The sequence below is a fragment of the Xenorhabdus miraniensis genome (genome assembly GCF_002632615.1).
In genome coordinates this window covers 82,853-198,195 of the sequence record NZ_NITZ01000002.1, presented here as the reverse complement: position 1 = coordinate 198,195, position 115,343 = coordinate 82,853, and the positions used below count along the sequence as shown (strand labels likewise).

Here is a 115,343-nt window from a genome sequence, read left to right as displayed (position 1 = left end):
AACTCCAGCAGCAATTCGATGATTTGTGCCTGAATCGTGACATCCAGTGCCGTCGTAGGTTCATCAGCAATCAGGAGCTTCGGGCGACAGGCGATAGCCATGGCTATCATCACGCGCTGACTCATCCCACCCGATAATTGGTGTGGATAAACCTCTAAACGGGAAGCCGGATCGGGAATACCCACTTGTGTTAAGAGATCGATTGCCCGCTGGTGCCGGGTTTTTTTATTACCGCCCTGATGGATTTTCAGCGCTTCCATGATCTGATAGCCGACGGTGTAGCACGGGTTAAGGCTGGTCATGGGGTCCTGAAAAATCATCGCCACATCAGCCCCCACTAACTGGCGCCGCTCTTTTTCTGAGATTTTAGTCAGATCGCGACCATCGAATTCCATTTTCTTAGCCGTAACCCTACCCGGATAATCGATCAGCCCCATAATTGCCAGTGAACTGACTGACTTACCTGAGCCTGATTCTCCGACAATCCCGACAACCTCTCCCTGCTCGATACTGTAGCTGATACGATCAACGGCGCGGAAAGGTGCATCTTCATCCCCGAAGTGCACCGATAATTGGTCTACATTCAACAATGCCATTTCACAATACCCCTACTGCTTGAGCTTAGGATCGAGTGCATCACGCAACCCGTCTCCCATCAGGTTAAACGCCAGTACCGTCAATAGAATTACCAGCCCCGGAAAGGTCACAACCCACCATGCACTCTGGGCAAATTGCAAAACATCCGCCAACATGGTTCCCCATTCTGGCGTCGGCGGTTGTGCCCCCATCCCCAGAAACCCTAAGGCAGCCATATCGAGAATGGCGTTTGAAAACCCTAATGACGCCTGCACAATTAACGGTGCAAGGCAGTTTGGCAGAATATTGATGAACATTTGTCGCATGGCTCCCGCGCCAGCCACTTGAGAGGCCGTCACGTAATCGCGGTTGACTTCAACCAATACGGCTGCCCTCGTTAAGCGGATATAATGAGGCAAGGCGACAAAAGTCAAAGCCAGTGACGCATTAACAATCGATGGGCCGAAGATCGCAACCAATACTAATGCCAGCAACAGGCTTGGCAAAGCCAGCATAATATCGACGATACGCATGATAGTGGTATCCACAATACCGCCGACATAACCCGCCAGTACTCCCAGCGTAATCCCCATCAGCAATGACATCACTACGACCAGACAGCCCACCAGCAATGAGAGCCGTGCGCCATACATCAGGCGGGATAAAATATCGCGACCAACATCATCTGTACCAAGGATAAACTGCCAGCTTCCACCTTCCTGCCATACCGGAGGGGTCAGTAAAGCATCACGAAACTGTTCTGCCGGTCCGTGTGGCGCCAATACACCCGCCAATAATGCAACCAGCAACATCAGGACAATATAAACAAGGCCGATCACCGCGCCTTTATTACGTTTAAAGTAATGCCAAAACTCCTGCATCGGCGTCATCAATTTTGGCGCACCCGATACCGCTGGCTCAGTTGTTTGAGTCATCATGTGCTCCTTATTTATTATGACGAATACGCGGATTGACAACGCCATACAGCAAATCAACCACCAGGTTGACCAAAATGATCATCGTCGCAGCCAGCAATACCCCACCCTGCACCACCGGATAGTCACGACGCTGCAAAGCATCAATCAACCAACGCCCCAATCCCGGCCACGAAAAAATAGTTTCGGTCAGAATTGCCCCCGCCAGCATAGTGCCCACTTGCAGGCCGATTACCGTCACCACCGGTAACAACGCGTTACGCAACGCATGAACGATAATGACACGGATACGACTCAAACCTTTTGCACGAGCAGTACGGATATAATCTTCACCCAACACTTCCAGCATGGAAGAACGGGTCATGCGCACAATCACCGCCAACGGGATCGTCCCCAGCACAATCGCTGGCAGAACGATGTGCATCACGGCATCAACAAAGTCCCCCTCTTCTCCCCAAATCAGCGTATCAATCAACATAAATCCCGTCAGGGGATTGCTGTCATCAAGAAATACGCTGTCGCTTATTCGGCCGGAAACAGGGGTGAGATCCCACTGGACGGAAACCAACATAATCAACATGATCCCCCACCAGAAAATTGGCATGGAGTAACCCGTCAGAGACAAACCAATCGCTGTGTGATCAAAAACAGAGCCACGTTTGACCGCTGCCAATACCCCGACAGGGATACCTACGGATATGGCAAATAACATGGCACAAATACCCAATTCGAAAGTCGCCTTAAACCGTGGAACAAATTCGTCCCACACCGGAATACGACTTTTCAGGGAAATCCCTAAATCACCATGCAGCACGCCATTGATATAATGAAGATATTGCTCCCAGAGAGGTTTATCCAACCCCATTTCAGCCATTAATTGGGCGTGTCGCTCAGCAGACATCCCCCGTTCTCCCGCCATAATCAGTACGGGATCTCCGGGGATCATATGCACGAAAGCGAACGTCAGCAGCGTAATACCAATAAACGTCGGGATCACTAATCCCAAACGTCGGAGGATAAATTGCAGCATATCCTGAATTCTCTTTTTAAAAACCAGTTACGGCTCTTAAGGCCGCTTGGTGTAATACACGAGTTTACTTGCCCATCAGAGAAGCGAAACCATCCCCGCAGAAAAATCTGGAGGATGGTTAATCGCAACAGCTCAATAGCAAGAATTATTTGAGATCAACGTTGTAAAAATGGTGCTTACCAAAAGAATCGACCACATAACCTTTCACTTCTTTACGGATAGGCTCATAAACTGTGGAGTGAGCAATGAGCAATGCGGGTACTTGCTCATGCATGATAACCTGCGCCTGTTTGTAAAGCTCCGTGCGCTTCTTGATATCAGCGGTTTCACGCGCAGGTAGGATAATGTCCTCAAATGGCTTGTAGCACCACTTGGAATAGTTGGAACCCCTTTCTTTGGCGGCACAGCTAAACAAAGTGCCGAAGAAGTTATCCGGATCACCATTATCACCCGTCCATCCAAAGAGAACAGTCATCGGTTCTCCATCTTTGGAACGCTTCAGGTATTCACCCCACTCATAACTGACTATTTTGGCTTTAACGCCAATTTTCGCCCAATCAGCCTGAATCATTTCCGCCATACGACGGGCATTCGGGTTATAGGGACGCTGCACCGGCATTGCCCATAGATCGGTTTCAAAACCATTCGGGAAGCCCGCTTCTTTCAGTAATTCCTTAGCCTTGGCAGGATCATAAGCATAATCCTTGATGTCATTGTTATAGCTCCATATCGTTGGCGGGATCAGGTTTTTCGCTTTCTGCCCCGCTCCCTGATAAACCGCTTCAATGATGGCATCTTTATTGACCGCCATTGCCAGCGCCTGACGGACTTTTTGGTTATCCATCGGTGGTTTGGTTTCATTAAAAGAGAGATAGCCGACATTCAGCCCCGCCTGTTCTTTCAGGACAATGTCTTTATCTTGTTTCATGCGAGCGATATCAGCAGGGTTTGGATAGGGCATCACCTGACATTCATTTTTCTGCAACTTGGCATAACGCACAGAAGCATCAGGGGTAATCGAAAATACCAAGCGGTCAATTTTCGCTGGCCCTTCCCAATAATCTTTAAATGCCTTGTAGAGAATGCGAGAATCTTTTTGGTATTGCATGAGTTGGAATGGGCCGGTACCAATCGGATTAAGGTCAACTTTCTCTGGTGTACCCGCTTTCATCATGACATCGGCATACTCTTTGGACATAATCGAAGCGAAATCCATCCCGATATCAGCCAGGAAAGGGGCTTCAGGGCGGGATAACACAAAGCGAACGGTGTAATCATCCACTTTTTCGACTTTACTGATGATGTTACCCAGATCCATGCCAATAAAGTATTCGTAACTGCCCCCTGAAACTTTATGGTACGGATGGTTTTTATCCTTCTGGCGCATGAAGGTAAAAATCACGTCATCTGCGTTGAAATCGCGTGTTGGCTTGAACGCCTTACTGCTGTGCCACTTCACACCCTTACGCAAATGGAAAGTGTAAGTTTTACCATCCTCACTCACATCCCAACGTTCAGCGAGACTAGGAATGAGCTCTGTTGTACCTATCTTAAAATCCACTAATCGGTTATAAATGGGTACTGAGCTAGCATCATAAGTTGTGCCAGAAGTGAATAACTGCGGGTTGAAGCCTTCAGGAGAGCCTTCAGAACAGTAAACCAACGTTTTTGCCTGAATACTGGCTGTGACAGCCAATGCGACAAAAGCGACTCCCAGTTTCAATAAACTGGACTGTTTTTTTTTGGAGATTGCCATTACTTGAACTCCGTTTGTGATGTTCATTGTGTCTTAGCCAGCCCAGAGTTTTCTTCCTTAATGCTACTGTCCCAGCTCGTTTTATTGTTTTTCGTTTATCAATTAAGCAATTGTTACGCCTGACGTCAACATAATCACACATAACGCCAGAAACATCAGAAGAACATAAAAGAAAAAAATTTTTAACAACAATGGTTAAAAAATATGACAGAAAGCACACAAAATAGGCAAATCTGCTATAAGTTAACCCAATAGAAAGAATTAATCTCTGGCGATTATAGTTTTGAATTTGTGACCAGTTACTTAAATAATGAGCAACAAAGCTTATAAAAAAGGCGGGAATACATAAGATACAAAGATGATCTACTCAAGAGAAATGATCAAAATACAAACAACTAAAGCAAACTTCCACACATTACTTGCTAAATTAACAGTTTTCACCATTAATTTGGCTTATTAACATAAAATCCATAGAGCAACATCATTATTCCTTTATTCTCATCTTTTTCTTTAATTATCAGTATAGTGATTACACGGGCAACTAAAATTCAATGCTGATTTTGATATGATCATGGAAAAAAATAATTTTATTCCTTTATCAATAACACATTCCCGTGCAGAGAAAGTGCAGGTGACTTACTACGCCATCATGGAGATCCATTTGACGGGATATTGTACAGTCTCAAATGGAAGGATTAACACTGGCTTCTGCCGACAGTGTCTTTTCGGAATATGGAATTCGATTAATTAATGCCAGACAGTAAGATAAATAAGAAAGTATGAAAAAAATTTACTTAATACATAAGAAAAAACCCCGTTCATAAGAACGGGGTTTCTGAATGCTGGTCGGCGAGAGAGGATTCGAACCTCCGACCCACTGGTCCCAAACCAGTTGCGCTACCAAGCTGCGCTACTCGCCGAAAACGAAGCGCATCTTACTGCCAGCGCTGCAAACCGTCAATACCTTTTTAAAGATAAGTGTTTATTTGATGATAATCCATCCAAAACACGCACGTTGTCACATCTTCGTCACATATTGCAGACAACAAAAAGCCCCGCTCTGATTGGCGAGGCTTTACGTTAAACCAATAAATCAGATATTACTGGAGCAATGAAATATCCGCTACACGCAAGAACAGATCGCGCAGTTCACTTAACAGCGTCAAGCGGTTGACCCTAACTTGGCTATCTTCATCCATGACCATCACGTTGTCGAAGAACGCATCCACCACTTCATGCAGAGAAGCCAATTCAACCAGCGCATCCTGATAGTTGCCTTCGGCAAACAAAGGGGCCAGTTTTTCTTTCAATACGACCAGATGTGTTGCCAGTTGGATCTCTTCTGCTGCTTTCAATACGGAAGCAAGAACCGCGTCATTCAACTGTTCTTCTGATTTTGCCAGAATGTTGGAAACACGTTTATTGGCAGCAGCGAGAGAAACCGCTTCATCCAGAGTACGGAAATGCGTAACCGCTTTCATGCGAGCATCAAAATCTGCCGGCTGAGTCGGACGACGCGCCAGTACCGCTTGAATGGTATCTACACTATAACCTTGCTCTTGATACCACGCGCGGAAACGACCGAGCATAAACTCAATAACATCAGTCACCACTTTTTCGTTGGTCAGCTTATCACCGTACAGACGCACCGCTTCTTCCGTCAAAGTCTGGAGGTCGAGAGGCAATTTTTTCTCAACGATAATGCGCAGAACACCCAGTGCCGCACGGCGCAGAGCAAACGGATCTTTATCCCCTTTCGGATGCTGACCAATACCGAAAATCCCTGCCAACGTATCCATTTTATCTGCAATGGCAACCGCACAGGAAACCCCGGTAGATGGCAATTTATCCCCCGAGAAACGCGGCTGATACTGTTCATTCAGTGCCAATGCAACATCTTCGGCTTCTCCGTCATGACGAGCATAGTGCATCCCCATGACGCCCTGCGTATCGGTGAACTCGAATACCATGTTGGTCATCAGGTCACATTTGGACAATAAGCCCGCGCGCGTCGCATGATTGACATCAGCACCGATTTTTTCAGCAATCCAGCCAGCCAGAGCCTGAATACGATCCGTTTTGTCACGCAGTGTGCCCAGTTGTTTCTGGAACAGTACAGTTTCCAAACGCGGCAGGTTATCTTCCAGACGCTGCTTACGGTCAGTCTTGAAGAAAAACTCTGCGTCTGCCAGACGTGGACGAACAACTTTTTCGTTACCTGAAATGATTTGCTGAGGATCAGAAGATTCAATATTGGTAACAAAAATAAAGTTCGCCATTAATTTGCCCGCTTTGTCATAAACCGGGAAATATTTCTGGTCGCCTTTCATGGTATAAACCAGCGCTTCCGCAGGAACTTCAAGGAATTTTTCTTCGAATTTCGCGGTCAGCACGACCGGCCATTCCACCAGAGAAGTCACTTCTTCCAGCAAACTGTCACTCAGATCAGCCACACCACCAAGCTGCATCGCTGCGTGCTCTGCATCACGCTTGATTATCGCCTTACGGGCTTCGTAATCGGCGATAACCCGGCCACGCTCCTGCAAAATAGCCGGATATTGTTCTGCCTGCTCGATGGAGAATTCCGCTTCACCCATAAAACGGTGACCACGAATAATGCGATCGGATTTGATACCCAGAATTTCGCCTTCGATTACTTCGCTGCCCAGCAGCAGAGTCACCGTATGCACCGGACGAACAAATTGAGTTTCTTTATCACCCCAGCGCATTAATTTAGGGATCGGCAATTTGCTCAGAGAGCTACTCACCATATCCGCCAGCAGCTCTTTTGCTTCACGGCCTTTGACCTGAGCGCGATAAAGCAGCCATTCCCCTTTGTCCGTAATCATGCGTTCAGCCTGATCAACGGTGATACCACAACCACGTGCCCAACCTTCCGCCGCTTTGGTGGGTTTGCCTTCCGCATCGAACGCCTGAGCAATCGCAGGGCCACGTTTTTCAACTTCGCGATCAGCCTGTGCCGCAGCTAGATTTTCCACTCTCAACGCCAAACGACGAGGAGCAGCAAACCAGCTAACTTCACCATGACCCAGATTGGCGTTTTTCAGTTCTGCTTCAAAATTGGCCGCAAAGGATTCAGCCAGTGAACGCAGCGCCTTTGGTGGCAGCTCTTCTGTGCCGATTTCCACAAGGAAAGTCTGTTGAGTCATGATGGCCTCTTATTTTTTGTTACACATAGGGAAGCCAAGCGCCTCACGGGAGGCATAATAAGCTTCAGCAACTGCTTTGGTCAGGGTACGGATGCGCAGGATATAGCGCTGACGTTCAGTCACAGAAATTGCTTTACGGGCATCCAGCAAGTTGAAGGTATGGCCGGCTTTTAGAATACGCTCATAAGCCGGCAGTGGCAGCGGAGTCTCCAGTGCCAGCAGTTCCTGTGCTTCTTTTTCGTATTGCTCAAAGCAGGTAAACAGGAAATCAACATCGGCGTGTTCAAAGTTGTAAGTAGACTGCTCAACTTCGTTCTGGTGGTAAATATCGCCATATGTGGTTTTACCCAGCGGGCCATCGCTCCATACCAAATCGTAAACACTGTCTACGCCCTGAATGTACATCGCCAGACGTTCCAGACCATAAGTAATCTCGCCGGTCACTGGCTTACACTCAAGACCGCCAACCTGCTGGAAGTAAGTAAACTGGGTCACTTCCATGCCGTTCAGCCAGACTTCCCAGCCCAAGCCCCAAGCACCTAAGGTTGGGTTCTCCCAGTTATCTTCAACAAAACGGATATCGTGAACGGTAGGATCAAGTCCCAGCTCTCTCAAGGAACCAAGATAAAGCTCCTGAATATTTTCCGGAGAGGGCTTGATGATAACCTGAAATTGATAGTAGTGCTGGAGGCGGTTCGGGTTTTCACCATAACGGCCGTCAGTTGGACGACGGGAAGGTTGCACATAAGCTGCTGCAATAGGTTCTGGCCCCAAAGCACGCAGACAGGTTATAGGATGAGAGGTCCCAGCGCCGACTTCCATATCCAGTGGTTGGACAATGGTACAGCCTTGACGCGCCCAGTAATCCTGTAATGTCAGGATGATTCCCTGAAAGGTTTTGGTATCAAACTTTTGCATGTTGAATCCGCACGCGATGCCTATGAATTTAAACGAAAGCAATCAGTATACCCTTTGACTGTAAGATATACAGCTCTGATCGCCTCTCAATTTTGCCGCAATATAAAAAAATCTTATTCAAGCCACTTTACTTGTATATTTATCCAGTTATTATTAGTGCAATTATTAATCACCACCTGAGGGGAAGTTCGATTCATGAACAAGGAAATGATTCGCTGCGGTTGGGTTACATCTGATCCTGAATATCTGGCCTATCATGACAATGAGTGGGGTAACCCACTGAAAGATAACAGGCAGCTTTTCGAACTGATTTGCCTTGAAGGGCAACAGGCGGGGTTATCATGGCTCACTATCCTGAAAAAACGGGAAGGTTATAGAAAGTGCTTCCATCAGTTTGATCCCGTCAAAATAGCCAAAATGGATGACACCGATGTCGAGCGGCTAATGCAGGAACCCGCTATTGTGCGTCACCGCGCCAAAATCAGTGCAATTATTCATAATGCCCGTGCTTATCTGCAAATGGCCGAACAAGGTGAAGATTTCAGCACATTTATCTGGCGCTTTGTCGACGATTCTCCCCAAGTTAATCACTGGAAAACGCTGGCAGACGTTCCTGTCAAAACCGTCACTTCCGATGCACTTTCCACGGCTCTGAAAAAACGGGGATTTAAGTTTATTGGTAGTACTACCTGCTATGCTTTTATGCAGGCGGCAGGTCTGGTAAACGATCACCTCGTCAATTGCCTGTGCCGGAAATCAGCGCACGAAAGATAGCAACAAAGATAGCAACATAGAATACCCATATTTCCCGTTGCACCCTAGTAATGAGCGGGGTATGGTGTCTTTTTCTCATACAAAAAACAGACGAAAACACCGTTATGAAATTTTCGCAATTCGGAAACAAATTTACGCAAGATTCGGGAATTACCCGTCTGATGAATGATTTGAACCAAGGTCTGAGAACACCTGGCGCAATTATGTTAGGAGGGGGTAATCCAGCACATATTCCTGAAATGGATGAGTATTTCCAACAAATATTGGCTGATATGGCGTCGAGCGGTCAATTGAGCGAGACCCTATGCAACTATGACGGGCCACAGGGGAAAAACACCCTGATAACAGCCTTGGCTCTGGAGTTACAAGAAAAACTCGGTTGGGAGATCCACCCACAAAATATTGCCCTGACCAACGGCAGCCAAAGTGCCTTTTTCTATCTGTTCAACTTATTGGCTGGTCGCGCTGAAGACGGTTCAATGAAGCGCGTTTTGTTTCCTCTTGCACCAGAATATATCGGTTATTCTGATTCGGGGCTGGATGAAGGGTTATTTGTCGCCAATAAACCCAATATAGAACTGTTACCTAACGGTCAATTCAAATACCACGTTGATTTCGACCACCTCAATATTTCTGAAGACATCAACCTGATTTGTGTTTCCCGCCCGACGAACCCAACGGGCAACGTTATCACCGACGAAGAATTACTGCGTTTGGATGGACTGGCTCAACAACATCAAATCCCTCTGTTGATCGACAATGCTTACGGTGTGCCATTCCCCGGTATTATCTTTAGTGAAGCGACCCCTCTGTGGAATCCAAATATCATTCTGTGCATGAGCCTGTCTAAGCTTGGCCTGCCGGGTTCCCGCTGCGGAATCATCATTGCCAATGAGAAAATCATCAATGCAGTCAGTAACATGAATGGCATTATCAGTCTGGCTCCGGGTGGCGTTGGGCCGGCTATCGCGCTGGAAATGATTAGGCGCAATGATCTGTTTCGCCTATCGCAAGAAGTCATTAAACCGTTTTATAAGCAGCGAGTTGACAACGTAATTGAAATCATTCGTCGCCATATACCGGAAGATCGTTGTCTTATCCATAAACCGGAAGGCGCAATATTCCTCTGGCTCTGGTTCAAAAACCTGCCAATCACGACAGAAGTGCTTTATCAACGGTTGAAAAAGAGAAACGTACTGATGGTGCCGGGGCATTTCTTCTTTCCGGGGCTGGAACATCACTGGCCTCATGCCCATCAATGTATGCGTATGAATTATGTGCCTGACGTGGAAAAAATCGAAGAAGGTATCCGCATTCTGTCCGAAGAGATAGAAATAGCCCATAAAGAAGCTGAAAGCTGAGTAACGCAGGAAACAGAAATACAATAAAAAAAAGCTCCCTCATTTAGGGGGGAGGGAGCAAGATGATAACGAGGACTTTTACCTGCGAACAGGACAGTAGTTATTAGAATCCCAATAGAATTCTTCACACACGATTAGGAAAGGAAAACAATCCTTGTTTATACACCTTCCCTGAACTGAGTATATTTAACCAGAAAAATATTTATATAATGGCTTGAATAAGCAGGGATTTTTTACTTTAAATCACCTCTACTATCTCAAATTAAGGCCAAATTTGAATGGTCAGTCCATATTCTGTGATCTAAAGCACACTTAATGAATTGAGTAAGTATACTTAAGTAGTTAGCATCGATTTAAGTCATAGTGCCCAGAAAATAACAGCCAAAATTTGGGGCGACATAATCCTTAAAAACATCGCCAATGGATAAACCGTCGCATACGACAACGAAGCTGCCCCGCTGTTACTGTGAATGGCATTGGCAAAAGCCAGCGCTGGGGGATCGGTCATTGACCCTGCCAACATCCCACACAAGCTAAGGTAATTCATTTTGGCAACAACGCGTGCCAGCAAGCTCACGATCAATAAGGGCACTATCGTTATCAATACCCCATAGCCTATCCATGCCAACCCTTCCCCATGCACCAGTGTATTAATGAAATTGCCACCGGATTTCAGCCCGACAACCGCAAGAAACATGACAATCCCCAATTCACGCAGTGCCAAATTCGCGCTGGGAGGCATAAACCAATAAAGTTTACCAATCGTGCCAATACGCCCCAAAATCAGTGCAATCACCAAAGGTCCACCTGCTAACCCAAGACGTAAGGCAGCGGGAAAACCAGGAATAAACAACGGAATGGAACCCAGTAAAATTCCCAACCCTATTCCAATAAATACGGGCAACATCTGAACTTGCTGGAGTTTTTGCTGCGAGTTACCCAATAGCCTTGTGACGGCTTCTACAGATTCAGGACGCCCGACAATATTCAGGATATCGCCAAACTGTAAGCTGGCATTATTACTGGCAACCAGTTCAATGCCTGCACGATTGAGACGAGTGACAACAACATCATATTTCTGTTTTAGGTTGAGCGACCCAATTCGTTGACTCAGTACCTCGTCATTCGTCACTACCACTCTGACCGATTGGAGAATGCTGTTTGAGGTAGACAACGACACATCAACTTCTTCCCCAATCACCAGCCGGACTTGGTTCAATTCTTCCCGCTGCCCTACCAGATAAAGCAAATCTCCATTCTGGATCACCGTTGTCGGCTGAGGCACCATCAATAATTCACCGCGTTTCAAGCGGGAGCACACAACGTCATCACTGTTAAGCAAGGGAATATCTTGCATCATTAACCCATCCAAATTCGGATTACGCACAGCAATATTCATTGTCTGGAGCATTTCCCGACTATGGTTGTTTTGGATATCAAACGCTTTGGCTTCCCGCTCAACACTAATTCTGAAAAAAAGACGTACCAGCCACATAACCAACAAAATACCGCAAATTCCCATTGGATAAGCCATGGCATAGCCCATGCCCATTTGACTGACAAGTGAAGGTTCTGACCCCAAATCCACCAGAATTTGCTGACCCGCTCCCAACGATGGGGTATTTGTCACTGCCCCGGAAAAAATCCCTAAAATAATCGGCAAAGGCACATCAAACAATTTATGAATAATAGCTGCAACCAAACCGCCAATAATGACAATCAGGAGAGCAAACCCATTTAATTTAAGGCCAGAAACCCGTAGGGAAGAAAAGAACCCCGGCCCGACCTGAATACCAATAGTATAAACAAATAGAATTAAGCCAAATTCCTGAATGAAGTGCAGCATGTCATTGCTGAGTGACAGCGAATATGTCTGGGCAAAATGGCCGACAATAATCCCACCAAACAAAACGCCGCCAATTCCAAGACCAACACCATATATTCGCCAATTACCTATCCATAACCCTAATGCGGCAGCCAGTGCCAACAAGCTCATTGTCAGTGCAATATCACTCATGACTCGCTTCCTTTACCAAAGGTTAACATTTGGGAAGTTTGTCGCTTTTCCCTTATGCTGTATAAATACCAACACTATTAATTAAATGTTGGCATGAATTAACAGGAAGGTATGTGTCTTAAACCACATATTACATGTTTTTTTCATCTTTATTGGCCACGTTTCATTCAGGGCGAGTTTTTATTTTCCAATGAGTCGTCCATACCTCATTATTCAATAAACATTGCACTAAATAGATTTTATTTATTGCTAACAAATTGGAGGGGATAAATATTTTCCCTTCCTGAAGGGCAGTTATAAAACAAAATTAAAATTTCCGTCACAAAAAATCATTAAATTTAATGACAAATGCTATAGCAAACTGAATATTACCTGACTATAGTAAATAGTATTAAGGGGTAAACTGTATTCAAGGTTTATCTTCATGCTTTGGAAAAGTGGCGTTAAAGAGCAAATAGTATTTAAACATTGGCAAATTAACTCATTGAGATCATGGAAACGATGAAAAACCGTAAGATGCTTCCATTATTATGTACCACATTGGGATTACTACTTGTCACAGGCTGTTCCAGCATTATGACACATAGTGGCCCCTATCAAGGTTATTATTCTGGAGCGAAAGCCAACATTGACATGTTAAAAGATGACAAAACCGGGTGGGTCATGAAACCTCTGGTCGCGATTGATCTTCCATTTTCTGCCTTTCTGGACACGTTCCTGCTTCCTTATGATTATGCCCGTTCCGATCAAAATAGCGCTGAGCAATCGCCTAAGCATCGTATCGAGCAACTGGAGGAAAATTCAACTTCTATGCTGTTAGATCCCAACATCGTGATTAATGGAATATAGATGCTATTTATTTTCCTTAATAACCATTAACCAGCAATGCGATTGCAATCATATTTGTTTCAACAAATGCCGGTTTCAACCACAAATATTTGTCGGTATCCATCGATATCACGCATAAAAGCAACATAGCGATCATTCGGTGATATCACTATTGCATCTGCGGAGGGAGCTTCGTCAGTACGCTCCGTCAAACGCCGCATTTCGCCATTCTGACTATCACAAAGCATGACACTATTGTCACAGACACAGGCAATAAACCACCCACGGCTATCCCAGCTAAATGCAGATTGTATGCTGTTATGACTGTGGGTTATCTGCATTGGCTCACCGCCCTTTGGGGAAATATGCCATAACTGGATAATTCCCTGTTCATCTTTCATCAGAAAACCGATTTTGCTGCCATCCGGCGATGACCTTAGCCAATGACGGGGCACATTCACAACACCCGGCCAACGTTTATCATGCGTGAAGGTCAAACGTCGCTGTTTCACCCCCGCTGGCGGAGCAGGTAATGTTGTTTCAGTTCCGGTCAAAGGCTGATGACCTGCAATGGCGTAATCGCCATCATTTTCAGGCAGATCAACAAGATAAATTTCAGCTATTTTTTCACCATTTTCGGCGCATGTATCCCCAATAAACGCCAATGCCCAGCGCTGCTGTTGACCATTATCTTTGAGATATCCCTGCTGCCCAATCCATCCCTCTTCATAAGCCCGATTAATATCATCACTTCCGGGACACGGGTGCGCGGTAGTCTGGCTAACAACAACTGAAAAATAGTTACCGTCATATTCTCTCGGATGTTTTTTTGCTGAAATAACGGCACTTAATGGAACTGCCACCGCAACATTACGTAAATCGAGAGCAGGATCTAATTCATGTATTACATGATCGTTATAGGTGAAACTCAAACGGCTGCCATCTGGACTGAAAACATGAACATGCGTACCGCCACGCAAAGCCCCCGCAGTATAAGGTGGGGTAATGTCCATCGCATCAATGTTAACCGCTATGTTCAGCAGAGTATCTGAGACAATCACACCACGACGATGGTGAAAGTCATACTGCCAATGTGCATCAGGTTTTTCTGGGCCATGAATAAAAGCATAACGAGTCGGCTCCTGAGGACTTACAGTCACCACACCGACATGAGCACCATTCTGTGCCTGATAGATAATTTCAGTCTGCCCGTTATCAACATGAATTTTTTCTATCGTTAAGCCTGTAAAAGATGCACCATCAGGGCGAACATCGTATACCAGCCATTGGCTATCAGGAGTCCAGATATTTATATTAGTTATCTGATGGCTACGATTGTCGCATGTAATCTGACGTTCCTTTAAAACCATTTTCCTGCCTTATCTTGCGAGGTTTCGGATAATAAAAACTAATTTTATTCAGCTTCAACTAAAAAATTTCAGTCGAGACGTTATTGTTTCAACAGTACTCTTTACCTCTACGTTATTCCAGTTGATTAAATTTATGCTACTCAGTGTCCTTTATATCATTGGTATTACGGCTGAAGCCATGACAGGCGCATTAGCCGCAGGTCGTCGAAAGATGGATGTATTCGGCGTTATCATTATTGCTTCCGTGACGGCCATCGGTGGTGGTACCGTTCGCGATATTATTCTGGGCCATTACCCTCTCGGCTGGGTAAAAAATCCAGAGTATATTGTGACCGTTGCTTGTGCTGCTGTGTTGACTATCTGGGTTGCGCCCATGATGAAACACCTACGCCGTTTATTTCTCATTCTTGATGCGATTGGTTTAATTGTCTTCTCCATCATTGGTGCACAAATTGCGTTGGAGATGCACTACAGTCCTATTATCGCCGCCATTGCTGCCGTAATTACCGGCGTTTTCGGCGGTGTACTGCGCGACATGTTCTGCAATACCATTCCGTTAGTATTTCAAAAAGAGATCTACGCAGGCGTCTCTTTTGCCGCCGCCTGGCTCTATATCGCCTTACTGCATACTCCACTGCATCCGAATAGCGTGATCCTGATTACACTGATTGCAGGATTAACAGCTCGGTTAATTGCTATCCGTTATCGCCTTGGTTTACCTATCTTCAATTATGATGGGTCAGACCACTAGCAACCACGAGTAAATAGTATCATTAGTAAATAGTTCATGGACGTTTGGGGCAACCCCTTTGCCCCTGCTTAATCCCCTTTCCGACCTAATTGCCCTCCTATTTAATCCCTTTTCCTACTGAATCCCCTGTAAAGCTAAAGTATGAATCAGCGCCTTAATCTCCGGGTGTTGTAGAAAAGCCGCGACCTTTTCTCTCTGTTTTGCCGTTAACGATTTTTTCCCATTCGGATGTAATAACGGCTCTTCCCACTGCCAACCCATTTTATCCGTAAAACGATTGGCATAAGGCAGACCGATGGCTTCACGCCATAATGAAAGTGGCTGTAACTTTGCCTGCTGGAATTGGGAAAAGAGCAATTCCGCACGCTTAACGCCAATATTCGGCACGCCCTCAAGTTGTTTTCTATCCAGCACCAACCAATCCGATAAGTTTGCCACCAATCCACTTTTTACCAGAGCAGACCACGTTCCTTGTCCAATGCCTTTCATTTTCAACTTTTCCCCAAGCCATGTCAGACGGGCAATAAGCTGTTGTTGACAATATTGTTGGTTCATATCATTCATATTGTTCGTCTGGTTTAACGCAAGGCAACTGAGAGAATGATAATTTTGTTCATCAGGCGGTCGGATATCAGAATGTTCCGCAATGCGCCACACCACCTTATCGAGTTTTGGGATACCATGCCCGGCCAGCGCCACCGTGATTTTATCGCCCGGATGAACATTCCACTGTTTCCAACGCCTGACAGATCCGATATTGACACGGCTGACTTGCCGATCATCTAACCTGACTGTCTCCAGTTCTAATACAACGGAGATTCTCCCTGTCCGACCTATCGTGAAATCAACATTTTTTACCGTTGTCATTTGCTGCCTTAATGGGTATTTCCATGCAATAGCCCAGCTGCTTGAGCCTGCTCGCCATTGTCGGCCTGTAGGTTCAACTTCCTGTCGCAAGACAACACCATCTGTAGCAAAAGGGAGAGGTTGCACAAAATAATCTTTCCACCTCTTTTCGGCCTCTTCTGCGGTAGCAACGGGGTGGCTATATTGTTGTGTAAGGGGAAATCCCATTGCTGCCAATCGTTCTAACTTGACCGACATTTCATTTGGCCCGTCCGGCCAGCCCCAGATAAAGACGCCTATTTGCTCAAGTTCCGGTGTCGGTATCTTTCGCATCATTAACCCCGCAACTTTGCTGCGTGCACCTTGACTGCCCGCAACAGATTGCTGGTGCTCCTCCTGCTGCCAAAAAAGCTCACCTTGCAATACCAAGCGTTCCGGTGCATTTTTTATCTGCTTAGGGATACTGGAAATAAATGGGCTTTTATCCATCCAGTCTGTTCCTTCTATGCCATCCCCACGGCTGATTAATCGCACTAAGTCGCCTTTTTCGTAAACCAGAGTAACCGCAACCCCATCGACTTTGGGTTGCAGCCAAACCCCTTCTCTCCCCTGCAACCACTGGCGAATCTTGTGTAATTCTTTCAGCTTATTTAAACCTGTGTGCTGGACAGGATGAGGCTGTTTTTCCTCTTGTAAACCGGCGGCCGTGGGAGTTCTGATCGTGGGAGTTCTGATCGTGGAAGTACTAAAAGCAGAAACAGTAAGAGAGTTGTCCGTTACCTGATTTAAACAACCCTGCCAAAATGCGAGGGTTTCCAGTAATTGATCATAAATTTCATCATCTATTTCACTCACACCCTTTTGGCGATAGAGATAATCCCATTTCGCCACCTGCTGTGTCAGATGTTCTATTTCAAGTTGCAGCTTTTCTTGTGGCCACTTTTTTTCCTGTGCCCATCTTTTTTCTTGTGCCCATACCGCGCAATCTGCCTGAGTGGCAAATGCCATAGGCGTGCTAAATAGTAGTATCCCTACTGTTATGAAAAAATTGATAAGAAAGTTAAGCATCCTTGCTCCATAGATTCCTGAAAACGAACAAAGAATAAAAAACAGGATGATTTTTACCAAGATGGAAAAGACAGGTTTGCGAAGCATTCCGAAAAATAAATATCTAATTTCTGCAACCATTTATTTTTTCTGAAATTGTTCCGCAAAATTAACTCGTAACATCAGTTTGTTAAGAAAAAATTTTGTTGAAATGTCCGTTGGCATGTATTGTAACGCTGCATGGATTGACGTATCCGTGTATACTATGTGGGATTTTATATTCCTGCGCTTGCATTTATTTATACCCAATCAGTCAAGAATTCATCATGAACCAAGGAACGTTATATATTGTTTCTGCGCCGAGTGGAGCAGGCAAATCAAGCCTTATTCAGGCCTTATTAAAAACTCAGCCTTTGTATGACACTCAGGTTTCTGTTTCACATACGACGCGCCAAGCTCGTTCAGGCGAAAATCATGGTGAACATTATTTTTTCGTCGCAGTAGATGAATTCCAAAATATGATCACGCATGATGAATTTTTGGAATATGCCTGTGTTTTCGGTAACTATTACGGAACATCCCGAAAAGTCATCAAGGAGACACTCGCCAGCGGGGTTGATGTTTTTCTTGATATTGACTGGCAAGGTGCACAGCAAATCCGTCAGAAAATGCCCGCCGCCCGCAGCGTTTTCATTCTTCCGCCTTCTAAGGAAGAGTTGCTCCGTCGCTTACGGGGACGTGGTCAGGACAGCGAAGAAGTTATTGCCAAGCGAATGGCTCAAGCTGTCGCGGAGATGGAACATTACAACGAATATGATTACGTCATCATCAACGATGATTTCAATACGGCACTCGCCGATTTACAATCTGTTATTCGTTCTGAGCGTCTACGATTAGATCGTCAGGCGCAGCGGCATGATGCCTTAATCAGCAAATTATTGGCAGACTGAACCAAGTTTCAGTATTATGCCCAGTCATTTATTTATCTGTGGAGTAGCACACATATGGCACGCGTAACTGTTCAAGACGCAGTAGAAAAAATTGGTAACCGTTTTGACCTGGTGTTGGTCGCTGCTCGCCGAGCACGCCAATTGCAAGCAGGCGGCAAAGATCCTCTCGTTCCAGAAGAAAACGACAAGATGACTGTTATCGCTCTGCGTGAAATCGAGCAAGGCCTTATCAACAATAAAATTCTTGATGTTCGTGAGCGTCAGGAACAGCAAGAACAAGAAGCCGCAGAAATCAAAGCCGTTTCTGCCATCGCTGAAGGTCGTCGTTAATTTTACGGTAGGTCTGCCTTGTATCTGTTTGAAAGCCTGAATCAGCTGGTTCTGAAATATTTGCCTGAAGATCAAATCGATCTGCTAAAACAGGCCTATGTTGTTGCACGGGATGCCCACGAAGGGCAAACCCGTTCCAGCGGTGAACCATACATTACTCATCCTGTCGCTGTTTCCTGTATTTTGGCCGAAATGCGCCTTGACCATGAAACACTCATGGCAGCACTTCTGCACGATGTTATTGAAGATACGCCAACGACGTTTCAGGATATAGAACAGTTATTTGGCACGGCCGTCGCCGGATTGGTGGAAGGGGTATCCAAACTGGATAAACTGAACTTCCGAGACAAAAAGGAAGCTCAGGCCGAAAACTTCCGCAAAATGATCATGGCAATGGTGCAGGACATCCGCGTCATTTTGATCAAGCTGGCAGACCGCACACACAATATGCGGACCCTTGGCTCCCTGCGTCCCGATAAACGGCGGCGCATTGCGAGGGAAACGCTGGAAATTTATAGCCCTTTGGCCCACCGTCTGGGGATCCATCACCTGAAAACGGAGCTGGAAGAGCTTGGGTTTGAAGCCTTGTATCCCAACCGTTACCGCGTCATTAAAGAGGTCGTCAAAGCCGCCCGCGGTAATCGTAAGGAGATGATCCAAAAAATCTTGTCGGAAATTGAAGGCAGGTTAACGGATGCTGGCATTGAGTGTACTGTCAGTGGTCGCGAGAAACATCTCTACTCCATCTATCGTAAGATGCACCTGAAAGAACAGCGTTTCCATTCCATCATGGATATTTACGCTTTTCGGGTCATCGTCAATAATCTTGATACCTGCTACCGCGTACTGGGGCAAATGCACAGCTTATATAAGCCCCGCCCCGGCAGAGTAAAAGATTATATTGCAATCCCTAAGGCCAACGGCTACCAATCTCTGCATACTTCTCTTATTGGCCCGCATGGGGTTCCTGTTGAAGTCCAGATTCGTACTGAAGATATGGATCAAATGGCGGAAATGGGGGTTGCGGCACACTGGGCTTATAAAGAGCAGGGAGAATCCGGTACAACCGCACAAGTCCGTGCTCAACGCTGGATGCAAAGCTTGTTGGAGCTTCAACAAAGTGCCGGCAGTTCTTTTGAGTTTATTGAAAGCGTGAAATCTGATTTGTTCCCCGATGAGATTTACGTTTTTACCCCTGAAGGGCGAATTGTTGAATTACCCGCAGGAGCGACTCCTGTCGATTTTGCCTATGCCGTCCATACAGATATCGGCCATGCCTGCGTAGGCGCACGTGTTGATCGTCTGCCATATCCTCTTTCACAGACGCTGAGCAGTGGGCAAACTGTCGAAATCATCACAGCACCCGGTGCACGTCCCAATGCTGCATGGCTGAACTTTGTCGTCAGTTCCAAGGCACGCGCTAAAATCCGCCAGTTACTGAAAAATCTGAAACGGGATGATTCTGTTGGGCTCGGTCGCCGTTTGCTCAACCATGCACTGGGTAACGGAACAAAAATCACCGACATACCACAGGAAAATATCGACAAAGAGCTGGCAAGAATGAAGCTTGCAACTTTGGATGATTTACTGGCGGAGATCGGGTTGGGCAATGCCATGAGTGTGGTTGTCGCTCGTAATTTATTACTCGGCACATCGGATAAAGAGTCAAACAACAACGGCAATACGGCTCGTAAGCTACCTATCAAAGGCGCTGATGGCATCCTGATTACCTTTGCTAAATGTTGTCGCCCAATTCCGGGTGACCCGATTATCGCTCACATCAGCCCGGGAAAAGGGTTAGTAATCCATCACGAATCCTGCCGCAATATCCGTGGATATCAGAAAGAACCGGAAAAATTCATGCACGTAGAGTGGGATAAAGATATCAATAGCGATTTTATTGCCGAAATTAAAGTTGATATGTTTAACCATCAAGGCGCTCTGGCAAATCTGACCGCTGCTATCAATGATGCAAACTCCAGCATTCAAAGCATGAATACAGAGGAAAAAGATGGCCGCGTTTATTGTGCTTTCATCAGGCTGACGACCAAAGACCGTATCCAGTTGGCAAATATCATGCGTAAGATACGTGTAATGCCAGATGTAATGCGAGTCAGCCGTAATCGAAACTAGAGGTTATGAATCCTAAACGTTACGCTCGCATTTGCCAGATGATGGCAATGCGTCAACCTGACCTGACGATTTGTTTAGAAGAAGTTCACAAACCCCATAACGTGTCCGCTGTTATCCGTACTGCGGATGCGGTTGGCATCCACCAAATCCATGCCATTTGGCCCACAGAGCAATTAAGAACCCAGCTCGCTTCTGCGGCGGGCAGCAACAGTTGGGTTCAAGTCAAGACACATTCCACTGTCGAGCAAGCCATTCAGCAATTTAAATCCGATGGTATGCAAGTGCTGGCAACTCATCTTTCTGATAAAGCCGTCGATTTCCGCCAAATTGATTACACTAAACCTACCTGCATTATTATGGGGCAGGAAAAAAAAGGTATTTCAAAACAGGCTATCGCGTTGGCAGATCATGACATTATTATCCCGATGGCAGGCATGGTGCAGTCACTGAATGTTTCCGTCGCATCTGCCTTGATCCTGTATGAAGCGCAACGGCAACGCCAACTGGCGGGCATGTATCAGAGAGAAGAAAGCACACTGCCCGAAGAGGAACAGCAAAAACTGCTGTTCGAAGGAGGATATCCCGTTTTGGCTGTGGTTTCCCGGCGCAAGGGTCTGGAACAACCATTGATTGATAAACAAGGGCAAATCATCGCAAGTGAATCGTGGTGGGCAGCAATGCAGGCAACGGCTGTACCCTCTATACCCAATGGATTTCAAGATGCAGCGCGGCAGCAAGGAAATGAGTCCCCGGGAGCATAGCTCACTATGTGACTGGGGTGAATGAGCGCAGCCAACAAAGCGGTAACTTGAAAGACGACAGGTATACAAGGAAATAACTCACACCGACGGAGACATCACATGAAAGGCCAACTACTTGATGCCATCCCCTTAACCACTTTGCATGGTGTTGGAGCCAATCAGGTCACTAAGCTCGCCAAATTAGGGTTGGTCAATCTACAGGATTTACTGCTACACCTTCCCCTGCGTTATGAAGATCAAACCCGTCTGTACACTATTAATGAGTTACTACCTGGCATTTATGCTACGGTAACGGGTAAGGTATTACATTCCAATGTCGTTTTTGGACGCCGGCGTATCATGACCTGCCAAATCAGTGATGGCACCGGCATATTGACCCTGCGTTTCTTCAATTTCACCGCCGCCATGAAAAATAATCTGGCCGAAGGAAAGCACGTGGTTGCCTATGGTGAAATTCGTCGTGGGAATCAAGGGCCGGAGATCATTCATCCTGAATATAAGATTCAGCAACACGCCAATCGTGTTCAGTTGCAAGATACATTAACGCCCATCTATCCCACAACAGAAGGGGTGCGCCAAACAGCACTGCGCAAGTTGATCGATCAGGCATTAGAGATATTGAAGACCTGTGCCATTAATGAATTGCTGCCGGAAGAATTCAGCCGGAAGATGATCAGCCTGCCCGATGCGTTGTATACGTTGCATCGTCCTCCACCGGATATCTCCCTGACTGATTTGGAGAATGGCCGACATCCGGCTCAACGCAGGTTAATTCTGGAAGAGTTGCTGGCACATCATTTAAGTATGCTGGCAGTCAGGGCTGGAACTCAGCGCTTTCACGCCCAGCCGCTCACAGCGGATAATTCACTGAAACAACAGCTTCTCAGCCAATTGCCGTTCTCACCCACTGGGGCACAAGCCCGGGTCGTTGCAGAGATAGAGCACGATCTGGAAAAAAACGTTCCCATGATGCGTTTGATACAAGGCGATGTAGGATCGGGAAAAACACTGGTGGCGGCTTTGGCCGCCGTTCGCGCCATTGTTCACGGCAAGCAGGTTGCGTTAATGGCACCCACGGAACTGCTGGCAGAACAACATGCCAATACTTTCCGCCAATGGCTTGAACCCCTCGGTATTCAAGCCGGCTGGCTGGCGGGCAAGCAGAAAGGCAAGGCGCGTCAGGCACAGCAAGAGGCGATTGCAAGTGGTCAAGTCAGCATGGTTGTTGGTACTCACGCCATGTTTCAGGAGCAAGTTAAGTTCGCGGGATTGGCACTGGTCATCATTGATGAACAGCACCGGTTTGGCGTTCATCAACGCCTTGCATTATGGGAAAAAGGCCGCGAGCAGGGCTTCCACCCTCATCAGTTGATCATGACCGCAACCCCTATTCCACGCACTTTGGCAATGACTGCCTATGCGGATCTGGATACATCCATTATTGACGAACTCCCGCCAGGGCGAACGCCTGTAACAACAGTTGCCATTCCTGATACCCGCCGAAACGACATTATCCAACGCATAAAAAGCGCCTGTCTGGATGAAGGACGCCAAGCTTACTGGGTATGTACGCTGATTGAAGATTCTGACGTTTTGGAAGCACAAGCAGCACAAGCAACCAGTGAAGAACTGGCACAGGCATTACCGGAACTGAAAATTGGCTTGGTGCATGGGCGAATGAAACCCGCAGAAAAACAAAACATCATGGCATCTTTCAAACAGGGGGAATTGCAATTGCTGGTTGCCACTACCGTCATTGAAGTCGGTGTTGATGTGCCGAATGCCAGCCTGATGATCATCGACAACCCCGAACGTTTGGGATTGGCTCAATTACATCAGCTTCGTGGGCGTGTCGGGCGTGGAGCCGTTGCTTCACACTGTGTTCTGCTCTATAAAACCCCACTGACCAACACGGCCAAAATACGCCTGCAAGTTTTACGGGATAGTAATGATGGTTTTGTGATTGCCCAGAAAGACTTAGAAATTCGGGGGCCGGGTGAATTACTCGGTACGCGCCAAACGGGTAATGCTGAATTCAGAATCGCAGATTTATTGCGGGATCAAAATATGTTGCCTGAAGTTCAACGCATTGCCCGTTATATCCACCAGCACTACCCTGAACATGCTAAAGCGTTAATTGAACGCTGGCTGCCGGATCGCTCACAATACAGCCATGCCTAATGTAATTCATCCAATAAACAGTAAAAAAATGCCGCTGAATATATTTCAGCGGCATATTTTAGCCAAAATATCAGGCCATATCACAAACGTGTCAAATTAACCTGCAACAGATGGGAACACCGGTAACAACAGATACATTTTGATAACAGCAGCGTTAACGATATCGATAAAGAATGCCCCAACCATCGGCACAAGCAAAAATGCCACGTGAGATGGCCCAAAACGGTCAGTAATCGCCTGCATATTCGCGATAGCCGTTGGCGTTGCACCCAAGCCAAAACCACAGTGACCCGCTGACAATACTGCTGCATCATAATTCTTACCCATCACTCGATAAGTGACGAAAACAGCGTACAAAGCCATAACTACCGCCTGTACAGAGAGAATAATCAGCATCGGCAGTGCAAGGGAAGCCAACTGCCACAGTTTCAGACTCATTAGCGCCATAGCAAGGAACAGTGACAAACTCACGTTACCCAATACGGAAACCGCTCGGTCAAATACCCGATAAAAACCAAGTAATGACAGGCCATTACTGAGTATCACCCCAACAAACAGCACACACACAAACGTCGGCATTTCAAAGGCGGTATTTTGCAACTGTTTTTCAATAAAACTGCCCGCCAATAAGCAAATGGAAATCATGGCAATGGTTTCCAGCATCACTAATGGCGTGATAAGCCGGCCAGTATAGGGTTTCTCAAACGCCGTCGGGAGTTCGGTATCTTCTGTACCCAAACCCGGCGTTTTGGTATTTCTCACCAGAAAACGAGCAACCGGGCCACCGATCAAACCGCCCAAAACCAGGCCGAATGTCGCACAAGCCATGGCGACTTCCGTCGCATTCTCAAAACCATAACGCTCTGTAAACAATTTACTCCACGCAGCACCGGTTCCGTGTCCGCCAGACAGTGTAATGGAACCCGCCAGCAGCCCCATAAGTGGGTCAAGGCCAAGCATTTTCGCCAAGGCAATGCCCACGGTGTTTTGCACCAATAACAGGCCAACAACCACGAAGACAAAAATAATCAGATATTTTCCGCCTGCTTTCAGGCTGGCAAGGTTAGCGTTCAAGCCAATCGTGGCAAAAAACGTCAACATAAGGGGAACGGTGAGGGATGAATCAAAACTGACTTCCCAACCTGTGAGTTGTTTAACCACCAGTAGTACTAAGGCGACCAATAACCCACCTGCGACCGGCTCAGGGATGGTATATTTCCCAAGGAATGGGACTAATTGTACGAGTTTTCTTCCTAGTAACAAAACAAGTGTGGCAGCAACAAGCGTGCCATAAATATCCAGATGATACATTTATGTACCCCATCTATTGTTAAAATTATGTGAACTTAATGTGACGTTATAATCATCCTATAAAAACGCCAAGAGCAGGTAAGGGTTGGATTAGAAAGAAAATTATTAATAAACACAAGTTAAAATATTTAAAAATGTGACGAAATTAAGCCGTATCTCACAATGAAAACTTTAGGCAAACGATTGCTTTCATAGTGAAGATCATTAAAATGCGTTTCTTTGTCCCTCTGGAATTTCACTACATGGTCAATTTAACCCGTGAAGCCAACCCATCAGAAGTTCCCAACAATTCGGTTCCCAATACGTCAGATAATGAACTGCTCTATCGCCTTGAGGATAAGCCTCCTCTCCCGCATGCCTTATTTGCGGCATGCCAACATTTGCTGGCGATGTTTGTCGCGGTTATCACTCCAGCGATATTGATTTGTCAGGCGCTTGGGCTTCCTGAGCAGGATACGCAGCGCATCATCAGCATGTCCCTGTTTGCCTCAGGTTTGGCATCACTTATTCAAATTCGCTCTTGGGGACCAATTGGTTCTGGTTTGCTTTCAATTCAGGGCACCAGTTTTAACTTTGTTGCCCCACTTATCATGGGTGGTATGGCGCTGAAAAACGGAGGGGCAGATGTCCCAACGATGATGGCAACCCTGTTCGGTACATTGATGGTTGCTTCAATGACCGAAGTTCTGCTATCCCGTGTACTCCATCTGGCAAGAAGGATCATTACACCGCTGGTGTCCGGTATTGTGGTAATGATTATCGGTTTGTCTCTGATCCAAGTCGGATTAACCTCGATTGGTGGTGGTTACTCTGCCATCCAAAACGGCACATTTGGCGCTCCCGGGAATCTGCTGTTAGCAGGTATTGTCCTTGCCGTTATCGTACTGCTAAACCGCCAGAGTAACCCTTACCTGCGCGTCGCGTCTCTGGTTATTGCCATGGCCATAGGTTATCTGGTGGCTTGGTACATGGATATGCTACCTCTTTCGAAATCAACGGAAGATACATCAATCGTGACAGTTCCTTCACCACTCTACTATGGCCTGTCTTTTGACTGGAATCTGCTGAATTGCGTCCATGTTGATTCTGTTGGGATTGTTCCCTTCGGTGGCAGGTTTTGTGCAACATATCCCCGAACCTGTCTTGGGAGGAGCGACGATTGTTATGTTTGGCACCATCGCCGCCTCTGGCGTCAGAATCGTTTCCCGTGAGCCACTGAACCGCCGTGCGATTATGATCATCGCATTGTCACTGGCTGTAGGTTTAGGCGTCTCTCAACAACCGTTGATTTTGCAGTTTGCCCCCGACTGGGTGAAAAACCTGCTCTCTTCGGGTATTGCGGCAGGTGGCCTGACCGCCATCTTGCTGAACCTGATTTTTCCTCAAGAAAAATAGTCGGTAAGTTTGGATGCTTATTGTGTCCCTCCCGCTGTAATCGCGGGAGTTTTTTTGCATTCATTTTGCGTAGTTATTCGCAATATCTTTACTCACTTACCCAAAAGTACACCAAATCATATTTTTATCAGTGCCAGCTATTGAGTGCCTATCCATTTTGCGGCATAAAAGGATTTCGATTAGGAGGACATGCTGAGGTGCATTCATGAAGTGGTTAGGGAAATTTTTTGTCACACTTATATTGTTGCTGATTTTAGCAATGATAGTTATCTATGTTGCTATTCAAACCCACTGGGGAGCTAAACAGTTAAGTCAGTGGCTCAGCAAGCAAGGACATTACCAAATCAGCATTGCGGGCATTAGCCATAGTTGGCGGCAACCTGCCACCCTGACATTAAGCCATGCGGATATCAGTGATAAGCAGAGTCCCTTTTCACTCAGTGCCAAAACTATCAACCTTGATTTTAAATGGCAGGATCTGCTGACATCCCAGAACCTTCATCGTCTGACACTGCAACAGGGAACCCTGATATTATTATCAGGAAGAGCGTCAGAAAACCAATTTCCTCTTCCGTTACAAGCTGATATTTTGCAACTGAACCAGATGAATGTTCAGTTAAACAATCCGAATACTGGCATTCAAGGAAAAAATATTACCGGTGGCATTACACCTTGGGTCCCTACTGCGGAAAACCCGTTTGGTCACGGGAAATATCAATTCAGCGCCTCTGAAATCCGTTTAAATGATATTCCGGTTGAAAATGTCATTATGCAAGGCGGTTATCAGGATAAAATCCTGACTGTCGATGCGTTTGGCGCAACATTTCTACAGGGTGCTATTTCTGGTGACGGTCAGCGGTTGCCGGACGGCAGTTGGAAATTGAACAATATCCTTATCAGCGACATTCGCTGGCAATCGCCGATGGCACTGAGTACATTGAAGGAAAAAATCAGCCATCTTCCCGCTATTTACGTTAAAGACCTCAATATCACCAATGCCAAGATGCAAGGCGCAAACTGGTCAGTCGATTATTTAGATGGCACCGTCAAAAATTTGGGGCTGGTTAATGGCAGTTGGGATGCTGAAGATGGGTTGATTGATTTTAATGCGATGAACATGGCATTCAATAACGCACAGTTCAGCGACACGCTTGGGAAACTCCGTTTTTCTGATGATATTTTTACCATTGCTCACCTGACAACCCATTATCAAAAGGGATTGTTTAATATCCAGTCTCAATGGGATCGCAAAAACCGCCAACTGACTATCAAGAATAGCGCTGTAACCGGGTTACTTTATATTCTGCCAGAGGAATGGCTCAACAATTTCAAAAAAACCGCACCAGAATGGATTTCAGGACTGCAATTAAATGACATTACCATCAATAATACTTTGCTGATTGATGGTAATCCCGGTTTTCCGTTCCAGTTAACCACCCTTTCAGGCCATATTGATACGATGGATATTTTGAAAAATGGCAACTGGGGACTATGGAATGGTAAGGCCTATCTGCAAGCCACCGGAGGAACATTCAACAAAATTGAGATTGTACGTCCTTATCTGCAACTGCACGCTACAGATGGTAAGGTCACTATTGATAAATTAGATGCCTTCACAGGTGATGGGTTGCTAAAAATGACCGGAACCGTTGAACAACACCCTGCCCAAATCCCTTTTAATCTCAATTTCACAGGAATGAATGCGGATTTGAATATCCTGCCACAATGGGGTTGGATACCGCTCAATATCCAAGGAGAAGGAAATTTCTCACTGGCGATTACTGGTGACTTCTCTGCTGATGATATTAAAGGAACAATCAATGGCACATTGAATGCCGAAAATAAATCATCAGACAAAGAGTCACAGTCTATTGAGCAAGGTTTGATTTCAACGAGTCGCTGTCCCCCTACAACAACACATTCTCCTGTAGAAAGCCCGGATGCTGGGCACGCTACAGCGGACAATCACTCTGCAATTGAGAGCCAAATCTGCGCGAAAATCAAGCTGTAGCAAAACGCTCGGGTGGCATAACAATATAAGTGCCGGTGAATACGCTACCCACTCCGTGTTCACCGCTAACCTGCACTTCCAGTGTTACACGTGCTTTATTGCCCCGGGCAAGGCGGGCCAGATCACCACTCATGTTATTAAAATCCGCACTTGCACTGGGGCGTCCGGTAATCGGCTGCCGATAACGCATATTGGCATCCACTAAAATGATGTCTCCGCCCAGTTGGCGCTCCTGTAACAGCAACCAAATCAATCCCCATGCCGTTAAAGTAGCCTGTGAAAACAAACTGCCGGCGAAAATAGTGTGGTGTGGGTTTTGGTTTCCGGCCTCAGGCATCGTTGTGATAAAACGCTGCCCTGTATATTGAGTGATACGAAGCCCCATCTTTTCACTCAGGGGAATATGCTTATGCCATGCCTGTTGCAGTTCTGCACACCAGTCAGGACGATGCAGAATATCATCAAGGCTCACGATAGGTTTGATCATAAGAAAGTGGTTAATTGGTGACGCCTTGGCGCCATTGATCAGACCACGGTTTTGAAAACCCAATTTATCGAAGAAATCAACAGCATCTTCCCGTGCACTACAAACGACCCGTTTCACCCCTTCCTGTCTGGCTACAGATTCCAAAGCCATCGCAATCAGTGTACCCAGCCCTTTCCGCTGAACATGGGGATGTACAGCCAGAAAACGGATAGCACCTTCATTATCTGCATTGATATATAAGCGCCCAACAGCAAGCGGACTACCATGTTCATCCACCACCATTTGATGATGAGCCATAGAATCGTAACCATCTTTCTCTGAACCAATAGGCTGATGGAGCGGCTTACGCAGCATCTCCCAGCGAAATTGGTAATAGGTTTCCAACTCTTGTTCTGTTTGAGGTACTCTCAGGTGGTACATAGAAACAGCCCCTTCTCTTGTGTGTTGTCATGTATAATCAGGGAAACGTATGCAGCACACCGTGGGTTATTAGCGTAATTTATTGTATTGTTGTCAAAATCAGTCCATTGAAATATTCCACCCACTTCACACTTGCAGCCAGAAAGTTACCGGCCCGTCATTTGTCAAACTGACTTTCATGTTTGCAGCAAATTTCCCCATTTCTGTTTTTACACCAGTTACACGGCACTGTTCAACAAAATAGCGATAAAGTTCATCCGCTTTTTTAGGTTCAGCACCACCAGAAAAACTTGGCCTTAAGCCTTTCTGGGTATCCGCAGCCAATGTAAATTGGGACACAACCAGCAAACTGCCTTGAGCTTGCTGAACATTCAGATTCATTTTTCCCTGCTCATCACTGAATACCCGATATCCCATTATTTTTTCGCATAATCGCTGGGCTTTTTGCGGGTTATCGTCTTTTTCAACACCCAATAACACCAGTAATCCCTGTCCAATTTCCCCAATAGTTTCACCTTCAACAACAACCTTTGCCTGTGTTACACGCTGAATGAGTCCGATCATTTTTCTTGCCTGTTATCCTTGCCCTACTGGGCAAGGAGGGTGGAGGAAAACATCTCCCGCAATAAGCGAAAGATATTAAGTGTCTGTGGGAAGTGAAAAATCATGCCTTTTAAAATACTCAGGAACTACGTTCCTGTCAGTCACATGAATTGCATTGATACCTGATTTTCTCGCAGCTTCAACGTTGTCAAAAACATCATCAAAGAACACCGCTTGCTCTGCCGTCACATTCTCAGTTTCCAGCACATATTTAAAAACGTCAGGATTCGGTTTACGCATACCGAGATCTTGAGATAAATAAAGGAAATCCGTTGATGCTGCAATCTCTGGGTAATGCACAGGCCAGTAATTAAAATGCAGACGATTTGTATTTGACAGTACAACCACACGATGCTCTTGAGCACGCAATTTATTCATTAATTCAATGACTTCTTGCCTGACACCAATAAAAACCGCATTCCAGCCTTCTTCAAACTGTTCAAAACTGAGCGAAACTTCCATTTCATCGCATATCATTTCTGCAAATTGCCTGTCACTGATTTGCCCACACTCGTGTTTTTCAAAGAGTTCACCCAATGAAAATTTCGGTGTCAGTGTTGCCAGTGGCGTTCCACTCAAATTACTCCAGACAGCCAGTACCCTTTTAAAATCAATATCAATAATCACATTACCCATATCGAAAATATACAGCATAATCCCTCCTGACTGATGCTTATTGTTTGGTACTTTTATCATAATCTTGTTAAGAAAAAAGGGTGAGCAGACAAAAAAATAAGCAAATTGCTTTTTGTCGAAGGGTTGTTGAATTTAATGAGTCGCAACCGAAGCCCTGACTCGTTGTACAGACGGATTTACCAGCAATGGATGGCAGAGAGGATACTGTGGGATATTATAAAAAACTCAGGGTGCCGAAACACCCTAAGCTATTTGCCTTTAATCGGTCACACGTAATGTGTCGCCAAGAAATTAAACTTCTTTGCTACGACTTGCGCGACGACGATCGTTTTCAGTCAAATGACGCTTACGCAGACGAATTGACTGCGGAGTAACTTCAACCAGTTCGTCGTCATCGATAAACTCCAGCGCCTGTTCCAACGTTTTCTTGATATGTGGGGACAGTGTTGTCGCTTCATCGGTTCCTGACGCACGCACGTTAGTCAGTTTCTTACCAGTCAGACAGTTAACGGTCAGGTCATTAGAGCGTGAGTGAATACCGATGATTTGGCCTTCATACACTTCAGTACCGTGACCAAGGAACAACTTACCACGCTCCTGCAAGCCATACAGTGCGTAAGCAACGGCTTTGCCCTGACCGTTGGAAATCAGTACACCATTCAGACGGCGGCCAATCTCACCCGGACGGATGTCGTCATAGTGGCTGAATGTTGCGTACAGCAGACCAGTACCGGAAGTCATGGTCATGAATTCAGTACGGAAGCCAATCAGACCACGGCTTGGGATCACGTAATCCAGACGGACACGGCCTTTGCCATCTGGCAACATGTCACGCATTTCGCCTTTACGCTCACCCAGCCCCTGCATCACGTCACCCTGATGCTGCTCTTCGATATCCAGAGTTACCTGCTCGAATGGCTCCTGTTTGCGGCCATCAATTTCGCGGAAAATAACTTTTGGACGGGAAACGCCCATTTCGAAGCCTTCACGACGCATGTTCTCGATCAGAACAGACAAGTGCAGCTCACCACGACCAGATACACGGAAGGCATCTGGATCTTCAGTTTCTTCAACACGCAGTGCAACGTTGTGAACCAGCTCTTTTTTCAGGCGATCAAGGATCTGGCGAGAAGTCACATACTTACCTTCACGACCACAGAACGGAGAGGTATTTACACAGAAGTACATGCTTACAGTAGGTTCATCCACCGCCAGCGCTGGCAATGCTTCAACCGCATTGACTTCACACAGGGTATCGGAGATGTTCAGATCGCCCAAACCAGTAATCGCGATGATATCACCCGCTTCCACCTTATCAGACTCAATGCGATCCAGTCCCAGATGGCTGAACACTTTACCCACTTTACCATTGCGAGTTTTGCCTTCGCTGTCGATAAGGGTAATGTTTTGGTTTGGTTTCACCGTACCACGCTTGATACGGCCAATGCCGATAACACCAACATAGTTGTTGTAATCCAGCTGAGAAATCTGCATCTGGAATGGGCCATCAAGGTCAACCTTAGGTGGCTCAACATGCTCAACAATAGCCTGATACAACGGAGTCATATCTTCAGCCATTTCAGTATGATCGTTACCCGCAATACCCATCAATGCAGAAGCATAAACGATTGGGAAATCGAGCTGCTCATCTGTTGCACCCAGGTTGACAAACAGGTCAAATACCTGATCCACAACCCAATCAGGACGTGCGCCAGGACGGTCAACTTTATTGATAACCACGATAGGCTTCAAACCGTGAGCAAAAGCTTTCTGGGTTACGAAGCGAGTCTGTGGCATTGGGCCATCCATCGCATCAACCAGCAGCAGAACACTGTCTACCATCGACATTACACGCTCAACTTCACCACCAAAGTCGGCGTGGCCTGGGGTATCTACGATATTGATGCGGTAATCATTCCATTTAATAGCAGTGTTTTTTGCAAGGATAGTGATACCACGTTCTTTTTCCAAGTCATTGGAATCCATCACGCGCTCAGTAGTTGCAGCACGCTCACCGAAAGTACCGGACTGTTGCAGAAGTTTATCAACCAGCGTGGTTTTGCCATGGTCGACGTGAGCGATGATGGCGATATTTCTTAAGTTATTAATTGACAAGTATTTTTACCGTTTTTACTATTTAAAGGAATATTACATGGATGCAGCGTGGCAGTACGCCGCTGTATTCATCTAACACAAATATGCTGCTATTTTACACGTTATAGCTACAGAGTGAAATAAATGTGAAATACATCACTTTGGGGACTTGCCTGTAAAGAAGATAAATCTGGTGGATGAACCTGCCTGACAGCCTGGTTAACGTGTTCTGCTCTCCTTAGTTACTCATGAGATTAGTATTATATATTAGTATTATTTTGTCTTCGTGCTGTTTGATTTTTATTTATCGCGATAAATAATAAGAGCGACTTTAGTGGTTATTTTTTCAGGTTACCACTTTTATCTCAAACAAAGGTGACAATAAAAAAAATAACAGTCAGTTCATCTATATACATTCTGTAATAATTAAATAAAATCACTCGAGGTATAGAGTGGAAAATAAAGACAACAATTTGGATAAGTCACAATTGCAATAACCAGATATCAGAGTCCATATCCCCATAGCCTTCCCTGCTAGTTTCGAAGTAGAAGATAAAATCACCTTTAAAAATCGCAAAATAACAACCAGTTATCAGCTGATAACTATATTTCATGATAGAGGTGGAAATATTTCCTAATCTAGGTAATCAGGAGGATAGTCTCATTTTTCATTAGGCAACCATGAGATATATTGGGATAAAAATGGGTCTATTAGCAACACTAAATTACATTTTTATAACTTTTTGAGGTACTTATATATGTTATCATATATTAGTAAAATCATTGGTTTTTTTGTTCTTCTTTATACATTACTGATACCTTCCACAATAACGAATGCCTTTGCAGAAGGTAATGTAATAACAGGGAAAACAAATAATCAGAAAGAAAGTGCAGGGCTTCTGGTTAAGAAATCAGGTAAAAAGTTTTTAAACTCAACAACCAATGAAGAAAACGATTCACAAAAAAAACTTGATACCTCAGAAGATAATGCACCTAATGTGCTCACCCAAAATATCCAAACTACAGGTAACATTCTATCATCGTCTCCTTCGGAATTAGCGGAACAGGCGAAATCCTATGCCTTGGGTAAATTTAATAACACAGTATCTTCTGAAGCTCAAAAATGGTTATCACAGTTTGGTAGCGCCAGAATTAACTTTGGATTGGATAAAAAAGGCAGTCTGGAAAATAACTCTCTCGATCTATTAATACCACTTTATGACAACAAAACAGACTGGTTGTTTTTCTCTCAGTTAGGTTATCGTCACAAAGATAGCCGCAATACAATTAATGCAGGGTTAGGGGGGCGTTACTTTGACAATAATTGGATGTATGGCCTAAATACGTTTTATGACCATGACTTGACTGGTAAAAACCAGCGTTTGGGATTGGGAGGAGAAATTTGGAGTGATTACATTAAACTCTCCGCTAATACTTACTATCGCCTGAGCGACTGGCAGAAATCGCGGAATGTCAAAGATCACTATGAACGCCCTGCTAATGGTTATGATATTAACGGAGAGTTTTTCCTCCCTACTTACCCTAATCTGGGGGCTAAACTGTCTTATGAACAATATTTTGGTGATAACGTTGCCTTATTCAACCGTGATACCAAACAGAAAAATCCTGTTCTTGCGAAAGTTGGCTTGAATTATACCCCGATCCCACTTGTGACAATGGGAGTGGATTATAAACAGGGAGAAAGTGGTCATACAGAAACGCAATTTTTGGCAAATTTGAACTATAAATTGGGCGTCCCTCTTGACGTGCAATTATCACCAGAAAATGTGGCTTCAATGCGCACATTGGCGGGAAGCCGTTATGATTTAGTAGAAAGAAATAATAATATTGTTCTTGATCATCAGAAAATATCAGACTCACAACTGTCCTTACCTAAAACACTCATCGGATATAGCCAGGAATATAAAAATATTACGGCAACGTTATCTTCCAATTCCTCTGTCAAACATATTCATTGGGATGTAAGCGAAGGATTTAAAGAAAATGGTGGGCTGATTCCTACTAAAGCAGGGGAATCAATTCAGATCACACTCCCTAGGTATTCCTCTAATCAAAACAATAACTATCAAATTTCTGCCATTGCTGAATTGGAAAATAACCGAAAATTAGCGCCGGTTCAGATGAATGTGGTCGTCCGGCCCTTTATGGTGAAAAAGCGGGAAGAAGCCAACTTCACTCCAACAGGGCCATTACCAGATACGGGTAATAAAGAGGACGGATATACTTTTAATCCGGTCATTACCTTTGATACGGAAAACGGTGCTCCAATAAAAAATGTCACAATTAATGATGTTAAGTGGATAACAGACCCTCCAATAGGTTCAAATTCGGGACTGCAATTTATTGATTGGGGAAACCCAACCTCTATTGAAGTTGATGAAAATGGACAGTTCAAACACAAACTTGTCTTAGCCAGTTCTAAGATACAAAAAGATGTCAAAGTTTACCTGCAAATGGATGGGCAACCTCAGCAATTGGTGGGACAAGTCAGCTTTAATGACAAGCCTGCAAATTATCATGTGGAAATAGTTGAAGTTGATCCTCCTCATGGAACACAAAATCCGAGGGATCCTAAAGCCCACTACAAATACACTGCGGTTGTTCTGGATAGCAATAAAAATCCGTTGAGAAACACGATAATTCCTAATGTGGAGTGGTCTAACGATAGCGAAGGTGTTTTTAAAGGAGTCAAGTTGCACGCACAAAATGGCGATGTCAGAACGGATGGAGAAGGAAAATTGCAAGCCACCTTGACGAGTACCGTTTCTGTAATAGATGTGTGGGTTTCACTCGCCATTGGAGAGCATATACCTGTTCATGCACAGCGCGAAGTTAGCTTTATTGATCCTGATGACCCCCTAAATTACTATATTGACGGGGATATTAAGGTCACTTCTGACGGGGCTTCAGCGGCAGGCGAGGGTCCCTATACCTACACGGCAGTTATTAAGGATCGCAACGGCCTTGTGAGGGGTCAGCCAATTCCCCAGATACAGTGGCGTATAAAACAACCTCAGAAACATGATGGGCTCAACCTGCAACCGCAAGGTACGACAACCGGCCCTAATGGGGAATTAACGGCCATATTGAGTAGTACTAAGGAATACAATGGCGTGTTGGTTTCACTCTCTATTGGAAACGACGAACCCGTTCTGGCTGAAAAGCGAGTAGATTTTAAAAAACCAACGAATTCTTCTGAGATAACAAGCCTTATGTCAGATTTTGATTCCAAAAAATCCTCTCCCTGATGGGAGATAATCAAAATCATTATACTATTTTTCAGGTATATAAAGCACTGAACGCTCGTAGCTTCGGTGCTTTTTCTTTTTTGGTAATACTTCAGCTTCTCCGGCTATTACTGATATTTCTTTTCTTCTCAGATCATATACGATCAGAACTCCCCATAATTACTGTATGACGCCGGATGGGAAACGGCCTCTTAGGGTGATTTCGTTCCTGAGCTATTGCCTTTTTAATTGCGCCTGCTGCAATACCTGACATTCACCATTATGGTGCACCCTCGTGCTTGCTTATCCCTAATTTAGTGCAATTATATCTAAAAAGTGCTGTTTATTTGTTCACATTTCACCACCAAAAAATTTATTCATTGATATTAAGCACTTTTGAAAAGTTGGCACACTTTTCGCATTCTTTTTTTGCAATAGAAATTGAAATTGCAAGATAAAACTGCATTCCTTGCATCGTTTTATCCAGCCGACGTAAACCAGGAGAGCTTAGTATGTCCGTTGAACATGTTTTGTCCATGATTGAAGAACATCAGGTGAAATTTATTGACTTACGTTTTACTGATACTAAAGGTAAAGAGCAACATATCACCATTCCTGCCCACCAAGTTGATGAGGATTTCTTTGAAGATGGCAAAATGTTTGATGGTTCATCTATCGGTGGCTGGAAAGGCATCAATGAATCCGACATGGTGTTAATGCCGGATCCAAGCACTGCAATGCTTGACCCATTCTTTAATGATGCCACCCTCATTCTGCGCTGCGATATTCTGGAACCCGGCACCATGCAAGGTTATGACCGCGACCCTCGCTCTATTGCAAAACGCGCGGAAGATTTCTTACGAGCAAGCGATATTGCAGATACGGTGCTATTTGGGCCAGAACCCGAATTTTTCCTGTTCGATGATATCCGTTTTGGTAGTTCCATCTCTGGTTCTTATTACCATATTGATGATACCGAAGCAGCATGGAACAGCGGTACACGTTATGAAGCCGGTAACAAAGGCCATCGTCCCGGCATTAAAGGGGGCTATTTCCCTGTTCCACCAGTCGATTCTTCCCAAGATCTGCGTTCAGCTATGTGTCTGACAATGGAAAAAATGGGGCTGGTGGTTGAAGCTCACCACCATGAAGTTGCGACTGCCGGACAAAACGAAGTTGCCACCCGCTTTAATACGATGACCAAAAAAGCGGATGAGACTCAGATTTATAAGTATGTGGTGCATAATGTGGCCCATAAATTTGGCAAGACCGCAACATTTATGCCAAAACCGCTGGTGGGAGATAACGGCTCTGGTATGCACTGCCATATGTCGCTGTCCAAAAATGGCACCAATCTGTTTGCTGGTGACAAATACGGTGGTTTGTCCGAGATGGCCCTGTACTATATCGGCGGTATCATCAAACATGCCCGCGCATTGAATGCCTTTACCAACCCGACAACCAACTCGTACAAGCGTCTGGTGCCTGGTTTTGAAGCCCCGGTCATGCTGGCTTATTCTGCCCGCAACCGTTCTGCTTCTATCCGTATTCCGGTTGTGTCCAGTACTAAAGCCCGCCGTATTGAAGTGCGTTTCCCTGATCCTGCGGCTAACCCTTATCTGGCTTTCTCTGCCCTGTTGATGGCGGGTCTGGACGGTATCATCAACAAAATTCATCCGGGCGATGCGATGGATAAGAACTTGTATGACCTGCCAGCAGAAGAAGCGCAGGAGATCCCAACTGTAGCCTCTTCTCTGGAAGAAGCTCTGGCTGCTCTGGATGCAGACCGCGAATTCCTGACGCGTGCCGGTGTTTTCACTGATGATTCAATTGATGCTTATATCAACTTATTGAATGGTGAAATTGAACGCGTTCGCATGACTCCACATCCTCTGGAGTTTGAACTGTATTACAGCGTGTAATGCTTTATAGCGTGCTTGATGGCATTGCTGTTGTTCCTTTTTTGTTGCCGTGAAACTTTTGGCCCATCTTAGGATGGGCCCTTTTACATACTGAGCAAAGGAACTCATTGAGTTATGCTGAAATAAGCTACAATGCACCAAAAACGTGCAGAGATTGAATGACGATGGCTGATTTACCCAAAGCAGAGCAAATTCTCGACTCACTGATAAACAGCGTATTGGTGCTGGATAATGATTTGATTATCCACTATGCCAATCATTCCGCTATGCAGCTTTTGGCACAAAGTACACGTAAATTATTTGGTACGCCTCTTCCCATTCTGTTTGGCTATATTTCTCTGGATACAGGATTGATGCGTGCCAGCTTGATCAACGGACATGGTTTTACCGATAACGAAGTCATTCTGGTGATCAACAATCACTCTCATGTGATGTCGCTCAGTGCCCAACCAATTTCCGAACAGTTTATCCTGCTGGAACTGGCGCCTATGGATAGTCAACGCCGTTTAAGCCAAGAGCAGATTCAACAAGCACAGCAGGCGGCTGCGCGGGAATTGGTTCGGGGGCTGGCACATGAAATAAAAAATCCCCTTGGAGGACTGCGGGGAGCCGCACAATTACTTGCCAAGGCGTTACCCGATCCTGCCTTGCGGGAATATACCCAAGTGATTATTGAACAAGCCGACAGGCTACGCGGCCTTGTTGATCGCTTATTGGGGCCACAGCATCCGGGTGCTCAAACCAGTCAGAGTATCCATCATGTCGTCGAGCGCGTTTATCAATTGGTTGCGCTGGAAATGCCCTCCAATGTCACGCTGAACAAAGATTATGATCCCAGTCTGCCAGAACTGGCTCACTATCCTGACCAAATTGAGCAGGTGTTACTGAATATCACTCGCAATGCGCTACAGGCACTGGGGGAAAAAGGGGGCACTATCACACTGAGAACGCGAACCGCATTCCAGGTTACCTTGCAGGGTGAGCGTTACCGTCTGGCTGCCAGAATTGATATTAAAGATGACGGACCTGGCGTTCCGCCCAATATTCAGGATACGCTGTTTTACCCTATGGTCAGCGGGCATAAAGGCGGCACTGGACTTGGGCTGTCCATCGCCCGTAATCTTATCGACCAACATGCTGGCAAAATCGAATTCACCAGTTGGCCGGGGCATACGGAATTTTCCATTTACCTGCCTATCAAGAAATAACCGCTCAAAAAGCAGAGGGTAACAATGCAACGAGGAAAAGTCTGGGTTGTTGATGACGATAGTTCTATCCGTTGGGTACTGGAACGGGCGCTGAGTGGCGCGGGGATGGCGTGCACCAGTTTTGAAAATGCCGATACTGTGCTGGCTGCACTTTCACAGGATTGTCCTGAAGTACTTCTGTCAGATATCCGCATGCCCGGTTTCGACGGGCTGAGCCTGCTTAGTCAGATAAAACAGAGCCATCCACAGCTTCCGGTCATCATCATGACCGCCCATTCTGATCTGGATGCCGCCGTCAGTGCCTATCAACATGGTGCGTTCGATTATCTGCCAAAACCCTTCGATATTGATGAAACCGTCGCGCTGGTTGAGCGGGCGCTGAATCACTATCGCGAACAACATCAATCCTCCGCCAACCCGCAAGTGGCGGCATCCGTTTCAGATATAATCGGAGAAGCCCCCTCTATGCAGGAGGTATACCGGATTATCGGCCGGCTTTCCCGCTCTTCCATCAGTGTATTAATCAATGGGGAGTCCGGCACAGGAAAAGAGCTGGTTGCCCATGCCCTGCACCGCCACAGCCCACGTGCTTCTGCGCCGTTTATTGCCCTGAATATGGCGGCGATCCCGAAAGATTTGATTGAATCTGAATTGTTTGGTCATGAAAAAGGCGCTTTTACAGGCGCTAATCAAGTGCGTCACGGGCGTTTTGAACAAGCTAATGGCGGTTCGCTGTTTTTGGATGAAATCGGTGATATGCCACTGGATATCCAAACCCGTTTATTGCGCGTTTTGGCTGAGGGGCAATTCTATCGGGTCGGCGGTTATGCGCCCGTGAAGGTTGATGTTCGTATTATTGCGGCGACTCACCAGAATCTCGAACAACGTGTTGCGGAAGGTAAGTTTCGGGAAGATCTCTACCATCGGCTGAATGTTATCCGTGTTCAGTTGCCACCCTTGCGGGACAGAGTGGAAGATATTCCTCGCCTGGCCCACCATTTCCTGCAACAAACCGCGATAGAACTGGGTGTTGAAGCTAAGGTACTGCATCCTAATACTGAGCTTGCTTTGATGCGCCTGCCGTGGTCAGGAAATGTGCGTCAGTTGGAAAACGTCTGCCGCTGGCTGACCGTCATGGCTGCCAGTAAGGAAGTGTTGGTACAGGATTTGCCTGCTGATCTGATTGGAAATCAAACTACAGAACAAACAGGAAATACGCCTGTTTCTCACTCTGCCGCACCTGAAAATTGGTCACATTTGTTAGCCGCATGGGCGCAACATGCGCTAAAAGAGGGAAAAACCGATCTTCTTTCCGATGCTCTGCCATTGCTGGAACGCACTTTGCTTAATTGCGCGCTGGAATATACAAATGGCCATAAACAGGAAGCCGCCCGTTTACTGGGTTGGGGAAGGAATACAATAACGCGGAAATTGAAGGAGTTGGGGTTGGAATAGTATTGTGGATGCTATATTGGCATGGATTCTGTCTATACTAAAGAAAGATAAATGCCAATATTGCCGCTTCCCCCTTTCCTAATTGCTCACATTCCTCAGATATAAGATGAATATTATTTCACAGATTAAGGTAAGGATAACTATGATTACTGCTTATCAGATAAAGTATCAATATAAAAACAATTAAGATAACAACCTACATATCTAAATTACCTCTTTATTTTAATAAACAATGTAAAATATAAATAATTTGAAGATGAGAATAAAATTAATTATATTCAATAAGTAAAAATGAAAGAGGGTTATACTTTGATCCACAAAACATACAAGTGGAATGAACAGTTCTATTGCAATAGAACTTATATTCATCCTGAAACAAAAGAATCATTCGATCTTTCCCATATGGCACCTAAGACAATAAAAATTAAATATGAATACAACGATGGCCTAAAGAAAAAAATAAAAGGAGAAGTATATGCAAGAGTTATATTTAGTCATCATTGTTACACTAAAGCCATACAACACAATGAAAATAAAACCATTTTAATAACGGAATATGAGAATGGGGTAACCAAAGAACATCGTGCTTTTGATCAATTGAGATACAAATATACCTTCATTCTATTAGAGGTTATCGTAAACATATCATATAAAATATGTAGAGAAAGCAGATTAAAAGGAAAGCTAATCAGGTTAGAAGAAAAGGATAAGAATAATCCACATAGAGGGATCTATATCATCATGAAGCTCAAGGTAAAAAAAGAAAATTTATTCCTACATATTGAAACAGCACACTATAGAAATAATGAGCCTTTTAATATTCAGTTAAAAAAGGAATCACGAAGATTTATGTTGATATTAGGAGATATGCTAAAAAATGACTGGAATTATTTGATAAGCTAATAGATATGTTAAAGCCCGGATATTCGCCGGGCTTTAACATAACTTACTAATATAATCTACTGCGCCTCTTCGCAAATCGTTTTGCTATCCCAAGTGACTGTCAGGTTGAAAGCTAACCTCGTCGAGAGACCAATTAACATTGGCGGCATATCAGCACCACTTCAGTAACAGATTACATTACTGTTAGCAGTCGCAGCTCACGCTGAATACGATCTAATTCTAGTACAAAATAGCAACATGTTCAACCCCATCACTAGGCACTGATATTCATATCACCCGCGAAAACTGCCGCTGGCGCATCTGGTTACGCAGGTAGCTATCAAAACACATGCAAATATTACGGATCAGTAAGCGCCCTTTTGGGGATACCTGAATCTGCGATTCCGTCACTTTAACTAGCCCATCTTCCGCCAATGGGGCTAACAATTGCAGGTCTTCGGCAAAATAATCAGCGAAATTCAGCCCATAATTTTGCTCGATCTCCGCAAAGTTCAGCCGGAAATTACAAATCAGCGCCTTGATCACATCACGGCGAATACAATCATCCGGCGTCAGTATCAAACCACGCCATAAGGCATGCTCTTGTGATTCGACTGCTGCATAGTAGGTTTTCAGATCTTTCTGGTTCTGGGCATAGCTGTCTCCTAACATACTGATGGCCGAGACGCCCATGCCAAGTAAATCGCATTCTCCCTGCGTGGTGTACCCCTGAAAATTACGGTGTAAAACACCTTTTCGCTGGGCAATCGCCAATTCATCATCGGGGCGGGCAAAGTGATCCATGCCAATAAATTGATACCCGTTATTTGTCAGGGTTGAAATCGTTTCCTGCAAAATATCCAGCTTTTGAGTCGCTGTCGGTAAGTCCTGATCCTTGATCTTACGCTGCGCCGCAAATAAATTTGGTAAGTGTGCATAGTTGAATACACTCAGGCGATCAGGCGACAACGCCAACACGCGCTGCAATGTGAAAGCAAAGCTCTCTGGAATTTGCTTCGGCAAGCCGTAAATCAAATCAATGCTGGTGGATGTGAAACCGATTTCACGGGCTCGGCTGACCAGTTCAAAAATAAATTCTTCATCCTGCTCGCGATTCACCAAACGCTGTACGTCTTTATTAAAATCCTGCACCCCCATGCTAAGGCGGTTAAAACCTTCATGGCGCAGATGGTCAATCACATCAAGCTCAATTTCTCGCGGATCAATTTCAATGGAAAGCTCAGCATCGGGCAGAAAATGGAAATGGCTACGCAATATCGACATCAATCGGCTGATCTGCGCCTTATCCAGATAAGTCGGCGTACCTCCGCCCCAGTGCATCTGGCTGACTTTCCGCCGGGAAAATAATTCAGCCCGTGACGCAATCTCTTTTTCCAGCACATTCAGATATTCATCCGCTTTGTGCTTTTGGCGAGTGACCAGCTTATTGCAGCCGCAGAAATAACACAGCTTATGGCAGAACGGGATATGAATATAGAGGGAAAGCGGTCGATTGGGATAACGGGCAGCAGCCTGAAAAAAAGCAGAATCATCGTACTGCTGGTTAAACTCCAGGGCTGTTGGATATGAAGTATAACGAGGCCCTGAATAGTTGTATTTTTGGATCAAAGGCAGATCCCAAACAATGGCTTGCTCTGACATGCTTATTCCTTCCGCTGTTTTCGCCCATCAAAGCACAACTTTTTCATGGAGTTGAAATGTCGGGCCATGATGATATTGCGCAACCGACGTTTACGTCGCGATAGCTGCCATAGTTTACCCAATAACCACAATAAATAACATACTAATACTGTGGTTATTAATACTGTGGTTATCAGAATAAACCCGCCTTTTACGATCTCAATCAATTGATGGAGGGATTATTTACCCTTCAACAACTGCATGATATCTTCCTGCCGTTCCTCTTCGCTGTCGTCTTTCTCCAGATTGATACCCAGTTCTTCCATTAACGTATCAATGCGGTCGAGCTTGTTGTCAATATAGGCATTGTCTTCCTGAGACAGTTTTTCACCCTGCTCAAGACGTGCCAACAAGTCATCCAAACGCTCATCATTTTCCAACATTTCCAGCTCTTCTTGCGGTGACAGGCGTGGCTTCTGTTTCTCCACAACCGGTTTAACTGCGGGTTTCACCGTGGTTGTTTTTTCACCGACGGTCAGAGGGACGGGAACTTTACTGCCGATACGCGGATCTTTTTCCTGCTTACCGCCTGAACGTTTTTTATCTCTGTCATTACCGTTACTCCGGCTGCCAGTAGGGTTACCGCGACGCTTTTTCTCGCGTTTACGTTCACGCCCTTCAACATTCAGCTCTGCACGGCTTTTCTTTTTTTGCTTGCCAGCGGAAGGTTTCGCTGGTGATTTTTTCTTTAACGGGCTCATAGCTTGTGACTCAACTCGCTTTTATCAAGATATTTTCGGCGGAATCTAACAGAAACTACCTATAACATCCAATGTCATTCACTTATCGTTTAAAGTTCAGCTAATATTCTAAGAAGTTTTAACTCAAATATTATGGTCATTAATCACCATGCGTTTTTTTGATACTTCTTCTTACCGCATGCCATTGTATCTTTGGGTCACTGGTTATGCTGTTTTATGGGTAATCGTAACTTATACTCTCGATCCCACCGTTCCTTATGACGCTGTAGAAGCATTAAACTGGGGTATAAATGGGGAATGGGGTTCTCCAAAAAACCCGTGGCTAGTCGGTGCCATAATGCTCCCGACTATCCATATCGGCAATATCTCTCTCAGCTTTTATTGGTATTTCACCCACTTTGTTGCCATTGCCATTGGTATGCTTGGTGTCTGGCAGCTTGCTTTTCGGCTAACAGGCAAAATTGTACTGGCATGGCTTGCCATGTTAACGCTGAACCTGTCAGGCATCATCAATTTCGATATCATTCCTTACAATGATAATTATCTTTTGGTCATGCTCTGGCCGTGGTCGCTGCTGTTTTTCCTGCGCGCGATTGACGATCATCCCAAATGGTGGCTGGCATTTGCGCTCACCACCGGGCTGGCAACGATGGGGAAATATTCTTCACTTGCCATCGTCGGTTCTGTCTTTTTGCTCTCCCTGTTCATACCCAAAGTGCGCCGCAACTATCGGGAACCGCTGTTTTATCTCGCCCTTGTGCTGTGGTTCGCGCTGGTGTTACCGAACGTCTGGTGGCTGCTGCATAACGACTTTGCCGCATTTAAATGGGTAGATTCCCAAATTCAGAAAGGATTCAATCTACATACCACTCGCGCAATGTTCTCTGTGTTCTATCCATTGATCATTGTCAGTGTGATTATTTACCTGTTGGGTGGCCGGATTGGCTGGCCCAAACAGCAGTCTAATGCGCTGGTCAATATCGTTATCCTGCTGCCTTTGCTGATTATTTATGGCTGGTTCTCTTTCAATCAGGGCGGACGCATGACTGAGTGGGTGCAGCCTTTTATGGTTGTTGCCCCCGCCTTGTTGGTGGGATCAATAACGGTATATCCCCGCAAATCTCTGCAAGGTACGTTACGGGGATTGGCCGTGTTTGGTGTGTTAGTTTTGATTGGCTATACCAGCGTAATGATGGCAAATGTCCGTAATGCTGGGCAAAAATTTGTGGGGATAAAAACGTTTACCAGCCAACTTGATCAACGTTGGAATGAACTGTACCCAACACCTTTGCGCTATGTTGGCGGAGAATATCTGCATGAGTGGCTGACGTTCTATAGTCACTACCACCCAAAAACGATACAGCCTTGGGAATTAAATAAGGGTGCTCCGCCAAATATCTATAACCGCCATATCAAAGAGAACGATATCGTAGAACAGGGGGCATTATTGGTAGGAGAACGAGGCAAGAGTTGTGAAGAAGAAGATTTCCAACATACTCTTAAGGAATGGCCTGCCTTGACGATTAGCCATAAAGAAGAGTTCTCTTTTCAGGCCCAGCCCAGCGCTGAAACACAAACGGTCTGTATTGGTTTTGTCGCACCGAAAAATATTCAATAACCCTCCAACAAAAACAGCCTGACACCTGGTGGTAATGGCGGTAACGGTGCATCTGGCGGTGGTAATGGTGGCAGTGGCGGTAATGGTGGCAGAGGAGCCGACGGATAATGGATGAGAAGGCGGTAAAGGCGGCTCAAACGGTGGGCATGATGGACACCGTGGTAAGGATGGATAATTGTATTTTAAATAGAAATCCCGTATTCATGACGGGATTTCATCTCAATCGTGTTTAGTGCGCATCCACAAACACCATTTTCAAGACAAACAGTAGCGTCACAACAATGACGCACGGGCTAATCTCACGCCATTTACCCGTTCCCAACTTCATGGCGCAGTAAGCGATAAAACCCAATGCGATGCCTTCAGTAATAGAGAAACTAAATGGCATCATCACGGCGGTAATAAATGCAGGTACGGATTCAGTCAGATCATTCCATTTAACCCGTGTCAGGCTGGAAATCATCAAAACACCGACATAAACCAATGCTCCTGCTGTGGCATAGGCAGGCACCATACTCGCTAATGGAGAAATAAACATCACCAGCAGGAATAAGATACCGACGATAATCGCTGTCAGGCCGGTACGACCACCAACAGAAACCCCAGAAGAACTTTCAATATAGGCAGTCACCGAGGAAGTTCCAATGTAAGAACCCGCTACCGAACTGATACTGTCCACATATAAGGCTTGTTTCATGCGCGGGAATTTGCCGCTGCTGTCCGCAATGCCTGCTTTATCCGTCACACCAATCAATGTGCCGGAAGAGTCAAACAGGTTAACCAGCATAAACGAGAAGATAACGCCCGCTAAAGCGATATCTAAAGCCCCTTTCACATCGACGTTACCCACCACGCTCATCACACTGGGTGGCAGGTCAAAAATTCCATGATATTCGACACGCCCCATCATAAAGCCGATGCCGGTTGTCACGACAATAGAAACCAACACCGCGGCATGAAAATTACGTGCCGCTAAAATGGCGATGATGAAAAAGCCCAATGTCCCCAACAGAACGTTATGGGAAGCAAAATTGCCAATGGAAACGATCGTGTCGGGGTTTGGCACGATGATGCCCGCATTTTTCAGCCCCATCATCGCAATAAAAAGGCCAATCCCACTGGTAATTCCCACTCGCAGGCTTAACGGAATATTGGCGATCATCCAGTAACGCACACGGAAGATAGTTAAAATCAACAATCCCACTGCGCCCCAGAAAACCGCGCCCATTGCAACCTGCCATGAAATCCCCATCGCGCCAACCACGACAAAGGCAAAAAACGCATTCAGCCCCATCGCGGGAGCAACAGCAACGGGTAAGTTTGCCATCAACCCCATCATAATGCTGCCAACTGCGGCAATTAAGCAGGTAGTGACGAATACCGCCTTAATATCCATCCCCGCCACGGCCAAAATTTGTGGGTTCACAAAGACGATATAAACCATGGTCAAGAAAGTCGTCAGCCCGGCGATCATTTCAGTACGAACGGTCGTGCCATGTTCCTCTAATTTAAACACTCGCTGAAGCAAGCCCTGACGATTCGCAGAGCCAGAAGTTATTGTGCTCATGTAATGTTGTTTCCCAAAAAAACGAAGTTTTCGACTTATCCTACAGGAAACACATATAAATCGTTACCCTGAAACGAGGAAAAAAGAAAACGTTTGCGGTATGACTAATCAATAAGTTAAGTAACATTATGATTCTTGAGGAGATTCATTGAATGGCGATATTTTATTCGTTATGATTTCTCTTTAACTTCTCCCAAAAGAAAACAATACAACGCGTTAGAGCCTACCCAAGTAGGCCCTTATGTATTTAAAGTTTGATGAAACAGATTCTTAATCTTTGTCAGATACTGAGTTTTCAGAAGAAACTTTGGATGGCAGGGAAGCAAGAATATCATTGAAGATATCTTTCCATTCATCTTCTCCGATATCCATTAAGCCAAAGAAACGTAGGACAAAAGCGCCCTCTGTCGCTAAAAAGGCTAAACGTGCCTGACGGCCTTCTTCAGTTGTCGTATCCAGACCCGCAAGGCGTTCGCGATACCAAATTTGGGTTGATTTGAGATGCTCAGGCGTTTGTTGTAACGCTGCCAGTAATCCGGCGGCCTTTGCCGTCGAAGCTTCATCAGATCGCATAGTCGCCCCAACGTGTGCATGCACTGCGGTTAACGGTTGGGGATGATCGCCTGCCATTTCATGGAATTGTTCATCATAACTCGCTCCCCAACGCTCAAACATCGCATCAATAAGATTATCCTTTGTACTAAAACTGTATTGCACCCCACCTTTGGTAATACCGACGGCCTTTGCCAGTGCATCAATGGTAAGAGCCGCAGCACCGTGTGTTGTAACAATTTGCTCTGCTGCATCCAACAAAGCTTCTCGATCAATTTTCTTGCGTCGTCCCATTCCTCCCCCTTTTAATTAAATACGTATGTATTTATAATAACCGACAACAATTTCGTCAAGGTCTGGCAAGTTATTGTCCTCGAACCACGTTGGTGAGTTTATGAGATCAAATATTCGCTGGCTCGTGCTAGCCATCATTTCCAGTGCGCTTTTCCTCGTTGTTATTGATATGACCGTTCTCTATACGGCCTTACCACGGCTGACACATGATTTACGTGCTTCTGCCTCTGAGAAGTTGTGGATCATGAATGCCTATACCTTAACGATTGCTGGCCTGCTTCCTGCGATGGGAGCATTGAGTGATCGTTTTGGAGCTAAAAAACTCTTTACCAGCGGGTTAGCGATTTTCGGCCTCTCATCGCTGATGGCCGCATTTTCCCCTAATCCAGATACACTGATTGCAGCCCGTGTCGTGCTTGCCTTTGGCGCTGCCATGATGATGCCAGCAACACTCGCGATAGTCCGCCAGGCATTTGAAGATCCCAACGAACGGGCACTTGCCATCGGCATTTGGTCTGCCGTCGCTTCCGGTGGCGCGGCACTTGGCCCTGTCATCGGCGGGTTGCTGCTCGAATATTATTGGTGGGGATCAGTCTTCCTTATCAATGTTCCGATCGTTCTCATCGCACTTGTTTTCGCTCTGGTTGTCATTGCAAAAAGCCGGAGCAATCCAGAACATAATTTCGACTTGCTTGCTTCCGTGCAAATCATGATCGGCTTAGTTAGCATTACCTATGCCATCAAGGAAATCAGTAAACCAGCCCCGTCACTGGCAACTGCGTTAGCCGTCGGCGTTCTCGGGCTTATTTTTACTACTATTTTTATTCGCCGGCAGCTAAATTCATCCACCCCCATGATCGACTTCAAGCTTTTTAACAACCGTGCTTTTACTGCGGGCGTCATCGCAGCCTTTGTTTCTACGGCGGCATTGGTTGGTACGGAGCTTGCTGTCAGCCAACGTTTTCAACTCGCTATGGGATTTTCTCCCCTGCAAGCTGGGCTATTTATTTTACCTATTCCTATCGCTTCTTTTATTGCCGGCCCCTTGGCAGGGTTTGCTATACCCAAATGGGGTTCCGGGCGAATCATGTGGCTTTCTCTCGCCTTCGCCGGGCTGGGTTCCTTTGGCTATATCGTCAGTTTACAATCTGGTATGTTCGTGCAAATTGTTGCATTTAGCATGATTGGATTTGGTACCGGCGCCGCAATGACAGCCGCTTCTACCTCCATCATGCTCAATGCGCCAGAAAACAACGCTGGCACCGCTGCCTCTATTGAAGAAGTCGCCTACGAATTAGGAAGCTTACTCGGAATTGCTGTTCTCGGCAGCCTGATGGTGGCAGTTTATTCTGCATCGTTCACCCTTCCGGCTGATATGGGCCTATCGGATCTCGCACGAAACAGCATTGATGAAGCCCTTATCGCCGCAGAAGGGTTACAAGGAGACGCAGCTTCATCGCTGCTCCATGCAGCAAAACAGGCTTTCAATCACTCATTTCTGTCAGTGCTGATTGCTGCGGGAACATTAATGTTGTTGACTGCTGCGGTAATTGCGATGCCCAGAAGAAATAAACGCCATTAATTAAGTTGGTCAATTAGCAACATAAGAGGTACGTGTAAGAACTCGCATTTAGCCGCTTTTTCGGCTCACAATAACTGCAAGTGAAACTCGTATCTCTGAGCTGGACTATTGGATCAGTCCCCTCCCATATTACTTGTTAGCCGGATGAGGAAAAATAAAAGCCATAAAAAACAATATGATATAAGAAACAAAGCCAGTAATATGCTTTCTTCAGAAGGGCGATTGATTGTTCGTTAATATTTCTGTCATGTTCATCTTCACTTTCTCGTTCCTCCCTATTTTTCCATCGACTACCTTGCTCTTTTTTTATCTCTTATTTTCTTCCGCTTTTCTTGCTTCATCATTCTTGAGTATTCCCTTAACTGTTTTTTATTAAATCCATTTAATTTATTCAATTCATTCTTAAAGAGAAGATGATTAACCCTGATACACATCCTAGTCCATAAGAAACCAGAATAATACTGACCATTAAATATTAACTTTATAAAAAAACAACATAATGCAATGAAAAGAAAATAAAAAACACCAAAATCAGGCATTCCTTTTATAAAGGATAACACTAAACTACAAAAAAATATCACTGAGTTTAAATATCGTTGGATGAAAGGGCCGTAATAATATCCACTTAACGTCAGTCCAATATGAGAAAGTGAAATAATTCCGCTAATCATTAACGATAAGACAAAAGCAATGGATTTTATTTCATGGCTAGGATTATTGACTAACAAACCAGGTATAAATGTCGCCACACCTGAAAAAAAAGCCATGTAGACGATCATAATAAAAAATATTATAAGACCTATCCTAAATCTACCAGGATAATAAAAATATTTTTTATTACTCGATTCATCCAAAGCGATATACTCTAAAGTTGGATCAGAGCTTTTTATTTTCGCTTCCAGAACACTAGCCCTATCCAAGAATTTTCTAAATTCTGTATCTAAAAAGAAATCTTTTATATTCATAAGATAGCCATCACAATCAATATATTCATAGAGTTAATATAATTATTAAAAGTGTTCAGATAAATAACTAGCTGGTTGTTCGTAAGCAATAGAGTGAATCATACCAATAATATATTTACCTGAAGTCAATATATTCTCTGGATTTCTGATTGTTCCTGTCATTCCACTACCTACAAATCCACTTGCTGCAACGAGGGAATCTTTCAAATGGTTCTGCAATGCCTTTTGTATCTGCTCTGTAGGATAACGTTTAATATACTGTCCTTGCGCTATTGCTTTTTTAATAGCTTGATTAGATATTCCTGGATTATTGTGCCGCATAATTTCTTCAGTTAAGCGCTTTTTCTCATGTCTCGGCATATTTTTCAACCATTCCGATGCCTTGCGAGGAGAAGCTGCCCTCATTATCTTATACGTTCTAAATGATTCCCTTAGAGCTGCTACCCCAGAAGCCAAGGATATGGTATCTAATAGAGTTGTAGTTGTAACATACCAACCTTGTGAGTCTAACCAAGCGACATGCTCAATACCTTCCTCTCCTGCACCTGCCAGTTGATAAATTCTGTATCCTCCATTTACACATTGGATGCCAGAAGCTGTTAGACCAGCGTAGGATAAAAATACTAAAGGTGTACTCGTTCCTCCTGAAAATGGGACTGCCACTCCTGATCCCAATAACCCGAGTCCCGATACCAGCGCTCCCCCACACGAAAGCGCGGTCGATCCAATCTCCAACATTAAATTAGGTTCTGAAACTGTTTTTTCCAGTTCTACCTCTGGGGTAGTACCTGCTTCAAGATTAAAGATAATAATATGTGTTAATTCAGAAGAAACTTGGCTTCCGCTTCTCTTTGATGGCCTAACCAAATAACGCTTAAATAATCCATCCGAATAAATAATTCCAGCGCCATAAAAATCACGGTGGCAATCCAATGCGTCAGCAATAGCCTGAAAATTTATATCGGCAGTACCATAATGTATGGAGCCAATCATTCTGGCATGCTGAAAACTCGGCAATTTACTTTCATCAAACTCATTCCTGAGTTGTGATGTAAGACTTTCAAATCGCATTTTAATTACCCCCGTGGTTGTTATTTAATATCTTGCCTCAATGTACTGAAATAATTAATAAACTGTTTCTTCCCAGGCGCAATATCCTGAAGTACCAGCGATATGATGCTGACAAACAATATCTTTATACCTGACTGCAACAACTTCTTCTGGTTGCTGATCATTATGGTTAACAGAGTGCGGATATTGTACATTTAAACTCAATAGTTTCGCATTTCTCAAATTAACTGAGTAAAAACGCTCTTGACCACCTGTTTGTGATGTTCGATAAAACTCAAACATCAGGTCAAGCTCTTCATTATTTGAAATTGCCATCATTAATAACGGAGAGGACTTATCCAGAGGTTTTACAAATTTAACTGGTTGATGGGAAACATTTTGTGAACGAGAAACACCATGATTAAATTGTAATACAAATATTTGATCTTCATGCCCCAACTGAAATTTATTACCTATAGAATCCAGTGTAGAACATCCTTGAGAAATCAGCCCTTGAAGCTTTCCTTTTATTGTCACGTAAATAGAATTAGCCATATTATGTTAATCCTTCGTCATTATTATCTTGCATTGTACCGTGTCGTTATAGCAGAAAATTTAACCCAAAAATACAGATAAAATCCTAAAATCCAAACCAATCACCTAAATAAAAACATATCGTTTCAATAAGAAAAATATCGGCCTAGTAAATAAAATCATCGCGGAATTTTTAGCTTAATATAAAAAAATTCCCTACCGTCTCAGCAGGGAATTAATACAACAGCAAAAATATCTGTCAGGTATCAGATATTAACTTTATGGAACCATACTCAATGTTTTCTTGCGCCAAAATCCAAAGATCGCGGTTTTTTCACGTTTCACCGAGAAACGACGGGCAACGTAATTGGCGATCAACTCCAATGATAAACACATCACAAAATAAACCAGCGCAACAAATAAAAAGACTTCCATCGGATAGACCATGCTGCGGTTATTCACTTGGGCCGCCAGAAATGACAATTCCCCCACACCAACAATATAGGCCAGGGAGGTGTCTTTAATTAATGCAATCCATTGGTTGATAAATGAAGGCACCATCATGCGTAATGCCTGCGGTAAGACGATATGCCACAACACTTCCCAACGAGTTAGCCCCAGTGATAATCCTGCGCGCCATTGGCCTTCACTGATCGCTAAAATACCCGCTTTCACACCATGCGCCAAATAAGCCGAAGTGATCAACGCCAGCGCAAAAACGACCGTGGTAATTTCAGGAATTTCCATTCCCAATACCACGGGCAACAGAAAGTATGTCCAGAAAATCAGCATGATAACGGGAATAGCCCGGAAAAATCCCAATACAGCCGCCAATAGGTTGACCCAAAATCCACGCAGCATCGCCAGGGCAATTCCACCCACAATGCCGAATACGATAGAAATCACACCTGCCATGATGCTGATTGCCAGCGTCAATGCCGCTCCTTCCAGCGGCCCATCGGGAAAAGTGCCCAATAGCAAATAACGCCAGTTTTCAGCAATAACGGTAAAATCCATTTCAATACCCCCTCGCTAATGTTTTCTGCTGACGCCACTGTCCCCAACCTTCCATCACGGCAATGATGGCGATGTAAAGTACGGTTGCGACACCAAATGCCTCAAAGGTTTGCAGGGATTGGGTTTCCACCTGACGGGAAGCGTAGGACAATTCTGCTACACCAATCGCCATGGTTAATGAGGAGTTTTTGACGATATTCATGTATTGCCCCAACAAAGGCGGCATGGCGATTTTCAGCGCCTGTGGCAGTACCACATGCCGCATGGCCTGCCAACCCGTTAGGCCCAACGCATGAGCGGCGTATTTCTGCCCGCGCCCGACGCCCTGAATACCCGCACGCAGTTCCTCTGCCACAAAAGGGGCGGAATAGAGTGTCAGGCCGATAAATCCTGCCAAAAATTCAAAGGATGGCCATTCCAGCGTCAGGCCAAAAATCGTTGTTTCATGGGGCATGTTCAGCCACATCATTACCTCTTGAGGCAAGATCTGACCCGATGCGAAATACCAGAAAAACAGTTGTACCAACAGAGGCGTGTTACGAAATACGGTCGTGTAAACCGTAACCAACCCGCACAATATTTTACAAGACAAAGAATTAATTTGGCTGTCTCGTGCCGCAGCAATCACAAAGCCCAATAAGGTGGAAGAGACAATGGCACAGGCAGAGAGCCATAAGGTGATCAAAAATCCCTGCCAGAGCCATCGTAGATATTCAGGAGCCAGTAAGTGCCCGGTAATAAATTGCTCAAACATATCATTCACCGCATCAATAAGCAGCAAAGCCCCGTTATTACGAGGCTAATTTCAAACGTGCTTTCTGCTATTCCCTAATGAGTTACAGCTTTGCCTGACTTTCCAATGGCGCGAATTTAAAATCACCGCGCGGCTGGGCAGATTTGGTTTCCGGGCCAAACCAACGGTTGTAAATTTTCGCCGCTTCACCCTCGTTTTCCAGCTTCAATAACGTCTGGTTAACGGCATCAATCAGTCGCCTTTCTCCTTTGGAGGCCGCTACCGCCTGATATTCACGAGTAATGCTAAAGGGTGAAATTTCAAAGTCTGCTTTCTGGGCTTCCGGTACGTTTGCCAGCAGGCCAACCAATTTCGCATCATCCTGCGTAATCGCCTGAACATTGCCATTTCTTAAAGCAGCAAAAGCCAGCGGCGTATCGTCATAAGAGATGACTTTTGTCGTTGGGTAACGTTCACGTAAGGTAATTTCCTGCACGGTGCCTTTGTCCGCCCCAATACGCAGCTTGGCGATATCGTCAGGTTGGGTCAGCACACCTTTGCGGGCAATAAATTTCTGGCCAGTCGCAAAATAAGGAATGGAAAAATCGACTTGTTTAGCACGCTCATCAGTCACCGTGAAGTTGGCAGCGATTAAGTCAATTTTCTTGGAAGAAAGCAGAGGAATACGGTTTGCCGGGTTTGTTGGGCGCAGTTCCAGTTTTACCCCTAAATCACTGGCTATGGCATTGGCAATGTCCACATCATAGCCTGCCAGTTTTTTCGTTTGAGGATCGATAAAACCAAATGGCGGGTTACTGTCAAATACCGCAATACGTACCGTACCGACTTTTTTAATGTCATCAAGTTTATCTGCTTTTGCTACACCAGAAACCAGACCAGAAACCAGCGCCAGGCTGGTCAGCAGCGCAGTAACCGCTACGCGAGATTTATTGCGAACCTTCATTGAACACCCCTGTTGATTATTAATTTTTATATGACCAACAAAAGCTATCAATTTAGGTATAGCACCTGAAATAATATAAAATGCTATATTTATAGCCTAAAAGAATATGAGAAAAAGAAAACGCCGATGAAAAATACCAGCGTTTCAGTCAGTTAACATTATTCGTCTTTGGTCAGTAATTTTTCCAGATTATCACCACCCACGTGGCGGAAATCCTGCCCTTTAACGTAATAAAAGATAAATTCACAAATATTCTGGCAACGATCGCCAATACGCTCAATGGAGCGGGCACAGAAAAGGGCAGTCATGACATTCGGGATCGTTCTCGGATCTTCCATCATATAAGTCATTAACTGGCGGACAATGCCTTCGTATTCCTGATCGACTTTTTTATCTTCACGATAGATGCGAATGGCTTCTGCCAAATCCATGCGGGCAAAAGCATCCAGTACATCGTGCAGCATCTGGATAGTATGGCGCCCCAATGATTCCAGGCTAACCAGCAACGATTGCTGCTGATGTGAAAATTTCTCAAGGGCGGTCTGGCAAATTTTATTGGCAACATCCCCAATGCGTTCCAGTTCGGCAATGGTCTTGGAAATGACCATGATAAGGCGCAAATCGCTGGCGGTCGGCTGGCGTTTTGCAATGATGCGGACACACGCTTCATCGATCGCCACTTCCATCATGTTGACCTTCTGATCATCCTCAATCACTTGCCGTGCCAGCGCTTCATCCTGATTGTGCATCGCCAGAATCGCTTTGCTGAGCTGCTCTTCCACCAGCCCGCCCATTGTCATCAATTCGGTACGAATATGTTCCAGTTCAGCGTTAAACTGACCGGATATGTGTTTGCTGAGATTCAGATTGTCCATCTTAGGTTATTCCCCGTTTGCTATTCCCCATTGATATGCCGAATCAGCCATAACGGCCGGTAATATAATCTTCAGTCTGCTTCATCTTTGGTGTGGTGAACAATCTGTCTGTATCGCTGAATTCAATCAGTTCACCGAGGTACATAAATGCCGTGTAATCAGAACAACGCGCCGCCTGCTGCATATTATGAGTGACAATCACGACGGTATATTCCGATTTCAACTCACTAATCAGCTCTTCAATACGTCCGGTAGAGATCGGGTCAAGTGCGGAACAAGGCTCATCCAGCAATAAAACGTCCGGGCGGATAGCAATGCCCCGGGCTATGCACAAGCGTTGCTGCTGACCGCCGGAAAGGCTGTATCCGCTCTGGTGGAGCTTATCTTTGGTTTCATTCCATAAGGCCGCTTTTGTCAGTGCCCATTGGACTCGCTCATCCATTTCAGCCCTTGGCAGCTTTTCAAACAGGCGCACCCCAAAAGCAATATTGTCGTAAATTGACATCGGGAATGGCGTCGGTTTCTGGAATACCATCCCGACTTTGGCGCGCAACAAGGCGATATCTTGCTTATCCATCAGAATATTGGTGCCATCCAGCATGATTTCACCTTCTGCTCGTTGCTCACCATACAGTTCATACATTTTGTTGAAAGTGCGCAGCAATGTGGATTTACCACATCCTGACGGCCCGATGAATGCAGTAACTTTATTCTGTGCAATATCCAACGTGATGTTTTTCAGCGCGTGAAATTTGCCGTAATAGAAGTTCAAATCGCGTACCTGAATTTTGCTTCCTGCGATATTTTTTACTGCAATATTGTTTACTGAAATATTGTTTACTGCAATGTCATTAACCTTATTCATCAGTGCTTCTCGTTACCTATATAAAAATTAGTGCTTCTTATTCGTAAACAGCACACGCGCTGCAATGTTAATCAGCAATACACACAAGGTAATCAGTAATACCCCGGCCCACGCCAGTTGTTGCCAGTCAGAGAATGGACTCATGGCAAACTTAAAGATAGTGACCGGCAGGTTCGCTATTGGCTGGCTGAGATCTGTGCTCCAAAACTGGTTGGAAAGCGAGGTAAATAACAACGGCGCGGTTTCACCAGCGATACGGGCAATGGCTAACAGGACGCCGGTAATAATGCCTGACATTGACGCTTTCAATGTAATGGCAGAAATCATCTTCCATTTCGGTGTTCCCAGTGCATAAGCCGCTTCACGCAGGTTATCCGGCACCAGTTTCAGCATGTTCTCCGTCGTACGGATAACAATAGGGATTTGTAACAGCGCCAATGCAATCACTCCCGCCCAGCCTGAGAAATGTTGCATTTTCGTCACGACCACCGTATAGACAAACAACCCGACAACGATCGAAGGTGCCGAAAGCAGGATGTCATTGATAAAGCGGATTATCTCTGCCAACCATGAACGACGGCCATATTCCGCCAGATAAACCCCCGCCATAATGCCCAATGGCGTGCCGAAGACAGTTGCCCAGAATATCAGCAGGCCACTGCCGACGATGGCATTTGCCAGCCCACCCCCTTCTGTATTGGGCGGTGGCGTCATTTCGGTAAACAACGCCAGCGACATACCATCAATGCCTTTAGTCACGGTAGAGATTAAAATCCAAACCAGCCAGAACAGGCCAAACGCCATCGTCGCCATAGACAGCATCAATGCCATGCGGTTCTTCTGACGACGCCATGACTGCATACGACGGCGGCGCTTCATATCCACTTCATTGACTATACCGGCTTCACGTACTGAGCCAGCCAAATGAGGCTGTTGGTTATTATTGTTGACTGTCATCTCAGCGCCCCTCATTTTTTGCCAGACGCATAATCATCAATTTTGACAATGCCAATACAATAAAGGTGATCACAAACAAGATCAGCCCCAGCTCCATCAAGGCCGCGGTATGCAGGCCAGATTCAGCTTCGGCAAATTCATTTGCCAAGGCGGAAGTAATGCTGTTTCCGGGCATGTAGAGAGACAAACTGTCGAGCTGGTAGGTGTTACCGATAATAAAGGTGACAGCCATAGTTTCCCCCAACGCCCGGCCAAGCCCCAACATAACGCCGCCAATCACCCCGTTCTTGGTATAAGGCAAGACGATGTGCCAAATGACTTCCCATGTTGTACAGCCTATCCCATAGGCTGACTCTTTCATCATCACGGGCGTCTGCTCAAATACATCACGCATGACAGACGCGATATAGGGGATAATCATGATGGCAAGAATGATGCCCGCGGCCAGAATGCCAATACCAAAGGCAGGGCCGGAAAACAGTTCTCCCACGATGGGAATGCTTGATAACACATCACCGACGGGTTGCTGGAAATAGGTGGCAAACAGCGGAGCAAAGACAAACAGCCCCCACATGCCGTAAACGATACTGGGGATCGCTGCCAACAGTTCAATCGCCACGCCCAATGGACGCTTCAACCAATTTGGCGCCAGTTCTGTCAGAAACAGGGCAATGCCAAAGCTCACCGGAACTGCAATAATCAGGGCAATTAATGACGTCATCAATGTGCCATAAATCGGTACCAGTGCACCAAACACCCCAGCGGGTGCATCCCAATCTTTGCTCCACAAAAAAGCAAAACCAAATGTTTGTATACTTGGCCAGGAAGCAATGATCAGCGAAAGGATAATGCCACCGAGCAGAAGTAAGGTCAGCACAGCCGCTAATCTGACCAGCGCACTGAAAATAATGTCGCCATTTTTACTCGGTGCTTTCAATACCGTTTTATATGCCGTTTTACGTTCGGCCATACGCTTCATTCTCATCTAGGCTCATTTTGGGTTATTTCCCCCTCGAAAGGGGGAGGTTTAACAATATTCCTCAATAAAACAGGTTCCTCAGTAAAACAGCTCCCTCAATAAAACAGCTCCATCGCCCATCAATAAAGCGGTTTGCCACTGCTGTCTTTGATGTTGCTCTTCCATGCGGCACGTACCTGAGTGACGACTTCTTTCGGCAGAACGGCGTAATCCAGATCTTTCGCCTGTTTTTTGCCTTCGTCATAAGCCCAATCGAAGAATTTCAGCACTTCAGCGCCATTCGAGGCACTTGCCTGCTGTTTGTGGATGAGAATGAAAGTGGTGGAGGTAATTGGCCACGCATTATCGCCTTTCTGGTGTGTTAAATCCTGGGCAAAGCTGCTGCTCCAATCCGCCCCTTTTGCTGCCGCACTGAAATTTTCTGCCGTAGGTGCCAATACTGCGCCATCTGCTGAAACCAGTTTGGTGTAAGCGAGGTTATTCTGCTTAGCATAAGCGTATTCAACGTAACCAATCGAACCGGGCAGGCGTTGCACAAAGGCTGCAATGCCATCATTGCCTTTGCCACCCAAGCCGGTTGGCCATTTGACGGTCGAACCTGCCCCGACTTTTTCTTTCCAGTCGTTATTCACTTTAGACAGGTAACTGGTGAAAACGTAGGAAGTGCCTGAACCATCCGCACGCCGCACTACGGCAATGTTTTGATCCGGCAGTTTGAGGTCAGGGTTCAATTTTGCAATAGCGGGATCATTCCATTTCTTGATGTTCCCCAGATAGATGTCGCCGAGGGTTCTGCCATCCAGAATCAACTGACCCGGTTTGATACCGGAAATGTTTACCGCCAGCACAATGCCGCCAATCACGGTTGGAAACTGGAACAAACCATCGGCCGCCAATTTTTCGTCAGAAAGCGGCGCATCAGAAGCACCAAAATCAACGGTATTGGCGATAACCTGTTTCACGCCTCCTGAGGAGCCGATGCCTTGGTAATTGATTTTACTGCCCGTTTCTTTTTGATAAGAATCCGCCCACTTGGTATATACCGGTGCGGGAAATGTCGCACCTGCCCCCGTCAAGCTGGTAGCAGCAAATGAAGACAGGGATGTCATGGCAAATACGGCGGCCATGATGCTTGCCACGGTGGTACGCATTGGTTTCATATTCCCTCCTGCTGGGATACGCATCATTAATTAAAAACAAGTGTCAGACATCTTCGACAATCTGGTTTTTAGGTTAAGAAATGGATCAGGAAGGAAAATAGGTGAATTCAATGACAGTAAAATGTATGAATTATGACATTTTTATGACAAGCCGTTTTCAAGGGGTAACTGTTTTTCATTCAAAGGAATATAGGCGCGAATAGATAGCCCCTGCTTTTCACTTTCTCCCACTTCGATATACCCTTCGTGGATATCAATGATGCGGCGGATAATTGCCAGCCCCAGCCCTGCGCCACCATTATTGTAAATATTGCGTATCCGCTCTCCCTGAATGAATGGCTGGAACAAGTTGGCGGTCTCTTCTTTCGTCATTCCCTTGCCGTTATCCTCCACCTGAAACCAACCAAATCTTTCTATTGAACCACTACTGATTCGAATCCATCCATTTCCATAACGTTGGGCATTAGTCAACATATTGACCAATACACGCTTAATGGAAAGCGGGTTAGCTGAAACAAAAATCGGGCGGGAAGATAAATTATTTTCAATAGCTGCCGCACAGCGCTGTTCTGTTTCAATGGCAGTTTCAAACTCAATGACCGATTCGAGCAGCTCGTTCAATTCACAGCGTGTCAGCGGTACATCTTGCCCTGACCGCTGATAGTCAATGAACTGATCAATAATGGCGTTGCATTCCTCAATGTCCCGATGAATGGATTCCGTGAGAAAATCATCGTTTCCCTCCAGCATTTCCATTGCCAACCGAATGCGGGTCAGTGGAGTACGCAAATCATGGCTCACTCCGGCTATCAATACGGCCCGGACACTTTCTTGTGATTTCAGCCCCACGGATATCTGATTAAAGGCGCTAATCAGCGCGCGCATGGCGGGTGCTCCCCTCTCCGGCAAGGGTGCTACCCTTCTCCCTTGCCCCATATCCATTGCTGCTTTTTGTATTGTTTTGAGGGATTGCTTCTGGATGTAAAGATATCGCCAGAACACCACAAATACTAACAATGCAGACGTAAAAATCCCGATAAAGAGATAAGGAAACACCACGTTGAATGATAGTGCTTCCAGCTTTGCCAACCACTGGGCGACCAGATAACTGATCAGCAGGCAGCCCAGCGACAAAGATAAGATATGGGGAAACAAGGCGAGCACCGAAAGCCAAAGCTTTTTCATACCTTGCTTCCATCAGGAACAAAAACGTAGCCCAATCCCCAAACCGTCTGGATATAGCGGGGATGCGCGGGATCTTCTTCAATCAGACGACGCAGTCGGGAAACCTGAACATCAATGGAGCGCTCCATTGCACCATATTCCCGCCCCCGTGCCAGGCTCATCAATTTATCCCGTGATAACGGCTCACGAGGATGGGAAACCAGAACTTTCAGTACTGAAAATTCCCCACTGGTCAAAGACAGCAATTCATCTTGATGGAACATTTCGCGTGTTCCGAGATCAAGTTTAAATTTTCCAAATTTGATGACGGCATCATCCGATGCCGGTGCTCCCGGCAATTCATTCGCCTGACGACGTAAAACAGCCCGCATGCGTGCCAACAGCTCACGTGGGTTAAAAGGCTTGGCAAGGTAATCATCCGCGCCGATTTCAAGGCCAACAATGCGATCAACCTCTTCCCCTTTGGCGGATATCATGATGATCGGAATCGAATTATGCTGGCTTCGCAATCTTCGACAAACAGATAATCCATCTTCGCCCGGCAACATCAAATCCAAGACAATCAACTGAATAGATTCTCTGGTCAATAAACGATCCATCTGCTCTGCATTTGCTACGCTACGAACTTGAAATCCCTGCTCAGATAAATAACGCTCCAATAATGCCCTCAAGCGCATATCATCATCAACAACAAGGATTTTATAACTCTCTTGCATGTTTCAGCTCCCAAGATGCTCCATGCCCGCGATATCCATCACTCTCACAGAAAACCCATAATTCAATAGAGACTAACCGCATGTATTTTAAGGCCATTAACGGCATTGGCAATAATTGCTTATGGTTAGGTTTTCTCTCCTTGTTTTCCTTTTAGGTCACATAACCGCCATGATTTATGCTAAAGGCTGATAGCTGATTTCCAGTATCCAATACGTCACGATGCCATTGGGTGTCATCACCGTAACCTCATCATCAGTTTGCTTGCCAAGTAACGCCCTTGCCACGGGAGAGTCAATGGAAATCCACTTCCTGGCCGGCTCAAATTCATCCGGTCCCACCAGCCGAAAAATATGTTCTTCTTCATTTTCATTTTCGACTTTCACCCATGCCCCAAAAAAGACTCTTCCCTCTTGCCGCGGATCAGGATCAACAATTTTCAGGACATCCAGACGCTTGGACAAGAATCGCACCCGACGGTCAATTTCTCTTAACCTTTTCTTACCATAAATGTATTCTGCGTTCTCTGAACGATCCCCTAACGCAGCGGCATCTGAAACAGCCTGAGTGACTTTAGGTCGTTCAACTTTCCAGAGATATTTCAGTTCCTGATCAAGCGCATGCCAACCTTCCCGGGTAATGTAGTGACTCTTGGCCATGAAAAAACTCACTTGAGAAAAGATGATTAATGGCGGTGTACTATATCTCAACCCAGAAGATATTCGATGAATTCTGTCGCAACATGACCGAAATATCGCGCTAAACTGGAAATTATCGCGCTCAGCACGTATAAATGGAGCCAGTTTGAACCATGCCGATATTGTTTCAGATGAAATTTGATCCTATCCGGCTCTGCCTGATGATATCCGACGATATCTACAGGCGCTAAGAAAGTTGAAGAAAACAGACCATGAATGAATCTTTAAGTCGAATCATTGCCGGTGAGCTACAGGCTCAACCACAGCAAGTCCAAGCCGCCATTACTCTGCTTGATGAAGGGAATACGGTTCCTTTCATTGCCCGTTACCGTAAAGAGGCCACCGGTGGTCTGGATGACACGCAGCTCCGCCAGCTCGAAAACCGTCTCGGTTATCTACGCGAACTATCCAACCGCCGTCAGACTATTCTGAAATCTATTGAGGAACAGGGAAAGTTAACCGTTGAGCTGGAAAACGCGATTAATGCGACATTGAGCAAAACCGAACTGGAAGACCTGTACCTGCCATATAAACCTAAACGCCGTACCCGTGGGCAGACTGCCATTGAAGCCGGATTGGAACCTCTGGCCGACCTGCTATGGCAAGATCCGCAGCAAGAGCCTGAACTGGCGGCAGCGGCCTATGTCGATGCTGACAAAGGTGTCGCTGATACCAAAGCGGCACTGGATGGCGCTCGTTATATCCTGATGGAGCGTTTCGCCGAAGATGCGGCACTGCTGGCAAAAGTCCGCGATTATCTGTGGAAAAATGCCCACTTAGTCTCCAAAGTTGTCGAAGGCAAAGAGGAAGAAGGCGCTAAATTCAGTGATTATTTCGATCATCACGAAGCCATCGCGGCTGTTCCTTCCCACCGTGCCCTTGCCATGTTCCGTGGACGCAATGAGGGTATCCTGCAACTCTCTTTGAACGCCGACCCTCAATTTGAGGAAGCGCCAAAAGAGAGCTACTGCGAGCAAATTATTACCGATCACCTTAATCTGCGCCTGAACAATACACCGGCTGATAGCTGGCGCAAAGCAGTGGTGAGCTGGACATGGCGCATCAAAGTGTTGTTGCACCTTGAAACCGAACTGATGGGCACACTGCGCGAGAAAGCCGAAGACGAAGCCATCAACGTATTCGCCCGTAACCTGCATGATCTGCTGATGGCCGCACCGGCGGGTATGCGGGCAACGATGGGTCTGGATCCGGGCTTGCGCACAGGGGTGAAAGTCGCCGTTGTTGATGCAACAGGTAAGCTTATCGCCACCGATACCATTTACCCACACACGGGTCAGGAAAACAAAGCGGCTGCGACCGTTGCAGCACTGTGCACCAAGCATCAAGTCGAGCTGGTCGCCATTGGCAACGGTACGGCTTCCCGTGAAACAGAGCGTTTCTTTGCCAACGTGCAAAAACAGTATCCTGACGTTACTGCACAGAAAGTCGTGGTCAGCGAAGCGGGGGCATCCGTCTATTCCGCCTCTGAACTGGCCGCACTGGAATTCCCTGAACTGGATGTTTCCCTGCGTGGTGCGGTTTCCATCGCCCGTCGCCTGCAAGATCCACTGGCAGAGCTGGTAAAAATCGAGCCAAAATCCATCGGTGTGGGTCAATATCAGCATGATGTCAGCCAAATCCAGCTTGCCAAAAAACTGGATAATGTGGTTGAGGACTGTGTAAACGGCGTCGGTGTTGACCTGAATACGGCATCCGTCGCCTTGCTGACACGCGTTGCCGGCCTGAGCCGTAATGTTGCCCAGAATATCGTTAACTGGCGTGATGAGAACGGTCGTTTCAACAACCGTGACGAACTGCTGAAAGTTCACCGTCTGGGGCCAAAAGCCTTCCTGCAATGTGCGGGCTTCCTGCGCATCAATCAGGGTGATAACCCGCTGGATACATCAACTGTTCACCCAGAAGCTTATCCGGTCGTTGAGAAGATTCTGACAACAACCGCGCAGACCCTGTCTGAATTGATGGGCAATCCTGCTTCTCTGCGTAACCTGAGTGCTCAGGATTTCACGACAGAAAAATTCGGTCTCCCAACCGTCACTGATATTCTGAAAGAGCTGGAAAAACCGGGCCGAGATCCGCGCCCTGAGTTTAAAACAGCGACTTTTGCTGACGGGGTTGAAACGATGAATGATCTGCGTACGGGCATGATTTTGGAAGGTACGGTCACCAACGTCACTAATTTCGGTGCTTTCGTTGACATCGGTGTCCATCAGGATGGCTTGGTGCACATCTCCTCTCTGTCCGATCGCTTTGTAGAAGATCCCCATACCGTGGTGAAAACGGGCGATATCGTCAAAGTGAAGGTGATGGATGTTGATCTCAACCGCAAGCGTATTGCACTGACCATGCGTCTTGATGAGCAACCTGGTGAAACACAAGTACGCCGCGGCTCTCAAGGTGGTAACCGCCAGGATAGCAATGACCAAGGTCGCAATAACCGCAGCGGCAATGGCAGAAACCGCCATATTTCGCGCTCCGGTTCTGCACCTTTAGCTAACAGCGCTATGAGTGACGCATTAGCGGCAGCCTTTAATAAAAAACGTTAATCAGCGCAAACGTTAATTAACGAAGAAACGTTAGATTACGTAAATAATTTCCTGAACTGGTGCCATTGTGCCAGTTCAGGATCTTTCAAAAAAGAATTAGCATCCTCTGAAAGACGAGGGATTTTACGGCACACCGGATAAAAATGCCTTTACTGGTTATACGTAAAAAAGCTATTATTTTCATAATAATGATTCTATTTATTACTGATGTAATAAATTTGAATAAGTTACTACACCTGCATATTTTAACTAATACTCCGTATAATTCATTTCGCAATAAATCTCATCATAATGGGAACTTATTGAATAATATAAAAATATAAATCATCCATAATATCCTAATGTTCTTATACCCAATGGGTTTCGGTTTTTAGGTATAAAGAACGAATACACACTGTTGAGGAAAAACCATGAATAAATATGTCCAAAGCAGTTTTAATCTACTCAGCAATATACGTTTCTTCGGCCTTTCCACTCACGATCCGGATGCAGATTCTGTCTGGTCATCGACGATGTTCTATATTCCGAAATACAATCCACTGACACTGATCTGGTACTCAAAGCAAGATACCCGACATTCGCGGGAATTACATATCAATCCCCGTGTCAGCGGTACAATCTACAGTAGTCGGGTCACGCCTGATTCATCGCTGGATCTGGCGGGCGCTCAATTCGTTGGCTACGCTCGCCAAGTCCCCGATGAACAACTACAGGAAACCTATGACTACTTTTTCTTAAAAACTTATCCTGATGCAAATGTCAGAAAGAAAAAGTCGCGCCCTATCAGTGATTATCAAGGCCATGCCATACGCCGTTTCTATGAATTGGAAATTCAGGCATGGTGGGTATACGACTCGGCTGCCTGGAGCCAGCATCAAGATGATGCCCGTGTTCAGGTTCCATTGAGTGAACTGCGTTACCCGCCGAAAGATTAATAAAAGCCAATCATTCATCAAATTAATAATAAAATAGAAATCAACAAGCCCCGTTTATTAACGGGGCTTATCAATAAATAAATTTTTTTCCGAATATTAAATATTCCTGGTAATTATTTATTTTCAATAAAATCACCATTAACTTGATTAATATCAATTTGTTTCCACACTATTCAGGATAAATAACCAATATTGCAGTTGCATATTATTATCATTAACAATTAGAATTCAGAGAAATTACCGTACTTTTTCCTTGTGAAATTCCCTTTATTGAGGATAATAATTCTTATAATCACTTATTTTTTCAGTCAAAATGGAGAGTTATATGGTTCTTATTCCAGAACGCAAGTATAAAATTCTGGGATTTTCTCCAGAGATCAGCCCAGCTTACCGACAAAAATTATTGTCACTCGGCATGTTACCGGGTTCAACATTTCAGGTTATTCGCTTTGCTCCATTAGGCGATCCAATACAAATCGAAACACGCAGGGTCAACCTTACCCTTCGTAAACAAGACTTAGCATTTCTCATGCTGAATGAAGATCTGAACTAACAAAGCGCTCAGTTGATTCAGTTCAGAATAACTATCACCCACACACTTTGATAACCGCAGTACTAAAGTATAACTAGAGTACTAAATATATAGCTAAAGTACGAAAGTCACTTCGTGATTGGCAGACTTAGTGATTGGTAGATTTTGTGATTGACAAAAGTATGATGAAACAATTAACCATAGGCCTGATTGGTAATCCCAATGCCGGCAAAACGACACTTTTTAACCAGCTTACTGGTTCCCACCAACGCGTGGGAAACTGGGCGGGTGTTACGGTTGAACGCAAAACCGGCCACTTTACCACCGATAACCATCAGGTCGATCTTGTCGACCTTCCCGGCACTTATTCTCTCACCACCATTTCTGAGCAAACGTCCATCGATGAGCAGATTGCCTGTCACTATATCCTTAGTGGTGAAGCGGATATGTTGATCAATGTTGTTGATGCGTCGAATCTGGAGCGTAATCTTTATCTCTCACTGCAATTGATTGAACTGGGCATTCCCTGCATCATTGCGCTGAACATGCTGGATATCGCTCAAAACCAGCGTATCCATATTGATGTTGCGGCACTGGAACAGCGCCTGGGCTGCCCGGTTATCCCACTGGTTTCAACCCGTGCCACAGGGATCGATGTACTGAAAAAAACCATTGATGATCACCGGCAAAAAACTAAATACCCGCAAAACGCTAAACCTGTGCAGGTTGAATATCCTGATTCACTATTACAGGAAGTCTCCCATCTTTCACGCCAAGTCGCGGAGACGTTCAGCCCACAGCAGCGTCGCTGGCTGACTTTGCAGGTACTAGAAGGGGATATTTACAGCCGTGGGATTTCCGGCCTGACTCAGATACAGCTAGCTGAAAGTCAGGCTCGCCTGCAACAGCAACAGATTGAAGAACCCGACCTGATCATTGCGGGCGCACGCTATCAGACGATTAGTGAGATATGTCTGGCGGTCATTGATACCCGATCAGCCATACCAAACAAACTGACCCAAATACTGGATACCGTTATCCTGAACCGCTGGTTGGGTCTGCCTATTTTCCTGTTTGTCATGTACCTGATGTTTGTGCTGGCTATCAATATTGGCGGCGCTTTGCAACCCATCTTCGAAGGGGCTTCTGCCGCCATTTTCATTGATGGAATGCAGTGGCTTGGTCATACTCTCCATTTCCCGAACTGGCTGACGGTTTTCCTTGCCCAAGGTATTGGTGGCGGCATCAACACGGTACTGCCGTTGGTTCCCCAGATTGGCATGATGTACCTGTTCCTCTCCTTCCTTGAAGATTCAGGCTATATGGCGCGCGCCGCGTTTGTTATGGACAGGCTGATGCAGGCCATGGGGTTGCCGGGTAAATCCTTTGTGCCCCTGATTGTTGGCTTTGGTTGTAATGTACCTGCCGTGATGGGTTCAAGAACCCTGGATGCCCCTCGTGAGCGTTTGATTACCATCATGATGGCACCGTTTATGTCCTGTGGGGCAAGGTTGGCGATCTTTGCTGTCTTTGCAGCCGCTTTCTTCGGCAAAAATGGAGCAAGTATCGTTTTCTCTCTGTATATATTGGGGATTGTCATCGCCATCCTGACAGGGCTGCTGCTCAAATACACCCTGATGCGTGGTGAAGCATCACCATTTGTGATGGAACTGCCGGTCTATCACGTTCCACATACTAAAACCCTGCTGCTCCAGACATGGCAGCGACTGAAAGGTTTTGTGATACGAGCAGGTAAAGTCATTGTCGCGGCAAGTATGTTCATTGGCGCTCTGAACAGCTTCTCCTTCTCAGGTAAAGCCGTGGATAACATTAACCAATCAGCTCTGGCTTCTGTCAGTAAAGTGATCACGCCAGTATTACAGCCCATCGGTGTGCATTCTGATAACTGGCAGGCGACTGTCGGGCTTATCACTGGAGCAATGGCCAAAGAGGTTGTTGTTGGAACGCTGAACACCCTGTACACCGCAGAAAACATCACTCAGGCACCATTCGACCCGGATGAATTCAATTTGCCGGCTCAATTGAAAGACGCTGTTGCGGAAACTTGGGACAGCCTGAAAGAAACTTTTACCTTAAGCGCACTTTCCAACCCGATAGAAGCCAGCAAAGGCGATGGGGATATGGATCGCGGTTCTATGGGAACAATGAGCGCCAAATTTGGCTCTGCCATTTCTGCTTACAGTTACCTGATTTTCGTACTGCTATACGTACCCTGTGTTTCCGTCATGGGAGCCATTGCACGTGAAACCAGCCGTGGCTGGATGGCTTTCTCCATCCTGTGGGGATTGAACGTCGCTTATTCACTCGCAGCATTGTTTTATCAGGCGACAACGTTTTCTGCCCACCCAGAAAGCAGCCTGATAACAATTCTGGCCGTGATCCTGTTTAACGTTCTGGTTTTTATTGGATTGCGCCGTGCACGCAGCAGAGTGACCGTCACGTTCAATAACACCACCGATCGTAACTGCGAATGCTCAAACGGCAACTGCCATTAACTGCCATTAGCGATTAATAGGAGCGATAGATGATAAGTCTGCTGGAAATTAGAAACGCCGTTGCCCTTAATGGGCGTACTGACGCAAGGTCATTAAGCTCTCAGTTTTCAGCACCACTGCCGATGGTAGAAGCCATGCTTAAGCAGCTTGTCGCAATGGGTAAACTGGAGGAAGTGGATGCTTCTTCCTGCCTCAGCGGCGGCTGCAAGCAGTGCCCGGAAACGCAGAAATGCGGTTCGAAGATTTATCAACTGCCAATCAAAAGCTAAGCATCTGTCTCTGTAAACGCTAAAGGATAGCCTGCCTGATCAAACTTATCAGGCAGGTCATTTTTGTTTGAAGCTCACGGCTCATTTAACTTTTTCATCTTTTGCCAAATCAGAGTAAACAGCACAGATTAGTACTTCTACAGCCAAGCCAAGTATTAAAACCGCCGTCATCCTGCGGTACTGACTTGGCAATATACTGGCAATAGCGCCGATCATCGCCGCCCCCATAAAATAAGTAATCAACGGTAGTGCAGGTAAATACATCGACATATAGCTGTGCCGGGAAAACAGTGATGAAGGCAATAAATATGATATATTCTTTTTTTACTTGAATTCCCAAATAAAAATCCCTCATTAGCAAGTAATAACCTGTTTTTATATTGGAACTTAGTAATAAAACCATGGTGTAACCCAAAGTATCTCACTCAATATTAAACAAAAAAATAGTCATACAAAAAACAAATTCATTTATGACAAACAAATTGAAAAGTAAATATCTCTTCCTTATTATTTGATACACAATTTCCTGATATTAATAACCTGAGGATAGTAATATGCCTAAAGAGTTATTTACCGCAACAGTTGAGTCAGTTGGTCGTCTCAAAATGAAATGTTCATCACGGGATTTTACCTTTCACATAGACGAGCCGGAAAGCCTGGGGGGAACGGATGAGGCGATGAGTCCCATAGAAGCGTTGTTGTCTGCTTTTGGTGCATGCCAATGTATTGTCGCAAAAAGTTTTGCCCGCAAGCATAAAATTAATTTGAACGATATTCAGGTGAAAGTAGAAGGAGAATTGGATACCGATGGTTTCATGGGCAAAAATAAAAACGCCAAATTAGGATTTTCCAAAATTACCTCCAAGTTTTATATTGATGCAGATAATACCGAACAAGAGATCCGTGATTTTATTGCTTTTGTCGAAAATCATTGCCCTGTCCTCGATACTATCGTTAATACACCCGAAATTGTGACCGAAGTTTATCCCGGCAATTGACACCCTCTGAAGGACGGGGTTTTACGGCGCACCGGATAAAACGGCTGATTATCCATAACGATTACCCATAGCCATTAATGGTTATGGGTAATGTTGAGCATTTACCATCCCATGCTGGAAGTAAAATCCATTAATACTTCAACAAATTCATCAGGATGAGAAATAAAAGGGGCATGGGCGGCATTTCGCATAATAACGGAATGTGTATTCGGCCATTCTCTGTCAAGCTGTGCAACGATCTTGCGCGGCACCAGCCCATCAAGATAACCATAAACTCGCAGGAAAGGTAATTGAAGCTGTGACAGTTCCGCCCTTAAATCATCAGTACGTAAAATTTCCAACCCCGCATTAAGTACATCCACTGTCGGCATTGGATGGTTCAAAACCACAGATTTCAGTACACGGGCGTCCTGACGCGCACTCTCTGTCCCCAAGGTCTGCAAAGCCAGAAAACGTTCAACTGTCTTCTGAAAATCTGCACTTAATTGATGTTCAAATGCACTCAATACCGCAGGCTTAATACCCGGCCAATCTCCATCTGTACTGAATTTGGGTGAAGAAGCTACTGTCACCAAACCAGCAACCTGCTCAGGATGATCCAGTGCAATCTGGCTGGCAACTAATCCGCCCAAAGACCAGCCCAACCACAGGGCTTTTTCTGGTGCTTGTTGCCATACCGTATCCGCCATATCCGCCAGTGACATCGCAGGATATGGCTGACTGCGACCATAACCCGGCAAATCCACCAGATGCAAACGAAAATGCGGAGCCAAGCGCATTTCCACTGAACGCCATACTTCGGCATTCAATCCCCAACCATGCAGCATCACAAGATCACGTGGTGCATCACCAATTGTCTGCCAAAACAACTGATTCATTGTTATTCTCACTTTCTTTATCATCAAGGAATATCACCAAGGAAGGTTACTATGCTAACAATGGTTGGATACTGTTGGCTATGCCATCAAAATTTGTATTTTGCCCATCACGGAATCTGTCACGTTTGCCATCAACAATTAAAACGACTGCAACATGTTTGCCCACGCTGCGCATTGCCTTCTGAATCCGGAAATGTTCCCTGTGGGCGCTGCCTGAAATATCCCCCGCCATGGCAATTCCTGATCGCGATTACAGATTATACGCCACCATTAAGCCAGCTTATCCGGCGATATAAGTATCATTATACGCCGCAACTCGCGGCAGTCCTGGCGCGTCTGTTCCTGCTGCATTGGTTGCAAGGCTATCGTGAAGGCCGCTGGTACAAACCCGATCATATTCTGGGTATTCCCCTGCACAGCAAAAAACGTTGGCAACGCGGTTTCGATCACATTGAATTAATGATTCAGCCTCTATCGCGCTGGCTGCAATGTCCGTATCAGCCAGACCTTTTGCAATGCTCACGTGCTACACTCTCGCAGCGGGGCTTATCTGCCGCCCAGAGGAAAACCAATATTAAGCATGCCTTTCAATTGCGGGGCGATTTTACCGATCAACATGTTGCGATTTTCGATGATGTGATCACGACGGGCACAACGCTGCATGAAGCTTCACAATTGTTAATTCGTGCGGGTGCCCGCTCCGTACAAGCCTGGGCAATCTGCCGAACCTTGTAGAATCTTTATAAATGGGCGTATTATAACCAACTAGAACAGTCAACTATTGAGCAAATGACATGATTAATATTACTGAAGCAGCGCAAGCGCACTTTGCCAAGCTATTGGCAAATCAAGAACCGGGCACACAGATCCGTGTTTTTGTCATTAATCCGGGAACCCCGACTGCTGAATGCGGCGTTTCCTATTGCCCACCGGATGCTGTTGAAGCCACTGATGTCGAACTGAAATTCGACCAACTTTCTGCCTATGTTGATGAAATCAGTGCACCTTTTCTGGAAGAGGCCGTCATTGATTTTGTGACCGACCAACTTGGCTCCCAACTGACCCTGAAAGCACCGAACGCCAAAATGCGTAAAGTGGCTGACGATGCTCCACTGATTGAGCGCGTTGAATATGTCCTGCAATCGCAGATTAATCCTCAGCTGGCCGGGCATGGTGGTCGTGTCAGTCTGATGGAGATCACCGATGAAGGTTATGCCATTCTGCAATTCGGCGGTGGATGCAACGGCTGTTCAATGGTCGATGTCACCCTGAAAGAAGGGATTGAAAAACAGTTGTTGCAGATGTTCCCTGAATTAAAAGGGGTCAAAGATCTGACTGAACACCAGCGCGGTGAACACTCGTATTACTGATTATTTTTCTGTTTCTGACATTTTCTGTCTATATTCCCACGCCTTTCCAATACCCCCATTGGAAAGGCGGTCAGGTCATACCAGACGACCATTAAGAAATGAATATAGTGAAAATGAAAATTTGAGAAACTACGTTGAGTATTTATGGACCACTTTCAAACGATAAACCCTGAGCAGGCTTACCAGTACTGGCTCGATAAAACCGCCATCATGGTTGATATCCGTGACCCGCAAAGTTTCCGTGCAGGGCACGTAACAGGCGCATTCCACTTAACGAATGAAACGCTTAATAATTTTCTACAGGAAGCGGATTTTGACCAGCCTGTCATGGTGATGTGCTATCACGGTCATAGCAGTCAGGGAGCCGCTCAATATCTCATCAACATGGGGTTTGAGACGGTTTACAGTGTCAATGGCGGCTTTGAAGGCTGGCAGAAAGACTATCCTCAGGCCGTCCACACTCTATGAATCTTTTAATGCGCTAATTTCAAGGCGATTAGCCCCTGTGTGATTAATTTCAACTTAAGGCAGAGATAAGACGAGCAATGATCCATGTAACCTCAATATCCAACCCTCGACTGGCTCAGGCCTTTATTGATTATATGGCGACGCAAGGCATTCATTTAACCATGCGGCCGACTAACGAGCCATTACTCGTTGAACTATGGCTGGAAGATGACAGCCAGTTAAGTTTAGTTGAACAGGAACTTCAGCATTTTGCCCGCGATCCTCTCAATGAACGCTACCAAGCCGCCAGTTGGCAAACAGGCAAATTTAACAGTTCATTTAAATATCGCAATAATCTGAACTGGAACACGCTCAAAAGCCAGTCCGGCCCGCTGACGATTGTCGTCGCCGCACTTTGTGCCCTCGTTTATCTTTGGATAACAATGGCGGGCACGCCCGATGTCATGAACTGGCTGGCGTGGCCTAACAGTCATCAATATCTGGAGTTATGGCGCTGGGTTAGTCCTGCCCTGCTGCATTTTTCACTGCCCCATATCCTCTTTAACCTCGCGCTATGGTGGTATTTTGGCAGTCAGGTAGAACAAAAGATCAGTACCGGAAAACTTTTTGAAATCACGATAGTCTCTGCCCTTTTCAGTGGTTGGGCACAATCATTGTTCAGTGGAGCTCATTTCGGGGGGCTGTCTGGGGTGGTCTACGCGTTGATTGGATACGTTTGGCTAACGGGTGAGATGTCGCCCAAACGCGGGATCAGTGCTCCCAGAGGGTTAATCGCTATCTCTGTTATCTGGCTATTGGTTGGCTATTTCGATCTGTTTTCATTAAATATCGCCAATGCTGCCCATATTGCCGGACTAATCATCGGGTTATTGATGGGGTTATGGGATAATTTGCGTAAACAAAAGAATCAATAATATTCCGAATAATTTGGGCCAACTATAATCCATCTCTGCAAACATTAGGGGAATTTTGTGAAGCAAACTCAGCGACATGATGCAATAATCGAGCTGGTGCGCCTTCAAGGTTATGTCAGCACTGAAGAGCTGGTTGAACATTTTGACGTCAGCCCGCAAACCATCCGGCGTGATTTAAATGATCTGGCAGATAAAAATAAAATCCAGCGTCATCACGGTGGCGCCGCATTGCCATCCAGTTCTGTTAATACCGCTTACCATGACCGCAAGATTATGTGGTCAAATGAAAAAGCGCGTATTGCTCAGCAGGTTGCCACCCAAATTCCAAACGGCGCAACCCTGTTCATTGATATTGGGACAACCCCTGAAGCCGTAGCGCATGCCTTGCTCAACCATCGCGATTTGAGGATTGTCACCAACAACCTCAACGTCGCAACCCTGTTTATGGGTAAAGAAGATTTCCGCCTGATTTTGGCAGGTGGTGAAGTGCGTTCCCGCGATGGCGGCATCATTGGCGAAGCAACGCTGGATTTCATCTCTCAATTCCGTCTCGATTTCGGCATTCTTGGGATTAGCGGCATTGACAGCGATGGCTCCCTGCTGGAATTCGATTACCACGAAGTCCGCACCAAGCGCGCCATTATCGAAAATTCCCGTTGTGTTATGCTAGTTGCCGACCATTCTAAATTTGGCCGCAGTGCCATGGTCAACCTCGGCAACATGAATCTCATTGATTTCCTATTCACAGACAAAGCCCCTCCTCCCAATATCCAGAAAATCATCGAACAACACAACGTCAAACTGGAACTCTGCTGACCACTTTTGATGCCATGACGTTTCCCCGCCTGAAATTTTGGGTGGGGTTCTCCTTCCTGTAATTATCCCCTTTTAAATTTGTATCCCGCAAAATCCTTATTAATCTTAGGCATATGATAAAGATTTGTTACCTATATCACGCGAATATGTTTTTTCTGAGTTAATGGTTGGCGCTTGATGAATTTTTGATTACAATCTTTGAGCGAAAACGAACATTAAAGAACTGTTTCGAACATTTCAGAGGGTATGCAATGGAAACCAAAGACTTGATTGTAATCGGCGGCGGAATTAACGGCGCTGGTATTGCAGCAGATGCTGCTGGCCGGGGACTTTCTGTCCTGCTGTTGGAAGGTCAAGACTTGGCCAGTGCGACTTCGTCTGCCAGCTCCAAACTGATCCACGGTGGCTTACGCTATCTGGAGCATTATGAATTCCGTCTGGTCAGCGAAGCATTGGCAGAACGTGAAGTGCTCTTGAAACTGGCTCCGCATATTGCATTCCCAATGCGTTTTCGTCTGCCACACCAACCACACCTGCGCCCGGCCTGGATGATCCGTATTGGCCTGTTCCTGTACGATAATTTAGGCAAACGCGTTAGCTTACCGGGCAGCAAGGGGCTGAAATTTGGTGCCAATTCGGTATTGAAACCATCGATCACCCGCGGCTTTGAATATTCCGACTGCTGGGTTGATGATGCACGTCTGGTTGTTCTGAACGCGCAAGAAGTGCAAAAACACGGGGGCGAAGTGCGTACCCGTACCCAAGTGACCCGCGCATGGCGTGACAATGATTACTGGATGGTTGAAGCCAAAGATCTCACAACCGGCGAAACCAACACATGGCGCGCGAAAGGCCTGGTTAACGCAACCGGCCCATGGGTGAAAAATTTCTTCGATAACGGCCTGCAACTGAAATCGCCTTACGGCATCCGCCTGATCAAAGGCAGCCATATTGTAGTTCCTCGCGTTCACGATGAACCACAGGCTTATATTCTGCAAAACGAAGATAATCGCATTGTGTTTGTGATCCCATGGAATGACGAATTCTCCATCATTGGTACCACCGATGTTGAATACAAAGGCGATCCAAAGGCAGTCAACATTGATGAGCAAGAGATCAATTACTTGCTGAAAGTCTATAACGACCACTTCAAGAAGCAACTTACCAGCAATGATGTTGTCTGGACTTATTCCGGTGTTCGCCCCCTGTGTGACGATGAATCTGACTCACCACAAGCGATTACCCGTGATTACACGCTGGATGTGCAGGATGAACAAGGCCAGACGCCATTACTGTCCGTCTTCGGTGGCAAACTGACGACGTATCGTAAATTGGCTGAACACGCTATGGATAAGCTGGCACAATACTACCCACACGCGGGCAAGGCATGGACTAAAAATGGCAAATTACCGGGTGGTGAGCTGGAAGGCCATGACCGCGATGGTTATGCACGACTGCTGCGTCAGCGTTACAACTGGTTGCCAGAAGGTGTGGCACAACGTTATGCCCGTACTTACGGCAACCACAGCGAAATCATTCTGAAAGGCGCGGAAGCATTGACTGATCTTGGTGAATTCTTCGGTCATGGCCTGTATGAAGCTGAACTGCGTTATTTGGTTGATCACGAGTGGGTAACACAATTGGACGATGCCATCTGGCGCCGCACTAAGTTGGGTATGTGGCTCACCAATGAGCAAAAACAGCGTGTCGCGGATTGGCTGTCACAAAACACCAAAGCCGCCGCTTAATGATAAAACTGATTAGCGTGCATAAAAGGTGATGATAAAAATGGCGATGCTCTATCGCCATTTTTTATTTTCATACGTCATGCTTTCATACATTCTGAGAATAGCCCCTTATTCCTCACAAAGACGTTTTTTACTGCTCATTAACACCTTCGAAAAAGCAGTAAACTTTCGAAAACAATCATCCCTATTTTCTATTGAAATTATCCTATTATTCCTTTAATTCAACTGGTTATTTCTAAAGCACATTTTTATCACCATGGTAGTATGTTATCCGCGGCCAATATGTTGCAGATCAATTTGACGGATATACACATTGCGGTGGGATATGGCGAATGGCAGGCAGGGGAACACCTTATCAACGAGATATCAAACAATAGCCAGATTCCCAGTAAATAATTCCGGAGATGCTTATGTTTTCTATGCGGAAAGCGACGATAGAAGATGCAGCGTTACTATCCCAACTCCTTGAGACAAGCTACCGTGTTCATTTTTCCGATTTGTGGTATGACAGAGATGAACTGGAGGAATATATTACGGGGGAGTGTTCAGTAGAGCAAATATCAACCTCGCTCCAATCCCCTGATCACACATGGTTTATTGCCAAATCTCAACAAACCATCAGCTCAGATGCCGGGCATTTTAAAACGAATTATTCCGATATCATCGGCTTTAGCAAAATCGTCTTCAATCAACCTATTCCTGATACAGACTGCGCAGGCGCCTATTTACATAAGCTCTACCTGATGCCACATCTGACAGGGCAGAAATACGGTGATCAATTATTTGATCATGTAGTGAAACTGGGTCAAGAGCAGGGACAAAAATGGCTTTGGTTGGAAGTATTAGAACAGAATGAATCTGCCATCAGATTTTATGTCAGAAAGGGCATGAATTGGCATAAAAATATCATCTTTGCCAGCCCAAAACAGCAAAGTACAATGCGTATAATGACTAAGAAACTAATTTATTGATCTGTAATACCAATACCCAAAACAAATGGATTCCCACCTCAAGTCGCTACAATAACCTCAAGTCGCTACAATATAAGTAGGATATTCTGGGTGGGAATGAAGATAAGAACAATCATAACAAAGATAAAAGTCATCATATTGAAGAGCATCAACCAGTCGTTAACTCAAGCAACTATAGCCCGATTAATTCTGGTCCCAAACAGCGTTTGTAATACTCCAACACCTCTGGACTGTATTTTATTCCATATATTAAACCGGTAAATACTTCTGCAACAAACTCATTAGAAGAGTTTTGACTTATAGCATAACCACTGACTTGTTCAGCGATATTTGCAGGAGTAGTATATTCATCCTGCATGTCTTTATTCCTATTTGCTCTTTTTCCCTCCCAAAACCTTTCTTTCGATTCAGTTCGTTGTGCATGCAGTATATGTCCTATTTCATGTATAAGAATAGCAATGACCCTTATTGACTGAACTGGATCTTGTGGTGCTTGTTTCGAAAATTTCCTTGTTTCAAACGAGGGATCGCTATAAATCAGATCGGGCACACCATATGTGCCTAATTTTTCAGAATGTGCTCTCTGAAAGAGACCTGATCGACTCTTTATTTTATTGATTTTAGTAATTTCTTTACAATTTATATGCACACATGGGTAATCAATATATATTCCGTTTTCACGCAAATCTTTATCCTCCCTATCTGGCCATCTGGTTTCAGTTAGCCCACTTTCTTCCTCTATATAAACATTAATACCTCTAACCATTTTAGAAAAATTAGCAACTCTATAATTAACTTTGTTAATTGCATAGCTAATTGGCATAAGAAACTTCATTTTTATTTGATTATTTTTGTATAAAATACTATTAGTTAAAATTCTGATATGAACACCACAAACATAACTACTAGATAATAAGCAGTTATTATCCTTATAATAACTAGAAGACTTACTTTCTTGATGTTTAATAATGGATATATCAGCTAAATTATTTATAGGGTTCCTTAACCCTCTATATTTTTTTGCTCGCAACAAAATACACCTCCTATATACTCAACCAACACGCATCTTCAGGTTGGTTGAGTGTATAATAATAACGTAAAGAATATAACCTAATTATTCTATCACGTGATAAATAGTGTAGCAAAAATCACCACCCAGGAAGAAAAATACAGTGATCAGGCATAGAAACCTCCCCCACATTCCCTATATTCTTCCATGATAGCGATTTTGATATTTTCAGAGCAAAATAGAAATATATCTTCAAAATATTGATAATATTAAACTTTATCATTTTTTAAATTTTAATTTTTTTAATAAATGTGATATTAATCCCCTTTCTTTAATTCGCTTGTTGCGGTTTATGTTCAATTTTATGAATATAAATGAGAATGGATAACAACTTGTAATGATAAGTCAAACATTCATTAAAAAAGAGGGGATTGCACAGGCTTTTCTGGCCCGTTATCTCCTCTCTAAACAATGTGGTAACCGCCTGAAAACCATTGAGTTACTGGCTAAAGAATGCGATTTGTCCGTGGGTTTGATGCAAGCAGCATTAAAATCTCTCGAACAGGTACAGGCGGTTGGAATTAAGCGTCGTGGTCGTAATGGTAGTTTCCTTGCTCAGATAAACCACAAGTTACTCTTGGAATATGCCAATATCGGCAATGTAGTCTGCGCAATGCCTCTTCCTTATACCCGTGCCTATGAAGGGCTGGCAAGTGGTTTAAAAGCTCAATGCGCAGGTGTTCCTTTTTACTTTGCGCATATGCGTGGCTCAGATATCCGCATTGAATGTTTACTGAATGGTGTTTATGACTTAGCTGTAACATCAAGACTTGCCGCAGAGCAGCACCCAGAAAATAAAGATCTATATATTGCGCTTTCACTAGGGACACAAAGTTATACAGACAGGCATAGACTAATCTTTCGTCATGGCGAAATGGAATCCATTCGCCGCGTGGGATTAGACAGTACCTCAGCAGACCAAAAAATAATGACAGAGCAATTTTTTGCCGGTAAAAAAATTGAATTGGTCGAGGTCTCTTACCATGAATGCCTGAATCAAATCATCAAAGGCCACATTGATGCGGCCATCTGGAACGTCGGAGAAGGCCACGAACTGATAGCACAGGGCCTGATGACGCAACTCCCCGATAACAGCGAATGCTTTATCAAAGCATCTGAAGCCGTTATCCTTGCCCGTAAGGATAATATCCCCATCCAGCAACTCCTGCATACGATGGTTGACAAGGATGCCTTGCTGACTCATCAACGAAATGTCGTAGCAGGCATCATCGAACCCGTTTATTGACACTCCGACAATCAAAATAAATGATTTACTAATACTGGCGTATAACAAAAGTCAATGGTAGAACAACGCTTAACTATCTTGTTGCAAGGTGGTGTCATCGACCAAGATATCTACGACGACATGCTGAATGTTGTGCATGTTCTGGAAGATATCTGGCGTATCCCTATCCATCACCCACAAGGCGAAATGGCGCTTACCCATATGGCAAGTGCTTTTATGCGTTCACGTCGCGGTGAAAGGGTCTCTCCTCTGGATAAAGGCATATTGTCGAAAATTGAGCAGTCTGAATACTACAATCGATTACTGACAATTCATCGCTCTTTGATAGAAAATTTCAAAGTGAAGTTAGATCCCAACGAAGAAGGCTATCTGTTAGTGAATTTATATGGTTTAATGCTTTCGAACGAAAGCGGCTAGCTTTTGATTCCATTATAAATATTCAAAAAAATGAAGATTTATTTTCACAGAAAATTTTGATGATTACACAGCTTTGCTGCTTTGCAGACAGACATGAAGGGAAGCTTATGTTTATTGACGCACTGAAAAAACAGAACCCCAAATTGATTGAAGTTGCAAAAGAGCTTTGGCAACAGGGCGTCATTTTGCCAGATACTTACATCATTGATGTCGATCAGGTCTTGAATAATGGTCGGCGCTTACTGCAAGCCGCAGAGCAGTACGGCATTGAACTCTATTTGATGACCAAACAAATCGGTCGCAATCCATGGTTGACCAAGAAATTGGTTGAACTCGGTTATCGCGGAGTTGTCGCTGTCGATTTCAGGGAAGCCTATAGCCTGAGCCAGCATGGTATACCTCTGTGCCACATCGGCCATTTGGTGCAAACACCGGCACATTTAATCGAAACCATGCTCAGGCATAAGCCAGATATCATCACCGTATATTCGCTTGAAAAAGCACAAGCCATTTCGGATGCTGCGGAGAAATTGGGACGAATTCAGCCCGTCATGCTGAAAGTATTTGATAAACGAGATATGACTTTCCCCGGCCAGGAAGCGGGTATCACCTTCAGTGAACTCGATGCCACCGTGGATGTCTTAAGACACATGCCCGGCATTAAATTGAGCGGACTGACACATTTCCCTTGTCTGTCATGGGATGAACGATACCAGATAACCTTACCTACCACGAATTTGCTGACCCTCATTCGTGCGAGAAACCGACTCGAACAACTCGGAATTCACCTTTCACAAATCAATGCCCCGGCAGCATCAAGCTGTAACACAATACCATTACTGGCTAAATACGGCGCCACCCATCTGGAACCGGGCCATGCCTTAACCGGAACTGTCCCCGCCAATATCAGTGGTCAAGAGCCGGAACATGTTGCGATGGTCTATGTCACGGAAGTCTCTCATCACCACGATGGCAATAGTTACTGCTATGGTGGCGGTTACTATAAACGTGGGCACATGAAACATGCGCTGGTTTTCCCTGAGCACACGATTTCGCCCAAAAAAGTGCGCATACTGCGATTGGGAGAGCCCTGCATTGATTACAACCTCCCGCTGTCAGGCACTCACCCTATCGGTAGCCCTGTGATCATGTGTTTCCGCCCTCAAATTTTCGTGACTCGCAGTGATGTCGCTCTTGTTTCAGGTATCCAATCAGGTTCTCCAAAACTTGAAGGTATTTATGACAGTCAAGGAAATTGGAAAAATAGTGGCTATCCTAAATAATCCCTCAACAGAGGTGTTACATATAATATTATTCCGCCATTAAATAATGTTATTTTCGCTATAGTGGATTTACCGCATGATCCTGAGCAAACATTTTATGGGATACTACAACCAGACTGGGGATACGCCCACACATTCCGCTTCGTATTCCTCATCCAGCATGAATGCAGTTGAAGGCACACTCGAGCCGTGGGATATCAAAGATATCAAGTTAAAAGCCGGGGGTACACACTGCAACACTCATCAGAAAATCAAACCGTAAATCATCATTTGGCAATAGAAACAAATAACCGCATTGACACCTCAGGCTACACCTATGTACATGAGCATCTGCATATCGATCTCTCTGGTGCAAAAGGCAGTCTCGATTGCCGATTGGATCAATATGATCTGATCGTTGATGAGCTGCATCATCTCTATACCCTTGGGGTAAGGAACATCGTGGAGATGACTAACCGTTACATGGGACGCAATGCGGTTTTTCTGCTGGATTTAATGCGTGATACCCACATCAATATCATCGCCTCGACAGGCTACTATAAACAGCCCTTCTTCCCAGCCCATTTCAGTGAATTGAGTGTACAGATGATCGCCGATGATATGATCTCAGAGATCGAAATCGGCATTGATGGTACCGAATTAAAAGCCGGGGTGATCGCAGAGATAGGCTCCAGTCTCGGGCAAATCACCGAAAATGAGAAAAAAGTATTTGCCGCCGCCGCACTGGCACATCAGGCCACAGGTTGCCCCATTTCCACCCATACCACATTGAGTACAATGGGACTCGAACAATTGGCGCTGCTGGAAGGATTTGGCGTATCCCCCAAGCATGTGGCTATCGGCCATTGTGACCTTAAAGATAATCTGGATACCATCATTCCGCTGCTGGACGCCGGGGCATGGGTGCAATTCGATACAATCGGCAAAAATAATTACTACCCAGACAGCCGACGCATTGCCATGTTGCAGGAAATTGCCAAGTTTGGGTTACTTGAGCGAGTAATGCTTTCCCAAGATATCACTCGACGCTCTCATTTAAAAAGCAATGGGGGAAATGGATTCGACTATTTGTTAACCGTATTCGTTCCTATGTTGCTGGAAGCGGGTTTTTCCCAAACGCAGATAGACCAAATGCTACGCGATAATCCTGTACGATTTTTTCAACGTTGAATTTTTCAAGGCAAGGTTTTCAAGAACAAGGTTTTTAAAAAACGCGTCCAAGAAAAAATAGAAAAAAATAATTTTTAAAAGCAATCCGATAGAAGAGACAAAGAGAGGGATAACAACATGAGATTTGTCATTGGTGGACAAATAGAAAAAGAGGCAATAGCCGAGAATATTCGTCAATTAGCAGGAGATAAAGCCACTTCCATTACCGTCATGAATGACATCGAAGCAGCTATGGCAATTAAAAATGGCGAAGCAGATTACTACCTTGGCGCATGCAATACCGGTGGTGGTGGTGCATTAGCAATCGCAATCGCCCTTATCGGCTTCGAACAATGTGCCACCATAGGCATGCCGGGTAAAATTCTGTCTGATGACGAAATTATTGCTCACGTGAAAGCAGGTAAAAAAGCATTTGGTTTCACAGGGCAAGATATTGAGATCGTCCTGCCAGTGATAATTAACACCATCATCTCACTATAAGGAGCCTATCATGCAGCATCTCCATGATTTCCTGCTCAGATTGATGGAAGTTGATCCTTTCAAAGCGGGATTATTGGCGGCCATCGGGGCTATTGCCGCCATGATGGCAAACCGCGGTATCGCAGTTTTCCATGATGGCCTGCGTCCTCTATTGCCTGAGTACCTTGAAGGACGGATGAGCCGAAAAGTACTCGCCGCAACCAGCTTCGCCCTGAGCATTGGTTTAGTTGTCGGTTTTGGTATTCCCTTTTCACTCACCGCTCCCATTGTGCTGGTTCACAGTCTGTTACTCGGCACTGACATGATTGGCATCTGGTGTGCCAACAGCCGAAGAGGCTTTATCGCCTCTGGTATCATCGGCGCCCTGTATGCCATTGCCTTGCTGGCCGGCCTGCGTTCGGTGGTAGAACTGTTTGCCATGCTGCCCGTCAATTTCACTGATGACCTCAAAAAAGTGGGTGATCCGATTGTGGCTTGCTTTGCCCTATTCCCTGCCATGGTCGTCGGTTATCAATATGGCTATCGCAAAGGTCTATTGGTCATGCTCACTGCACTGGTCGGCTATCTCACCACCAAAGCCATTGGCCCGTTGAGTTTTGGCGGCATGATCGAAAAACCCGTCAGCATTGACCCTAACGGCGCTGCATTGCTGCTATCGATGATTGCCATGTTTTACTTTGCGATGCGCGAACGCCCCGCTCAATCGACAGCGCAAAAAGGCGCCAATGAAGTCTTGGTCGGCCTGTTCTCGACCCGTATAGAACGCATCCAGAAAAACAAGTGGCTGCTGATTCTGTGTGGTGGCCTGACCGCCAGTGCGGCAACCATGTCTTTCAGCCTGCTGGCGGAAGGCCCCGTTTCCCTGCAATTGATGGCGCAAGGCGAGCAGACAAACGCATTGCTGGTCGCATTGGCACGTGCCATTGGTTTTATTCCATTAGTGGGTACAACGGCGATAGCGACCGGGGTTTACAGCCCGAATGGCATGAAATTCGTATTTGTGGCAGGGTTGGCGACCAACAACCCATGGATTGCCTTTGTGGCGGGTGGTATCACCATGTTCATCGAAATCCAGCTGCTGGCGAAAATTGCCATCTGGCTGGATAAATACCCTGGCGTGAAAGCGTGTAGCGGACACATTCGTACCGCGATCACCAAAATGCTCGAAGTGGCTTTGCTGGTTGGCGCTATGATTGCCTCCAATGCCATTCTGCCGGGAATGGGCTTTATGATCGTGGCGGGCATCTACCTGCTCAACCGTACCTCTAAACGTCCTTTAGTGGAAATGGCTATCGGCCCGATCGCAACCATTACCGTAGGTATTCTTGCGAACTTGCTCTTTCTGCTAGGAATAAAATAAGAAAATGAAAACCTATCCATTGCAAAGCATGACGATGGCACAAGCACAACAGCAGCAATTCAAGCTGGTAGATATTATCTGTCGTCACTTTCCGGGTGCTGATTTTCTTTCGCAAGGCGATCTGGGCTTAGTCCCAGATCTACACCAGCCACGAATGACCCGACGCATTGAGGCAGTGATTGCGGAGTTTTTTGGCGCTGAAACAGCAGCCTTTGTTAATGGAGCAGGAACCGGCGCATTGCGTGCTGGGCTGGCCGCCTTAGTCAGCCCCAATGCAACACTGCTTGTACATAATGCGCCAATTTACCCCACCACCAAAGTATCGATTGAACAAATGGGGCTACACATCGTTCAGGCGGATTTCAATCACCCGGAACAAATTGTGGCTGCCATCCGGCAATACCAGCCTGTGGCCTGTCTTGTCCAGCACACACGCCAGAAGATATCTGACAGCTACTCCCTGCAAGCAGTAATTGACACGTTGAACCAATATCACATTCCTTCAATAGTGGACGATAATTATGCGGTTATGAAAGTGGCACAGATTGGTTGTGAGTATGGCGCAACACTTTCCACATTCTCTTGTTTTAAATTATTGGGGCCACAAGGGATTGGAATGGTTGTAGGAGAACAGGCAATCATTGATAACCTTCGCCACAGCATGTATTCCGGCGGCTGCCAGATACAAGGTTATCAGGCAATGGAAGCCTTACGGGGTATGGTATTCGCGCCCGTCATGCACGCAGTGCAGGCAAAAGTTAATGACGAACTGGTCGCACGCTTGAATCAAGGGGAGTTGCCACAAGTAAAACAGGCATTCCTCGCCAATGCCCAATCAAAAGTTCTGCTAGTGGAATTTTACGAACCGATTGCAGAAAGGGTACTCACCGCAGCTCATACATTTGGAGCACTGCCTTATCCGGTAGGCGCAGAATCAAAATTTGAAATCCCTCCCCTGTTTTACCGCATTTCTGGTACCTTTCGCCAAACAGATCCTACACTGGAACACCGTACGATCCGCATTAACCCCAATCGCAGCGGAGCAGATACCGTGATGCGTATTTTACGAGAAAGTTGTCAGTTGAAAGGTTAAAAATATAAGAAAAGCGATACCTGAAAAGAAAACTGTTGAATTGATATTATCGAAAAAAATATAACGCCTGATTATCATTAAGAAATTAATCAATCTATCACCTTCTGTTATTACATTACATAAGGTATTTCATCTGTTTTTATTATCTACCCATGACTTGGATTAACAATACCAAAACAGAATCAGGCGTTAATAAATTAATTTATTTCATATAATAATTAGCATCTAATTCACCTTTGGTCAATTTATCTTACTGCCATAATCACGATTCAGTTCTTATTTTTTAAAAATAATAGTCAGCCAAAATTTAGGTGTCATTTCATAACATCGAACTGTTAAACAATATTGATTATTTCTATCGTGATAAGCATCACAAAAATATAGTAACAATACGTTAATATACCATTAAGACTGTATTTGATTATTTATCTCAAGCAGGGGCATAAATGATGAACTTACCCAAAAAAATCCATTACTTCTGGACCGGGAATAACATACCAGAAAAAAATCTGAGAAAGATTTTAAACATTAAATATCAAAACCCAGGTTTTGAAGTCAACATTTGGGGAGAGAGAAATATTCAATCATTAGTTATTAACACATTAAGAAAAATAAAACTTAAATACCATGGTACTGATTTTGATATTGGAGAGATACCCATTAACTTTAATTATAGAAACATTGAAACAGCTTTTAGATCCCTCGCCCATCAAGCGAATACCTTGGGTTCAGTCCAACTTGCAAAATTAAATTGTTTGAGTTTCTTAACAGAGACTGATAGTAGAAAAAAAGAAGAAAACATACAGCGCTATGGAGATTATGTTGATTTAATATATTATTTACAGCATGTATACCACCTTCATATAATGGGTAATTATCATAATTATGCGGCAGCCAGTGATATTGCACGTTTAGTTATTTTATATATGGAAGGTGGAATATATTTGGATTCAGATGTCAAATTGAGTGATCCCGACATAAAAGAAATGATTAATCGGGAAAGTGCCAAATTTGATGATTTATATATTCAGTCTGATATAGCTCTGGGTGACTGTACGGGAAAGGGTTGGTATTCTACTGAAAAAATTTATCAATTTGGCAATGCCATTATTGCATCAATGCCTCAATCAAAAAAAACTTTTGATATTTTAATACAAATGGCGACCGCATTGAAAAGACATCATCTTTACTCTCAAATACATCAATCGCCTAAATTCAATGAAATCAGTAGAATAAGAAGCACAAACAGAACACGCCAGATAGATAAAAGAATCGATTTTGCTTTAAAATTAGAAAAATCCAATCAACTAAATTTGAATGTGAAATGTAGTATGCTGAACCCAATGTGGCGAACAGGTTCGATGTATCCTTCACAAAAGGTAAGTAAACATGATCGTGAGAAAAACCGAATTGATTATACAATGAAACTGACAGGCCCCGTGTTCCTTATCTTTCCGCTTAATCCCAAACGCGAAGATACTCTTCCACTAAAACATAGGCTGATGTCTAAAATCAACAATGACTCAGTATTTAAAAAAGTCGATGCTTCGGGAAAATGGGCTATTCTTAAAAACAAAAAATATTCAGATGAGAATTAAAGGAAAATGAATTATGAACATACCCCAAAAAATCCATTATTTCTGGTCTGGGAATAACATACCAGAAGAAAATTTGAGAAAGATTTTAAACATTAAATATCAAAACCCAGGTTTTGAAGTCAACATTTGGGGAGAGAAAAACATTCAATCATTAATTATTAACACATTAAGAAAAATAAAGTTTAAATATCAGGGTACGGATCTTGATCTTGGTGAGATACCCATTAACTTTAATTATAGAAATATTGAAACTACTTTCAGGTTCCTGCGCCAACAAGCTTTTTATTTGAATTCCATTCAAGATCCAATGTTGAATTGTTTAAGTTATTTTAACAAACGAAAAAAAGATGCCGATAATACAAGGCGTTATGGAGATTATGTTGATTTAATCAACTACTTACAACATATATATCACCTTAATTTAATGGGTAATTATCATAATTATGCGTCAGCCAGTGATATCGCACGTTTAGTTATTTTATATATGGAAGGAGGAATATATCTGGATGCGGATGTCGAGTTGTATGATTCAGATATAAAAAATACGCTTGATAGAAAGAATGCCAAATTTGAAAATTTACAGCTTCGGTCAAATATAGGCTTAGGCGATAATTCTGGATTAGGCTGGTCTGAAACGCCATATACTCGCTTTGGAAATGCGATTATAGCCTCCCTTCCCCAATCAAAAGCGATTTTTAATCTATTAATAAAAATGGCTATTATGATAAAAAAACATCACCTTTCCATTCAAATGTATGAATCCCCAAAAGCCGATGAAATTAGTCAAATAAAAAGATTCAATAAATACTATGAAGTAGATAAGAGAGTCGATTTGGCACTAAAATTAAAAAAAACTCATCAAATCAATCTGGATACGAGATGTGGTATACAAGATCCGGTATGGAGAACAGGCTTTGATCCTGATGATGCCAACGATAAATTTTCTCGTGAATTGAGGCGAATTGATTATACGGTAAAAATGACCGGGCCCACGTTTATTGATAATTATCTGAATCCCGGCTTAGGGATAAATTTCCCCAAAAAATATCAACTTAAATCTAGAATTAAAAACGATAGGGTTTTTAAAAATGTCAATGATGAAGGAGATTGGTCTAATCTTAAAAAGAAAAAATACGCAGATGAAGATCCGTTCAGTTAAAACCCAATGGAATAGGCCGTTAACTGCGGAATACAGAATGCCGGTAGGTTGAATTTAAGCTTTAGCAAAAAGCCTGAGGATTACAGCAGCCATAATCTTTAGCAAATACCCTCAGGCCAGCCATTCCCTTGGCTTCATGAATCTCCGATTCCCTTACCGTCCTATGCTGACGCCACAAAATCGCCTTGTTGCCGCTCCACCAGCGTCAGGATGCTATACAGCGCTACAGGTTGTTGTTCCTGATTCAGCACCTGAACATCCCACATCACAACACCTTGTGGTGTATCTTCTGGCGTTTTCTGGACTTTTTTAATCTTTTTCTTGCAAGTCAGACGTACCTGAATGGTATCGCCAATCTTAACCGGTTCAATGAAGCGCAGGTTTTCCATACCATAGTTAGCAAGTACAGGCCCGACAGCACTGTCAACAAACAAGCCCGCAGCAGCCGATACGACAAAATAGCCATGCGCCACGCGTTCACCAAATAAGGATTCTGCCGCGCCAATTTTATCCATATGAGCATAAAAATGATCCCCACTCAGACAGGCAAAATTAACGATATCCGCTTCCGTCACCGTCCTACGCGCGGTCAGTAAACTTTCACCAATTTCAAGCTGTTCGAAATACCTGCGGAATGGATGTATCGGCTCTTCCTTCACTTTTGCGCCACGAACCCATTCACGACCAATCGCAGCCAGCATACTTGGGCTAGCCTGAATTGCCGTGCGCTGCATGTAATGTTTTACGGCACGCAGACCGCCCAGCTCTTCACCGCCGCCTGCACGTCCCGGCCCGCCATGTACCAGCATGGGCAGTGGAGAACCGTGTCCTGTGGATTCCGCAGAAGCGGCTTCATCCAGCACTAACATACGGCCATGGGCACAGGCTGTCGCACGAATCACCTGTACGGCAATCTGCTCATCTGCCGTCACCAACGAACCGACCAAACTGCCATCTCCCATCATCGCCAGTTCGATCGCCTGTTCGGTATCCTTATAAGCCATCAATGTGGAAACTGGCCCGAAGGCTTCCGTACTGTGTACGACCTGATTTACCACTGGATCAGCGCAATAGAGCAAAGTTGGCGGATAGAAGGCCCCTTTGCTGTTGCTATTGCCCGTCAGTACCAATTTATCCAGTGAACCCCCACACAAAAGCTCACACCCGCTATTGTGCAATTCGTTGACTTTCGCCTGTACCTCATCACGCTGCTCCAGATTAATCAACGCTCCCATGCGTACTTCCGGCAAAGCGGGATCGCCGACCGTCACACCAGACAACCGTTTGAGCAATGCTTGTTTAACGTCTTCCATTTGACTGACAGGCACAATAATACGCCGAATTGCCGTACATTTCTGACCGGCCTTGACGGTCATTTCACGGACGACTTCCTTGATAAATACGCCAAATTCCGGCATATCAGGTGTGACATCTTTACCCAGAATGCAGCAGTTGAGAGAATCTGCTTCCATCGTAAAGGGAATGGATTTTTCTATCAGCCGAGGATGGGTACGCAGTTTCTGCCCTGTTTGTGCCGAGCCGGTAAACGTGACGGCATCCTGATAATCAAGATGATCAAACAGATCACCAATGCCACCGCAGATCAACTGCAATGCGCCTTCCGGCACCAGACCACTGTCGATGATCATTTTCACCATCGCCTGTGTCAATTGGGCAGAGGCCGTAGCCGGTTTGATAATCGCCGGCATTCCCGCCATCCACGTTGGGGCCAGTTTTTCCAGCATGCCCCAACAAGGAAAGTTAAACGCGTTGATATGCAGTGCTACACCGGGACGGGAAGTCAGCACATGGCGGGCCACAAATTGAGATTGTTTAGACAACGGTATCATCTCATCTTCCGGCCACAGCGTATCATCCGGTAATTCACGCCCTGCCAATCCTGCATAAGAAAAAAGCGTCGCCACACCACCTTCAATATCAACCCAACTATCTGGGCGGGTCGCCCCTGTCTGCGTAGAAATGGCATACAACGCCTCTTTGTTGGCAAGCAGATGCTTTGCAACTGCTTTCATCATCTGCGCCCGTTGCTGGAATGTCATCGCAGCCAGCGCCTTTCCCCCTTTTTCACGGGCATACTCTAAACTTTTTGCGAGTGGCAAACCCTCTGAAGATACCTGATACAAGGCTTCGCCGCTGATTGCATGATGAATGGTTCTCGTGTTGCCCTGCCCATAAGCCCAAGCACCACAAATGTAACTCGTCAATTGTTGCATTTTTTTCTCCATCAATCTCATTAATGAATCAATCATTAAGTAACAGCATGCTAGTTATGTATCATATATTTCATTAACAAGGCCACCTGCAAAATTAACAAAATAAAAACATTTATGTCCAATCACTTATTAATATTCTTACTACTATCAAACATGAAAAATTAACTCATTGTTTTATAATGGATAAAAATTCATATTGTGATGTGTACGACAAATATACAACTCAAGCATTTGATATTTTTGTTATCGGTTTGTAGATTTATGGTTACTTAAAGTGATTCGTTTTTATGTTCAATATCAAAAAATAAGAATCATAATGGAGTCCCAAAATGACAACTGACCCACTTCAGGCGCGCTTTGACGCCAAGATCGCCGCGGATCTCTCCATTGAAGCCAAAGATTGGATGCCTGAAGCCTATCGCCAGAATCTGATACGCCAGATTGGTCAACACGCACACTCGGAAGTGGTCGGCATGTTACCGGAAGCCAATTGGATCACCCGCGCCCCGACATTACGCCGCAAAGCCATCCTGCTGGCCAAAGTACAGGATGAGGCAGGACATGGACTTTATCTCTATAGCGCGGCTGAAACACTGGGTTGTTCCCGTCAGGATATCTACCAAAAGCTGCTGGATGGCAAGATGAAGTACTCCTCCATCTTTAACTATCCCACCCTGAGCTGGGCAGATATTGGCGTGATTGGCTGGCTGGTGGACGGTGCAGCAATTGTTAATCAGGTCGCCTTGTGCCGGGCCTCTTACGGTCCCTACGCCCGCGCGATGGTGAAGATCTGCAAGGAAGAAAGTTTCCACCAGCGGCAAGGTTATGAAGCCGTCATGGCGCTGGCAAATGGCAACGAAGCCCAACGCGCAATGTTACAAGATGCCATTAACCGTTTCTGGTGGCCGACATTAATGATGTTTGGCCCAAATGACAGCGATTCTCCCAATAGTGCCCAGAGCATGGCGTGGAAAATCAAGCGATTCAGCAATGATGAACTACGGCAAAAATTCATCGACAACACCGTTCCCCAGTTAGAAGCACTGGGCATGACAGCCCCCGATCCCGAATTGATCTGGGATGAAACAACCGGACATTACCGTTTTGGCGAAATCAACTGGGATGAATTCTATCAAGTGCTGAAAGGACAAGGCGTCTGCAATCACGAGCGTCTGGAAGCCAAACGCCGGGCCTGGGAAAACGGAAGTTGGGTACGTGAGGCAGCATGTGTTCATGCCAAGAAAACCGCCGCCAAAAAAAGTGCTGCCTAATCCGCGTCATCTGAACAGAACCGAAGGGAGTGAATCTAATGAACAATAACGAGTGGCCACTGTACGAGGTCTTTGTCCGCAGTAAACAGGGATTGGCTCACCGCCATGTTGGCAGCCTCCATGCGGCAGATGATCAAATGGCACTGGAAAACGCACGTGATGCTTACACGCGCCGCAATGAAGGCTGCTCCATTTGGGTCGTGAAATCCATCTATCTGGTGGCCTCACAACCGGAAGAGCGCGGGGCATTTTTCGACCCCTCGGAGGACAAGATTTACCGTCATCCGACTTTCTACACCATTCCTGATGGCATCAAGAATATGTAGGGGGCGGAAATATGAATACCCATAACGTTTCATCACCCAAACATGATCTGTTTCATTATGTGCTGCGTCAGGGAGATACGCCGCTGATTCTGGCACAGCGCCTGTGCGAATGGTGCGGGCATGCGCCAGAACTGGAAATTGACCTCGCTCTGGCGAATATCGGCCTTGACCTGCTTGGGCAATCACGCCATTTCCTCAGCTATGCAGCCACCCTTTCAGGAACGGGGCTTGATGAAGACCATCTGGCGTTTGGTCGTGATGAGCGTGAGTTCCTTAATCTACTGCTGGTGGAACAGCCAAACGGCGGCTTTAACGACACATTGGTACGCCAGTTTTTTATCGATACCTATCACGTTCTCCTGCATCAGGCACTGAGCCAAAGCCGTGATCCCCAATTAGCCGCCATCAGCACCAAATCGTTGAAGGAAGTGGAATATCACCTGCGATTCAGCCGGGGCTGGATGATTCGCCTGGGGGATGGCACAGAGCTGAGCCACGGAAAAATTCAGCACTCCCTCAATCAACTATGGCGCTTTACCGGTGAACTATTCCATTGCGACGAAACAGAGCAACGGCTGGTGGAAGACGGCATTGCCGTTGATCCCCGCACACTGCGTGAACCGTGGCTGCAAATCGTCAGCGAAACGTTCGCGGAAGCGACATTAGACATACCACCAGAACAGCCTTACCGACAAGGCGGGAAACAAGGGCTGCATACGGAAAATTTGGGATACATGCTGGCAGAAATGCAATATCTGCAACGTACTTACCCCAACGGCATCTGGTAACAAAAAACGGCTAGTCATGGGAGGAAATGATGGAACAGCAATACAATACACTCTTTCGTGCAAGCGTACAGCCGCCGGAAATCCATCAAATCTGGCAATGTCTGCACCAAATTGCCGATCCAGAACTCCCCGTGCTCTCCATTACGGATCTTGGCATGATTCGGGCAGTCACGCCTATGCAAGACATGCAAAACGGCTGGCGAGTGACATTCACCCCAACGTACTCCGGTTGCCCCGCGACGGAGTACTTGCTCAATGCCATTCGGGAAACACTGACACAAGCAGGCTTTACGCCAGTGGACATCGAAGTGAGCCTGGCACCCGCATGGACAACCGACTGGATGAATGCAGATACCAAACAGCGTTTACGTGAATTCGGCATTGCCCCACCCCAAGGCCTGGCCTGTGAAAAACCGGCAGATGTGGAACCGATCATCTGCCCGCGCTGCGGTAGCCATACAACAGAAAAAATCAGTGAATTTGGCTCTACCGCCTGCAAAGCGCTTTACCGCTGCCAGCAGTGTCTGGAGCCGTTTGATTATTTCAAGTGTATCTAACTTCAATATGGGAGCAGAAGATGGCGACTTTTCACCACGCACGGTCACACTCCGTAGGGTCACATAGCTTTCACCGCTTAAGCATCGCTGCCATTGAACGGGAAACACCGGATGCCGTGACCGTCACATTGCACGTTCCCGATGAACTAAAGAACCGTTTCTGCTATCAACCCGGCCAACATCTGACACTCAAGGCTCAGGTAAACGGTGAAGAGCTGCGTCGTTGTTACTCCATCTGTAGTTCACCACTGGATAATGTTTTACAAATCGGCGTCAAAGCCGTTTATCAGGGGCGTTTTTCGACTTTCATCAATCAACAATTAAAAGTCGGGGATGAGCTGGAGGTTATGCTGCCACAAGGCACCTTCGGGCATTGTCCCGATGCAAACCAGCAAGGGCATTATCTGGCGATTGCTGCCGGTTCAGGTATCACGCCCATTTTATCAATCATCAAAAGTACGTTGGCACAGGAATCGGACAGCACCTTTACGCTGATTTATGGCAACCGGACCAGCCGCTCAGTGATGTTCAAAGAGGCGTTGGCCGATATTAAAAATCGCTATCTGGATCGTTTCCAGGTGCTGTACTTGTTCAGTCAGGAAGCCACCGATAGCCCGCTGTTTAACGGGCGCATTGACACCGATCACTTACAGCGCATCGGCAAAACCTTGCTCAACTTCGCCCAGTTTGATCAGGCTTTTCTCTGCGGACCAGAAGCGATGCTGGATGATGCCCACTCAGCATTAGAACAGGCTGGCATTCCCGCCCAATGTATCCACAGTGAACGTTTCAATACCGGGCAAATGCAAAAAGCAGCGATGGGTTCGCGTCCCGCCAATCTCGCTGAGCGCAGCGAAACCCGTGTCGAAATTCATCTGGATGGCCGCACCCTCAACATAACAATAAACGCAGGGGATGACAGTATTCTTGATGCTGCCCTTCGTCAGGGCGCTGATTTACCCTATGCCTGCAAAGGGGGCGTGTGCGCCACCTGCAAATGCCGGCTTAAATCCGGTGAAGTAGACATGGCAGTGAACTACAGCCTCGAACCGGATCAATTGGCGGCCGGCTATATCTTAAGTTGCCAGTCATGGCCGAAAGGCGATGGCGTGGTTGTCGATTTTGACGTCTGAACAGTCGATTTTGACGTCTGAATACCTGCATACATAAAAAATCAGGAATGAGGAGCGACCGACCATGAATCATGAATGGATTTTATGTCACCAACAACAAAGAGTACGCACGCTGACCCTCAACCGGCCGGAAGTGCGTAATGCCCTGAGCAATGACTGTCTGGAACAACTCGTACAGCAATTAGAACTGGCGGATTCAGATAGCGGAACGGGAGCTATTGTCATTACAGGTTCATCGCGCTGTTTCGCGGCCGGTGCCGATTTGAAAGAACTGCAACAACAGACCGTTGCTTCAGCCATGACAGATCGCCGTCCACAGCTCTGGCAACGCTTGAATAACATTAACAAGCCGATGATTGCTGCCGTAAACGGTTATGCCCTTGGCGCTGGCTGCGAACTGGCATTGGCCTGTGATTTGGTGATTTGTGGAGAAAATGCGCGTTTCGGTCTGCCAGAAATCACCTTGGGGCTGATGCCGGGAGCAGGGGGGACGCAGCGGCTCATCCGCAGCGTTGGCAAGGCACTGGCTTACCAGATGATATTAACGGGTGAATCTATCGATGCCTACCGTGCACGGGAATCGGGGCTGGTCGGCGAAGTTTGTCCTGACCTCACGACGCTGGAACGTGCGGAGCAAATTGCACAACGCATCAGTGAATTTTCGCCGCTGGCATTGCGGGCCGCCAAAGCCGCTCTCAAAACCGCACAAGAAACAAGCCTGTCACAAGGACTGATTTCCGAGCGCCAGCAGTTTGTCGCTCTGGCAGGTACAACCGATCGTCAGGAAGGCATCGCCGCCTTTCTGGAAAAACGTAAACCAACATTCAAAGGGTTCTGATCGATGGAAAACATATCAATGGTACTCACTGATATTAAAGCTGGTGTCCTTAGCATTACACTCAACCGTCCAGAATGCCTCAATAGCTTTAACGAGGAACTTCATCAGCAATTAAGCAAAGCGATGGATATTGCTGAACAGGATGAATCCGTACGCTGTGTTCTGCTCACCGGAGCCGGACGCGGCTTCTGTTCCGGGCAAGATTTAAATGATCGGAACTCGATTATCTCTGACGGCGGCACACCCGATCTGGGCCGGTCCGTTGAACGTTACTACAATCCGCTGATCCGGCGGATGACGGCTTTGCCCAAACCCATTATCGCTGCCGTCAATGGTGTAGCAGCCGGGGCGGGTGTTTCCCTTGCATTAGCTTGTGACATTGTGATCGCTTCCCGCACAGCCAGCTTCATTCAGGCTTTCTGCCGCATTGGCCTGACACCGGATTCTGGTGGCAGTTGGTTCCTGCCCCATAAGATTGGGCAGGCCCGCGCAATGGGCATGGCATTATTGGGAGAGAAGATCAGCGCTGAACAAGCTCTGGCATGGGGCATGATCTGGCAAGTCGTCGAACCAGAAGAGTTGGCCCAGAAAACGCAGGCGATGGCTGAACATCTGGCAACCCAACCTACCGTCGCGCTTGGCTGCATCAAACAAGCCACTTATGCCGCCGCCGGCAATACACTGGAACAGCACCTTGACCTCGAACGCGACTTACAACGTCAATGCGGGCACAGCGAAGATTTTCGTGAAGGCATCAGTGCGTTCATTGAAAAACGCCAACCGGTATTCAAGGGGAAATAATCATGACCACGCCTCTACTTAACGGCCCCATCGCCGTCATTGGGGCGGGAACCATGGGCATCGGCATTGCTCAGGTCGCAGCTCAGGCAGGACATTCCGTCCTGCTGTTTGATGCAAATAGTGAAGCGGCAGGTCATGCACTGGATAACCTCCGCGCTCGCCTGCATCAACGCGTGGAAGCCGGCAAAGCAGAGGCTGACACAACAGAAACCTTGTTACAACGCATCACTCAAGTGAATTCGTTACAAGCACTGGCATCTTGTACGCTGGTGATTGAAGCCATTGTCGAGCAATTGGAAGCCAAACAGCATTTATTCCAACAACTGGAATCCCTTTGTTCAGCACAAACCCTATTTGCCAGTAACACCTCGTCATTGCCGATTACCGCCATTGCCCGTGTTCTGTCTGCGCCACAGCGTATGGCAGGGCTGCATTTTTTCAATCCTGCCCCCTTGATGAAACTGGTGGAAATCGTACAAGGTCTGGAAACTTCCCCTCAAACTGTGGCAACCCTCAAGGATCTCGTCATCCATTGGAAAAAGCAGCCTGTGATCTGCCGTTCTACACCGGGTTTTATTGTCAATCGCATCGCACGCCCTTTCTATGCAGAAGCCCTGCGCGCACTGGAAGAACAGGTTGCGGCTCCCGCCACACTGGATGCAGTGATTAAAGAATCAGGCGGCTTTGCGATGGGGCCGCTACAACTGATGGATTTGATTGGTCATGACATTAACTACGCCGTGACTGAATCCCTGTTCCACGCTTTCCACGGTGACTCCCGGTTCCAACCTTCGTTACAACAAAAAGAGCTGGTGGATGCCGATCATCTGGGGCGTAAGCGCGGTCGCGGTTTTTATTCTTATGAAGTGAAAGGAAATGACCTGAAGGGAAATAACGGAAAAAAAGAGAGCCAGCCACTGCCGAAAATAGAGCCGAAACAACCTAGCAAACAAAAACCGCCAGTGCGGCTCAAAGCAACAGGAAACTGGGCTGTTTTACCCCATTTTGCTGCCCTGCTGCAACAACCCAAACTACAACAATATGGGATCCTCTTCGAAGAAAGCAAAAGCGACCGATTCCATTCTCCTACGTTACAGGTTGATGACATTATCCTGGCGCTGACCAAAGGGAGAACCTGCTCGCAAATTGCTGACGAAGTCAGAGTACCGGTGATGCAGTTTGATCTTTCTGCCAATCACCAATCGGCTTCCATCATTACCCTCAGTACCGCCTGTCAGAATACTCCCCAGCAAACAGCAAAAGTGATCGGCTTTCTGCAATCAATCGGTAAGCAAGTGATCCTCCTGCCGGATTATCCCGGCCTGCTGACAATGCGTACCGTCGCCATGCTGTGCAACGAAGCGCTGGATGCCATCAACAAAGGTATTGCCAGCGCCGAAGATATCGATCTGGCAATGCGCTATGGCGTCAATTACCCGATTGGCCCACTGGCATGGGGAGAGCAATTGGGCTGGAAACATATTCTCAGTACGCTGGAAAACTTACAGAAATTCTACGGGGAGCCCCGTTACCGCCCAGCCCCTCTGCTGCGCCAGTTAGCAGCGGGACATACCCAACTCACTCGCCAAAAAGCTGAAAACCACAAGAAAGGGGATGTCCATGCAAGATAATGCCGCAAGCCAACAGGCGCGCCACCACGTTGAAACCATGTACGCTCAGGATGCTTGCGCCCAAAATATGGGAATGCACATTGAGCACATTGATGTCGGGTTCGCCCGGCTCAGCATGAAAATCATCCCCTGCATGCTCAACGGCCACCAAAGTTGTCACGGAGGCATTCTGTTCAGTCTGGCAGATACCGCTTTCGCCTACGCCTGCAACAGTGAAGGGCTGGCAGCAGTGGCCTCCAGTGGCAGCATCGATTTTATCCGTCCGGTATTGGTTGATGATCAACTCACGGCCACCGCCTCCGTTCAGCATCAAGGTAAAACGACTGGCCTGTACGATGTGGAAATTACCAATCAGGCAGGCAACGTCGTGGCACTTTTCCGCGGGCGCGCCCATCGCGTCGGTCGTCATGTTTCAGACCATTCCCTTAACAACGATCCTCTTAACAACGCTCCTCTTAACAACAACACTCAGAAAAACCGTCAGGGGGAACAATTATGACTCATGCGTTTATCTGTGATGGTGTCCGTACTCCCATCGGACGTTATGGCGGTGCGTTATCCAGCCTGCGGGTGGATGATCTGGCGGCCCTGCCGCTACAGGCATTGATGGCCCGTTATCCTGCGCTGAACCGGGAACAAATTGATGATGTGATCCTCGGCTGCGCCAATCAGGCAGGAGAAGATAACCGCAACGTCGCACGTATGGCCGCGCTGCTGGCAGGGTTATCGAGCTCCGTCTCTGGCACGACAGTCAATCGGCTGTGTGGCTCTGGTTTAGATGCGCTGGCTTTTGCTGCCCGCAGTATCAAAGCCAATGAAGCCCAACTGATGCTGGCTGGCGGCGTAGAATCAATGAGCCGGGCGCCTTTCGTGATGGGCAAGGCAGACAGCGCATTCAGCCGCCAGGCTGAGATTTTTGATACCACCCTCGGCTGGCGTTTTATCAATCCGTTGATGCAGCAACAATTTGGCACCGACTCCATGCCTGAAACGGCAGAAAACGTCGCAGCCCAATTTCAAATCAGCCGTGACGATCAAGATGCCTTCGCCCTGCGCAGCCAACAGCGCGCAGCCAAAGCACAACAAACCGGTATTCTGGCTGAGGAAATCATCTCCGTCGCACTGCCCTCAACCCACAAAAAAGGCACCACGACGGTTGTCTCACAAGATGAACACCCCCGACCGGAGACAACGTTGGAACAACTGCAACGGCTCAAAGCCCCGTTCCGTACTGGCGGTACAGTCACTGCGGGTAACGCTTCTGGTCTCAATGATGGCGCAGCCGCTCTCATCATCGCCTCAGAAACCGCCGCATTACACCAAGGGCTGACACCACGGGCGCGTATCGTCGCAACGGCAACCTGTGGCGTTGAACCGCGCATCATGGGGATCGGGCCAGTGCCTGCCACCCGCAAGGTACTGGCGCTTGCTGGCCTGAGTTTGAATCAAATGTCGGTGATTGAACTGAACGAAGCCTTTGCTGCACAGTCACTGGCCGTAATGCGCCAACTGGGGTTACCGGATGACGCGGAACACGTAAACCCGAATGGCGGTGCGATTGCACTTGGTCATCCGCTGGGCATGAGCGGTGCCCGCCTCGCTCTGACAGCGACCCTTGAACTGGAACGGCGTGCTGGTCGTTATGCCCTGTGCACCATGTGCATTGGCGTAGGACAAGGCATCGCCATGATTATTGAACGTATTTCATAGCAACAACTCAGAGCCGGCTGAAATAGGCTCTTAATTCCTGACGATCTGACTTGATCAATACCTGCGCATAACGACAGAAGCAACCTGTTACAAACAAACCAACAAAAGGACAGGCAACGATGAGCAATAACGAACAACACCTAAAAAAGTCTCAAGAGCAAGATTTGGACCCGATGGAGTTTGCTTCACGAGATGAAATTCAGGCATGGCAATTTCAACAGATAAAATGGACGCTCAATCATGCCTACAATAACGTTCCCATGTATCGCCACAAATTTGATGCCGCAGGTGTCCATCCGGGTGATTTCAAACAGCTCGGGGACATCGCCAAATTTCCCTACACCACCAAACAAGATCTGCGGGAACATTACCCTTTTGGTGCCTTTGCCGTCCCCATGGAGGAGATTGTACGTATCCATGCCTCATCAGGTACGACAGGCCGCCCGACCGTGGTGGGTTATACCCAGCGGGATATCGATAATTGGTCAAATCTCATCGCCCGCAGCCTGCGTTTTGCAGGCGCGAGCGCCAAAGACAAAGTTCACGTCGCTTACGGATACGGCTTGTTCACGGGAGGATTAGGAGCACACTACGGCGCTGAAAGATTGGGGGCAGCCGTGATCCCGATGTCCGGCGGCAATACCGAAAAACAAGCGCAACTGATTCTGGATTTCAAACCTGACATCCTCATGATGACGCCATCCTACTGCCTGACGTTGCTGGATGAGCTGGAAAAAAGAATGGATGGAGACGCCAGCAACTGCTCCTTACGTGTCGGTATTTTCGGCGCGGAACCGTGGACGGCAGCCCTGCGCACTGAAATTGAAACGCGCATGGGCATTAAAGCATTGGACATCTATGGCCTGTCCGAAGTCATGGGGCCGGGCGTTGCGATGGAATCACTGGAATACGCCGATGGCTCCACGATTTGGGAAGATCATTTCTATCCAGAAGTGATCGATCCGGAGAACCTGAATATCCTGCCAGAGGGCAAAACAGGCGAGTTGATTCTCACCACCCTGACCCGAGAAGCCATGCCGGTTATCCGTTACCGCACACGCGATCTGACACGCTTATTACCCGGCACGGCACGTAATATGCGCCGCATGGACAGGATCACCGGGCGTTCCGATGACATGCTGATTATCCGCGGAATTAACGTCTTCCCCTCACAGATAGAAGAACAGATCATCCGCTTTAAGGAACTGTCGCCGCACTATCAATTAGAAGTCAACCGCAGAGGTAACCATGACTGTCTGTCAGTCAAAGTCGAACTGAAAAAGCCTGATCTGTTAAACCATGAACAATGTTGTACACTTTGCAACCAACTTCGCCATCACATTAAATCAATGGTAGGGCTGAACACCGAGGTCAGCATCGTTAATTGTGGCGTCATTCCACGCTCAGAAGGAAAAGCTGTACGGGTGATCGACAATCGTCCACATGAATAATTTTTTGCCACCGTGAATCAAGTGATACCAGACCGCGGTGGCTTACCTGAAAGACGACAGGTATATACAGTTATGTTAATGTCATGACACACTTTTGCGCAGAACACGGAAGAAGATGGCACATAAACTCGACGACTTTATTCAGCATGCTCTTGATGCCCAACCTATCAGCGGAACGTCTCTGATCATTTCGCTGTATGGCGATGCTCTCAGCCACCGTGGTGGTGAAGTCTGGCTTGGCAGCCTGAGCCTCCTGCTGGAGCCGATGGGATTCAGTGACCGTTTCGTGCGGACGTCCGTGTTTCGCCTGCAAAAAGAGGGATGGCTTACGGTAGAAAAATTGGGGCGACGCAGTTATTACCGCATCACCGAGCGTGGCATGAATCAATTTCGCCATGCAGAAAGCAAAATCTATCTCAGTGGACAGCCGGAATGGGATGGCAAATGGGACCTGCTGTTGCTGGAAGGTACAACCAAAGAAGAACGAACCCGCCTGAAAAAAGAGTTAAGCTGGCTTGGATTCGGCCAACTTAACAGTACGCTGATGGCTGCGCCAAGCAGTGCCCAAAGTGATATTCCCGCACTTTTGCATGAACTCAACGCCAGTGATTCCGTTATCTATTTTCGTGCCGATTATCCTTACCCACGTTCAGAACAGAGTCTGAAAGAGCGGGTAACGGTAAGTTGGTCACTGGAACAGGTATCGCAGCACTATCACGAATTTATCGTCTCCTTCCGCCCCTTGATGGCACTACTGCGGGATTGCCATCAAGACGATCTGACGCCAGAGCGCTGCTTTCAGTTACGCCTGCTGCTGATCCACTTTTACCGCCGTGTCGTACTGCGTGATCCCCTGCTGCCGGATGCTCTGCTGCCCACGCAATGGGAAGGACAAATAGCCCGCCACTTATGTATCAATATCTATCAGCACATTAACCTTGCTGCAACGCGTTACGTCAGCGAACGCTGCGAAACTACCATTGGTCAATTACCTCAACCCGCTGCGGCGTATTATCGACGTTTTGGTGAATCGCCATAAATATCAGGAACGGGTAGCACGCGGTAAATATTGTCTTACTGCTGGAAATCCAGTGGTGGGACCGCGGTCCCACCCGTTTGACTAAATGATTTTTGTTATATTTTTGATCAAAATCGCTCAAAAAGACTAATCCCTTTTTTACTCGCCTGATAGGGTAGTTAGTTTATTTATCGCTACTATTTATCCGGTCAGACATCACAATTCCCTCTGATTTATAAGTACCGGTACGTATAAAAATAAGGAAAAGCCATGTCAAGACTCGTCTATTATGTCGCCGCCTCAATGGATGGTTATATTGCTACGGCAGACCATAAATTAGATTGGTTATACACTTGTTCGCCGGGTGATGATGCCACACCTTATGATGATTTTTATCAAGATATCGGTGCCGCCATTATGGGATCAGGAACCTATGAGTGGATTCTGAAAAATACCTCAGGAGAATGGCCTTATAAAAATATTCCTTCTTTTATCCTCTCCTCAAGAAATTTAACTATTCCTGCTGGCATTAATGCCGTTGTCACTCAAGACAGCCCCAAAAATATTGCCACCAGCGCAAGAAATACCGCCAAAGGCAAAGATGTTTGGATAATTGGAGGAGGCAAAACCGCCGCCAGTTTTGCTGATGCCGGGGAGTTACAGCAACTGTTTATTACCACGGTTCCGGTATTTTTAGGTTCAGGTATCCCCATCCTGCCTGTTAGTCAGACGATCCATGTCACACCTGATAAACAGCGATTCTTGAAAAGTGGCGCGTTTGAAACCGTCATGGATATCAAATTGAACAACTCACCGTGAATTCAGGGTATTACCGTGGCCCTGTTTCCCTATCCGCGCCTTGCTCATCTCTTTGAGGTGATTCAGGCAGAACAATTGCCACAAGATGAGCTGGCAAAACGCTTTAGTGTTTCCAGCCGAACCATCCGCACGGATATCAACGAATTGAATGACATTCTGCGCCGTTACGGGGCGCAGATCTTGTATAAACGCGGGAACGGTTATGCCCTGCATGTTGATGATCAAACGTTATTTGCTTCTCTGCCAAAACAGCAGCAAGTGATCCAGACGATCCCAAGAACCGCTCGTGATCGTGTCGAAGCGCTGCTACTGAAACTGTTGCTGGCATCAGAACCCATCAAACTGGATGATATCGCCGAAGGATGGTGTATCAGCCGTGGTACGTTGCAGCAGGATATGAGTACAGTGCGTGAAGTGCTCGGCAAATATCCGCTGCAACTGGAAAGCATTCCCCGCGTGGGAAATAAATTAAATGGCGATGAGCGTCTTATTCGCGCCTGTCTGACGGATACATTGCTACACCGATTCTTACGGTATACGGAACTGCCGCTTAGCCAATTTAAGATGGATATTTTGGCGTCTATCGACCTGCCTTATATTGAAGAAATTTTGCAAAACAGCCTCAGCCGGTTTGATATCCAGCTAACCCATGAAGGCAAACAATACCTGATATTCAACTGTACCGCTTCCCTGCTCCGCATTCGCGATCATCACGCCATAAGGCAGAATGAAAATGAAATAGAACAGAATGAAATCCCTCCATTAGATAGCGCCATCCAAAATGCAATTAAGGAAATCTCAACTGCGTTTGCCGTCTTTTTAGATGAAAAGATATCTCCCGCAGAAGCCCATTATCTCGGCAGGCAAATCGCCGCACAGCGTATACCCCAACATGACGATCCGGTTTGCAGTATCGTCGAGAGCCAGCGCTGGGCAGATGAGATCCTGCTCGATATCAATGAGTCCTATCACTATGATTTACGCCATGACCACAGGCTGATAAACGATCTGGCAGCCCATTTAAGTTTGTTAGTCAGCCGATTACGTCACCAAATCAGCACGAAAAATCCCCTGCTGGCCGAGATCAAACAGTATTATCCTTTCGCCTATGATGTCACGGTCAGCGCACTGGCTCGCATTGAAGATCAACTCCCTTGTTCCATCAATGAAGATGAACTGGGATATCTGGCCGTACATATTGGCGTTGGGTTAGAACGGCATTACGGCACAGGCAATAACCGCCCTATTCCTGTTTTACTCGTCACCAATGCAGGTAACGCAACACAACGCATGATTGAAGCGCAAATGGTCCGGGAATTTCCACAACTCAAACTACAGCGCATATTGCCATGCCATGAATACAACACATTGGCCTATGTGGAAGAGAATTTCGTCGTTACCACTCTGCGTCTGACCGAAAAAAATAAACCTGTCATCAAGATCTCTCCTTTCCCTACCCCCTACCAAATAGAGTTAATTGGGCGGCTTATGATGACCGATCAAACACGTTCTTACATTTTGGAACGTTTCTTCGACCGGCGTTACTTCATGGTGATAAAGGAAGAAATTACGCAGGAAGCTTTATTCAAAAAGGTCTGCCGAAAATTGCAGGCAGAGGGGTATGTTGAGGAGAATTTCTGCGCCTCATTACTTGAGCGGGAATCCATCCTTTCCACATTACTGGGTGAAAATATCGCCTTGCCGCATGCGTTGGGATTATTGGCTCGTAAAACAGTGGTCGTCACTATCCTCGCCCCCAATGGCATTGAATGGAACAAAGAAACCAAAGAGCGAGCCAATGTGATTTTCTTGCTCGCCATCAGCAAGGAAGACTATGAAGAAGCCATGTCCATTTACGACCTTTTTGTCACATTTGTCAGGGAAAAAGCGGCGAAAAGGTTGTTACGTAGCCGAAATTTCGATGAATTTCAGATGATCGCAAAAGACAGCCTCGGACGTATCATCTAAATTGCATTAATTGGACTACAATAGCTTAAAAAAACAAAGAGAAAAACTGGCCATAATGTGACCGCATTCAAAGGATAACAAAATCATTTTCTCCGCTTTTTACGCATTTTCTCACTGAAGAAACCAACAATTCTGCGTAATAGCCCCCTGTTTTTAATTAATTTCCACTTTGAAACGGAAATTAGCCTGCTCCCAAGCCAGAAATAAAATCGATAAGGTCATTATCGGCAAACAAAATTTGTATCCATTTGTGGCAAAGCGACGATTTATCGTGCCGGATTTGACTGGGAAACTTTTATGAATCATCCCTCCATACATTCCAATATGGCGAAAGAAGCCTTTGAGCCAGAAATAATCCGTCAGGACGTATTGGCCCTGATTGAGAAATGGTTGGCGAATGAAGGTGCATACACCACGCCCGTACAGCAACAAATGTTGGAATCCCACGTTAAAGCCATGGTGATGAGAGCAAAGACAGGGGAACCCTTGCCTGAAGTGGATCTCTCGCTATTTGATGAAATTTCACCCGAATCTATCAAACTGGCCGCCAAAATCGTCGAAACACTGCCAAATCTGGCGATTGAAGAAGTTTATCTGCTATCAGTGCATTTTGAGATTGCGCGCTCCAATCCTTGAATATTTGAGGGCAGACCCCATGAGCAAACAGACAGCTATTGAAAAACACCCCACTGAAACACACGTCGTTAAAAAACAAGTCGTTGTCGTTATCGGTGATCGTTTAGGTAAGGGACAAAACGTTGCCATAGGGATTGAAGCCGCTGGCGGGAAAGCCATTGTCATTCCGGGCATGGCAGCAGATATGAAACTGGGCGATGTTATGCAGCGAGAACAAGCAGATCTCGGCATTTCGTTTTGTGGCAGTGGCGGTGCGGGGGCAATCACGGCACAGAACAAATATGGTTACTCAGTTCGCCACGGAATGCGTTCCATTGAAGAAGGGGAAACGGCGATCCGCGAAGGCTGTACTGTGCTTGGTTTTGGTTTTATGGACAAAGCCGAGTTAGGCGAGCGTCTGATTCATGCCTTTACCAAAAAGCTGAGCGAAGGATCATGAAAGCATTGCTTGAAACCACTGTGCGTGTCAGTGGCTCCGGTGATTCCCGACAAAAAGCCATCGCCGATGCCCTGAATGCTGTGCAACGCACAGTATTACAAGGAAGCACGCAGATTATTCTGCGCATCGAACCCAAGGATATCGCGATTATCAGTGCCACCAGCGAAGTGACAACAGAAAAGTTTCTATTCTTTTTTCTGCCCCGTCAGCGCGAACATTATTCGGTGGTTTTGGATGTTACCGTCAATGTCACCTTGCTGGATGTACAGGCTATCCCTTTCAAGCAATCCATGTCAGCCAATCCGTATCACACCACAGAAAAACATCATTCCGGCAAAACATGATGGGGAGAAAAAACGATGGGTGCTACCGCCTCTTTTATCGAAATACTGGGTATGTCGCTCATTATCGGTGGCCTGTGTGGTTTCGGCCTCGGAGCAGGAGCGGCACGCATGTTCCACGCACCAACCATTCAGGGCATGGGGGCTTTTCGCACGCTAGGTGAGCTGAATGCCTGCGAAGGCGATCCGGCTTCTCACTTCTCTTTTGGCCTCGGTTTCTTTTTTAACGCTTGGGCATCATCAGTCGCTGCCGGAGCATTTACGCAGGATGTGGATCATCGCATTATTCCCAATTGGGGTGCGGCAACGTTAATGATCAAAAACCGCAACGTGGCGGAAACGCTGCATAATCCGAAAAAAATGGCGATTGCCTGCGGCATTGTTGGGGCGCTACTGGTGGCATTCCTGAATACCACGGCCTCCGCCGTTCCCGTCGCTTTACAGACCACCGCCACCAACGTACTGGTTCCCGCCGCCAATCTACTGGTCAATACCGTGATGCCGGTACTGTTCTGGCTTGCTGCAATGGATGCAGGCCGACGCGCCGGTTTCTGGGCCACACTCTTCGGCGGTTGTGCTCAACTGATCATGGGTAATGCCATTCCCGGTCTGGTATTGGGGATTTTGATCGGCAAAGGCGTCGATGACAACGGCTGGAATAAAATTACCCGCACCATGCTTATCGCTGTCATTTTGCTGTTCACCCTCAGCGGGTTCTTCCGTGAGTTCGATCTCAAGCTCCTGCAATCTTTCATGCTGGATACGCCAAACTGGCTACACCATATCCATCAATTTCTGAGTGGGAAATAACCATGAATATTGAACTGAACAAGCATGATTTCTGGTACGCAGAATGGACATTCCCTCTGTTTGTCGGCCTGCTGTCAGCGGGAATTTTTGCCGGTACGCATATGTATGTGGTGTACGGATTTGGGGCATTTAATGAAGTCGCTTTCGTCGCAATGTTACGTTCCGGCATAGATACCGGTGCTTATGGAGCAGTAGCCGCATTTGGCGCCAGTTTTCTGTTTGCCCGTATTGTTGAAGGATCACTGGTTGGCATTCTGGATATCGGCGGTGCTCTGCAAACCGGTATTGGTTTAGGCGTTCCCGCTCTGTTGCTGGCGGGAGGTTTTGATTTTCTCGTCACTAACTTCTGGGCTTCGCTGATCACTGGCATGTTACTGGGTGTTATCGTCGGTCTGGTGATCATCCTTGCCCGTAAATTCACGGTTGCACAGGGAAATTCCACCTTTGGGGCAGATGTCATGATGGGGGCAGGTAACGCATCGGGAAGGTTCCTCGGCCCTCTCATTATTTTGGCCGCAATGGTTGCATCCATTCCGATTGGCCTCGGTTCACTGATCGGCGCCCTGCTGTTTTATCTGTGGAAAAAGCCCGTGGCAGGCGGTGCCATTTTGGGCGCAATGGTGTCCGGCTATTTTTTTCCTGTCGCAACATAATAATAAGGACAGGTATCTCATGAATGATTTAATTATTAAGCAAGGAAAACTCATTAACGGGGATTTGATTGATATTGTAATCAATGATGGCAAGATTACTGCCATTGGCCCCGCCGCCGCGGTCGGGTTGCCATCTATCAAGGAAATTGATCTGCACGGTCATTATTACGTCAGCGCGGGCTGGATTGATGCCCATACTCACTGCTACCCGCAATCTCCGCTTTACTATGATGATCCCGATTTGATTGGTGCGGCCTGTGGTGTCACAACCGTTGTCGATGCAGGCAGTACGGGAGCCGATGATATCGATGACTTTTATGCCGTGGCACGCAAGGCCAAAACCCACGTCTATGCCTTCTTAAATATCGCCCGTACCGGTATTTGCAGTCAAAACGAACTGGCTGACATCACTCAAATCGACAATACCCGCCTGCAAGATGCGGTCAGGCGTCACAAGGGATTTGTTATCGGATTGAAAGCCCGCATGAGTAAAAGCGTGGTTGGCAAAAATGGTTTCCAGCCTCTCATCAAAGCTAAAGCCATGCAGAAAGAGAATCATCTTCCGCTAATGGTACATATCGGCAATCCTTCCCCCAAACTGGAAGAAATTGCTGATCTGCTGACTAAAGGCGATATCATCACTCACTGCTTTAACGGCAAACCTAACCGTATCCTTGATGAAGCCGGTAACCTGAAACTCACCATTCAACGGGCACTTGCCAGAGGTGTTATTCTGGATGTCGGACATGGCACAGAAAGTCTTAGTTTTTCTATTGCCGAACAAGCCATTAAGTTCGGTGCCCATCCTCACATGATCAGTTCAGATATCTACCAAAGAAACCGCATTGACGGGCCAGTCTACAGTCTCGCCACTGTGATGACAAAATTCCTCAACATGGGCTTGTCGCCTGAGTACATTTTGAACTGCGTGACAATCAATGCCGCGGATTTACTCCACCTGCCACGTAAAGGCCGGTTAGAACGTGGCTGTGACGGCGACATCACAATTTTTGATCTGAAAAATCAACGCATTGAACTTGTCGATGCCGAGGGGCAAATCAGGATCGGTACACAACAATTTATCCCCATCGCAGCCATCATTTCGGGAGTTCACATTGTCGTGGCAGAGAATACCGCAGCGAAAAACATGTCTGCGGAAAATATACCCGTCAAAAATTCAGCTACGAAAAGGAGCGTCGCCAATGGCATCCCTCTATGAAAAATACCAATTGCGCCAGGTGATCAATGCTGCCGGACGTATGACAGCACTGGGTGTATCAACACCTGCTGAGCGGGTCATTGCGCAGGTTAGCGCAGGGCTGAAACACTATTTTGAGATGGATGATTTGGTGGATAAAACCGGTAATTACATCGCTCAATTACTGGGTGTGGAAGGTGCTGTTGTCGTTTCTTGCGCCTCGTCTGGGATTGCCCAATCCGTGGCTGCCGTCATCACTAAAGATGACAACGACCTGCTGCTTAACCTGCACTGTTCGGATAAATCGGTTCCACGTGAAATCATTTTGCCCAAAGGGCATAACGTGAATTTTGGCGCCCCCGTTGCAACCATGATTACATTGGGCGGTGGTAAAGTCATTGAAGCGGGCTTTGCCAATGAATGCAGCGCGACACAGATCGCCGATAAAATCACGCCACAAACCGCGGCTATTCTCTATATCAAATCACACCATGCCGTACAAAAAAGTATGCTGACGGTGGCAGACGCCGCCCGTATTGCACAAACACATAACTTGCCCCTGATTGTGGATGCCGCTGCTGAAGAGGATTTAACCCTTTATTATCGGCAAGGGGCAGATTTAGTGATCTACAGTGGAGCCAAAGCGATTGAAGGCCCCACCAGCGGATTAGTAATTGGCAAACAGACTTATGTCGAATGGGTTAAACGGCAGCGTCACGGTATCGGGCGAGCCATGAAAATTGGTAAAGAAGGTATTCTCGGCCTTACCTTGGCTATTGAAAATCATCTCAACCAGACAAAAGAAACAGGCGCAGAGATGGTAACAAGGATGACACCGTTTATTGAGAAGCTGAACCGCATTACAGGAGTCTCCGCCAAAGTCGTTTGGGACAGTGCAGGCCGTGATATCGCTCGTACTGAGATCACGTTTAACGAACAACGCATCGGCAGAAATACATTCGAAATTTTGGCACAGCTCCGGCAAGGCAATATTGCGATCTATTTTCGGGAATATAAAGCCAATGAAGGCCGAATCGAAGTGGATATTCGCAGTGTGACGCCAATGCAACTGAGCACGATTGCAATGGAAATTAGACGGGTGGTGATGGGTAGAAAGTAGTTCCCGCTATCTCCTCTGATGCAAGTTATTTTGTATCAGGGATATTTGTATTAAGGTTATTTGTATCAGGGCTATATTCTCAATCGTCACGTATGGTATATACACTTCGGTTTTGAATATAGCCCACATTAAAATGCCTATTGTAATCAAAATCCTATCCAATTTTTATCAATCAATCTGGCTTTATAAAAGATCATATTAAGTGAAGAATCAAAATCTACCTTATTCTTATCTGTGAGATCGAAATCAAGGATGTCATTAATATGGGTTGAATAAATGAGTCTATTTCCATCATATGGATAATTTATTTTATCAGTAAACCATGGCGCTGAGTGAGCAACAACAAAAAAATTATTCACATCAATATTACCCGAAATAGATTTAACCCCACCTTTTTTTAGAATTATTTTTTCTTTTTGGGCTATTAGTGCGGCTTCTTTTGATTTTTGACTATCTATTTCATAAAACGGATTAAATTTCTCAAGAGTAATCTGGCCCTCCTCTGAATGAGTTAACGTTGATAAATCAAACAAAAAAACTCGCTCTCCTGTTGAGAGAAAAAACAATCGGGAATTATCACCATACACCGGGTATATATCATGGATTCCATCTTCCCAATTCCCGTCTTCGTTACAAATATTATATTCTTTACACCTTAAGTAGTAATCGCTTATATCATATGTTTTCTCTAATATTAGGCTGGCCTTCCCATCAATAACATGATAAGAGTATTCATTAATAGAGGTATATCCACCTGCATAAATTTTGTCATTAATTTTATCATAAACAACAGCATGGGCATAAGTTAAACTAAACCATTGGGTATCATTAACAGATTGTTTCGCTTTACCTTTTTCATAGAGTAATAAACCAATTCGCCCATTTGAATCAGCTATAACCACATTACCATCAGGCAGTGGACAAGCGGAGTGTATATTATTTCCTGAAGAATCCGAAATTTCCTTATAGAATAAAACGTTATTATCGCTTAACCCATATATAACAACCCCATTTTCTGTTACTGACAGTATGGCTTTTTTTCCAAAATATGTAACAGGTTTTACCTCCGTCATTGCCGTTGTTTCTGGCGATTCCCAGATTAAATTCTCCTTTTTGATCATGATGTTTTGACCTGAAAATATAAATTTGAATATCTGTATTTTATTCACTCCCTTATTACCAACCAAAAGATATTTATCATTGTTAAGTTGTTCATTCATAAATAACCTCATCAATATAAGTTCCCCAGAATAGAGAATTCAAAATAGCATTCAATGCCTTAAGTGCGAGCCAAGAGAATTTGCATGTTCAATGATTGAATTCAGCGTGCTGATATACACAGAGGAAAGATAAGTCATCTTCCTCGAAGACTCAAGGAGGAGTCAGAAATTTTAGGTCTGACATACCAAAATATTAACATTATTCTTAAATAACAATAAGCAAGAAGCTCAATAAAATGGTATGAATAACCCTCTATTATCTCTAAAAATAAAAATCATAAAAGTCATTATTCCAATTCCTTTATTTCATACCCCATGAAATAAAGATATGGAATAAAGATGACCATTATCACACCAAATCGGAGTTTCTCACATATAATAATCCCCACGCATAAAAACGCGGAGATAAGGAATGAAAAACAATAGAAAACAAGTCAATATCTTCTTTATCAGTACATTGAGCGCCCTGTTTTTAATTTTTATCTCTCAATATGTTATTGACAAAAGAGAAATAAAAATCGGCCTTGCCGTTATCCCCATTTTACCGATGTTATTTGCGGTGATTCTCGGCATGATTATTTCAACAAATTTTATTCGTAATAAATTCACATTTTGGGGGAAATTATTTACCAAAAAAGAAGAAGATTTCTGCGGTAAAATGGTCGGTATTGGTCTGTTGGTTTTGGGTACCCAATACGCCGGAATGATCGTACCTAATATAAAAATGATATTGAGTATCGGTATTCCTCTGTTTATTCAGGAAATAGGTAACTTACTGCCAATATTCATTGCTATTCCATTAGCGATAAAGTTTGGTTTTGGCCGTCGTGCTATAGGTGCGGGGTCCTCTATCAGCCGTGAACCTTCAATCGCAGTGATTCAGGGAAAATTTGGGACAGGCTCACCAGAATATATTGGCGTACTGGCAATTTATTTATGTGGTTCTGTGATTGGCACAGTGTGGTTCAGTGCGCTCGGCAGCCTTGCTCCTCTGACCGGGCTGCACCCCATGGCACTGGCGGCCGGTTCTGGCGTAGGCTCCGGTTCCATGCTCAGTGCGGCATCCGGGGCACTGATTCATGGGCTGGATGAAGTGATGGCCCAAAAGGTCTTGAGTGTTGCCGCAGCATCTAATCTGCTATCGTCCGCTTTAGGAGCACTCTCTCTAACATATCTTGGTTTGCCTCTTTCAGAAAAGATTTACAAGATCTTCACTAAAGAGGAAACTGTATGAAAAGTATCATCATTGATATGAAGCTGGTTTTCGTCGCTATCCTACTTGCTATGTTTACCCAGACATTAACATCAGGGATCGCCATTCATCACATGTGGGATAGCTTTATCGCCATGTCCCTTGTTGTGTTTCTCTCTCTTGTGGCAAAACATTATTTGCCTTCATCACTGCCAGCATTTGCTTATGCCACGATCATCGGCATTTTGATTTGCCTGCCAGATACAGTGATAAGAACATTTTTCATCCACTCTATTGGTAAAGTTTCGTTCTTGTCCTGCTGTGTTCCTCTATTGGCATTTGCTGGTTTATCTGTCGGCGGACAGTTGGAAGAGCTGAAAAAGATGTCCTGGAAAGTCATCGTCATTTTCATGATTGTTTCCACCTGCTGCTTCTTCGGTGCTTCTCTCGTTGCTCAAATTGGATTCAGCATAAAAGGGGTAATCTAGTGGACAAGAATAGATATAACGTAAGTGAAAAATTGTTCGAATTGAACGAATTCAGTAAAAAAACGCGGCAATATTTACATAAGATCCCGGAGTTATCCGGCCAGGAATTTAAAACTTCCAGATATTGCCATGATTTAATGAGCGGTTTTGGTTATACCATCAAAACCTATGCAGATTATACCGGCTTTGTTGCTGATTTAATTATTGATCCAACAAAGCCCTTGATTGCATTCCGTGCCGATATGGATGCCCTTGCCATGCCCGATATGACCAACAATGAGCATACTTCGATTCATGAAGGTTGTGCCCATAATTGTGGTCATGATACCCATATGGCTATTGCCCTGACTGCTGCAAATTATTTGTCACGATATAGGGATGAAATGCGAGCCAACGTGCGTTTTATCTTCCAGATGGCAGAAGAAGATATGCACATTCCGGGCGCGGACAAAATGGTCGAACTGGGTTGTATGGAAGGTGTCAATGAAGTGTACGCCCTCCATAATAACGGCGCACAGGATACCGGACACATCAGTTTCAATGCAGGAGTGATGTCATCATGGGGATCAACATGGACATTGGATGTCCACGGTGTTTCTGCTCACAGTTCAACGCCCCAGAAAGGATTGGATTCCATTCGCGAAACCTGCCGCATCATTGATTATCTGGACTATATCGTTGCCAAGAAAACCGATCCTTTCAGCCCGGCAGTATTCAGTTGTGGCATGATCAAAGGCGGAACCATTCCCAATGCTGTCGCTGATCGCGTTCAAGCTCGCGGGACTATCCGTGCAATGGATAAAGAAACCGATCAAATCCTGAAAAACAGCTTTCAAGAAATTATTGCCAGTAGCGAAGCGGGAGGGTTCAAAACCACTATTGTTTATGACAGCTATCCCGCTGTGGAGAACCACCCAGACGCACATCAACGGATTAAGGAAGCTGCTGCCAAATTCCTGCCAGCTGAAAATATCGAATCAAATGGCCTTCCTATGACGGGCAGTGAAGATTTCAGCTATATGATTAATGCTACTAAAGATCGTATTGGTGCAATGTTTTTCCTCGGTAGCGGCAATCAAACGAAAGGAATCAATAACTACATACACTCTAATCCTTATTTTATTGATGATGATTGCCTGCTCGTTGGAGCACAGATCTTTATTAATCTTGTAACGCATTAATTATTTCTCGCGTCCGGTGATATCAACATTAACCGGACGCGATATCACGCTAAAGATATTGGACCGAATCAAAGCGTAGGCAAATTATCCAAAACCATTTGGCTGCAATCAATCTGTTGCCCCTGCTCGCAGAGTTGAATTGTGTTTTTATCTAAATGAGGGGCATATAACAAGATAAAATCGTACATATAATTTTTCATATGTACCTGTTGATTCATGCAAACATAAGTGAAGTTCGGCGGGATCAAATGATCCGCATTAATAATATGCAGATCAGTCAGATCACGATCATCCAATGCTGCGGTTGCGATCATGCCGACACCAAGCCCCAACCGAACATAATGCTTGATGATTTCCGTATCCGCCGCAGTCAATGCGATTTTCGGCCTCATCCCACTTTGATGAAATACGATGTCTAAAGTTGAGTGTTCGGTGAAACCAAATACATAAGTAATCAACGGATAGCCCGCCAGATCTTCAAAAGTAATACATTCCACATTCACTAAAGGGTGACTTTTGGGCACAATCACACTACGTGCCCAACGGTAACAGGGCAACATCAGTAAATCTGAATAGAAATGCATGGATTCAGTTGCTATCGCAAAATCCACTTCGCCCTGCCTTACCATATCAGCAAGCTGTGCGGGTGTACCCTGATGAAAATGAATTGAAACATTTGGGTACATTGTCCGGAATTTCTCCACGACATGCGGTAACTTATAGCGAATCTGAGTATGTGTTGTCGCAATATGTAAATTAACCGCCTGCTCCTCTTCAGCAACCATGCTTTTAATTTTTTCAACCTGACCAAGAATATTGCTGGCTATTTGATGCACCTGTTTACCTACCGGGCTTAATGCCAATAAGTTGTTATTTTTCCTAATAAATAAAGAAACATTTAATTCCTCTTCCAGAAACTTAATTTGCTTACTAATTGTCGGTTGTGAGGTATACAGTTTTTCTGCGGTGCTGGTGATATTAAAGTTATTCTTAACTATCTCGACAAAACTTCTTAATTGATTGATGTTCATGGCTCACACTATCCTGATAGGGAATTTTATAAATCCCCAATGAAACATATCAGAACTAATAAAGCACATATAGTGAGTTGATTTTAATATTTAAGTAAATATTGCGAGCAAGATTGAAATTTAACTTTATTTAACTCAAGCAACCATCAGTTTCTTAAGGACCACTGACGGTTGCTTAGTCTCTAAAAAATTTTCACTATTGCGAGTAATTATATTAATTAATTTATACTTTTAATATTAATAAATAAGCTAAATCAGTTAATTAATATCTTAACATTTATGGCGTTATCATTTCATAATCACCTTCAACAAAACCAACCATCCTTGGCACCCGAACTTCAGGACGGTATAATGCGTTAACAATCATATTAATATCATCATCACTGCGCGTTGAAAGAAGTTTTTGTCTATCACTCTCGTTTTCCAATAGCCTTATGTCACGAATAATTGAGTACAACAGTCCATTAATAGAATTTAAAGCACCGGAAAAAAGACTTCTACCTCTGCGTAGCTTTCTT

General features: G+C 45.6%; 103 protein-coding genes, 1 tRNA gene and 1 pseudogene (2 of these 105 running past the window's edge). 65 read left to right on the top strand and 40 right to left on the bottom strand.

Features of this window, described 5'->3' with window-relative positions:
• The 7 genes from dppD to glyQ all read right to left on the bottom strand — a co-directional run.
• A protein-coding gene (dppD, locus tag Xmir_RS02825) for a dipeptide ABC transporter ATP-binding protein (RefSeq protein ID WP_099112936.1) crosses the window boundary here: on the bottom strand, positions 1 to 596 show its 5' portion. The gene continues 385 nt to the left of window position 1, outside the view; the window shows 596 of its 981 coding nt (coding positions 1–596); the start codon lies at positions 594 to 596; the stop codon falls past the left edge of the window.
• Positions 597 to 608: 12 nt separating this feature from the next.
• Complete coding sequence (dppC, locus tag Xmir_RS02820) at positions 609 to 1,511, bottom strand: dipeptide ABC transporter permease DppC (protein WP_099112935.1); 903 nt, start codon at positions 1,509 to 1,511, stop codon at positions 609 to 611.
• Positions 1,512 to 1,521: 10 nt separating this feature from the next.
• Entirely contained in the window at positions 1,522 to 2,541 is a 1,020-nt protein-coding gene (gene dppB / locus Xmir_RS02815) for a dipeptide ABC transporter permease DppB (RefSeq protein ID WP_099112934.1), read from the bottom strand.
• 145 nt (positions 2,542 to 2,686) lie between these two features.
• Positions 2,687 to 4,297: a dipeptide ABC transporter periplasmic-binding protein DppA gene (gene dppA / locus Xmir_RS02810; protein WP_099112933.1), complete on the bottom strand. Its 1,611-nt coding sequence runs from the start codon at positions 4,295 to 4,297 to the stop codon at positions 2,687 to 2,689.
• A gap of 843 nt (positions 4,298 to 5,140) precedes the next feature.
• Positions 5,141 to 5,217: transfer RNA gene (locus Xmir_RS02805), tRNA-Pro, on the bottom strand.
• A 180-nt stretch (positions 5,218 to 5,397) separates the two neighbouring features.
• Entirely contained in the window at positions 5,398 to 7,467 is a 2,070-nt protein-coding gene (glyS, locus tag Xmir_RS02800; protein WP_099112932.1) for a glycine--tRNA ligase subunit beta, read from the bottom strand.
• 9 nt (positions 7,468 to 7,476) lie between these two features.
• On the bottom strand, positions 7,477 to 8,385 hold the full coding sequence (glyQ, locus tag Xmir_RS02795; protein ID WP_047963903.1) for a glycine--tRNA ligase subunit alpha: 909 nt from the start codon (positions 8,383 to 8,385) through the stop codon (positions 7,477 to 7,479).
• A gap of 207 nt (positions 8,386 to 8,592) precedes the next feature.
• Between glyQ and Xmir_RS02790 the strand changes: the two genes are divergently transcribed.
• A complete protein-coding gene (locus tag Xmir_RS02790) occupies positions 8,593 to 9,159 on the top strand; it encodes a DNA-3-methyladenine glycosylase I (protein WP_208620380.1) in 567 nt (188 codons plus the stop codon).
• 104 nt (positions 9,160 to 9,263) lie between these two features.
• Entirely contained in the window at positions 9,264 to 10,520 is a 1,257-nt protein-coding gene (locus Xmir_RS02785; protein ID WP_099112930.1) for a valine--pyruvate transaminase, read from the top strand.
• Between the two features lie 358 nt (positions 10,521 to 10,878).
• On the opposite strand, the gene Xmir_RS02780 is transcribed toward Xmir_RS02785, so the two are convergent.
• Entirely contained in the window at positions 10,879 to 12,537 is a 1,659-nt protein-coding gene (locus Xmir_RS02780; RefSeq protein WP_099112929.1) for a putative transporter, read from the bottom strand.
• Between the two features lie 501 nt (positions 12,538 to 13,038).
• Between Xmir_RS02780 and Xmir_RS02775 the strand changes: the two genes are divergently transcribed.
• Positions 13,039 to 13,386 (top strand): YceK/YidQ family lipoprotein, encoded by a 348-nt coding sequence (locus Xmir_RS02775; RefSeq protein WP_167385927.1) that lies wholly within the window; start codon positions 13,039 to 13,041, stop codon positions 13,384 to 13,386.
• A gap of 59 nt (positions 13,387 to 13,445) precedes the next feature.
• Here Xmir_RS02775 and Xmir_RS02770 read toward each other — a convergent pair whose 3' ends face one another.
• Complete coding sequence (locus tag Xmir_RS02770; protein WP_099112927.1) at positions 13,446 to 14,735, bottom strand: YidR family protein; 1,290 nt, start codon at positions 14,733 to 14,735, stop codon at positions 13,446 to 13,448.
• A 133-nt stretch (positions 14,736 to 14,868) separates the two neighbouring features.
• Here Xmir_RS02770 and Xmir_RS02765 point away from each other — a divergent pair, with 133 nt between their 5' ends.
• Complete coding sequence (locus Xmir_RS02765) at positions 14,869 to 15,486, top strand: trimeric intracellular cation channel family protein (RefSeq protein WP_099112926.1); 618 nt, start codon at positions 14,869 to 14,871, stop codon at positions 15,484 to 15,486.
• Between the two features lie 114 nt (positions 15,487 to 15,600).
• Here Xmir_RS02765 and ligB read toward each other — a convergent pair whose 3' ends face one another.
• Complete coding sequence (gene ligB / locus Xmir_RS02760) at positions 15,601 to 17,400, bottom strand: NAD-dependent DNA ligase LigB (RefSeq protein ID WP_099112925.1); 1,800 nt, start codon at positions 17,398 to 17,400, stop codon at positions 15,601 to 15,603.
• Between the two features lie 305 nt (positions 17,401 to 17,705).
• On the opposite strand from ligB, the gene gmk reads away from it, so the two are divergent.
• The 5 genes from gmk to recG all read left to right on the top strand — a co-directional run bounded on the left by gmk (position 17,706) and on the right by recG (position 23,734).
• On the top strand, positions 17,706 to 18,329 hold the full coding sequence (gene gmk, locus Xmir_RS02755; protein ID WP_099112924.1) for a guanylate kinase: 624 nt from the start codon (positions 17,706 to 17,708) through the stop codon (positions 18,327 to 18,329).
• 54 nt (positions 18,330 to 18,383) lie between these two features.
• Positions 18,384 to 18,659, top strand: a complete 276-nt coding sequence (rpoZ, locus tag Xmir_RS02750) for a DNA-directed RNA polymerase subunit omega (protein WP_099112923.1) — start codon at positions 18,384 to 18,386, stop codon at positions 18,657 to 18,659.
• Between the two features lie 18 nt (positions 18,660 to 18,677).
• Positions 18,678 to 20,792, top strand: coding sequence for a bifunctional GTP diphosphokinase/guanosine-3',5'-bis pyrophosphate 3'-pyrophosphohydrolase (gene spoT / locus Xmir_RS02745; RefSeq protein ID WP_099112922.1), 2,115 nt, complete (start codon positions 18,678 to 18,680; stop codon positions 20,790 to 20,792).
• A gap of 5 nt (positions 20,793 to 20,797) precedes the next feature.
• Positions 20,798 to 21,553 (top strand): tRNA (guanosine(18)-2'-O)-methyltransferase TrmH, encoded by a 756-nt coding sequence (gene trmH, locus Xmir_RS02740; protein ID WP_244170837.1) that lies wholly within the window; start codon positions 20,798 to 20,800, stop codon positions 21,551 to 21,553.
• Between the two features lie 99 nt (positions 21,554 to 21,652).
• On the top strand, positions 21,653 to 23,734 hold the full coding sequence (recG, locus tag Xmir_RS02735; RefSeq protein WP_099112921.1) for an ATP-dependent DNA helicase RecG: 2,082 nt from the start codon (positions 21,653 to 21,655) through the stop codon (positions 23,732 to 23,734).
• A gap of 96 nt (positions 23,735 to 23,830) precedes the next feature.
• Here the strand turns inward: recG and gltS are convergent, their stop codons facing one another.
• The gene (gene gltS / locus Xmir_RS02730) at positions 23,831 to 25,045 is read right to left on the bottom strand and encodes a sodium/glutamate symporter (RefSeq protein ID WP_099112920.1); all 1,215 of its coding nucleotides are present in this window, start codon (positions 25,043 to 25,045) and stop codon (positions 23,831 to 23,833) included.
• Positions 25,046 to 25,287: 242 nt separating this feature from the next.
• On the opposite strand from gltS, the pseudogene Xmir_RS02725 reads away from it, so the two are divergent.
• Both Xmir_RS02725 and Xmir_RS02720 read left to right on the top strand, forming a co-directional pair.
• Positions 25,288 to 26,440, top strand: a pseudogene (locus Xmir_RS02725) (uracil-xanthine permease family protein).
• 205 nt (positions 26,441 to 26,645) lie between these two features.
• Positions 26,646 to 28,451, top strand: coding sequence for a translocation/assembly module TamB domain-containing protein (locus Xmir_RS02720; RefSeq protein ID WP_099112919.1), 1,806 nt, complete (start codon positions 26,646 to 26,648; stop codon positions 28,449 to 28,451).
• Here Xmir_RS02720 and fabY read toward each other — a convergent pair.
• From fabY to typA, 4 genes are all read right to left on the bottom strand, one after another.
• The gene (gene fabY, locus Xmir_RS02715) at positions 28,441 to 29,358 is read right to left on the bottom strand and encodes a fatty acid biosynthesis protein FabY (RefSeq protein WP_099112918.1); all 918 of its coding nucleotides are present in this window, start codon (positions 29,356 to 29,358) and stop codon (positions 28,441 to 28,443) included. The two genes, Xmir_RS02720 and fabY, sit on opposite strands and share 11 nt — an antisense overlap.
• Before the next feature lie 126 nt (positions 29,359 to 29,484).
• Positions 29,485 to 29,922, bottom strand: a complete 438-nt coding sequence (dtd, locus tag Xmir_RS02710) for a D-aminoacyl-tRNA deacylase (protein WP_099112917.1) — start codon at positions 29,920 to 29,922, stop codon at positions 29,485 to 29,487.
• Between the two features lie 75 nt (positions 29,923 to 29,997).
• A complete protein-coding gene (gene yihX, locus Xmir_RS02705; protein ID WP_099112916.1) occupies positions 29,998 to 30,615 on the bottom strand; it encodes a glucose-1-phosphatase in 618 nt (205 codons plus the stop codon).
• Positions 30,616 to 30,888: 273 nt separating this feature from the next.
• A complete protein-coding gene (gene typA / locus Xmir_RS02700) occupies positions 30,889 to 32,712 on the bottom strand; it encodes a ribosome-dependent GTPase TypA (RefSeq protein ID WP_099112915.1) in 1,824 nt (607 codons plus the stop codon).
• A gap of 737 nt (positions 32,713 to 33,449) precedes the next feature.
• Here typA and Xmir_RS02695 point away from each other — a divergent pair.
• From Xmir_RS02695 to Xmir_RS02675, 5 genes are all read left to right on the top strand, one after another.
• On the top strand, positions 33,450 to 35,960 hold the full coding sequence (locus Xmir_RS02695; RefSeq protein WP_099112914.1) for an inverse autotransporter beta domain-containing protein: 2,511 nt from the start codon (positions 33,450 to 33,452) through the stop codon (positions 35,958 to 35,960).
• Positions 35,961 to 36,451: 491 nt separating this feature from the next.
• Positions 36,452 to 37,861 (top strand): glutamate--ammonia ligase, encoded by a 1,410-nt coding sequence (gene glnA, locus Xmir_RS02690; protein ID WP_099112913.1) that lies wholly within the window; start codon positions 36,452 to 36,454, stop codon positions 37,859 to 37,861.
• 158 nt (positions 37,862 to 38,019) lie between these two features.
• Positions 38,020 to 39,069 (top strand): nitrogen regulation protein NR(II), encoded by a 1,050-nt coding sequence (gene glnL / locus Xmir_RS02685; protein WP_099112912.1) that lies wholly within the window; start codon positions 38,020 to 38,022, stop codon positions 39,067 to 39,069.
• Between the two features lie 24 nt (positions 39,070 to 39,093).
• Positions 39,094 to 40,524, top strand: a complete 1,431-nt coding sequence (glnG, locus tag Xmir_RS02680; protein WP_099112911.1) for a nitrogen regulation protein NR(I) — start codon at positions 39,094 to 39,096, stop codon at positions 40,522 to 40,524.
• Positions 40,525 to 40,815: 291 nt separating this feature from the next.
• Entirely contained in the window at positions 40,816 to 41,427 is a 612-nt protein-coding gene (locus tag Xmir_RS02675; protein ID WP_099112910.1) for a hypothetical protein, read from the top strand.
• A gap of 267 nt (positions 41,428 to 41,694) precedes the next feature.
• Here the strand turns inward: Xmir_RS02675 and hemN are convergent, their stop codons facing one another.
• Together hemN and yihI are read right to left on the bottom strand one after the other, a co-directional pair.
• On the bottom strand, positions 41,695 to 43,068 hold the full coding sequence (hemN, locus tag Xmir_RS02670) for an oxygen-independent coproporphyrinogen III oxidase (RefSeq protein WP_099112909.1): 1,374 nt from the start codon (positions 43,066 to 43,068) through the stop codon (positions 41,695 to 41,697).
• A 218-nt stretch (positions 43,069 to 43,286) separates the two neighbouring features.
• On the bottom strand, positions 43,287 to 43,808 hold the full coding sequence (gene yihI / locus Xmir_RS02660; RefSeq protein WP_099112908.1) for a Der GTPase-activating protein YihI: 522 nt from the start codon (positions 43,806 to 43,808) through the stop codon (positions 43,287 to 43,289).
• A 148-nt stretch (positions 43,809 to 43,956) separates the two neighbouring features.
• Between yihI and Xmir_RS02655 the strand changes: the two genes are divergently transcribed.
• Entirely contained in the window at positions 43,957 to 45,426 is a 1,470-nt protein-coding gene (locus tag Xmir_RS02655) for a glycosyltransferase family 39 protein (protein ID WP_099112907.1), read from the top strand.
• Positions 45,427 to 45,655: 229 nt separating this feature from the next.
• Here Xmir_RS02655 and Xmir_RS02650 read toward each other — a convergent pair whose 3' ends face one another.
• Together Xmir_RS02650 and Xmir_RS02645 are read right to left on the bottom strand one after the other, a co-directional pair.
• On the bottom strand, positions 45,656 to 46,993 hold the full coding sequence (locus tag Xmir_RS02650; RefSeq protein ID WP_099112906.1) for an NCS2 family permease: 1,338 nt from the start codon (positions 46,991 to 46,993) through the stop codon (positions 45,656 to 45,658).
• Between the two features lie 270 nt (positions 46,994 to 47,263).
• Positions 47,264 to 47,839, bottom strand: a complete 576-nt coding sequence (locus tag Xmir_RS02645) for a TetR/AcrR family transcriptional regulator (protein ID WP_099112905.1) — start codon at positions 47,837 to 47,839, stop codon at positions 47,264 to 47,266.
• A gap of 100 nt (positions 47,840 to 47,939) precedes the next feature.
• On the opposite strand from Xmir_RS02645, the gene Xmir_RS02640 reads away from it, so the two are divergent.
• On the top strand, positions 47,940 to 49,421 hold the full coding sequence (locus Xmir_RS02640; RefSeq protein WP_099112904.1) for an MFS transporter: 1,482 nt from the start codon (positions 47,940 to 47,942) through the stop codon (positions 49,419 to 49,421).
• A 290-nt stretch (positions 49,422 to 49,711) separates the two neighbouring features.
• Here Xmir_RS02640 and Xmir_RS02635 read toward each other — a convergent pair whose 3' ends face one another.
• The 14 genes from Xmir_RS02635 to greB all read right to left on the bottom strand — a co-directional run bounded on the left by Xmir_RS02635 (position 49,712) and on the right by greB (position 62,078).
• Positions 49,712 to 50,386 carry a hypothetical protein gene (locus Xmir_RS02635; protein WP_099112903.1) on the bottom strand — a complete coding sequence of 225 codons (675 nt, stop codon included), beginning with the start codon at positions 50,384 to 50,386 and terminating at the stop codon, positions 49,712 to 49,714.
• A gap of 45 nt (positions 50,387 to 50,431) precedes the next feature.
• Entirely contained in the window at positions 50,432 to 51,457 is a 1,026-nt protein-coding gene (gene ssp4, locus Xmir_RS02630) for an Ssp4 family T6SS effector (protein WP_099112902.1), read from the bottom strand.
• Positions 51,458 to 51,511: 54 nt separating this feature from the next.
• Positions 51,512 to 51,991, bottom strand: a complete 480-nt coding sequence (locus tag Xmir_RS02625) for an Hcp family type VI secretion system effector (protein ID WP_099112901.1) — start codon at positions 51,989 to 51,991, stop codon at positions 51,512 to 51,514.
• Between the two features lie 258 nt (positions 51,992 to 52,249).
• On the bottom strand, positions 52,250 to 52,987 hold the full coding sequence (locus Xmir_RS02620) for an amino acid ABC transporter permease (RefSeq protein ID WP_099112900.1): 738 nt from the start codon (positions 52,985 to 52,987) through the stop codon (positions 52,250 to 52,252).
• A gap of 1 nt (position 52,988) precedes the next feature.
• Positions 52,989 to 53,741, bottom strand: a complete 753-nt coding sequence (locus tag Xmir_RS02615) for an amino acid ABC transporter permease (protein ID WP_099113075.1) — start codon at positions 53,739 to 53,741, stop codon at positions 52,989 to 52,991.
• An 82-nt stretch (positions 53,742 to 53,823) separates the two neighbouring features.
• Entirely contained in the window at positions 53,824 to 54,684 is an 861-nt protein-coding gene (locus Xmir_RS02610; protein ID WP_099112899.1) for an ABC transporter substrate-binding protein, read from the bottom strand.
• Between the two features lie 158 nt (positions 54,685 to 54,842).
• Complete coding sequence (gene phoU, locus Xmir_RS02605) at positions 54,843 to 55,559, bottom strand: phosphate signaling complex protein PhoU (RefSeq protein ID WP_047964062.1); 717 nt, start codon at positions 55,557 to 55,559, stop codon at positions 54,843 to 54,845.
• 43 nt (positions 55,560 to 55,602) lie between these two features.
• The gene (pstB, locus tag Xmir_RS02600) at positions 55,603 to 56,424 is read right to left on the bottom strand and encodes a phosphate ABC transporter ATP-binding protein PstB (protein ID WP_167385926.1); all 822 of its coding nucleotides are present in this window, start codon (positions 56,422 to 56,424) and stop codon (positions 55,603 to 55,605) included.
• 27 nt (positions 56,425 to 56,451) lie between these two features.
• The gene (gene pstA, locus Xmir_RS02595) at positions 56,452 to 57,303 is read right to left on the bottom strand and encodes a phosphate ABC transporter permease PstA (protein ID WP_099113073.1); all 852 of its coding nucleotides are present in this window, start codon (positions 57,301 to 57,303) and stop codon (positions 56,452 to 56,454) included.
• Positions 57,304 to 57,382: 79 nt separating this feature from the next.
• Entirely contained in the window at positions 57,383 to 58,351 is a 969-nt protein-coding gene (gene pstC, locus Xmir_RS02590) for a phosphate ABC transporter permease PstC (protein WP_099113072.1), read from the bottom strand.
• 128 nt (positions 58,352 to 58,479) lie between these two features.
• Positions 58,480 to 59,520 (bottom strand): phosphate ABC transporter substrate-binding protein PstS, encoded by a 1,041-nt coding sequence (gene pstS / locus Xmir_RS02585; RefSeq protein WP_099112898.1) that lies wholly within the window; start codon positions 59,518 to 59,520, stop codon positions 58,480 to 58,482.
• Positions 59,521 to 59,661: 141 nt separating this feature from the next.
• Complete coding sequence (locus Xmir_RS02580) at positions 59,662 to 60,705, bottom strand: ATP-binding protein (protein ID WP_099112897.1); 1,044 nt, start codon at positions 60,703 to 60,705, stop codon at positions 59,662 to 59,664.
• Positions 60,702 to 61,421, bottom strand: a complete 720-nt coding sequence (ompR, locus tag Xmir_RS02575; protein WP_099112896.1) for an osmolarity response regulator transcription factor OmpR — start codon at positions 61,419 to 61,421, stop codon at positions 60,702 to 60,704. Before ompR ends, Xmir_RS02580 begins: the two co-directional genes overlap by 4 nt.
• 174 nt (positions 61,422 to 61,595) lie before the next feature.
• Complete coding sequence (gene greB, locus Xmir_RS02570) at positions 61,596 to 62,078, bottom strand: transcription elongation factor GreB (RefSeq protein WP_099112895.1); 483 nt, start codon at positions 62,076 to 62,078, stop codon at positions 61,596 to 61,598.
• 251 nt (positions 62,079 to 62,329) lie between these two features.
• On the opposite strand from greB, the gene Xmir_RS02565 reads away from it, so the two are divergent.
• The 5 genes from Xmir_RS02565 to Xmir_RS02545 all read left to right on the top strand — a co-directional run bounded on the left by Xmir_RS02565 (position 62,330) and on the right by Xmir_RS02545 (position 68,933).
• Positions 62,330 to 64,681, top strand: coding sequence for a Tex family protein (locus Xmir_RS02565; protein WP_099112894.1), 2,352 nt, complete (start codon positions 62,330 to 62,332; stop codon positions 64,679 to 64,681).
• Between the two features lie 410 nt (positions 64,682 to 65,091).
• Positions 65,092 to 65,616, top strand: coding sequence for a pyridoxamine 5'-phosphate oxidase family protein (locus Xmir_RS02560; protein ID WP_099112893.1), 525 nt, complete (start codon positions 65,092 to 65,094; stop codon positions 65,614 to 65,616).
• A 325-nt stretch (positions 65,617 to 65,941) separates the two neighbouring features.
• Positions 65,942 to 66,169 carry a ferrous iron transporter A gene (feoA, locus tag Xmir_RS02555; protein WP_099112892.1) on the top strand — a complete coding sequence of 76 codons (228 nt, stop codon included), beginning with the start codon at positions 65,942 to 65,944 and terminating at the stop codon, positions 66,167 to 66,169.
• 164 nt (positions 66,170 to 66,333) lie between these two features.
• A complete protein-coding gene (gene feoB / locus Xmir_RS02550) occupies positions 66,334 to 68,664 on the top strand; it encodes a Fe(2+) transporter permease subunit FeoB (RefSeq protein WP_099113071.1) in 2,331 nt (776 codons plus the stop codon).
• Between the two features lie 29 nt (positions 68,665 to 68,693).
• Entirely contained in the window at positions 68,694 to 68,933 is a 240-nt protein-coding gene (locus Xmir_RS02545; protein ID WP_099112891.1) for a FeoC-like transcriptional regulator, read from the top strand.
• A gap of 81 nt (positions 68,934 to 69,014) precedes the next feature.
• Here the strand turns inward: Xmir_RS02545 and Xmir_RS02540 are convergent, their stop codons facing one another.
• Complete coding sequence (locus Xmir_RS02540) at positions 69,015 to 69,203, bottom strand: hypothetical protein (protein WP_145956860.1); 189 nt, start codon at positions 69,201 to 69,203, stop codon at positions 69,015 to 69,017.
• Positions 69,204 to 69,487: 284 nt separating this feature from the next.
• Here Xmir_RS02540 and Xmir_RS02535 point away from each other — a divergent pair, with 284 nt between their 5' ends.
• Positions 69,488 to 69,931, top strand: coding sequence for an OsmC family protein (locus tag Xmir_RS02535; RefSeq protein ID WP_099112889.1), 444 nt, complete (start codon positions 69,488 to 69,490; stop codon positions 69,929 to 69,931).
• A 101-nt stretch (positions 69,932 to 70,032) separates the two neighbouring features.
• On the opposite strand, the gene bioH is transcribed toward Xmir_RS02535, so the two are convergent.
• A complete protein-coding gene (bioH, locus tag Xmir_RS02530) occupies positions 70,033 to 70,809 on the bottom strand; it encodes a pimeloyl-ACP methyl ester esterase BioH (protein ID WP_099112888.1) in 777 nt (258 codons plus the stop codon).
• A gap of 51 nt (positions 70,810 to 70,860) precedes the next feature.
• Between bioH and gntX the strand changes: the two genes are divergently transcribed.
• The 7 genes from gntX (at position 70,861) to Xmir_RS02495 (ending at position 77,096) form a co-directional block, all read left to right on the top strand.
• A complete protein-coding gene (gene gntX, locus Xmir_RS02525; protein ID WP_099112887.1) occupies positions 70,861 to 71,544 on the top strand; it encodes a DNA utilization protein GntX in 684 nt (227 codons plus the stop codon).
• Positions 71,545 to 71,603: 59 nt separating this feature from the next.
• Complete coding sequence (gene nfuA / locus Xmir_RS02520; RefSeq protein ID WP_099112886.1) at positions 71,604 to 72,179, top strand: Fe-S biogenesis protein NfuA; 576 nt, start codon at positions 71,604 to 71,606, stop codon at positions 72,177 to 72,179.
• Between the two features lie 144 nt (positions 72,180 to 72,323).
• Positions 72,324 to 72,647 carry a thiosulfate sulfurtransferase GlpE gene (gene glpE / locus Xmir_RS02515; protein ID WP_099112885.1) on the top strand — a complete coding sequence of 108 codons (324 nt, stop codon included), beginning with the start codon at positions 72,324 to 72,326 and terminating at the stop codon, positions 72,645 to 72,647.
• Between the two features lie 77 nt (positions 72,648 to 72,724).
• Positions 72,725 to 73,561, top strand: a complete 837-nt coding sequence (gene glpG, locus Xmir_RS02510; RefSeq protein ID WP_099112884.1) for a rhomboid family intramembrane serine protease GlpG — start codon at positions 72,725 to 72,727, stop codon at positions 73,559 to 73,561.
• Between the two features lie 57 nt (positions 73,562 to 73,618).
• Positions 73,619 to 74,377 (top strand): DeoR/GlpR family transcriptional regulator, encoded by a 759-nt coding sequence (locus Xmir_RS02505; protein ID WP_047964079.1) that lies wholly within the window; start codon positions 73,619 to 73,621, stop codon positions 74,375 to 74,377.
• A gap of 251 nt (positions 74,378 to 74,628) precedes the next feature.
• Positions 74,629 to 76,125, top strand: coding sequence for a glycerol-3-phosphate dehydrogenase (glpD, locus tag Xmir_RS02500; protein WP_099112883.1), 1,497 nt, complete (start codon positions 74,629 to 74,631; stop codon positions 76,123 to 76,125).
• A 410-nt stretch (positions 76,126 to 76,535) separates the two neighbouring features.
• Positions 76,536 to 77,096 (top strand): GNAT family N-acetyltransferase, encoded by a 561-nt coding sequence (locus tag Xmir_RS02495; protein WP_099112882.1) that lies wholly within the window; start codon positions 76,536 to 76,538, stop codon positions 77,094 to 77,096.
• Positions 77,097 to 77,268: 172 nt separating this feature from the next.
• Here Xmir_RS02495 and Xmir_RS02490 read toward each other — a convergent pair whose 3' ends face one another.
• A complete protein-coding gene (locus Xmir_RS02490) occupies positions 77,269 to 78,129 on the bottom strand; it encodes a hypothetical protein (protein WP_099112881.1) in 861 nt (286 codons plus the stop codon).
• Positions 78,130 to 78,505: 376 nt separating this feature from the next.
• Here Xmir_RS02490 and yhfZ point away from each other — a divergent pair, with 376 nt between their 5' ends.
• The 10 genes from yhfZ to Xmir_RS02445 all read left to right on the top strand — a co-directional run bounded on the left by yhfZ (position 78,506) and on the right by Xmir_RS02445 (position 87,971).
• Positions 78,506 to 79,411, top strand: coding sequence for a GntR family transcriptional regulator YhfZ (gene yhfZ / locus Xmir_RS02485; RefSeq protein WP_244170843.1), 906 nt, complete (start codon positions 78,506 to 78,508; stop codon positions 79,409 to 79,411).
• A 54-nt stretch (positions 79,412 to 79,465) separates the two neighbouring features.
• Positions 79,466 to 79,828, top strand: coding sequence for a PRD domain-containing protein (locus Xmir_RS02480; protein ID WP_099112879.1), 363 nt, complete (start codon positions 79,466 to 79,468; stop codon positions 79,826 to 79,828).
• A gap of 107 nt (positions 79,829 to 79,935) precedes the next feature.
• Positions 79,936 to 81,111 (top strand): YhfX family PLP-dependent enzyme, encoded by a 1,176-nt coding sequence (locus tag Xmir_RS02475; protein ID WP_099112878.1) that lies wholly within the window; start codon positions 79,936 to 79,938, stop codon positions 81,109 to 81,111.
• 76 nt (positions 81,112 to 81,187) lie between these two features.
• A complete protein-coding gene (locus Xmir_RS26325; RefSeq protein ID WP_208620377.1) occupies positions 81,188 to 81,373 on the top strand; it encodes a hypothetical protein in 186 nt (61 codons plus the stop codon).
• A 14-nt stretch (positions 81,374 to 81,387) separates the two neighbouring features.
• Positions 81,388 to 82,281 (top strand): phosphotriesterase-related protein, encoded by an 894-nt coding sequence (locus Xmir_RS02470; protein ID WP_167385935.1) that lies wholly within the window; start codon positions 81,388 to 81,390, stop codon positions 82,279 to 82,281.
• Between the two features lie 117 nt (positions 82,282 to 82,398).
• Complete coding sequence (locus tag Xmir_RS02465) at positions 82,399 to 82,761, top strand: DUF2620 domain-containing protein (RefSeq protein WP_099112877.1); 363 nt, start codon at positions 82,399 to 82,401, stop codon at positions 82,759 to 82,761.
• A gap of 10 nt (positions 82,762 to 82,771) precedes the next feature.
• Entirely contained in the window at positions 82,772 to 84,121 is a 1,350-nt protein-coding gene (locus Xmir_RS02460) for a YhfT family protein (protein WP_099112876.1), read from the top strand.
• Positions 84,122 to 84,125: 4 nt separating this feature from the next.
• Complete coding sequence (locus tag Xmir_RS02455) at positions 84,126 to 85,214, top strand: aminotransferase class V-fold PLP-dependent enzyme (protein WP_099112875.1); 1,089 nt, start codon at positions 84,126 to 84,128, stop codon at positions 85,212 to 85,214.
• Between the two features lie 446 nt (positions 85,215 to 85,660).
• Positions 85,661 to 86,812, top strand: a complete 1,152-nt coding sequence (locus tag Xmir_RS02450; protein ID WP_099112874.1) for a glycosyltransferase — start codon at positions 85,661 to 85,663, stop codon at positions 86,810 to 86,812.
• Between the two features lie 13 nt (positions 86,813 to 86,825).
• A complete protein-coding gene (locus tag Xmir_RS02445) occupies positions 86,826 to 87,971 on the top strand; it encodes a glycosyltransferase (RefSeq protein WP_099112873.1) in 1,146 nt (381 codons plus the stop codon).
• 161 nt (positions 87,972 to 88,132) lie between these two features.
• Here the strand turns inward: Xmir_RS02445 and paaZ are convergent, their stop codons facing one another.
• The gene (gene paaZ, locus Xmir_RS02440; protein ID WP_099112872.1) at positions 88,133 to 90,205 is read right to left on the bottom strand and encodes a phenylacetic acid degradation bifunctional protein PaaZ; all 2,073 of its coding nucleotides are present in this window, start codon (positions 90,203 to 90,205) and stop codon (positions 88,133 to 88,135) included.
• A gap of 329 nt (positions 90,206 to 90,534) precedes the next feature.
• Here paaZ and paaA point away from each other — a divergent pair, with 329 nt between their 5' ends.
• The 21 genes from paaA to Xmir_RS02335 all read left to right on the top strand — a co-directional run bounded on the left by paaA (position 90,535) and on the right by Xmir_RS02335 (position 109,713).
• Positions 90,535 to 91,476: a 1,2-phenylacetyl-CoA epoxidase subunit PaaA gene (gene paaA, locus Xmir_RS02435; RefSeq protein WP_099112871.1), complete on the top strand. Its 942-nt coding sequence runs from the start codon at positions 90,535 to 90,537 to the stop codon at positions 91,474 to 91,476.
• A 38-nt stretch (positions 91,477 to 91,514) separates the two neighbouring features.
• A complete protein-coding gene (gene paaB, locus Xmir_RS02430) occupies positions 91,515 to 91,802 on the top strand; it encodes a 1,2-phenylacetyl-CoA epoxidase subunit PaaB (protein ID WP_099112870.1) in 288 nt (95 codons plus the stop codon).
• Positions 91,803 to 91,813: 11 nt separating this feature from the next.
• Positions 91,814 to 92,590 (top strand): 1,2-phenylacetyl-CoA epoxidase subunit PaaC, encoded by a 777-nt coding sequence (paaC, locus tag Xmir_RS02425; RefSeq protein ID WP_099112869.1) that lies wholly within the window; start codon positions 91,814 to 91,816, stop codon positions 92,588 to 92,590.
• Positions 92,591 to 92,619: 29 nt separating this feature from the next.
• Complete coding sequence (paaD, locus tag Xmir_RS02420) at positions 92,620 to 93,147, top strand: 1,2-phenylacetyl-CoA epoxidase subunit PaaD (protein WP_099112868.1); 528 nt, start codon at positions 92,620 to 92,622, stop codon at positions 93,145 to 93,147.
• A 20-nt stretch (positions 93,148 to 93,167) separates the two neighbouring features.
• The gene (gene paaE / locus Xmir_RS02415) at positions 93,168 to 94,280 is read left to right on the top strand and encodes a 1,2-phenylacetyl-CoA epoxidase subunit PaaE (protein ID WP_099112867.1); all 1,113 of its coding nucleotides are present in this window, start codon (positions 93,168 to 93,170) and stop codon (positions 94,278 to 94,280) included.
• A gap of 64 nt (positions 94,281 to 94,344) precedes the next feature.
• Positions 94,345 to 95,118 carry a 2,3-dehydroadipyl-CoA hydratase PaaF gene (paaF, locus tag Xmir_RS02410; protein ID WP_099112866.1) on the top strand — a complete coding sequence of 258 codons (774 nt, stop codon included), beginning with the start codon at positions 94,345 to 94,347 and terminating at the stop codon, positions 95,116 to 95,118.
• 3 nt (positions 95,119 to 95,121) lie between these two features.
• Positions 95,122 to 95,919, top strand: a complete 798-nt coding sequence (gene paaG / locus Xmir_RS02405; protein WP_099112865.1) for a 2-(1,2-epoxy-1,2-dihydrophenyl)acetyl-CoA isomerase PaaG — start codon at positions 95,122 to 95,124, stop codon at positions 95,917 to 95,919.
• Between the two features lie 2 nt (positions 95,920 to 95,921).
• Positions 95,922 to 97,550: a 3-hydroxyacyl-CoA dehydrogenase gene (locus Xmir_RS02400; RefSeq protein ID WP_099112864.1), complete on the top strand. Its 1,629-nt coding sequence runs from the start codon at positions 95,922 to 95,924 to the stop codon at positions 97,548 to 97,550.
• Positions 97,540 to 98,049, top strand: coding sequence for a hydroxyphenylacetyl-CoA thioesterase PaaI (paaI, locus tag Xmir_RS02395; protein WP_099112863.1), 510 nt, complete (start codon positions 97,540 to 97,542; stop codon positions 98,047 to 98,049). The genes Xmir_RS02400 and paaI overlap by 11 nt, the downstream gene beginning before the upstream one ends.
• The gene (gene pcaF, locus Xmir_RS02390) at positions 98,046 to 99,260 is read left to right on the top strand and encodes a 3-oxoadipyl-CoA thiolase (RefSeq protein ID WP_099112862.1); all 1,215 of its coding nucleotides are present in this window, start codon (positions 98,046 to 98,048) and stop codon (positions 99,258 to 99,260) included. Before paaI ends, pcaF begins: the two co-directional genes overlap by 4 nt.
• 119 nt (positions 99,261 to 99,379) lie before the next feature.
• Positions 99,380 to 100,711 (top strand): phenylacetate--CoA ligase PaaK, encoded by a 1,332-nt coding sequence (gene paaK, locus Xmir_RS02385; protein ID WP_099112861.1) that lies wholly within the window; start codon positions 99,380 to 99,382, stop codon positions 100,709 to 100,711.
• A gap of 115 nt (positions 100,712 to 100,826) precedes the next feature.
• Complete coding sequence (gene paaX / locus Xmir_RS02380; RefSeq protein ID WP_099112860.1) at positions 100,827 to 101,750, top strand: phenylacetic acid degradation operon negative regulatory protein PaaX; 924 nt, start codon at positions 100,827 to 100,829, stop codon at positions 101,748 to 101,750.
• Between the two features lie 249 nt (positions 101,751 to 101,999).
• Positions 102,000 to 102,548 carry a dihydrofolate reductase family protein gene (locus tag Xmir_RS02375; protein WP_099112859.1) on the top strand — a complete coding sequence of 183 codons (549 nt, stop codon included), beginning with the start codon at positions 102,000 to 102,002 and terminating at the stop codon, positions 102,546 to 102,548.
• Between the two features lie 15 nt (positions 102,549 to 102,563).
• Positions 102,564 to 104,516 (top strand): BglG family transcription antiterminator, encoded by a 1,953-nt coding sequence (locus Xmir_RS02370; RefSeq protein ID WP_099112858.1) that lies wholly within the window; start codon positions 102,564 to 102,566, stop codon positions 104,514 to 104,516.
• 324 nt (positions 104,517 to 104,840) lie between these two features.
• Positions 104,841 to 105,152 (top strand): transcriptional antiterminator, encoded by a 312-nt coding sequence (locus Xmir_RS02365; RefSeq protein WP_422646023.1) that lies wholly within the window; start codon positions 104,841 to 104,843, stop codon positions 105,150 to 105,152.
• A gap of 19 nt (positions 105,153 to 105,171) precedes the next feature.
• Positions 105,172 to 105,591, top strand: a complete 420-nt coding sequence (locus Xmir_RS02360) for an SFCGS family glycine-rich protein (RefSeq protein WP_099112856.1) — start codon at positions 105,172 to 105,174, stop codon at positions 105,589 to 105,591.
• Positions 105,588 to 105,935 (top strand): DUF4312 family protein, encoded by a 348-nt coding sequence (locus Xmir_RS02355; RefSeq protein ID WP_099112855.1) that lies wholly within the window; start codon positions 105,588 to 105,590, stop codon positions 105,933 to 105,935. The genes Xmir_RS02360 and Xmir_RS02355 overlap by 4 nt, the downstream gene beginning before the upstream one ends.
• 15 nt (positions 105,936 to 105,950) lie before the next feature.
• The gene (locus Xmir_RS02350) at positions 105,951 to 106,742 is read left to right on the top strand and encodes a DUF4311 domain-containing protein (protein ID WP_099112854.1); all 792 of its coding nucleotides are present in this window, start codon (positions 105,951 to 105,953) and stop codon (positions 106,740 to 106,742) included.
• A gap of 8 nt (positions 106,743 to 106,750) precedes the next feature.
• On the top strand, positions 106,751 to 107,395 hold the full coding sequence (locus Xmir_RS02345; RefSeq protein ID WP_167385934.1) for a DUF4310 family protein: 645 nt from the start codon (positions 106,751 to 106,753) through the stop codon (positions 107,393 to 107,395).
• Positions 107,396 to 107,414: 19 nt separating this feature from the next.
• Positions 107,415 to 108,614, top strand: a complete 1,200-nt coding sequence (locus Xmir_RS02340) for an amidohydrolase/deacetylase family metallohydrolase (RefSeq protein WP_099112852.1) — start codon at positions 107,415 to 107,417, stop codon at positions 108,612 to 108,614.
• On the top strand, positions 108,598 to 109,713 hold the full coding sequence (locus tag Xmir_RS02335; protein WP_099112851.1) for a DgaE family pyridoxal phosphate-dependent ammonia lyase: 1,116 nt from the start codon (positions 108,598 to 108,600) through the stop codon (positions 109,711 to 109,713). The genes Xmir_RS02340 and Xmir_RS02335 overlap by 17 nt, the downstream gene beginning before the upstream one ends.
• 146 nt (positions 109,714 to 109,859) lie before the next feature.
• Here the strand turns inward: Xmir_RS02335 and Xmir_RS02330 are convergent, their stop codons facing one another.
• On the bottom strand, positions 109,860 to 110,933 hold the full coding sequence (locus Xmir_RS02330; RefSeq protein WP_145956859.1) for a DUF6528 family protein: 1,074 nt from the start codon (positions 110,931 to 110,933) through the stop codon (positions 109,860 to 109,862).
• 412 nt (positions 110,934 to 111,345) lie between these two features.
• On the opposite strand from Xmir_RS02330, the gene Xmir_RS02325 reads away from it, so the two are divergent.
• From Xmir_RS02325 to Xmir_RS02315, 3 genes are read left to right on the top strand one after another with little or no spacing between them, the layout of a single operon-like run.
• Positions 111,346 to 112,167 carry a DUF3100 domain-containing protein gene (locus Xmir_RS02325; RefSeq protein ID WP_099112849.1) on the top strand — a complete coding sequence of 274 codons (822 nt, stop codon included), beginning with the start codon at positions 111,346 to 111,348 and terminating at the stop codon, positions 112,165 to 112,167.
• The gene (locus tag Xmir_RS02320; protein WP_099112848.1) at positions 112,164 to 112,613 is read left to right on the top strand and encodes a hypothetical protein; all 450 of its coding nucleotides are present in this window, start codon (positions 112,164 to 112,166) and stop codon (positions 112,611 to 112,613) included. Before Xmir_RS02325 ends, Xmir_RS02320 begins: the two co-directional genes overlap by 4 nt.
• Positions 112,613 to 113,794, top strand: a complete 1,182-nt coding sequence (locus Xmir_RS02315; protein WP_099112847.1) for a M20 metallopeptidase family protein — start codon at positions 112,613 to 112,615, stop codon at positions 113,792 to 113,794. Before Xmir_RS02320 ends, Xmir_RS02315 begins: the two co-directional genes overlap by 1 nt.
• Before the next feature lie 68 nt (positions 113,795 to 113,862).
• Here the strand turns inward: Xmir_RS02315 and Xmir_RS02310 are convergent, their stop codons facing one another.
• Together Xmir_RS02310 and Xmir_RS02305 are read right to left on the bottom strand one after the other, a co-directional pair.
• The gene (locus tag Xmir_RS02310) at positions 113,863 to 114,825 is read right to left on the bottom strand and encodes a LysR substrate-binding domain-containing protein (protein WP_099112846.1); all 963 of its coding nucleotides are present in this window, start codon (positions 114,823 to 114,825) and stop codon (positions 113,863 to 113,865) included.
• A 277-nt stretch (positions 114,826 to 115,102) separates the two neighbouring features.
• On the bottom strand, positions 115,103 to 115,343 hold the end of the coding sequence (locus tag Xmir_RS02305) for a hypothetical protein (RefSeq protein ID WP_099112845.1). Its footprint extends 656 nt past the window's final position; only the last 241 of its 897 coding nucleotides appear in the window; its start codon lies off the right edge, out of view — the gene reads right to left on this strand; it ends in the stop codon at positions 115,103 to 115,105.

Bases quoted from the DNA above. Each gene is read 5' to 3' on its own strand.
- dppC (WP_099112935.1), bottom strand. From the start codon at position 1,511: ATGACTCAAACAACTGAGCCAGCGGTATCGGGTGCGCCAAAATTGATG.
- dppB (WP_099112934.1), bottom strand. From the start codon at position 2,541: ATGCTGCAATTTATCCTCCGACGTTTGGGATTAGTGATCCCGACGTTT.
- dppA (WP_099112933.1), bottom strand. From the start codon at position 4,297: ATGGCAATCTCCAAAAAAAAACAGTCCAGTTTATTGAAACTGGGAGTC.
- glyS (WP_099112932.1), bottom strand. From the start codon at position 7,467: ATGACTCAACAGACTTTCCTTGTGGAAATCGGCACAGAAGAGCTGCCA.
- glyQ (WP_047963903.1), bottom strand. From the start codon at position 8,385: ATGCAAAAGTTTGATACCAAAACCTTTCAGGGAATCATCCTGACATTA.
- Xmir_RS02790 (WP_208620380.1), top strand. From the start codon at position 8,593: ATGATTCGCTGCGGTTGGGTTACATCTGATCCTGAATATCTGGCCTAT.
- Xmir_RS02785 (WP_099112930.1), top strand. From the start codon at position 9,264: ATGAAATTTTCGCAATTCGGAAACAAATTTACGCAAGATTCGGGAATT.
- Xmir_RS02780 (WP_099112929.1), bottom strand. From the start codon at position 12,537: ATGAGTGATATTGCACTGACAATGAGCTTGTTGGCACTGGCTGCCGCA.
- Xmir_RS02775 (WP_167385927.1), top strand. From the start codon at position 13,039: ATGAAAAACCGTAAGATGCTTCCATTATTATGTACCACATTGGGATTA.
- Xmir_RS02770 (WP_099112927.1), bottom strand. From the start codon at position 14,735: ATGGTTTTAAAGGAACGTCAGATTACATGCGACAATCGTAGCCATCAG.
- Xmir_RS02765 (WP_099112926.1), top strand. From the start codon at position 14,869: ATGCTACTCAGTGTCCTTTATATCATTGGTATTACGGCTGAAGCCATG.
- ligB (WP_099112925.1), bottom strand. From the start codon at position 17,400: ATGCTTAACTTTCTTATCAATTTTTTCATAACAGTAGGGATACTACTA.
- gmk (WP_099112924.1), top strand. From the start codon at position 17,706: ATGAACCAAGGAACGTTATATATTGTTTCTGCGCCGAGTGGAGCAGGC.
- rpoZ (WP_099112923.1), top strand. From the start codon at position 18,384: ATGGCACGCGTAACTGTTCAAGACGCAGTAGAAAAAATTGGTAACCGT.
- trmH (WP_244170837.1), top strand. From the start codon at position 20,798: ATGAATCCTAAACGTTACGCTCGCATTTGCCAGATGATGGCAATGCGT.
- recG (WP_099112921.1), top strand. From the start codon at position 21,653: ATGAAAGGCCAACTACTTGATGCCATCCCCTTAACCACTTTGCATGGT.
- gltS (WP_099112920.1), bottom strand. From the start codon at position 25,045: ATGTATCATCTGGATATTTATGGCACGCTTGTTGCTGCCACACTTGTT.
- Xmir_RS02720 (WP_099112919.1), top strand. From the start codon at position 26,646: ATGAAGTGGTTAGGGAAATTTTTTGTCACACTTATATTGTTGCTGATT.
- fabY (WP_099112918.1), bottom strand. From the start codon at position 29,358: ATGTACCACCTGAGAGTACCTCAAACAGAACAAGAGTTGGAAACCTAT.
- dtd (WP_099112917.1), bottom strand. From the start codon at position 29,922: ATGATCGGACTCATTCAGCGTGTAACACAGGCAAAGGTTGTTGTTGAA.
- yihX (WP_099112916.1), bottom strand. From the start codon at position 30,615: ATGCTGTATATTTTCGATATGGGTAATGTGATTATTGATATTGATTTT.
- Xmir_RS02695 (WP_099112914.1), top strand. From the start codon at position 33,450: ATGTTATCATATATTAGTAAAATCATTGGTTTTTTTGTTCTTCTTTAT.
- glnA (WP_099112913.1), top strand. From the start codon at position 36,452: ATGTCCGTTGAACATGTTTTGTCCATGATTGAAGAACATCAGGTGAAA.
- glnL (WP_099112912.1), top strand. From the start codon at position 38,020: ATGACGATGGCTGATTTACCCAAAGCAGAGCAAATTCTCGACTCACTG.
- glnG (WP_099112911.1), top strand. From the start codon at position 39,094: ATGCAACGAGGAAAAGTCTGGGTTGTTGATGACGATAGTTCTATCCGT.
- Xmir_RS02675 (WP_099112910.1), top strand. From the start codon at position 40,816: ATGAAAGAGGGTTATACTTTGATCCACAAAACATACAAGTGGAATGAA.
- hemN (WP_099112909.1), bottom strand. From the start codon at position 43,068: ATGTCAGAGCAAGCCATTGTTTGGGATCTGCCTTTGATCCAAAAATAC.
- yihI (WP_099112908.1), bottom strand. From the start codon at position 43,808: ATGAGCCCGTTAAAGAAAAAATCACCAGCGAAACCTTCCGCTGGCAAG.
- Xmir_RS02655 (WP_099112907.1), top strand. From the start codon at position 43,957: ATGCGTTTTTTTGATACTTCTTCTTACCGCATGCCATTGTATCTTTGG.
- Xmir_RS02650 (WP_099112906.1), bottom strand. From the start codon at position 46,993: ATGAGCACAATAACTTCTGGCTCTGCGAATCGTCAGGGCTTGCTTCAG.
- Xmir_RS02645 (WP_099112905.1), bottom strand. From the start codon at position 47,839: ATGGGACGACGCAAGAAAATTGATCGAGAAGCTTTGTTGGATGCAGCA.
- Xmir_RS02640 (WP_099112904.1), top strand. From the start codon at position 47,940: ATGAGATCAAATATTCGCTGGCTCGTGCTAGCCATCATTTCCAGTGCG.
- Xmir_RS02635 (WP_099112903.1), bottom strand. From the start codon at position 50,386: ATGAATATAAAAGATTTCTTTTTAGATACAGAATTTAGAAAATTCTTG.
- ssp4 (WP_099112902.1), bottom strand. From the start codon at position 51,457: ATGCGATTTGAAAGTCTTACATCACAACTCAGGAATGAGTTTGATGAA.
- Xmir_RS02625 (WP_099112901.1), bottom strand. From the start codon at position 51,991: ATGGCTAATTCTATTTACGTGACAATAAAAGGAAAGCTTCAAGGGCTG.
- Xmir_RS02620 (WP_099112900.1), bottom strand. From the start codon at position 52,987: ATGGATTTTACCGTTATTGCTGAAAACTGGCGTTATTTGCTATTGGGC.
- Xmir_RS02615 (WP_099113075.1), bottom strand. From the start codon at position 53,741: ATGTTTGAGCAATTTATTACCGGGCACTTACTGGCTCCTGAATATCTA.
- Xmir_RS02610 (WP_099112899.1), bottom strand. From the start codon at position 54,684: ATGAAGGTTCGCAATAAATCTCGCGTAGCGGTTACTGCGCTGCTGACC.
- phoU (WP_047964062.1), bottom strand. From the start codon at position 55,559: ATGGACAATCTGAATCTCAGCAAACACATATCCGGTCAGTTTAACGCT.
- pstB (WP_167385926.1), bottom strand. From the start codon at position 56,424: ATGAATAAGGTTAATGACATTGCAGTAAACAATATTTCAGTAAACAAT.
- pstA (WP_099113073.1), bottom strand. From the start codon at position 57,303: ATGAAGCGCCGCCGTCGTATGCAGTCATGGCGTCGTCAGAAGAACCGC.
- pstC (WP_099113072.1), bottom strand. From the start codon at position 58,351: ATGGCCGAACGTAAAACGGCATATAAAACGGTATTGAAAGCACCGAGT.
- pstS (WP_099112898.1), bottom strand. From the start codon at position 59,520: ATGAAACCAATGCGTACCACCGTGGCAAGCATCATGGCCGCCGTATTT.
- Xmir_RS02580 (WP_099112897.1), bottom strand. From the start codon at position 60,705: ATGAAAAAGCTTTGGCTTTCGGTGCTCGCCTTGTTTCCCCATATCTTA.
- ompR (WP_099112896.1), bottom strand. From the start codon at position 61,421: ATGCAAGAGAGTTATAAAATCCTTGTTGTTGATGATGATATGCGCTTG.
- greB (WP_099112895.1), bottom strand. From the start codon at position 62,078: ATGGCCAAGAGTCACTACATTACCCGGGAAGGTTGGCATGCGCTTGAT.
- Xmir_RS02565 (WP_099112894.1), top strand. From the start codon at position 62,330: ATGAATGAATCTTTAAGTCGAATCATTGCCGGTGAGCTACAGGCTCAA.
- Xmir_RS02560 (WP_099112893.1), top strand. From the start codon at position 65,092: ATGAATAAATATGTCCAAAGCAGTTTTAATCTACTCAGCAATATACGT.
- feoA (WP_099112892.1), top strand. From the start codon at position 65,942: ATGGTTCTTATTCCAGAACGCAAGTATAAAATTCTGGGATTTTCTCCA.
- feoB (WP_099113071.1), top strand. From the start codon at position 66,334: ATGAAACAATTAACCATAGGCCTGATTGGTAATCCCAATGCCGGCAAA.
- Xmir_RS02545 (WP_099112891.1), top strand. From the start codon at position 68,694: ATGATAAGTCTGCTGGAAATTAGAAACGCCGTTGCCCTTAATGGGCGT.
- Xmir_RS02540 (WP_145956860.1), bottom strand. From the start codon at position 69,203: ATGTCGATGTATTTACCTGCACTACCGTTGATTACTTATTTTATGGGG.
- Xmir_RS02535 (WP_099112889.1), top strand. From the start codon at position 69,488: ATGCCTAAAGAGTTATTTACCGCAACAGTTGAGTCAGTTGGTCGTCTC.
- bioH (WP_099112888.1), bottom strand. From the start codon at position 70,809: ATGAATCAGTTGTTTTGGCAGACAATTGGTGATGCACCACGTGATCTT.
- gntX (WP_099112887.1), top strand. From the start codon at position 70,861: ATGCTAACAATGGTTGGATACTGTTGGCTATGCCATCAAAATTTGTAT.
- nfuA (WP_099112886.1), top strand. From the start codon at position 71,604: ATGATTAATATTACTGAAGCAGCGCAAGCGCACTTTGCCAAGCTATTG.
- glpE (WP_099112885.1), top strand. From the start codon at position 72,324: ATGGACCACTTTCAAACGATAAACCCTGAGCAGGCTTACCAGTACTGG.
- glpG (WP_099112884.1), top strand. From the start codon at position 72,725: ATGATCCATGTAACCTCAATATCCAACCCTCGACTGGCTCAGGCCTTT.
- glpD (WP_099112883.1), top strand. From the start codon at position 74,629: ATGGAAACCAAAGACTTGATTGTAATCGGCGGCGGAATTAACGGCGCT.
- Xmir_RS02495 (WP_099112882.1), top strand. From the start codon at position 76,536: ATGTTTTCTATGCGGAAAGCGACGATAGAAGATGCAGCGTTACTATCC.
- Xmir_RS02480 (WP_099112879.1), top strand. From the start codon at position 79,466: ATGGTAGAACAACGCTTAACTATCTTGTTGCAAGGTGGTGTCATCGAC.
- Xmir_RS02475 (WP_099112878.1), top strand. From the start codon at position 79,936: ATGTTTATTGACGCACTGAAAAAACAGAACCCCAAATTGATTGAAGTT.
- Xmir_RS26325 (WP_208620377.1), top strand. From the start codon at position 81,188: ATGATCCTGAGCAAACATTTTATGGGATACTACAACCAGACTGGGGAT.
- Xmir_RS02465 (WP_099112877.1), top strand. From the start codon at position 82,399: ATGAGATTTGTCATTGGTGGACAAATAGAAAAAGAGGCAATAGCCGAG.
- Xmir_RS02460 (WP_099112876.1), top strand. From the start codon at position 82,772: ATGCAGCATCTCCATGATTTCCTGCTCAGATTGATGGAAGTTGATCCT.
- Xmir_RS02455 (WP_099112875.1), top strand. From the start codon at position 84,126: ATGAAAACCTATCCATTGCAAAGCATGACGATGGCACAAGCACAACAG.
- Xmir_RS02450 (WP_099112874.1), top strand. From the start codon at position 85,661: ATGATGAACTTACCCAAAAAAATCCATTACTTCTGGACCGGGAATAAC.
- Xmir_RS02445 (WP_099112873.1), top strand. From the start codon at position 86,826: ATGAACATACCCCAAAAAATCCATTATTTCTGGTCTGGGAATAACATA.
- paaZ (WP_099112872.1), bottom strand. From the start codon at position 90,205: ATGCAACAATTGACGAGTTACATTTGTGGTGCTTGGGCTTATGGGCAG.
- paaA (WP_099112871.1), top strand. From the start codon at position 90,535: ATGACAACTGACCCACTTCAGGCGCGCTTTGACGCCAAGATCGCCGCG.
- paaB (WP_099112870.1), top strand. From the start codon at position 91,515: ATGAACAATAACGAGTGGCCACTGTACGAGGTCTTTGTCCGCAGTAAA.
- paaC (WP_099112869.1), top strand. From the start codon at position 91,814: ATGAATACCCATAACGTTTCATCACCCAAACATGATCTGTTTCATTAT.
- paaD (WP_099112868.1), top strand. From the start codon at position 92,620: ATGGAACAGCAATACAATACACTCTTTCGTGCAAGCGTACAGCCGCCG.
- paaE (WP_099112867.1), top strand. From the start codon at position 93,168: ATGGCGACTTTTCACCACGCACGGTCACACTCCGTAGGGTCACATAGC.
- paaF (WP_099112866.1), top strand. From the start codon at position 94,345: ATGAATCATGAATGGATTTTATGTCACCAACAACAAAGAGTACGCACG.
- paaG (WP_099112865.1), top strand. From the start codon at position 95,122: ATGGAAAACATATCAATGGTACTCACTGATATTAAAGCTGGTGTCCTT.
- Xmir_RS02400 (WP_099112864.1), top strand. From the start codon at position 95,922: ATGACCACGCCTCTACTTAACGGCCCCATCGCCGTCATTGGGGCGGGA.
- paaI (WP_099112863.1), top strand. From the start codon at position 97,540: ATGCAAGATAATGCCGCAAGCCAACAGGCGCGCCACCACGTTGAAACC.
- pcaF (WP_099112862.1), top strand. From the start codon at position 98,046: ATGACTCATGCGTTTATCTGTGATGGTGTCCGTACTCCCATCGGACGT.
- paaK (WP_099112861.1), top strand. From the start codon at position 99,380: ATGAGCAATAACGAACAACACCTAAAAAAGTCTCAAGAGCAAGATTTG.
- paaX (WP_099112860.1), top strand. From the start codon at position 100,827: ATGGCACATAAACTCGACGACTTTATTCAGCATGCTCTTGATGCCCAA.
- Xmir_RS02375 (WP_099112859.1), top strand. From the start codon at position 102,000: ATGTCAAGACTCGTCTATTATGTCGCCGCCTCAATGGATGGTTATATT.
- Xmir_RS02365 (WP_422646023.1), top strand. From the start codon at position 104,841: ATGGCGAAAGAAGCCTTTGAGCCAGAAATAATCCGTCAGGACGTATTG.
- Xmir_RS02360 (WP_099112856.1), top strand. From the start codon at position 105,172: ATGAGCAAACAGACAGCTATTGAAAAACACCCCACTGAAACACACGTC.
- Xmir_RS02355 (WP_099112855.1), top strand. From the start codon at position 105,588: ATGAAAGCATTGCTTGAAACCACTGTGCGTGTCAGTGGCTCCGGTGAT.
- Xmir_RS02350 (WP_099112854.1), top strand. From the start codon at position 105,951: ATGGGTGCTACCGCCTCTTTTATCGAAATACTGGGTATGTCGCTCATT.
- Xmir_RS02340 (WP_099112852.1), top strand. From the start codon at position 107,415: ATGAATGATTTAATTATTAAGCAAGGAAAACTCATTAACGGGGATTTG.
- Xmir_RS02335 (WP_099112851.1), top strand. From the start codon at position 108,598: ATGGCATCCCTCTATGAAAAATACCAATTGCGCCAGGTGATCAATGCT.
- Xmir_RS02330 (WP_145956859.1), bottom strand. From the start codon at position 110,933: ATGAATGAACAACTTAACAATGATAAATATCTTTTGGTTGGTAATAAG.
- Xmir_RS02325 (WP_099112849.1), top strand. From the start codon at position 111,346: ATGAAAAACAATAGAAAACAAGTCAATATCTTCTTTATCAGTACATTG.
- Xmir_RS02320 (WP_099112848.1), top strand. From the start codon at position 112,164: ATGAAAAGTATCATCATTGATATGAAGCTGGTTTTCGTCGCTATCCTA.
- Xmir_RS02310 (WP_099112846.1), bottom strand. From the start codon at position 114,825: ATGAACATCAATCAATTAAGAAGTTTTGTCGAGATAGTTAAGAATAAC.